The organism is Stappia sp. (assembly GCF_040110915.1).
Taxonomy (GTDB): Bacteria; Pseudomonadota; Alphaproteobacteria; order Rhizobiales; family Stappiaceae; genus Stappia.
In genome coordinates this window covers 3,595,001-3,706,278 of record NZ_CP157793.1, presented here as the reverse complement: position 1 = coordinate 3,706,278, position 111,278 = coordinate 3,595,001, and the positions used below count along the sequence as shown (strand labels likewise).

The following is a 111,278-nucleotide window of genomic DNA, read 5'->3' as shown; positions in this document are numbered from 1 at the left end:
ATGCCATTCGGCATCTTGAAACAGAAGCTGCGGCATTGTGGAACAGAAGCTGCGGTATTGTGGAACAAAAGTTGCAATCAAGCGTAGCACATGCTGTTGATAAGCCAACTTTAGGGCAAGAGCGTGCCCGGATTGCGATGCTGCGTCACCTGATCACCGCCGACGATGCCTTTCCCGTGATGGAAGATCTGGTGCTGGGCGCCGGCAGCTCGCTCGACGTCGCGCTGCATGTCTTCTCGCCGCGCACGAAAACACGCAGCCGCCGCGCCCATGAGAAAACGATCGTCGACTGGGGCGGATTGATCGCCGACGCCCTGCGCCGGGGTGTCGAAGTCCGTATGCTCGTCAACGACTTCGATCCGGTCGGCGCGGCGGACATGCATGCCAGTGTCTGGGAACGCATCGCGCTTTTCGGCGATGCGCTGGACGGCCTGCCGGAAGAGGCGCGCGCGCGGCTGCACCTGCTCGTCGCGACACCCGGCGGTCAATCCGGAATGGTGTTGCGGGTCGCCGCCTGGCCGAAGGTGCGGGCGATGATCCGTAAGGCGGTCGAGGATTTCGCGGGCAGGGGGCGGGCCCTGCCGCCCGGTCTCGTGGACTTTCGAACGGGCAAGGCGATCCGCTGGTGGCCTCCGGTCCGCAACGACACCCAGACGCTGCACCAGAAGTTCATGATCGTGGATGGCAGGCGGGCCGTTATCGGGGGGCTCGACATTGACGAACGCCGCTACGACGACCCCGCCCATCGCCGCGATGCCGAAAAGACCTGGCACGATGTCAGCGTCGTGTTCGACGGTCCGGCCTTGCGCGATTTGCGGGCGCATTTCGACAGGTGCTGGACGGCGGTGCAACGCCACGGGCACAGCTACGGCGCCCGGTTCCGGCAGATGAATCCCGGCTTCCCCGTCACGCCGGTCGAGACCGGCCGTCGCCGGCACGGCGGCGGGGCGTCTTCGCCGCCGGGCGGTCATGGTGAGAGGACCGCAGGTTCTGGCGAGTCGATCAGGGTCGCGGTGACGCATGCCAGGCCCGGGACAAACCCGTTGCGCTTCGGCCCCAGGACCGATGTCCGGCAGCTGGAAAGGGCGCATCTGGATTTGATCAAAGAGGCGCGTCACCTGCTTTATGTCGAAACGCAATTCTTCCGCTCTTCGGCCATCCGCAACGCGCTGCTGGCGGCGCTTGAGCGGAATCGGGGGCTGCATGTGATCATGCTGCTGCCCGGCGCGCCCGACGTGGTCGCCTATGACGGAGCGGCGACGGGGACCCAGCGCTATGGCGAATGGCTTCAGATGCGGGCGCTGAACAGGCTCTACGCTGCTTACCCGGAGCGCGTCGGTGCGTTCTCGCTGACCAATGAACGCGATCGCGCCGAGCGCCATGAGCGCGATGCCCTGCATGGCAAGGCCATGGTCTACATTCACTCCAAGCTGATGGTGGCCGACGATGCGAAGGCAATCGTCTCCTCCGCCAATCTCAATGCCCGCTCGATGCATTGGGATGTCGAGGCCGGGATCGTCGTGACCGACGCCGCATTCGCCGGGAGCCTGCGCGCGGATCTGTGGCAGGCCCACCTCGGCGAAGCCGCGACCGGGCTGGATCCGGTCGCGGATCCCGCCGCCTGCATGACGACATGGCGCGCGCAGGCGCGTCTGCGACGCGAGGCCGGGCGGTGGACGGCGAAGATCGGCGTCGTGCCCTTTCCGCTGGAAAGGACCATGCGCTTCGCCAAGAGGCACCTTTTCCTGCCCGAAGAGCTGGTTTGAGCGGAACGTTTTGCATCCCTGCGCGTTTCTCCTTCGACCCGAGAGCGCGGCGGAGACGACGTGACCAGCGACGCGACCGCCGGCTCGGCGAGAGAGCGCCTTTCGGCGTCCGCTCCGCCCCTGACCGACAGGATCCACGAAAGGAGCCGCGAAATGACGCAATCCGTCCTCAAGCCGAAGCTGACCGAGGAAGCTGTCGCGACGGGCATCGATGACGATGCCCGGCAGCGGATTTCCGAGGCGCTCTCGGCCATTCTGACCGACACCTATGTGCTGGTCATCAAGACCCACATCTATCACTGGAATGTGGTCGGTCCGCTGTTTCACGCGGTCCACACCATGACCGAAGACCAATATGGAAATCTGTTCGAGGCGACCGACACCATCGCCGAGCGTATTCGGGCCCTGGGCAACAGGGCACCCGTCGCCGACGCCGCCGGACCGGGCAAGGCCGTGGTTTCCGCCGCCGCGCCGGCAACATCGGCGCACGATATGATCGCCGATCTGATCGCGGACCATGAAGCGGCCATCCGCAAGATGCGTGACACCGCCGACATGGCGGAGAAACACGACGATCTGGTCACCCACGACATGCTCATCGAGCGCATGACCTATCACGAGCAGGTCGTGTGGATGTGGCGCGCACTGATCACGGAGTAATCAAATGGGTATCGAAGTTGGCGGCCTGCTGGGCCTCATTCTGCTGATCGTCGTGGTATGGGCGATCTACAGCATCTTTCAATCCTCCGCCTCGACCGGCGCGAAGGCCTTGTGGACGGTGCTGATCATCGTCCTGCCGGTCATCGGGCTGATCATCTGGTTCCTGTTCGGCCCCAAGGGCGGCGGGCGCCGCACGGTCTAGCGAAAGGCGGACGGTCCGTCCGTTCGGCCGGCCTGGCCCAGATCTGGAGCGGGGCCCGGTCCGGGGCATGTCCGGCGACGACGGGATCATCAGCAATCGCCCCTTTGAACACCGGCTGGCTTCGTCAGCCGGTGTTTCCTGTTGCGCGAGGCGTTCAGATGAACGGGCGCTTCTGGTCGGGAAGGCCGTCCCAGCCGGACAGGGCGCGGAGTTTGTCGGGATCGAGAATGCGGAAGCCCGGCTCGCGCCACTGGATCAGCCTCTGGTCCTGAAGCCGCCGCAAGGTCTTGTTGGTGTGCACCAGCGACAGGCCCAGCGTGTCGGCGACATGCTGTTGGGTCAGTGGCGTGATCTCCGGTGCATCGGCGAACAGGCCGACCGCCCTGGCGCGCTCGAACAGATAGGACAAGAGATAGGCCGCCCGCTCGAGCGCATTGCGCCGCCCGACGCTGAGGAGATGTTCCTCGAGTATCTGTTCCTCGCGCGCCGCCAGCCAGGTGATGTCGTAGCCGAGTGTCGGGAAGCTGCGATAGAGGTCGGACAAGCGCGCGCGGTCGAACCAGCACAATTGCATGTCCGACAGGCACTCCACCGAATGCTGCATGGCGTTGAACAGCGAGGCCTGCAGACCGACGAAATCGCCTGGCATCACGTAATTGAGAATCTGCCGCCGCCCGTCCTCGAGCGTCTTGTAGCGAAACCCCCATCCGGAAACGACGGTGTAAAGGTGCGGGCTGTTGGCCCCCTCCACAAAGAGGGTCGACCGCGCCTCGGCCAGCAATTCGCCCCGCTTGAAATCGGACACGAAATCCAGTTCCGCCGACTCGAACGCCCGAAAGTGGCCGCTCGCGCACAATGGGCATTGCGCGCAGGATATGGCGCGCGTGCGCGCCGGCGGCGTGGTGTCGGGTGCTGAACGTGTCCGCTTCGTCATCGGGTGTTCGTCATCGCGTATCGGGAAGCTGGAGAGATGTCATAGTTAAAAGACCGAGGCTGGGGGAGGTGGTAGTCCGGTTCGGCACCGAGGCCGGCATGGAGAAATGCAGTTGCGGAACGAATGGACTGTGCTGATCATCGAGGACAAGCCTCTGATCGCGGCCGATATCGAGCAGGTGGCGCTCGATCTTGGCGCGGCCAGGGCGACGGTCATGCGCCCCGAGGGCGCGCTCCGGGCGATGCTGCTGTCTGGCCCGGAAGCGGGGACGGGCCCGGACTCCGCGGCCGATATCGTCGTTGTCGACTATCGCTCGGCCAATGAGGGCGCCCGCCATTTGCTGGACCTGATGACGCGGAGCGCCGCGTTCGTGATCGTGACGACCACCGATCCTGTCGGCGATGCCGATCGCCGGCTCGGCGCAGCCGACCTCGTTTTGACCAAACCCGTGAGCTCCGACAATCTCCGCAGCGCGTTTCGCACCGCGCTGGACGGCCGGTTGTGCCAGGCCGTGTGACCGGGAAGCCCGGGTCATTCGCTCCTGTCCGATCGGTCCGCCTTTTCCAGTTCGTCCAGAAGGGCGGAGAAACGGTCGGGAACCGGCGCCTTGACCATTTCGTCATAGCTTTCGCGAAGTCTGCGTCCGATCTGCTCGACCGCCTTGTCGCTCAGCGCGCGGGCGTCGGCATTCCGCGGGGTGTCGTGCCTGCTTTTCGTCATTATCGCTGTGCCTTGAAGCATCGCTCTGCCTTGAGCCATTATCACCCCTGCAATGCGCCGTGGCAAAAAAAGTTCCGTTGCGATGGAACCACTCGCCGTTCCTGGCGTTCAACACGCTGAACATCTTGGTCCCGGAGGAAGAGCATATGCCGCTGGCCGCTCAGATCGCACCTCATATTCCCTATCTGCGACGGTTTGCGCGTGCGTTGAGCGGATCGCAGCAGGCCGGCGACCGCTATGTCGCCGCCCTGCTGGAGGCGCTGATCGCCGAGCCGGCGATGTTTCCCGAGCATGGGAACACGAAGGTCGCGCTCTATCAGGCGTTTCTCGCCCTGTGGTCGACGCTGGACGTCGATCCGACGCGCGAGCGGCCGGACGCCACGCAGTTGGACAGGGCGGAGAGCAACCTGCAGGCCATCCCGCCCTTGCCGCGTCAGGCGTTTCTTCTGACCTCCGTCGAGGGCTTCGGCCGCGAGGACGCCGCCGCGGTTCTTCGCGTGCCGGTCGAGGCGTTCGACGATCTGATCGAGACGGCATCGCAGGACATCGCCAACCAGGTCGCCACCAGCGTGCTGATCATCGAGGATGAGCCGCTGATCGCGATGGACGTCGAAACGATGGTCGAGGACCTGGGGCATCGGGTGACGGGCATCGCGCGCACCCACACCGAAGCCACCGCCCTGTTCGAGAAGGATCGGCCCGGCATCGTCCTGGCCGATATCCAGCTCGCCGACGGCAGTTCGGGGCTCGATGCGGTCAACGAGATCTTGCAATCGGTGGATGTGCCCGTCATCTTCGTCACGGCCTTCCCCGAGAGGCTGTTGACGGGCGAGCGGCCCGAGCCGGCCTATCTGGTGACCAAGCCGTTCAACCCGCAAACCGTCGGCGCGCTGATCAGTCAGGCGCTGTTCTTTGCCGAGACACAACAGAAAGCCGCCTGATCCGATCGCTTGCGACCCGTCTTTGCCGGCGGTGCCACCGAGATGGCCCGCATGACACAGCCTGCCTGACATGGCCGGCATGACATGGCCCGCATGACATGGACCGCCCGGCAAGGAACATCTTTCCATTCGAGAGTATGCTGTCTGGACAATCCGCGATGTTCGACCATCCAGACTTTGCTCTGTTGTCGCGGGCGCTGGCGGGGTCGCCGGTGACCGTGTTCTTCCAGGACAGCAGCGGTCAATTCGTCTGGTTCGTGAACCTGCAATCCATCTGGGCCAGCCGTGACCTGATCGGCGCAACCGATGCGGATGTGTTCGACCCCGCCAGCGTCGCCGCCTTCGCGGTCGCCAAGCAGCGGGCACTCGAGACGGATGACAAGCAATCCGTCGAGGTCGTTCCGCTCAAGGAGACCGTTTCGGGGCAAGCGGACTGTCATCTCAGGCTGACGATCGAGGCGATGCGGGACGAGGCCAGCGGGGAGGCCGCCGGCTACCTGTGCTCCTCCATCGACGTCACGAAGGAAAACCAGCGCGAGCGCTCGCTCCAGGCCTTGCTGTTGGAGGTTTCCCACCGTTCCAAGAACATGCTTGCCATGGTTCTCAGCCTGTCGGCCCAGACCGCGCGGACGGCCAGGACAATCGAGGGGTTTCTGCGTTCCTTCACCGGGCGCGTGCAATCGCTCGCCAAGTCGCAGGATGTGATCACCGCGAGCGACTGGCGCGGCGCGCGATTGCAGGAACTGGTCGATCAACAGGTGGTCAACGTCGTTCAACGCGACGGCGTGCGGCTCGAGGTCACCGGCGACAACCCCAATTTCACGCCCAATGCCGCGCTCCACATTGGTCTGGCGCTGCACGAACTGGTGGCCAACGCCATCGTTCATGGCGCCCTGGCCCAGGGCGACGGCCTGATCGCGATCGAGTGCACCGCCGTTGGAAGGACCGACGATCGGGGGCCGGGGGCATGGATCGTCTGGCACGAAACGCCGGGCCCGGCCGTGATACCCCTTCAAAGCGACAAGAGCTTCGGCAATACACTGCTCGAACGGATCGTGCCGACCGCGGTCAATGGAACCGGGAGCCTGTCCTTCGACGCCGACGGGGTGACCTACACATTGTTCGTCGCCGCTTCGGAATTCGGCTGACTGCATTTCTCGGGGTGCGACGTCGGAAAGAGGTGGCGGCAGCGGCGCGACATGCGCTGGACCCGGCTCCGGGGCCAAGAGAGCGGACCGCCCGCGCCATCCGCCGCAAGCCGTCACCGGGACCCTTCAATGATTGCGCAGGGCGGAAATCAGCTCGTCCTTGTTCATGGAGGAGCGCCCGTCGATGCCGATTTCCGAGGCGCGTTGGTAGAGCTCCGCCCTGGTCCAGTCTTCGTATCTTGCCGCCTCGCCGCCCTTTTTCGAGGGGTGTTGACGGTCGTTGGCGGTGGCATTGGCGATGCGCGCCGCTTTCTCCTTGGAGGCGCCCTCATCGCGCAGCCGTTCATAGACCTCGTCGTTCTTGACGGAGGACCCGTGGTCTTTCTGCGGCATGGTCGTCGTCTCCTGTGTCGCGGTCAGCCGATGGCGGGCTGCGCCAGAACATGGGTTGCGACCGCGTCGGGGCCGTAGTCGCTGCTGTCGTCGATCTGGAGGATCTCGGCCAGCCTGTCGCGGGCCCGCGAGACCCGGCTCTTGACGGTCCCCACCGCACAGCCGCAAACTTGCGCGGCTTCCTCGTAGCTCAGGCCCGACGCGCCGACGAGAACGATCGCCTCGCGCTGGTCCTCGGGCAATTGCTGCAGGGCGACCTTCATGTCCTGAAGATCCAGCGTGCCGGTCTGCTCCGGATGGGACGCGAGGCGTTCCGTCAAGGCCCCCTGGGCGTCCGAGACCTCGCGGCCCCTCTTGCGCATCTGCGAATAGAACTCGTTGCGCAGGATGGTGAACAGCCAGGCGCGGATGTTCGTTCCCGGCCTGAATGTGTCCTGCTTGTGCCAGGCCTTGACCAGCGTTTCCTGAACCAGGTCGTCGGCCCGATCCGCGTGTCCGCTGAGCGACAGCCCGAACGCGCGCAAACTGGGGATGGACGCCAAGAGATCTGCCTTGAAATCTGTGCGTGTCGTCATTCTTCAGCGATGTCCTTTTCGGGCCGTTTCAGGCATGGCAACGCTGTCCGCCTCGTCGAGCGCGCGCAGAAGCTCCGTGAAGCGCTCCGGTACCGGTTCCTCGACGAGTTCATCATATGCCAGCTTGAGCCGTTGCCCAATTCGGGAGGCCGCGGCCGCGCCGGAGCCCTGCCGTCGGCGCTGTCTGCCGCAAAAGTCGATGACCTTCATGGCCTCCTCGGTGCGTGTCCTGAACATCCCCGATCAATGCTCGGGCAGGCAAAAGGTTCCATCCATCTCCCGGATTTTCCGACCGCTGCGTCGCATCGCATTGCGCTCCCGCATTTTTCCGGCCCGGCCCCGGGGGAGTGTTCCGCTTGCGGGAGCGTCGGCCTTTTTCGGAACGCAGCGGCCTGTGAGCCGTTGACGAGAAGATCCCGAAACGAAGGAGAAGACGCCATGGCCCACGGCAAGGAGGATGAACACCTTGAGCAAGACGCCGATATCGATCGCCGCAACCGGCATCTGGCCCAGACCGCGCAAACCGATGCGGAGCTGGAATCCATGGTGCCGCCCACGTCGAGCACCAGGGGCCGGTTGATCGGCGCGGCGCTCGGGCTTCTCGCCCTGGTCGTCGTCCTTGTGCTGTTGGCTTGATGCGCATGCGCCACGCCCGACAGCGCCGCGCGTCCCGCGCCGGAGAAACGCCCTGACCCCGACCCAACAAAAACCCCGCCAGAACGGCGGGGTTTGTCGACAGTATGAGAGCGCCGATGCGGGCGGCTCCTTTTCGGTGGCTGCGCCGTCAAAGGGAGGCGACCCAGTCATCCACTTCGCGCCGGGCGTCTTCCTTTGTCTTGCCGTAGCGCTGCTGGAGCTTGCCGGCCAGTTCCTCGCGATTGCCCTTGGCTTCCGCCAGGTCGTCGTCGGTCAGTTCGCCCCACTGCTGGCGCGCCTTGCCCTGCATCTCGGTCCATTTGCCTTTGACTTGATCCCAGTTCATGGCGGGTCTCCTTTTCGATTGCGGTAACCAACGCGCGGTCAACGGCTTCGTTCCCTCAAAACGTCGGACGCCAGCGTGTCGGCCACATAGGCCTCGCGCTCGCCCATCGGCCTCGGCGGTCCGACGGTCGAGTCGCGCCGGGTGCGCCACTCCAGTTCGGCGTTCAGCCGGGCGCCGGAAACCAGAACGAGCGCGCTGAAGTAGAGCCACAGCATGAAGACGGCGGCCGCGGCGATCGACCCGAAGGTGGCGTTGTAGCGTCCGAAATTCTCGATGAAGACCGAGAGCGCCATCGAGCCGCCCAGCCACAGGAGCGTTGCCAGCACCGCGCCCGGCACCACCCATCGCGCGCGCGGGGACCGCCGGTCCGGCGCCTGTTTGAACAGGATGAAGACCGCAAGGGCCAGAACCGCCGCCAGGATCGGCCAGCGCAACCACAAGACCGCCGTTTCGCGGCTTTCGGGAAATGGCCAGATCAGAGCGATCGCCGGAATGACCGTCACAGCGACCACGATGATCGTCAGGGTCACGAAGGCCCCGAGCGTCGCCGCCAGCGACATGACGACACTGGCCAGAAACCCGCGTCGGGTTTCTTCCTTGTGGGCCCGTGAAATGGCGAAGATCAGGGCATTCATGCCCCGCGATCCCGACCACATCGCGACCACGAGACTGATGCCCAGGCCGATGCCGAAGCTGGTGTCGCGCGCGGCGAAGGCGGTCACGCGCGTATCGATGAGCTGCACGATGTCGGACGGCACGGCGGGGGCAAGGGGCAGACGGGTCAGGTCGAGGGCGCGGGTGTCGGCCACCAGCCCCACCACCGCGACCAGGGCGCTGATTGCGGGAAACACGGACAGAAATCCGAAGAAGGCGACGCCGGCGCAGCGCAGCGACGTCTCCATGTCGAAGGCCGCCCGGGCGGTCGCACGGCAAGCGGAGACCCAGGCCGCCGGCGTGAGGGCCATGGGAACGGCGGCATTGTCGGCTGAGGCCACGCTCTGCCTCCTGTCCATCGACGCCTGCGACGCGCCGCCTCCGGCGCGAGGGGGCATCTCTTGCGCGGTGCGGAAGAGAGCTCCACCACACATACGCGCGGCGATCCGACAGGTTCCGTCGACCGGCTGCGGGAACCATTTTCCGTGTGCCGCCTTGTCCGGCGGGAACACCGTGTCTCAGCGCGGGAAGATACCCATATTCACACCGGCAAGGCCGCTTCACACCGGCAAGGCCGCCTGTTCCAGGCTACGGCCGGTCTTGCGGCTCCAATGGGAGAACCTGTTTCACCTGATCGCGGCGGGTTCGATCCATCGCGAGCGTCGCGAACCACAGGGCCGAGGCGAAAGAGACCATGGCGACAATGAAGATCCAGTTTGGTTCAGGCATAAGGGGCTCCTCTCGTGTGTCTCGATGCCAACGGCGTCACGCCGGCAGGGTTCCACCGCAGCCACGCCACCGCTCAACGATCCAAGGTGACGGTCGTGACATCCAGCAATGAAAACGGCTCCGACCTGCGGTCGCTGTCCGCCATCATCGATCGGGCGATGGACGAAGCCCGCCGGGATCAGGTGGCGGTCGGCGATATCGTCGAGGCTTTCGGCAGCGCCAGCTTCGTGCCGCTTCTTCTCGTGCCGGCGCTGGCCGTCGTGACCCCGCTCAGCGGCATTCCCGCGTTTTCGAGCCTGTGCGGCATCGCGATCTTCCTGATTTCCGTGCAAGGGCTGATCGGTCGCGAGTGCGTCTGGCTTCCGCAGTGGATCATGCGCCGCGACCTCAGCGGCGACCGGGTCGGAAAGGCCTTGGCGAATATCCGGCCCTGGGCCGCGCGGCTCGATCGTCACACGCGCGAGCGGTTGAGCTTCCTGTTCCGTCGGCCGTTCCGGGTCCTTCCGCAGCTTTCCTGTACGCTGTTCGGCGCCATGATGCCCTTTCTGGAACTGGTGCCGTTTTCGTCTTCGCTGCTGGGCGCGGCCGTGACGCTGCTCGCCCTGTCCATGTTGACGCGGGATGGCCTCTACGCGTTGATCGCGCTTCTCCCGGTCGCCGCCGGCACCTGGGCGATCGTCCGGTTTCTCCTGTGAAGGACCGATCGCCATCCGGCGGCGGCGGATGGCGGGACCGAGGTCGGTTGATCTCGCGTGCCTCGACAGGAGCGCTCCCCGAGGACAGGACACCGACCCCGAGGACAAGACACGGAGGCGGAGCGTCGGCATTTCCGCGCCCGCGCCGTGTCGGACCGGCGGCCCTGCGCGCGCATCCCGAAGGGCGCTCCAGTCGTCTTGCCGGCAAAAAAAGAGGGGCCGCGCGGGCCCCTCCTGTTCTTGCGGACATGCCGGACGGATCAGGTTTCGTCTTCCCAACGCTCCATGCGCTCAAGCTGCTGTTCGCTCGCCTCGATGTAGACGTTGAGGCCGCCCCAGCTGCCATCGCGGCGGATGTCGACCTGATCGAAGGTCATCGCGACGGGCTTCTCGCCAATCCCCAGGAAGCCGCCGACATCCACGACCATATGGGTGATTTCGCCGTCTTCGGTGATCACCAGATCGCCGACATCGCCGACCCATTCGTTGGTGCTTCCGTAGACCCGCGCGTCTTCCAGGTTTTCCGCGGTCAGATCCGTCGTTTCGGCGCGGTCGAGGGTCTCGCGGTCAGGGCCCACCCGGCGGTCGGCCTTCTGCTGCGCCCCGGACATCTGCCCGTCGTCGGACATCGACCCGTCGCCCATCTGGCGGTTCTGCATCTGCGCATAGGCGCCGCGGGTCGACATTTCGTCGTTGGCGGCGGCCGTCTCGGCGCTGTAGTCCTCGCTGTCCTCGATCAGGCTGCGGTCGCCGGTGAACAGGGCGAAATACTCGCCCTCGTCATCCTCGTCGGGGACGATGCGGATGTTGTCCATCGAGAGCCGTTTCCTGGTTTCTCCAACTCCGAGGAAGCCGCCAGCATCGACGACAACGGCGGTGATCTCACCGTCCGCGGTGATCAGCACGTCCTCGATGTCGGCGATGTTCTCCCAGGTATCGGGCGCGTCGGTGTAGGGCGTGTCCAGCATCGACTCGTCGAATGCGCCTTCGGGGGTGAAGAGGGCCTTCCCCATCAGGGTCGCCGTGCTGACGGTCATCCCGCCGTCCATGTGCCGGGCGGCGGTCATCTGATCGCGCGTGGCGGTGTTGTCCATCTGCTGAGCCGCCATGGCGGGCATCGCCATCGCAGCCACCAGCGCGGTCGTTGCAAGCAAACGTTTCATCGGTTGCATCTCCTTTTGGTCACGCGGGTTTTTCGTCCCGGCTGCCATGGAAACGCGGCGTTCGCGAAAACGTTGCCTTGCCGGTCGAAAAAAACCGGCGGATCACATGGCCAGAGACTGGATCGCGACAGCTCCCGCATAGACGGCAAGGATGCCGGCGCTTTCGAAGCCGATACGGCCCGGCCCCTCGCGTTGGCGCACGATCAGGCCCAGCATCAAGATGGCCGTCATCACCAGTCCGGTCGCCAGCCAGAAGAAGTCGGCGCGTGTGAGCGCGTGGTAAAGCGAGCCGTCCCGATACGCGGCGTCGGACAGCGTCAGAAAGAGCGTGTCGAACGTGTTGCCGCCTATGATGCCGCCGACCGCCAGTTGCAGCGCCCTGCGATGCACGGCCGCGAGCGTGGTGACCAGTTCCGGCAGCGAGGTCGCGACGGCGGTCATCAGTGCCCCCACCAGCGAGGCGGACAGATCGTAGCGGTCGGTCAGTTCGCCCGCGACCTGGGCGATGACCCAGCCGGCCAGTCCCATGACGGCCATCAGGCCGCCGAAGAGAGCGAACAGGCCGAGATTGCCGCCCGTGTCGCGTCGGTCTTCGGCGGGCTTGTCCTCCTGCGTCAGGCGCGTTCCGACAGGACGCCACATCGGATCCTCGCGCACGCGCCTGGAACCGGCGACGCCGGCCACATAGACGGCCACAAGGGCATAGGAGGCGGGATGGAGGCCGAGAATCGTCACCTCCGGGCCCGCGTAGGCCAGAACGGGGATGGCCAGCAACAGCATCAGCAGCGCGCTCTGAAACACATTGGCCAGTTCGGCCGCGGCATGTTCCAGATTGGCGCGACGGTGCAGGACGTCGGCCAAGGCCAGGAACGCGGTCTGGGCGGCAATGCCGCCGACGCCGTTGGAAAAGGCGAGCGAGGCGCGCCCGTCGAGCGCCGAGGTCACCGACACCACCGTCCCCGACAGGGATGTCGCCGCCCCGAGCAGGACGCCGCCGATGAGCGCCTCGCCAAGTCCCGTCGTGTCGGCAATGCGATCGGCGACCGCGGTCATCCGCACCCCGCAGGCCAGAATGATCGCGGCGGCCAGGGTGAACAGACCGAGCAGCACGAGAAGCGGAAACTCGCTGACGTCCATTTGCAGTTTCTCCGGTTCGCGGGGGCAATGCGCCGCTTCGGGTTTGGTTCAAGGGCGCGATCCCGGCGCGCGCGTTATGCCAATTTCGACGCCCCCGCGCGAGGACGGATCGGTCGACCCGGGCAGGGCGGCGACGACGCATGACGCGGCGAGGCCATCTGGCGTGTGCGGCCTCAGATGGCCCGTCGGACCCGTGGCGCAGAGGGGCATTGCGCCCGCCGTCATGACGCCGCCGCCGGCCGGTTTGCGCGCAAATGGAACCAATCCGGGTCCGACCGGTTGATGTGGATGACCTGTACCGTGCAAACCGTACCGCCGACGGCCGACGCTCTCGAGCGCGAACGGGCCTGGCCCGATCGTCCGGCCGGGACGCTCGAGGCCCGTCTCCGGCGCCGGAGTCTGGTCGGACGGCATGCCTCCGGGGGGACGTCGTGAGCGCCGCGCCGGGCAAAAGCGAGCGGGAGGAGGTGGCGGAAGTCGTCGATGAGGCCAAGGTCAAATCGATCGACCGCGCGTCCAAACTCTCCTCACGCCTCATCCACGAGGTCATCCGCCACGAAGGCGAGGAGGAATTGAGCCGTCCGTTCCGGTCCCTGTTCTGGTCCGGGGTGGCCGCCGGCGTCCTGATCAGCTTCTCGATCGTCGGCAAGGCCATGTTCCGGAGCCATCTGCCGCCGGGCGACTGGCTGCCGATCCTTGAAAACCTCGGCTACGCCTTCGGCTTTCTGCTTGTCATTCTGGGCCGGATGCAGCTCTTCACCGAAAACACCATCATGACGGTGCTGCCGGTTGTGTCGCACCCGACCCCGGACATGTTGGGGCGGCTTGCCCGCCTGTGGGGGATCGTGCTGACAGCGAATGTGATCGGCTGTTTCATCGCGGCCCTGGCGATCGCCTACGGCCAGGTGCTGCCCGATGAGATCAGGAGCGCATTCGACGCGCTCGCGAACAAGGCAATGGCCCTTCCGGCGCTGGACGGCTTCCTGCGCGCGATCCCCGCCGGCATCCTGATCGCCGCGCTGGTCTGGATGCTGCCGCAGGCCGAAGGGGCGAGCTTCTGGGTCATCACGCTGTTTACCTGGCTGATCGGCGTGTGCGGCTTCACGCATGTCGTCGCCGGCTCCGTCGAGATGGCCTATATGCTGCTGACCGGCCAGAGCAGCATCGTCGCGGGCGTCACCGACTTCTTCCTGCCGGTGCTCGCCGGAAATGTCGTCGGCGGAACGCTCATCTTCACCTTTCTGGCCTGGGCGCAGGTGCGCGACGAAATCCCGTCCGACGACCACGGGCAGGATGAACGATAGACCCGGGATCGATCCCGTCGCCGGGCGGTCGGAACGAAACCCCAACCCGCGCGTTCGCTCTCCAGCATCACGTCAGTGAGGAGACAGATATGACAATCCGAAATCTCAAGGACGTCTATATTCATCAGCTTCAGGACATGCACAGCGCCGACCGCCAGGCCCTGGCGGCGACCCGTCGTCTGGCGATGCTGGCGCATGACACGCATCTGACCGACGCGCTGGAGGCCGGGGTCGAGGGCATTCGCGCGGGCATCGGGGAGATGGAGGCCTTGCTGGAGCGACATGGCGCCGCGCGGGAAGAGGGGCATTCGCGGGCCATGGACGGCATCGTCGACGAGATCAAGACCGACCTTCTGACGGCCGACATCGCCGATCCCGAGCCGCGCGACGCGATGATCGCGGCGCAGTATCAGCGCATGGCCCATTTCGCCATCGCCGGCTATGGCACGGCGCTCGCCTATGCCCGGAGGCTGGGCCTGGAGGACGATGCGGCGCAGCTGCAGCACAATCTCGACACCGCCTACAGCGGCGATCGCACGATGAGCCAGATCGCCAATGCGACGCTGAACGAAAAAGCGGCATAGGACGCAAGAAAAAGACGGCGGGGGCCGGGCCTCGCGTCCGGGCGTCGCCTGCCGGCGCGATGCCGGGCGCCGCCCGGATTGACTGGCCGGCTGACGACGGGCCAGCAGCGTCGTCGGATGCATGCTGGGGGCGATTCGACGGGGCACTCGGGCCCAGCGGCTGCCATTGGAGTGCTGGCGGCAATCCTGGCGCAGGTTCGGGCGGCGCACGGACGCACGCCTTGCCCGATCCGCTCTCCCGCCGTGGCCGGCTCCCGAGTGATACGAGGTTTGCCCGAGGCGGCGACCTGCCGGCGACACCCGCGCCCGGTCGCGGCCGGGCGCGGCACAGTGCCATGGGTTGTCGGTGGCCGTTGCGTTCAAGCGGCCTCAGGCGTTGCCCTTGCCCAGATCGCGCTTCGCGCGGACGTCCTTGTCCAGTTTCTCGAAGCTCTCGATCACGTCGTCCGCCTCTTGTTTGGCGTCGGGGACCGCGTGCCGCTGGTTGCGGACATTGGCCTGATCGTCGCCTTGCAGGGAATTGCGACCCATCTTCCTGCTTGCAAGGTCGGTCTCGGTCAGCCGGCTTTTTTCCTTCGATTTCTCGCCCATCGTGACGTCACTCCCTTGTCTCCAGAGCCTGTGCTCGGTCGGTTTCCGTCTCGCGCGCTCCACGCACAGCTTGTGCGAAGTCGTTGCGCCTGCCGCGTCAACGAACAGATCGTCGAAACGTTCCGGGAGCGACGGGGAGCCGATCGCAATCGGAACCGGCGGCCCGCAATCGCGCGCCGTTTCACGCCATGCGGGGGCCGTCGATGGCCGGATTGCGACAAGCAAAGACGGTCGGTGGACTTGCGGGCGTCAGATCAAAGCCGGTCGGCACGCACCATCCGAATGCCGGTATCCTCCGCTGCGAACGCCGCGCGGGGTAGAAATGTCGGGGAGGAAAGAAGAGCGGCGGCGAGCCGTTCCGGTACAAACCGTTACCCATGTCTGCGGATCGGACACAGATAAGGAATGGCGATCCCGGCAGGATTCGAACCTGCGACCCTCAGATTAGGAATCTGATGCTCTATCCTGCTGAGCTACGGGACCGCGACGCGGCGCTTGCCTGCCGTCTGGATAGCAAACTGAGGTGAAAAATCAATTTCAATGCGCGCAAGGCGGCGTCATCCGCCCACGGGCGATCCGCCCCGCGCTGCGCGAAAGGCAAGCCCGTCCCGGCATGGAATGCCCAGGCGGCCAGATTTCGATTTTCGGGGATTTGGTGGAGCCGAGGGGAATCGAACCCCTGACCTCTGCAGTGCGATTGCAGCGCTCTCCCATCTGAGCTACGGCCCCGCGTCCGTCGGACGTGAGCGGCATTTAGGGGAGGCGGAGGGGGGCTGTCAAGGCTTGCGATGAGCCGGATGGGCATTGGTGTGCGCTTGGCTGGGGAGAAGCGGGAGGCGGGCGTTCGACTGGCGCGTCGACCGGTGCGTTGACCGACGCCCTCCGGCGTCATTTTTCGTCCGGCTTCCCCGGAGTGCGACACGATCCGGACAGACGGCGAAGGAGGGCGGGAACACGCGGCCTTGCGGGCCAGCCGCCCGCCCGCTACATGGAACGCAGACAGTCCTTACGGATCCGAGCCGGAGCATTTCCGTCCATGCGCGCCATCCTCGACGTGATTCTCATCATCCTCGACCTTTATGTCTGGATCATCATCGCCAACGTCATCTTTTCCTGGCTGTTCGCCTTCAATGTCATCAACGCGAGCAATCAGTTCGTCGCCATGATCGGCCAGGCGCTCTACAATCTGACGGAGCCGCTGCTGGGGCGCATCCGCGGGTTCCTGCCGCCGCTCGGCGGGCTGGATCTGTCGCCCATCGTCCTGCTGCTCGGCATCTTCCTGCTGCAGCGGGTGATCGTTCTCTATCTGTATCCCAACGTGTTCTGAGGTCCGCCATGGCGCAGGGCGCCGAGGCCTGGCGCGCCGTCGACGGCGGGGTGCGGCTCGCGGTCCGCGTGACCCCCAATGCGGGGCGTGCGTGCATCGACGGGCTTGCGACACTTGCCGACGGAGAAACGGTTCTCAAGCTGCGCGTCGCGGCCGTGCCGGACAAGGGCGCGGCCAACGCCGCCGCGCTCGCCCTGCTCGCCAAGCGCCTCGGCCTGCCGAAACGCGCCGTCACCCTGGTGTCGGGCGCCACCGCGCGACGCAAGCACATCCATCTTGACGCAGATGCGCAAGCGATTGCCGCACGGCTGTCCGACATCTGTGGCGGCCGGGGCGTATAGTCCCGCGCGTCCGCCGTTTCCCGCATCAGTCCGTTTACCCGCCGGAGGTTCCATGTCCGCTTCCCTCATCGACGGCAAGGCCCGCGCCGCCGCGCTGCGCGCTGCCGTCACCACCGCCGTTTCCGATCTGAAGGCCGCGTCCGGCGTGACGCCTGGCCTCGCCGTGGTGCTGGTCGGCGACGATCCGGCAAGCCAGGTCTATGTGGCCAACAAGGTGCGCCAGACGGCGGAGTGCGGCATGCGTTCCATCGAGCATCGCCTGCCGGCGGACACGCCGGAGGCCGAACTGATGGCGCTGATCGCCCATCTCAATGCCGACAGCGAGGTCGACGGCATCCTGGTGCAGATGCCGCTGCCCGGTCACATCGATACGGACCGGGTGGTGATGGCCATCGATCCGGCGAAGGATGTCGACGGGCTGCATCCCGCCAACGCGGGCCGGATCGTGCTCGGCAAGCCGGGGCTCGTGCCCTGCACGCCGCAGGGCTGCGTCATTCTGGCAAGGGAAGCGCGCGGCGGCGATCTTTCTGGTCTCGACGTGGTGGTGCTCGGCCGGTCGATCCTTGTCGGCAAGCCGGTCGCGCTGCTGCTGCAGAACGCGAATTGCACGGTGACCATGGCGCATTCGCGCACGCGCGACATCCCGGAGCTGTGCCGGCGCGCCGACATTCTGGTCGCCGCCGTCGGGCGGCCCGAGATGGTGCGCGGCGACTGGATCAAGCCGGGCGCGACGGTGATCGACGTCGGGATCAACCGCGTGCCGGCCCCCGACAAGGGCGAGGGCAAGACGCGGCTCGTTGGCGATGTCGCCTTCGAGGAGGCGAAAACGGTGGCCGGCGCGATCACCCCGGTGCCGGGTGGCGTGGGGCCGATGACCATCGCCTGCCTTCTGGCGAACACCGTGGTGGCGGCCTGCCGGCGGCGCGATCTCGTGGTTCCGCAGATGTAGTCGGGTTCTTGCGGGTGTCCGCGCCCGCGCTGTCCGGACGACAAAAAAGGCGGCGCGCCCGATGAGGTCGCGCCGCCTTATTCGTTGGCGAAAAGAGAGGGCTTTGCCTCAGGCGCGGTTCGGGGCCGGCGACAGGGCGAACCAGGCCAGCGCGAGGCGATAGGGCAGCAGCAGCGCGGCGGCCACCAGCAGCTTCACGGCCAGATCGCCGGCGGCCCAGGAGAGCCAGCGCGGCACCTCCACCGCGATCACGCCGAGGAAGGGGGCGGTGCCGGTCGCGAAGGCGTCGTCATGGCCGAGCAGCGGCACCAGCGCGGCGGAAAAGGCGATGCCGAAGAAGAGGACCGTGTCGATCAGCGAGCCGAGCAGCGAGGAAATCGCCGGCGCCTTCCACCACGACAGGCGGCGCAGCCGGTCGAAGACGGCGATGTCGAGCAGATGCGCCACCAGGAAGGCGGTGCCGGAGGCGAGCGCGATGCGCGGCGTCGCAAAGAGGATCGACAGAAGCACGGCGATGGCGAAACCGACGAACACCACCTTGCGCGCGGCCGAGGGGCCGAAGCGGCGGTTGGTCAGGTCGGTGACCAGGAACGCCGCCGGATAGGTGAAGGCGCCCCAGGTCAGCAGATCCGCGAGATCGATGCCGGCGAGCGTCGCGTGCACCGGATATTGCACGAGAATGTTGGAGGCCACGATCACGGCGGCCATGGCGAGCACCGCCGGAACGGCGCGGGCGAGACTGAACTGGCGAAGGTCGGTCATGCGGGTCGTCTCCAGGGGCGGTGCCGTCTCAAAAGCGGGATCGGCTCGGGGGCGGCCGTGTCGAACGCCGCTGTCGGCTGCGTCCGGATTTTGATGCCTCGGCGCGAAGGCCGGACGCTCGAGAGCCTCCGCATGTCCCGCCGAGGACGGTGTGGGACTGTCTGCCCGAGCGCCAAAGCGCCAAACGCCACCCGAGCGCCAACGCGCCAAACGCCAAAAGAGGCGCCCGGGCGCCCCTCGACCGGGGCGGCTCGACCGCCGCCCGATATGTCGTCAGGTCGTCACCCGGCGCGTCGCGCCGGAGGGCGCCTTACGCGGCCGCGGCCTGCTGGCGACGCTTGATCTCGGTGCGCAGCAGGCGCGCCTTGGTCGACAGCTCGGAGTCCGAGGCCTTGAGCAGGAACGCGTCGAGGCCGCCGCGATGCTCCACCGTGCGCAGCGCATGGGCGCTGATGCGCAGCTTGTAGGTCTCGCCGAGCGTTTCCGACATCAGCGACACATTGCACAGGTTCGGCAGGAACCGACGCCGCGACTTGTTGTTGGCGTGGCTGACGTTGTTGCCGGTCATGACGTCCTTGCCGGTCAGTTCGCAACGGCGGGCCATGGGACACCTTTTTGTTTCTCGGCAAACCTTGCGGCTTGCGGGGTCGATATCTCGGCAGACCGACCGGCCTGCGGGTTCAGCTCGGGGACGCGCGGGCGCCCGACGAATGCGACATTGCCGGATCGGCCGCGGACCTGGATGGGTCCGGCGCGCACGCACCGGCATCTAAGGAGAAGTCGGGTTGCTATACGGGCCGCGGGCGCCTGCGTCAAGCATTCTTGCGCCCACCCGCGTCGCTTTGCGCGCAAGCTGGGACCGCGTCGCTTTGCGCGCAAGCTGGGACCGCGTCGCTTTGCGCGCATACGAAAGACCGCGTCGCTTTGCGCGCTTGCGGGAAACAGCGTCGCTTTGCCTGGCAGTCTCCGCCGTGTTCCCGCGGCAAGATCCGATTTGCGGAGCGTTAACCATGCGGTTACCGTGTCGGGGGACACTGGAGCGGAACAGAGCAGGCGCGGGCGCACTGAAGGACGGCGCGTCCGGGCCCTTCGTCTGCCGGCCCAGGCTGTTCATCTTCCGGCCCCGGCCTTTTGTATTCCGGCAAGGGGCCGGGCCGCGCGCCCCGCGCAGGATGCGTCCGCTTTCGGGCGAGACGCACGTGCGGGGCTTCGGGTCGAATGTGGTGGCGAGTGTACCGTGGTCTTTCAGCCGTGCCGAGCAGGCCGCGCTCCGGGTGAGGGTTCGATGTCCAGGCTTTCGTTTTTCAAGCCGAATGCGGCAATGCGCCATGACACGCTGCGGCGTGTGAGGAGGGCGGTGACGCCCGCCGTGGCGGGGCTGGTCTGCCTGACGATGGCGCAAGGGGCGGCGGCGGAAACCACCCGGCTCGGCGGCGTCTACGACGTGTCTGTCTCGGGCTTCAAGATCGCCCGGGGCTCGCTGTCGCTGGTGCTCCAGAAGAACGCCTATTCGGCGAAGATCGGCATGCAGCCGGCCGGCATCGGCACGCTGTTTTCCACCGGCAAGGGCGGCGCGGAAGCCTCCGGCTGGCTGAACGGGCGCTCCGTCGTGCCCTCGCGCTACAAGATGGCGTCGCGCGCGGCCGACCGGGATTTCTTCGTCGATCTGGCGCAAGGCTCCGGACATGTGCGCAAGATGCGGGTGACGCCGCAGTTCAAGCCCAATCCGGAGCGCATCGAGGTGTCGTCGAAGCACAAGCGCAATGTCGTGGATCCGCTGAGCGCGATCCTGATGCCGGTCAAGGGCCATTCCGGCAAGCCGGATGCCTCCGTGTGCAAGCGCCGGATCCCGGTCTTCGACGGCTGGACGCGGTTCGACATCCAGTTGAGCTACAAGGAAACCCGCTCCGTGTCCGGACGCGGCTACGACGGCGATGTGGTCGTGTGCTCCGCGCGCTGGATTCCGGTGGCCGGGCATCGTCCATCCAAGGAATCGGTCAAATACATGGCCGAGAACCGCAAGATGGAAGCCTGGCTCGCGCCGCTCGGCTCCGGCGGGGTCTTCGTGCCCTATCGCATCGCCATGGGCACCAAGAGCGGCACGCTGGTCGTGGAACCGCGCAAGCTGGAAATCTCGCAGGGACGCGACCAGGCCGCGCGCTGAGCGCGGTATTGCGGCCGTTCTCGCCACGCAGCGCCGCCGCGCTTCCCTTTGCGGACCCGGGCACATCCGGGCGTGCGTCCCTCGGGTTCCCGGGCGCGTTCGCCGTCGAGCCATGCGCACGGGTTGCGCCAGATGGCCGCCTGGCATCTCTTGACAGCGCCCCCCCGGCTCGCCAGTGTCGCGCCGCAATAAGTCGCGGGCGAAACCGCCCGCACAGCGCCTGGATCCACGTTCGATGCACAGTTTTCTCGAGTTCGAAAAGCCCGTCGCCGACCTTCAGGGCAAGGTTCACGAATTGCGCGCGGTTGCCGCCTCCGGCGAGGAAGTGGAGGTTTCGGACGAGATCGAACGGCTGGAGAAGAAGGCCGAGCAGACGCTCAAGGATCTCTACGCCAAGCTGACGCCCTGGCAGAAGACGCTGGTCGCCCGCCATCCCGACCGGCCGCATGCGATCGACTATATCGCCGGCCTGATCGAGGATTTCACGCCGCTCGCCGGCGACCGCAGTTTCGCCGAGGACGCGGCGGTGATCGCCGGCATCGGCCGGTTTCGCGGGCGCTCGGTGGCCGTGCTGGGCCAGGAAAAGGGCGCGGACACGCAGTCGCGGCTGAAGCGCAACTTCGGCATGGCGCGCCCGGAAGGATACCGCAAGGCGGTGCGCATCATGGACATGGCGGAGCGCTTCGGCCTGCCGGTCGTCTCCTTCGTCGACACCGCCGGCGCCTATCCGGGCATCGGCGCCGAGGAGCGCGGCCAGGCGGAGGCGATCGCCCGCTCCACCGACCGCTGCCTGTCGCTCGGCACGGCGAATATCGCGCTCGTCATCGGCGAGGGCGGATCGGGCGGGGCCATCGCGATCGCCACGGCCAATCACGTGGCGATGCTGGAGCATGCGATCTACAGCGTGATCTCGCCGGAAGCGGGCGCCTCGATCCTGTGGCGCGACAGCGCGCGGGCGCAGGACGCGGCGACCAACATGAAGATCACCGCGCAGGACCTGATGCAGCTCAAGGTGATCGACGAGATCGTCGAGGAGCCGCTCGGCGGCGCGCATCGGGCGAAGGAGATCGTCGTCGACCGCGCCGGAACGGCCATCGAGGCCGCGCTCTCCCGCTTCGACGGCATGAGCGCCGACGAGATCCGCGATCACCGCCGCCGCAAGTTCCTGCAGATCGGCCGCTCGCTCTGAACGCGGTCTGCCCGGCTCACCCGGTCGTGCGCGCGCCCGGCGGTGTGGCGCATGCCGCGCGATGCGTGGGCCTTTGCCGAGAAAAAGCCTGAATCCTGAGTCAGCACCATACCGGGGAGCGCGCGTGCGCGACGTGCGTCGTAACCTGTGGTAAACGCTTCGTGACTAGCCTGTCGGAAATGCGATCCGGCATGGTGGTCGCGACAGGTGTCAGGCCGCGGCTCTTGGCAGCCGGGGCAGGCGAACGAGGATACGGCATGGCGCAGATGGCGCGCGATGACACAAAGGGGCGTCGGTCGATCGGCCGCGCCGTCTCGAAAGCTCTGGCGGTCGTGGCCCTCGGCGGGCTGCTGGCCGCCTGTCAGGCGGATGAACTCGGCTACGGCCCGAAGCACCTGCGCCCGGTCAGCGCCGAGGTCAAGCGCGCCATGGCGCGGCTCGACATGGACAAGACCAGCCCCATCATGCTGCGGATCTTCAAGGAAGAATCCGAGCTGGAGGTCTGGAAGCAGACGAAGTCCGGCCGCTTCGCGCTCCTGGAAACCTTCGAGATCTGCAAGTGGTCGGGCAAGCTCGGGCCGAAGTTCAAGGAAGGCGACCGGCAGGCGCCTGAGGGCTTCTACGAGATCACCCCGGCGCTGATGAACCCGAATTCGAGCTATCATCTGGCCTTCAACCTCGGCTTCCCCAACCGCTTCGATCAGGCGCACGACCGTACCGGCTCGCATCTGATGGTGCATGGCGCGTGTTCCTCGCGTGGCTGCTACGCGATGACCGACGCGCAGGTTCAGGACATCTACGCGCTTGCCCGCGACAGTTTCCGCGGCGGCCAGCGCTCCTTCCAGGTTCAGGCGTTTCCCTTCCGCATGACTGCGGAAAACATGGCCCGGCATCGCGATAACGAGCATTTCGAATTCTGGCAGATGCTCAAGCGCGGCTACGACCATTTCGAGGTGACGAAGGTTCCCCCGAAGATCGAGGTCTGCGAGAAGCGCTACGTCTTCGACGCGACGCCGCTGGTGGAGGGCGTGCCGTTCCGGGCGCGGGCCAAGTGTCCGGCCTACGACATTCCCGATTCCATCGAGGTGGCGGTCGCGCGCAAGCAGCAACAGGACGCGGAGCAGTTCGAGCAGATCGTGCTGGCCGAAGCGCGCGCGGAAAAGCGCAGGGCGCAACTCGCCGCGCTGTTCGGGGGCGGCACGGACGACGACGAGACGCAGGCCGATGCGGCCGGAAACGGCGCGCAAGACGGACCCGCGCAAGGCGCGACGGCGACCGCCACGGCCGATCAGAGCGCACCGGCGGCCCAGCCGGGCCCGGCGACGCAGACCGCCTTCGCGCCCGAGCGTGACAGCGGCGGCGGGTTCTTCGGCCGGCTGTTCTCCGGCTTTGGCGGCGGCGACGCGCAGGCGGCGGCCGAGGGGGCGGGCGATCCGAACGCGCCACGCCCCGCCGTCAAGCCGCAGTAAGCGCGCGACGGCCGCGAAGCGTGGTTTGATCAGGCCCAGATCGCCATTCTGAGGCCCTTGGCGTCACGTTCGAAATTCCCGGGAAAGGGCGTGGCTGTGCCGTGCGCGATGCGCGCCGCGATCACCGCATTCACGCAGGCGTCGATCAGATCGTCGCGCCCGGCCCCGCGCGGCGGGCGCTGCGCCAGAAAGGCGGGGTCGACGCCGTGGCGCGCCAGAAGCTCCGCGCGTTCCTCCAGTCCGGCCGGGTTCGCCCGCGATTTCACCTTCTTCGGCAGCGCCATGGGGCACTCGTCGTTGAGGCGCCAGAAGGCGACCTCCGGGTGGACCTCATAGACGCGGGCCTCCAGCTCCGGCGTCATCAGCGCGTCGATCTCCCGGATCTTTGGAAACAGATGAAACGCCTGCTTCGAGACCTTGCGCGGCGGGTCGGACGCGGCCAGGGCCGCCCGGCAGGCCTCGCCGTAGTCCTGGCACCAGACGGCGCTGCGCGCGGGCACGGAGAAGACCGAGGACTGGCGCGGGCCGAGCAGCGGGCGTACCGCGCGTTCCGCCCCGCGTCCGCCGGGGCCGGCGCGCTCGGGCAGGCCGATCGGCATGTCGACGGCGATCACGTCCGGGCCGTCGGGCGTCAGCAGATCGGCGAAGCGGGGTACGAGATCGAGGGTGGGCGGCGCGCGGCCCTCGAGATCGCGGGTCACGACGATCCAGCCCGCACGGCAGCCGTCGACGCCGGCGATCTTCATCGCCTTGCCTTTGACATGACGGGCGCCTCAGGCGCGGATCGGCGCGTCGAGCACGCGCCGGCTGGAGACGAGCGCCATCGGCTGCAGCAGCGTGCCCTGTTCGCCGGAGATCATGAGATCGGCGGCGCCCTGCTTGACGGAGCGGGCGACGAGATCGAAGACGCTTGCCGCCGCGCGCTTGAGCGCGGCCTCGTCGTCGAGGCCCGAGACCAGATGCGCGGTGAAGAGCGCCGACATGAGATCGCCGGTGCCGTGGGGGGCGTTGGGGATGGCGCCATGCTCGGCGGCGATACTCGCGCGGGCCGTCACCAGCAGGTTGGACACCGCGTTGCGCCTGAGTGCCGGGGCGGAGGTGACGAGCACGCGGGCAGGCCCCAGCCTGCGCGCGGCGGCGATGGCCTCCGCCTCGCTCGTCACCTCGGTTCCGCTCATCCACGTCAGTTCGAACAGATTGGGGGTCGCGACATCGGCCAGCGGGACCAGCGTGTCGCGCAGGGCCGCGGCCGTCGCTTCCGGAACGTAGAGCCCGGAGCGATCGCCGCTGACCGGATCGCAGACGTAGAGCGCGTCGGGATTGGCGGCCCGCACCGCCGCCACCAGCCGGGCCACGTGGCCCGCCTGGCCCGCGCTGCCGAGATAGCCCGACAGGACCGCGCCGACGCGCGAAAGCCCGTCCGACCCGATCAGATCGTCGACCAGAGCGGCGAAGGTTGCGTCGTCGGGCACGTGACGGGTGCCCGGTCCCTGTCCCGGATGCCAGGGCAGCAGCACGGTCGGCAGCAGCCAGACCCGAAAGCCGAGGCGCTCCAGCGCGAAACCGGCGATGCGGGTGCCGACGGCGCCGCGCACCACCTGCGAACTGACCACCAGGATATCCGTCGGGCGCGCCGGCCCGGATGCGGGCGATGTCGGGGTCATTCGGCGGCCGGGCGATCGCCGCCGAAGCGCGTCTCGATGTAGTCGTCGACCATCGCCTTGAAATCGTCGGCGATGTTGGGACCGCGCAGGGTGGCGACCTTCTTGCCGTCGACGAAGACCGGGGCGGCCGGCGTCTCGCCGGTGCCGGGCAGCGAAATGCCGATGTCGGCGAACTTGCTCTCGCCGGGGCCGTTCACGATGCAGCCCATCACAGCGACATTGAGCGTCTCGACGCCGGGATACTTCTTGCGCCATTCCGGCATGGACACGCGGATGTTGTCCTGAATGTCCTGCGCCAGCTCCTGAAACACGGTGGAGGTGGTGCGTCCGCAGCCCGGACAGGCGGCCACGACCGGAACGAAGGAGCGGAAGCCCATCACCTGCAACAGTTCCTGCGCCACCTGCACCTCGCGGGTGCGGTCGCCGCCGGGTTCCGGCGTGAGGGAGACGCGGATCGTGTCGCCGATCCCCTGTTGCAGCAGGATGCCCATGGAGGCGGCGGAGGCGACAATGCCCTTGGTGCCCATGCCGGCTTCCGTCAGGCCGAGATGCAGCGCGTAGTCGCAGCGCGCGGCGAGATCGGTATAGACCGCGATCAGGTCCTGAACCTGGCTGACCTTGGCCGACAGCAGGATCTTGTCGCGCGGCAGGCCGATCTCCTCGGCGCGCGCCGCCGACATCAGGCCGGAGCGGATGATCGCCTCGCGCATCACCGCGTCCGCCGGCGCGGGCTCGGCCTGCTTGGCGTTTTCGTCCATCAGATGGGTCAGCAGCTCCTGGTCGAGCGAGCCCCAGTTGACGCCGATGCGCACGGGCTTGTCGTGGGTCAGCGCCAGCTCGATGATCTGGCCGAACTGCCTGTCGCGCTTGTCCTTGAAGCCGACGTTGCCCGGATTGATGCGGTATTTGGCGAGTGCCTCGGCGCAGGCCGGGTGATCCGTCAGCAGCTTGTGCCCGATGTAGTGGAAGTCGCCGACCAGCGGCACGTGACAGCCGATGCGCGCCAGCCGGTCGCGGATCTTCGGGACGGCGGCGGCGGCCTCGTCGCGGTCGACGGTGATGCGCACCACTTCCGATCCGGCGGTGGCCAGCGCGGAGACCTGGGCGACGGTGGCGTCGATGTCGGCCGTGTCGGTGTTGGTCATCGACTGGACGACGACCGGCGCGCCGCCGCCGACGGTGACCGAGCCGACCTTGACCGGGACCGAGACGCGGCGCGGCGCCGGACCGGCGCGCAGCGGGGAGGCGGGCGGCGGTTCGTTGGCCGGGCCCGCGTGAGCCGTCGGGCTGGGGGCTTGCGCCCCGGGAAAACTCTCGCCTTGCATGATCCCGATCCGAATCCCAGGTCCGCGTGAACCGCGACAGCGGAAGCGCTCCGGTGCCGCGCGATATCCTACCGTCGTTTGAATAGGGCGCGCCATCCCCGCGCGCAAGGGCCTGCAAAGGGCCATGAGACGCGCGTCGGACCTTGACCCGGCGACGTCGAGCCCGCATCTCAGGGCGACAAGGAGAACCCCGGATGCTTCTGACCGTCCTCAGCCGAACGCTCGATCTGGCGCGCACGCGCATCGGCACGCTGTTTGCCGCCGGCTGGGGCTACATGCTCCTGCTGGTCGCGCTCAATGTGGCGATCAGCGTGTCGCTGACGCCGGCGAGCGGCGGCTTCACGACCGGCTCCTACATGATGGAGCCCATCGTCGAGGGGACCGGGACCGCCGACCGGGAGGCGGCGCTGCGTCTGCTCGCCGTGCTCGCCAACATCGCCGCCGGCTTTTCCATCGGCGTCGCCTATCTGCGGCGGTTGCTGCTCGGCCGGCACGAGTTCTTTCTGGCCTTCGGGGCCCGCAATCTGCGCGTCGCCTGGAAGCTGGTCGTCCTCGGCGTGCTCGGCGTCGTGTTCCTGATCCCGCTGACGATCCTGTCGGGCATGCTCGTGCCGATCACGGGGCCGATCGGGGTCTTCGCCATGATCGCCAGCCCCTTCGTCGCCGTCATGCTGGTTCAGCGGGTGTCGCTGGTGCTCCCGGCCGCCGCGCTCGACGATGCCATGACGCTGAAGGAGTCCTGGCGGCTCACGCGCGGCATCGGCTGGGCACTCGCGGTCGCGGCCCTGGCGGTCTCCGTCCTTGGCGGGGTGGGCGTTGCCGTCTGGGCGCTCGTGCTGTCGCTGGCCGACATCTTCGTAAGCGGAACGGGGCCGGTCGCGCAACTGCGCTCCGCGCTCCTGCCGATGGGGGCGATGGTGATCGTCACCTGGCTGTTCGCGAGCCTGCATGCGACGGCCTATGCGCTGGCGCGCGAGCGCTTCGCCGACGAAGTCGGGCTGAAGCTCGCCGAAATGGAAGAGGCGGAGGCGCGCCGGCGCGCGGCCCATCGCAGCGAGGCCCGCCGCGCCGTCGACGTCGTGCGCGGGCGGTCCGGGCGGGCGAATCGGTAGGCGCGGCCGGCGGCCGTCGCGGCGCGCCCGTCATCCCCGGTTTTTCGCCGGCGCGACTTGCGAAGTCGCGCAAGGGTTGGAATGCTGCAACCGAGACGTTTCTTGGCGCGCATTGCGGGGGCTCATGTTTTTTCAAACGACGGTTCGGCTGTTCACCGGCACCTTCAAGGCGCTGTTTTCCAACTTCCTTGATTTTCTGAAGATAACCTGGGCTTGGGGTGTCTTGCTCATTGCAGCGCAGGTTTTCGCGGCCTTGCTAACGCCGGCCGGGCATTTCGGCCGGGTTCCGCTTGCAGGCGCTCCAGCGCCGTTCCAGGGTGCGGTCTTCGCCGGAGCGCTGGTGGTGGTGTTTGTGCTCTGCTCCGTTCCCGTGGCTTGGCATCGGAAACTGCTGCTCGATGAAGCGCCTGGCTTCATTCACCTGAGAGTCTGGAAGCGAGAGATCAAGTTCCTGCTCCGCGGTGCGTTGGCGCTGCTGACGTGCATTCCCCTTCTTCTGGTGGCGTTGATGGCCGCCGTGATCTGGCAGCCTTCGACCCAACTGGAAGCTCTTGTCGCGTCGACGCTGCTCAACTTCCTGATTCTGCCGTTCCTTCTCAGGTTGAGCATGATGCTGCCGGCGGTTGCCGTCGACGAACCGATGACGCTGGGTGAGGCCTTCACGGACAGCGAAGGACTCGGGTTGCCGATGGCGCTTGCCGTTTACCTCGCCGGGCTTTGCATCACCGCTATTTCCTACGGCCTTGAGTTGGCCCTTCGGGTGCTGGGAGGTGCGCAACTGGCGTCGTTCTTCATCGACATTGCCGCGTCGATGGTCCTTGTCGTCCTTGCGGTCGGCGTGATGAGCGGCGGATATCAGATCTTGAGAGAGCGGAAAACCGCGGAAGACGCACATAAAGCAGAGACCACGAGACCGACTGAGGTGCGCTAAGACACACGTCACCCATTTCTCGAACGTGCGGAGTGAACGAGGCATGTTTTTTCAAACGACGGTTCGGCTGTTCACCGGCACCTTCAAGGCGCTGTTTTCCAATTTCGAGAATTTTCTCAAGATCTGCTGGGCGTGGTTCGCGCTGATGATGCTGGCGCAGCTCGTGCTGGGGCCGGGGCCGCAGGCCGATCCCGACACGCCGATGACCGCGGCGCCGGGCGACCTGCTGGCGAGCGTCGTGTTCCTGGCGCTGGCCCTGCTGTCGAGCGCCTCGATCTCGGTCGCCTGGCATCGCTGTCTGCTGTTGAATGAAACGCCGCCGACGGTGAACCTCAGGGTCGGTGGACGGGAACTCGCCTATGCGGGCCGCTTTCTGCTGCTGATGCTGATCGCGGGCGCGCTCTTCGTGCCGCTCGCCTTTCTTACCACGGCGATCATCGGCGCCATGGACGTGTCGGGCGGGGTCTTCACCGTGTTCGTTCTGTCCGGCGTCCTGATCCTCATTCTGCTGCCGCTGCTCGCCCGCATCGCCCTCATCCTGCCGGCTTGCGCGCTCGACGAGCCGCTGTCGGTCAAGGAGGCCTTCGGCTCCAGCGCCGGGCTCGGCGGGCCGATGGTGCTGTCGGGGATCGCGGCCAGTCTGGCGGTCACCCTGCCGCTGCTGGCCCTGGGCTGGCTCGTGGCGCTGGGCGGCGGCGGGATGTTCTCGCTGGTCGCGACGCTGATCCTGTCGCTCGCCGCCCAGATCGCGGGGACCGCCTTGCAGATCGGCATCCTCACCGGCGGCTATTACATCCTGCGCGAGCGGCAGATGGCGGCGGGCGGGGCGGGCGGCGCGCCCGAGTGAACGACCGCGCGCCGGGCGCGCGCGGGTCCGTCTTCGCGGCGCCGTCGTGATCGTGTTGCAGTGCAATGCCATGTCGTGTTTGATGCGCGGGCGACCGCCGGCATTTCGACACGGATGCGTTTTCAAAGACTGCTGCACCGCTCGGCCGTTCGGCCGGCGCTTCCAAGGAGATCCCCCATGCTCACCTCCAAGACCGCGCTCGTCACCGGCTCGACCTCCGGCATCGGGCTGGCCATCGCCCGGACCTATGCGAAGAACGGCGCGAATGTCGTCCTCAACGGTTTCGGCGACGCGGACGAGATCGAGACGATCCGCGCCGGCATCGAGGCGGAGCACGGCGTGGCCTGCCGCTATTCGTCCGCCGACATGACCAGACCCGACGAGATCGCCGCCATGATGGCGGACGCGGAGAAGGAGTTCGGCGCGGTCGACGTGCTCGTCAACAACGCCGGCATACAGCATGTGTCGCCGGTCGAGGAGTTTCCGGTCGAGAAGTGGGACGCGATCCTCGCCATCAACCTGTCGTCGTCGTTCCATACGATCCGCGCGGCGGTGCCGAAGATGAAGGAAAAGGGCTGGGGCCGGATCATCAACACGGCGTCCGCGCACGCGCTGGTCGCCTCGCCCTTCAAGAGCGCCTATGTGGCGGCCAAGCACGGCATCGCCGGGCTGACCAAGACGGTGGCGCTGGAGGTCGCGCAGAACGGCATCACCGTCAACGCGATCTGCCCGGGCTACGTCTGGACGCCGCTCGTCGAGCGCCAGATCCCCGACACCATGAAGGCGCGCGGGATGACCGAGGAGCAGGTCAAGAACGACGTGCTGCTGGCCGCCCAGCCGACCAAGGAGTTCGTCACCGTCGATCAGGTGGCGTCGATGGCGCTCTATCTCACCTCCGACGCGGCGTCCTGCATCACCGGCACGATGCTGCAGCTCGACGGCGGCTGGACGGCGCATTGATGCGCCGTCACGGCACCGCCGGCCGGGCGGATCCCGCGCCATGACCCGGGCCCTCAAGCCAATCAACCTGGCGCTCCAGGGCGGGGGCGCGCATGGCGCCTACACCTGGGGCGTGCTCGACTGGCTGATGGAAAGCGAGCGCTTCCGCGTGGAAGCGGTGAGCGGCACCTCGGCCGGGGCGATGAACGCGGTGGTGCTGGCGGCCGGGCTCACCGAAGGTGGCGCGGAGGGCGCGCGCGCCGCGCTGCACCGCTTCTGGAAGGCGGTGAGCGACCGCGCCTGGCTCAGCCCGATCAAGCGCTCGCCACTCGATGTGATCATGGGTGAGTGGAGCCTCGACATGTCGCCGAGCTTCCTCGCCTTCGATCTCGCCTCCCGGTTTTCCTCGCCCTACGAGTTCAATCCGCTCAACATCAATCCGCTGCGCGAGGTGGTGGAGGAGACGGTCGACTTCGAGGCGGTGCGGGCCTGCGACCGGATCGCGGTGCATGTGGCGGCGACCAATGTGCACACGGGCAAGATCCGGGTGTTCTCGGGTGCGGAGATCGATTGCGACGCGGTGATGGCGTCGGCCTGCCTGCCGCATCTCTTCCAGGCGGTGGAGATCGACGGCGTGCCCTATTGGGACGGCGGCTACATGGGCAATCCGCCGCTGTTTCCGCTGTTCACGCCGAAAGGCACCGCCGACACGGTGCTGGTGCAGATCAACCCGGTCGAACGGGCCGAAACGCCGAAGAGCGCGCGCGAGATCCTCAACCGGCTGAACGAGATCACCTTCAACTCCACGCTGCTGCGGGAGATGCGGGCGATCGAGTTCGTCACCCGGCTGATCGAGGAGGGCAAGCTCGACACGGACCACTATCAGAAGGTCCATATCCACCGCATTTCGGCGGACGGGCTGAAGCCGCTTCAGGCGTCGTCGAAGGTCAATGCCGAATGGCGCTTCCTGACGCATCTGCGCGACATCGGCCGCAAGGCGGCCGCGGACTGGGCGGACGCGCATTTCGACGATGTCGGCGTGCGCTCCAGCGTCGACCTGCGCGCGGAGTTTCTGTGACGCGCGGAGTTTCTGTAACGCGCGGGAGCTCGTCCGCCTCGACTTAACGCCTTGATAACGCTTTCGCGCTTCGCCTCGCGTTCTGCGATGCAGGCGGCGTTACCAGATCGTCAATGCGATCCAGATGTCGGCTTTTCGACGGGGGGAGCGACGAGATCTGGAAAAAGCAGCGTGCCAACCATTTGGCAAGGGTTTTGCTCCACAGTTGGCACGCTGATAGTCAGGTTGTGCGTCGTCAGCGATTGGCGGACGAGGGAAGGCGGCAAATGCGACCCCGCCGGCTTCCTTCGTCCCGTCACCTTTCGCCCGTGACCTCTCGCCCGTGACTTCTCGCAAAGACACGATCTCGCGAGAGGGGAGCCAGTCGGTCAGCCCGATGGCCCCATCGATCGGTGCGTACACTAGGCCAAACCGTTCGCCGCGAAAAGACACGGACGCCGGGACCTTGGCGGAAAGGTTACCGGGTAATGACGATTCGCGCATTGCTCTTTCCATGGCGTTTCACCAGGGCGAACAGCCGGCGCGCATTGTCGGGATGCAGCCGCACGCAGCCATGGGAGGCGGGTTGGCCGAGGCTCTTGATCGCGGTGGTGCCGTGGATGGCGTAGCCGCCGTGGAAGAAGATCGCATGCGGCATCGGCGCATTGTCGTATTTTCTGGAGAAATAGCGCTCATGCATGCGCCCCGGCCGGAATGTGCCGGTCGGCGTGCGATAACCGCGCCTTGCGGTGGAGACGAGCCAGGTCGCGATCTGCCGGCCGTTCTCGTAGACGCGCATGCGCTGCTCGGACAGGTCGATGCGCGCCACCAGGCTCGCCGCCTCGGCGCGCGGGGCCTCGAGCACGCTCAGACAGGCCGCGATCAGAAGCGTCAGCGCAAGCGTGGCGCCCGGCAACCGGCCGACGAGGGTCCGCAGTCTCATGGTCCGTTTCCACCCTGTATCCCGCCAAATCCTAGCAGCATGTCGCCGGCTTGCCATCCGCGCAGGTCCGTATCGGCATGCCGGCCGGCGCGCGGTAACGTCCTGGCCACGGGACGCCCTTACAATGCCATTCGACGCACTTACCTTTTCACAATGCGCCACGCCAAAACCTTGAGGTTCGTCATGCAAGTCCTCCCCCCGGTCCGGGTTCTGCTGTCCGCTCTCGCCGGTCTCCTTCTTGCCGCGGGCGCGCCGGCGGCGAGCGAGGCCGACCTTGAGCGCCTGCTGGAAAGCGGCGCCTGCGTGCGCTGCGACTTCCGGCTCGGCGAGCTGCGCGGCCTGTCGGTGGAAAAGGCCGATCTGTCGCGGGCGGTGCTGCGCGAGGCGGACCTGAAGGAGGCCAGGCTGGTCGGCGCCAATCTGCGCGGCGCGGATCTGCGGCGCGCGGAGGTCGAGCGTGCCGATCTCAGCCTTGCGGATTTCCGCGAGGCGTCGATGCGGGGCGTCGATCTGGAAAAGGCGACCCTCATCGAAGCCGACTTCGGGGACGCCGACCTGCGCAACGCGGATCTCAACGAGACGGTGGCCTCGCGCGCCCGCTTCGACGATGCCGATTTGCGTCTGGCGATGATGATGCGCGCCAGGGCGGACGGCGCGTCGTTCCGCGCGGCCAAGATGGACGGCATCAATCTGGAGCGCGCGGATCTGCGCGGCGCCGATCTCAGCGGCGCGCGGCTGATGTTCTCCGATTTCGACCGGGTCGTGGCGACCGGTGCGAATTTCCGCAATGCCGACCTGTCCGGGGCGCATTTCTCCAGCGGCGATCTGAGCGGCGCCGACCTGACCGGGGCGAAGCTTGAAAACACGCTGTTTCGGCGCACGCGCCTCGTCGGCGCGGATCTCACGGGCGCGCGGGGGCTCGACGAGGCCCGGCTCGTCGGCGCCTGCGGCGACGAGACCACCCGCTTGCCCGACGGCGTCATGATCGAGGTGTGCTCGGACCTGCGGTGAGCGCCGGCGACCCTGCCTCCGACAGATCCGCGCATGAAAAAGCCCGCCGGGTGGCGGGCTTTTTGCTGGCCTGTTGGCGAGGCGAGGTCAGTCGAACAGGTCGAAGGCGAAGCGGTAGGTGACGCCCGCGCCGATGGAGAACTGGTTCTCGTCGCCGTTCTTCACGATGGGGCTGTTCTTGGCATCGCCGATGTAGCGGTCCCAGCCGGCCTGCACGTGCAGCGCGGTCCGGTCGGTGACCGAATAGCTGAGGCGTCCCAGAACGCCGACCGACTTGAAGCCGCCATCGGGATTATAGGCGGTGAGGCGCCCGCCGGAGCCCGCCGCTTCCGCCGCCGTCACCCCGAAATAGGTGTCCATGTAGTCGCCGCTGGCGAAATCCGCGCGCGGGCCGAGGCTGAGCTGCACCCGCTCCAGCGGGTTGAACACCACGTCCGCGCCGATCTGGCCGACCTGCCCGGAGTGGCCGTTGATGCCCTGGCGCAACTCCACGAAGGCGCGGAACCAGTCGTAGCGGAAGCCCGCGCCGGCACCGAGCTCAAGTGCCCAGTTGACGGTGTTGGTGCCGGTCAGATCGACATTGTCGGTGGCCTTGCGCTCGCCGATGAAGTTGAACGAGGGGAAGAAGAAGAAACCGCGGGTGTTTTTCGCGCCGTCCGCGACCTGGCCGAGACCGGGCAGGTAGAAGCGGCCGACCGAGACGATGGGCAGCGGATAGACGAGCATGCTGTCCGCGCCCTCGTAGCGCGGCTTGGCGATGGCGCCGACGCCGAGGTCGATCACGAACTGGCGGTCGGGGAGCGGCATGTCGTCGGGCGGCGACAGGCCGTCCTGGGCTTTGGCCGGGGCGGCAAGCGCCAGCGCCAGCGCGCTCGACAGAAGGAGGCTCTTGCGGATGTGGCGCGTGGGGAGACGAAGATGACGCATGGGGAGGAGCTGCTCCGGCGAACTGAACACGGTTTCCTGCCTTATACGCGCATTCGGCGCGGAAAGCGCTAACGCGCGCGCAAATCCGCGCGAGTGTTGCAGCTTTGCATCGCCGGTCTGCCGGGCGGTCCGCGCGGCGGGCGCCGTCACAGATCCTTGGTCAGCCGCAGCGCCTCGTAGATCGCGGCGTGGATGTTGCGCGAGGCGACCGCATCGCCGATGCGCGCCAGATCGAAGGACCCTTGCGGATTGCGCAAGGGGAAGGGCGTCTCGCCCCTGGCCGCGATCACCCGTCGCCAGTCGATGGCGCCGAGATTGCGCGCCGCCGGCTTGAGCGCCCGGTAGAGCTCGTCGAGCGGGAGCGTGCCGTGTTCGACGACGAGCTGGTCGATCCGGCGGTCCCGGGTCGCCGCGCTGTAGTCGGAGCCGAGCGTGGCCACCAGTTCGTTGCCCTCGCGGGCAACGCCAATCACCCGGGTGTTGATGGTGATCGTCGCGCCGGCCTCCTGAAACAGACGGGCATAGGGGACATGGTTGAGCCCGCCCATTTCGGGGGCGAAGAAGCGTTCGGGCGTGACGATCTCGACCTGCGCGCCGGCGCGGACGGCGGCTTCCGCCGCCTGCATGCCCGGATGCCCGCCGTTGTCGTCGTAGACGAGCACGCGCCCCGCCGGCTTCACCGCGCCGGAGACGATGTCCCAGGACGACACGGCGAGCTCGTTGCCTCGCGCGAGGATCTCTGTGTTCGGCAGCCCGCCGGTGGCGATGAGGACCACATCGGGCTGGAGCGCCAGCACGTCCTCCGCTTCGGCATAGGTGTTGTAGCGAAAGGTGACCCCGGTGGCGGCACATTGTTCCAGCCGCCAGTCGACGATGCCGATCAGCTCGCGCCGGCGCGGGCTTTGCGCGGCGAGCCGCACCTGCCCGCCGGCCTGCGGCGCGGCCTCCAGCACGGTGACCTCATGCCCGCGCTGGCCCGCGACGCGCGCCGCCTCCAGCCCCGCCGGACCGGCGCCGACCACGACGACACGGCGCGGCGCGCCGTGCGTGCGTGCGATCACATGCGGCATGGTCGCCTCGCGCCCCGTGGCCGCATTGTGGATGCACAGCGCCTCGTGACCCTCGTAGATGCGGTCGAGGCAGTAGGTCGCGCCGACGCAGGGGCGGATCTCGTGCTCCCGTCCCTCCATCACCTTGCGGCCGATGTGCGGATCGGCGATATGCGCCCGCGTCATGCCGACCAGATCGAGCTTGCCCTCGGCGATGGCGTGGCGCGCGGTGGCGACATCGGAAATGCGCGCGGCGTGGAACACGGGAAAGCGGGTCTCGGCGCGCACCTCGCCGGCGAAGTCGAGATGCGGCGTGGAGGCCATGCCCTGGATCGGGATCACCTTGGACAGGGCGGCATCCGTGTCGATATGGCCGCGAATGAGATTGAGGAAGTCGACACGACCGCCGGCGACCAGGCGCCGGGCGATCTCCACCCCTTCGGCGCGCGTCAGGCCCTTGTCCCAGTCCTCGTCGGCGACCATGCGCACGCCGACGATGAAGTCGTCGCCGACGCGGGCGCGGATCGCCGCCAGCACCCGATGCGTGAAGCGCAACCGGTTGTCGAGCGATCCTCCATGGTCATCCTCGCGGGTGTTGGTGGCGGGCGACCAGAACCCGTCGAGCAGATGGCCGTAGGCCTCCAGCTCGATGCCGTCGAGGCCGGCGGCCTGCATGCGTTCGGTCGCATCGGCGTAGTCGGTGGCGATGCGCTCCAGATCCCAGTCCTCCGCCTCCTTGGGGAAGGCGCGATGCGCCGGTTCGCGGATCGGCGAGGGCGCCAGCACCGGCAGCCAGTCGGCCTTGTTCCAGCCGGTGCGCCGGCCGAGGTGGGTGATCTGGATCATCACCGCCGCGCCATGGTCGTGGCAGTCGTCGGCGAGCCGCTTCAATGCCGGCACGATCTCGTCCTTGTAGGCGTGCAGATTGCCGAAGGCGGCGGGACTGTCGGGCGAGACCACGGCCGAGCCCGCCGTCATGGTCAGCCCGATGCCCCCCTTCGCCTTTTCCACGTGGTAGAGGCGATAGCGCTCGCCCGGCAGGCCGTCTTCGGAATAGGCCGGCTCATGCGCCGTCGACATCAGCCGGTTGCGCAGGGTCAGATGCTTGAGCTGATAGGGCTGGAGCAGGGGATCGGTTGCGGTCATGGCCTGTCCGTGACGGGAGCGGTCTGCGATCGGCTGCGGGAGGACGCCGGGTCAGTACCAGGCGTCGTCCATTGAGGCCTTCTTGCGGGCGATATAGTCGGTGAGCGCCTCGTCGAGGGCTTCGTCGAGCGCCGGCGCCTCGTAGTCGGCGAGCATTGCCTTCCAGCGGGCGTTGGCGCGGGTGGCGGCGTCGATCCGCCCGCCCTCGTCCCAGGTCTCGAAGGGGTCGTTGTCGGCGAGCTGACTGTCCCAGAAGCAGGTCTCGTAGTTGGTCATCGTGTGCGCGCAGCCGAAGAAGTGGTTGCCGGGCCCGACCTCGGCGAAGGCATCGAGCGCGAGCGAATTGTCATCCACGGCGACACCGGCGAGATAGCTGTGCAGCGCGCCGCACTGGTCGACGTCGAGCACGAATTTCTCGTAGCTCATCGACAGCAGGCCATCGAGAAAGCCGGCCGAGTGCAGCAGGAAGTTCGCGCCGGACTGCACGGCGGAGAGCATCGACATGGTGCTTTCCTGCAAGGCCTGGGCGTCGGGGAGCTTCGAGGTGGTGAAGGCGCCGGCGCAGCGCAGCGGCAGGTTCAGCCGCCGGGCGAGCTGGCCGACGACCAGCGATCCGGCCGCCGGCTCCGGCGTGCCGAAGGTGGGCGAGCCCGAGCGCAGCGCCATGGACGACAGGAAGTTGCCGAAGATCACCGGCGCGCCGGGGCGCACGAGCTGGGTGAGCGCGCAGCCCACCATGGTTTCGGCCAGCGCCTGGGCGATCGCGCCGGCCGTGGTCACCGGCCCCATGGCGCCGCCCAGGATGAAGGGCACGATCACCGAGCCCTGGTTGGCGGCGGCATAGGCGCGGATCGCGCCCGTCATCGCGCCGTCCCAGACGAGCGGCGAGTTGACGTTGACATTGCCCATGATCACGCAGTCGCGCTCGACGCGCTCCGCGCCGAACAGGATGCGCGCCATCTCGACGCTGTCCTCGGCGCGCTCCGGCGCGGTCACCGAGCCGAGGAACGGCTTGTCGGAAAAGCGCATATGCGCATAGACCATGTCGAGGTGGCGCTTGTTGACCGGCACGTCGGTGGGTTCGCACACCGTGCCGCCGGAGTGATGCAGCCACGGGGCCGCACAGGCGAGCTTCACGAAGTTCTGGAAGTCCTCGAGCGTGCCGTAGCGCCGGCCGCGGTCGAGATCCATCACGAAGGGCGAGCCATAGGCGGGCGCGAAGGCCATGTGCGGGCCGCCGATCTCGACCGAGCGGGCCGGATTGCGCGCGTGCTGGGTGAAGACGGCCGGCGCGGTCTTGAGGATCTCGCGCAGCATGCCGGGTTCGAAGGTGCAGGTGAGCCCCGTTCCCCCGGCCCCGGCGGCGCGAAACAGCGCTAGCGCCGCGTCGTCGCCGCGGATCTCGACGCCGATCTCGGCGAGGATCCGGTCGGCGGCGGCCTCGATGCGCAAAAGCCGCTCCTCGTCGAGGATGTCGTAGGGCGGGATCTGGCGCGTGATGTAGGCGGGCGCGGCATGCCCGCCCGAGGCCCGTCGCGCGCGCCGCCGGTCGCGGGCGCCGCCGCCCTCGGAGCGTGTCGCGCGCCGGCGCGGACGGTCCTCTTCCTGGAGCATCGGGTCCGACATGATCGCGTCTCCTCCCTGCCGGCCCCCACCCGCGCCTGCACTCTTGCTTGCAATCACGCGTGATAGGGCCGTTGGCCGGATGGCCGAGCCGGGGTCCTCCAACCCCGTCGATGTCAGCGTAGCGCTGCGGCAGGCCCGCGTAATGCTGGAAAATTCTCACGCGTTAGATAGGCTGAGCTTATGGAAAGCCTGCGCCACCTCCTGCCCTCCGCCGGGGCGCTGATCGCCTTCGAGGCCGCCGGCCGGCACGGCAGCTTCACGCGGGCGGCGGAGGAACTCGCCATGAGCCAGGCGGCGGTGAGCCTTGCCGTGCGCGGGCTGGAGGAGACGTTGGGCGTGCGGCTGTTCCATCGCCGTCACCGGCGGGTGGAGCTAACCGAGGCGGGCGCGCGCTTTCACGCCGACGTGGCGCTGGGGCTCGGCACCATTCGCAAGTCGGCGGAGGAGCTGAAGGCGCTGGGCGGCGAGCGGCACGTGACGCTGTCCGCCTCCACCGCCTTCGCCAGCTTCTGGATGCTGCCGCGCCTGGCGCGGTTTCGCGCGGATCTGCCGGAGATCGATCTCCGGATCCAGACCGGCGAGCGGGATATCGACATCGGCGCGGAGAATATTCCGCTCGGCGTGCGGTCCGCCCCGCTCGGCGCCTTCTTCGCCTATGAGGCGGAGTGGCTCGCCCCGGAGCGGATCGAGGCGGTGGCCGGGCCGGCCTATCTGGAGCAGCACGCCCCGCCCGAATGCCCGGCCGATCTTCTGCGCCACCGGCTCATTCATCTGGAGGAGCCCTATCGGCCTTGCGCGGATTGGGGCGACTGGTTCGTGTCCGCCGGGGTGGCGCGGCCCTCGCGCGCCAATGCGCTCTTCATCAACGACTATGTGCTCGTCGTGCAGGCGGTGATCGCCGGCGAGGGCGTGGCGCTCGGCTGGAAGCATCTGACCGACCGCATGGTCGAGACCGGCGTGCTGGCCCGCGTCACGACCCATGTGCTGGAAACGGCGACGCCGTTCCAGCTCGTGTGGCCGCGCGACCGGGCGCTGTCGCCGCAGGCCGAGCAGGTACGCGACTGGTTTCTCGAGCAGCGCGGCGGGTGAGGGCGCGCCCTTGTCCTCGGGCGTGTCCTCAGGCGGGGCGGGTGCCGACCGCGAGCTTCGTCATGCCGGGGATCAGGGGCGCCACGGACACCTCGGTCAGGCCGGCGTCGCGCAGCCGCGCGGCGAGCCAGTCGTCGCTGATGGAGCGGGCCTCCGGCGTGAAGGCCGTGTGCTGCAACTGCCACAGCGCGGTGTTCTTGGGCCCGGCCCGGTCGGCGTCGACCACGAAGTCGTGCACGAGCAGCCGCCCGCCCGGCGCGAGATGCTCGACGGCACGCGCGATCAAACCCTCATGGGCGTGATCGGGCACGCCGGACAGAAGGTAGGACATCAGGATCACGTCCTGATCCTTCGGCCATTCGGTCTCCAGCGCGTTGCCCGTGCGATAGGAGATCCGGTCGTCGAGCCCGGCGCGCGCCACGAAGTCGAGCCCGAGCTTCGCCACATTGGGAAAATCGACGATGGTCGCCGTGAGTTGCGGATTGGCCTCGCACAGCGTGATGGCGAAGGCACCGGTGCCGCCGCCCACGTCCAGCAGCTTGCGCGCGTTCGAAAGATCGATCTTGCGGGCGAGCGATTGCGCCGGGCCGAGCGAGCCGGCGTGCTGGCTCTCGGAGTAGAGCCGCGCCTCCTCGGCATCGGAAAACCAGTCGGCATAGGAAGCGGTCGCGTCGTCGGGCAGATCGCCGGTCAGCGCCGGTTCGATCTGGTCCATCAGCGGATACATCTGCTGGCCGACCTGCAGACGCAGATAGTCGGAGAAATCGTATTTGGCGCCCTTGACCAGAAACCGCTCGGCCGCCGGCGAGTTCCTGTAGGTGTCGCCCTCCACGCTCGTCAGCCCGAGCGCGGTGAGGGCGGTCAGCAGCGTGCGGCAGCGTTCCGCGGGCAGATCGACCGCGTCGGCCAGCGCTTCGGCGCGCATCGGCCCCCTGGCAAGCGTCGTGAAGACGCCGAACCGAAGGGCCGCGAACAGCGCCTTCGACCCCATGTAACCGAAGGCGATATCGGAGATTTCTTCCGCTTCCGTCAGCACCGGCATCGTTGATCTCTCTCCCTGTCACGGTCGGCGGCCGCGCGCGAAAAAATCGAGCGGGCAGCGGCGCGCCGAAATGTCTTTGCGGCCCGGATCGCCAACGAACCGGACATGCGCGAATTGCGCGAAGGCGGGGTGCGAGATCTTGATAATACGTTTTGCCGGGAACTTCCACCTTTCCGCTGCCCGCATTTTCGGCAGGCGCGAAAATGCGCCACCTTGCGCGCGCGGATGACGTCGCGGCGTGCTCGGGTTTGCGCGTGCTACGCGTCGTTCAGCGGGTCGCGCTGTCGTACCAGGCGGCGAGCAGCGCGCGCTCGGACGCTTCCATGTAGGTGAGATTGGCCGGCGGCATGGCATCGGTGCGCGCCGCCTGCAGGTAGATCTCGCGCGCGTGGCGGGCGATCTCGGCGTCGGTTTCCAGCAGCACGCCCTTGGGCGCGACCGCCATGCCCTCCCACAGCGGCTCGGCCGCGTGGCACATGGAACAGCGGATCATCACCGTCTCGCGGACCTGTTCGAAATGCGGATCGTCGACGAAGCGGGCGAGATGCGGCGCGCCGACGCCCGCTTGCGCGTCCTCCGCCGCCTGATAGGCCGGCGCGAGGCCCGACAGCCAGACGACGGCGGCGAAGAGGGCGGCCGTCGCGCCCCAGGTCCACCACGGATAGCCCTTGCCCGCGTGCATCGTATTGAAGAAATGCCGGATGGTGACGCCCATCAGGAAGACGAGCGCCGCGATCAGCCAGTTGTATTCGGCGGCGAAGGCCAGCGGATAATGGTTCGACAGCATCAGGAAAATGACCGGAAGGGTCAGATAGTTGTTGTGCAGCGAACGCTGCTTGGCCTGCGCGCCGAGCGCGGGGTCCGGCGTGTCGCCCTTCAGCAGGGCCGCGACCACCTTCTTCTGGTTGGGAATGATGATCATGAAGACATTGGCCGACATGATCGTCGCGGTGAAGGCGCCGAGGTGCAGGAAGGCGGCCCGCGCCGTGAAGATCTGCGTGTAGCCCCAGGCCATGACCACCAGCACGGCGAAAAGCACCACCATCAGCCCCGTCTGGCTGCGCCCGAGCGGCGAGCGGCACAGGAGGTCGTAGAGAATCCAGCCAAGCGCGATGGAGGCGATGGAGACGGCGATCGCCACCGGCTGCGACATCTCCAGTACATTGGGGTCGATCAGATAGAGATCGGCGCCGGCGTAATAGACCACCGCCATCAGCGCGAAGCCGGACAGCCAGGTCGCGTAGCTCTCCCACTTGAACCAGGTCAGATGTTCGGGCATCGCGGCCGGGGCCACCAGATACTTGCGGATGTGGTAGAAGCCGCCGCCGTGGACCTGCCATTCCTCGCCATGGGCGCCGGGCGGCAGGTCGGGCGCCTTGCGCAGCCCGAGGTCGAGGGCGATGAAATAGAAGGACGAGCCGATCCAGGCGATGGCCGTGATCACATGCAGCCACCGCAGGGCGAAGGCCGCCCAGTCCCACAGGATCGCCGCTTCCATCCGCTGTCTCCTTTTCGCGCCGGGTCATTCGCGCCGGGTCGTTCGCGTCGTGCGGGTCGCACCCCGCCGGTCGCGCCCGCGAAAGCGTGGCAGATCCGATATTTGCAAGAAAGCCCGACGATTTCTCCATCACTATCAAGAAATCCCTGAAAATGCTAAGACGCCGGCGGGCTTCGACGGGTCAGGCGCTTCATGTCCTATGTGAACAATCTCAAGGTGTTCGTGCGGGTGGTGGATCTCGGCAGCATGTCGGCCGCGGCGCGCGACCAGCGTGTGTCGCCGGCGGTCGTCTCCAGCCGCATCGCCGATCTGGAGCGGCATCTCGGCGTGCGTCTGTTCAACCGCACGACCCGCAAGCTCACGCCGACCGAGCACGGCACGATCTTCTACAAGGGGGCGGTGAAGGTCCTCGACGCCATCGAGGAAGCGGAAGCCGCGGTCGCCGATGTCGCCGGCCATCCGCGCGGCTCGATCTTCGCCGCCGCGCCGCTGGGGATCGGGCGGCGGCTGATCGCGCCGCTGATCCCGCAGTTCAAGGCGGCCTATCCGGACGTCGACGTGCGCCTGCGGCTCTCCGACCGGGCCCTCGATGTGCTGGGCGAGGGGCTCGACATCGCCTTCGTGCTCGGAACGCCGCCCGATTCGGCCCTGCGGCTCCGCCCGATCGCCGAATGCGCGCGCGTGTTGTGCGCCGCGCCCTCCTACATCGCGGCGCACGGCCGACCGGAGCGCGGCGCCGACCTTCTGCGCGACCGTCACCAGTGCCTGCTGCTGCGCTTTCCCGGCGCGCGGGAGTTCCAGTGGACGCTGCAGGGGCCGGACGGGCCGGCGCGCTTCGAGGTGTCGGGGCCGTTCGAATCGGACGACGGCGACGTGCTGACCGACTGGGCGCTCGCCGGCTGCGGCATCGTTAACAAGCCGCTCTTCGAGGTCGCCGACCATCTGAGGAGCGGGGCGCTGGAGGTTGTTTGCGCCGAAACCCCGCCGCCGCCGGTCTCCTTCGCCTGCCTTTATCCGCACAAGCGCCACCAGGACCCGAAGATCCGCCTGTTCATCGATTTCGTGACGCAGCGGTGCAAGGCCCGGCTGGCCGCAGGCATGGACAGCGCGCCGGCCAGGGACGACAGTGCCGGGCCCGCAGCCCGGCAGGCGGACGCATCTCTTTCAGGATGATTTTGATAATCGCCCCGATTGTCTTGCATTACCAATGGATGCGGCACTCGCTGATCGCGTGTGCGGGTGCCGACAGGCTGGGGCGAAAGACTGGGCCGAAAGACTGGGCCGAAAGACTGGGTCGAAGGACAGGGAGGGTTCGCGCATGACGACGCCACAGGTGCGGGTGTCCGAGATGACGGCGGCGGCTTTCGTCGCGCGCTTCGGCAGTGTGTTCGAGCATTCTCCGTGGGTCGCGGAGCGCGCCGTCGCGGCCGGGCTCGGTCCCGAGGCCGACAGCGCAACGGGGCTGCATGCGGCCCTTGTCGCGGCGTTTCGCGCAGGCAGCGACGCGGAGCGGCTTGGCGTGCTGCGCGCCCACCCGGATCTCGCCGGCAAGCTCGCGGCGGCGAAGCGGCTCACGGCGGCCTCGGCGAGCGAACAGGCTTCGGCCGGGCTCGATGCGTTGACCGATGCCGAGCGCGCCCGCTTCGTCGAGCTCAACACCGCCTACACGCAGCGCTTCGGCTTTCCCTTCATCCTGGCCGTGAAGGGGCGAACCAAGGCCGAGATCCTGGAAAACTTCGAAAGCCGGATCGACAACGACCGGGACACCGAATTCGCCACCGCCTGCGCGCAGGTGGAACGCATCGCCCTGTTGCGGCTCAAGGATATCTTGCCCGATTGACCCAACGGCGCGGCCGGTCCCGTCTCGACGCGGACTGCCCGCGCAGACCCCAGACGCTGACCCCAGGCGCCAATGAGGCGCCAGCCACGCGCCAATCAAACAAGGGTTTCGACATGACGCCGTCTTCCGACGATCCCCGCCCCGCCTTCGCCCGTCGCGACATCAATCTCGCCTCCGCCGGCCTCGGCGCCGAGGCGATCTCCGTGACCGACGATTTCTTTGCCGATGTGTCGCGCATGCTCGCCGACGCCGATGCGGTGTTCGTGCCGGACAAATACGACGATCACGGCAAGTGGATGGACGGCTGGGAATCGCGCCGTCGACGCGGCCCCGGCCACGACAGCGCCGTGGTGCGGCTTGCCGCGCGCGGCCGCATCACCGGGTTCGACGTCGACACGTCGCATTTCACCGGCAATTTTCCGCCGGCCTGCCGGATCGAGGCCTGCGCCGTCGACGGCGATCCGGACGCGACGACTGAGTGGCACGAGGTGCTGCCGATGACGCCGCTGGGGCCGAGCGCGCATCATTATCTCACCTGCGACAGTGCGGCCGTGTGGAGCCATGTGCGGCTCCATATTCATCCGGACGGGGGCGTGGCGCGGTTGCGCGTCTACGGCCGGCCGGAGCTCGACCGTGCGGCCGTCGAAGGCGGCGACCTGGATCTCGCCTCCGCGCTCAACGGCGCGCGCATCGTCGCCTTCTCCGATGCGCATTACGGGTCCTACCACCGGCTGCTGGCGCCGGGGCGCGGCTGCAACATGGGCGACGGCTGGGAAACCCGCCGGCGCCGGGAGCCCGGCAACGACTGGATCATCGTGGAACTGGGCGCGCGCGGGATCATCGACCGGGCGCGCGTCGACACCGCCTTCTTCAAGGGCAATTTTCCGGAAAGCTTCTCGTTGCAGGCGGCGGATCTCGGATCGCTTGCCGGCGATCTCGCGGAGGCCGTGGTGACCGCGTCGATGTTCTGGGACGAGGCGATCGCGCGCACCCCGCTCACCGCCGACGCCATCCACGACATCGCGACCGAACAGGTGCGCCCGCTCGGGCCCGTCACCCATGTGCGGCTCAACATCTATCCCGATGGCGGCATCAGCCGGCTGCGGCTTTTCGGCCGTCTGGCCTGAGGGGTTGGACCGCCCGGCCGCGCGTCGTCGTGCCTACTGCGCGGCGTCGGCCAGGGCGGCCTTGTCGTCGGCGCGCCCGATCCAGCGGTCGAGAAAGCCGTCGAGCCAGGCCTTCACGGGCGGATCGAAGACGAAGCGGCCGGCGAAATGGTCGCGCCGCTGACGGGCGCCGGGGAGTTCCATGCGCGGTGCGGCGCGCGTCGTCCAGCGCACCATCATGTGGTAGGTCAGCTCCGGGTGGAACTGCACGCCATAGGCGGCCGGTCCCACGCGGATCGCCTGATTGGGATAGGTGTCGCCGCGCGCCAGCAGGGTCGCCCCGCGCGGGACGTCGAAACCCTCGCGGTGCCACTGGTACACCTTGGAGGGCCAGCGCATCATCTCCCGGCCGGCGTCGGTCGCGTGCAGGTCGTAGTAGCCGATCTCGACCAGACCGTCGTCGTGGCCGTAGACGCGGCCGCCCAGATTGCGGGCCAGCATCTGCGCGCCGAGACAGATGCCGAGGAAGGGCTTTTCCTCGCGCAGCGGCACGTCGATCCAGTCGATCTCGCGGGTGATGAAGGCGTCCGGGTCATTGGCGCTCATCGGCCCGCCGAAGATCACGGCGCCGGCGTGTTCGGCGAGCGTGCGCGGCAGCGGATCGCCGAAGCGCGGACGGCGAATGTCGAGCGCAAAGCCGCGCCGGATCAGTTCCTGCCCGACGCGTCCGGGCGTCGAGGTTTCCTGATGGAGCACGATCAGGACGCGCGGGCGGCCGTGGAAATAGCCGGGATCGAGTTGCCTTGGATCGATGATCATGGGCTCAATCTATAGCGTTTCGGCCGGCTCCGTCGACCCCGCCGTGCCTGCCGCCGCCTCCGTGATGGCGAAGATGCCCGACACCCGCAGGCGGCACCCGCCGCCGGTGTGCCGGCAGACCGTGGCGGGTGGCGGCCGGCACGCGGAGGCTCAGGAGGCCTCGTCCTCGCCCGCCACCTTGCGCCGCAGCGCCAGCCGGTCGCGCGAGGAGATGCCCAGAAGCTCGGCCACGCGCCACACGGTGTTGTCCTCGAACTCGTGCACCGAGCCGTCGGCGTAGACGAGCTGCCACATCATCTCGAGGACCTTCAGCCGTTCCTCGATCTCCAGATTGCGCTTGAGCACCGAGGTGAAGCCGTAGAGGTCCACCGCCTCGTTGTCGCGTTCGGTCGCTTCCGCGATCAGTTCGGCGGTCATCTCCGGCGTCAGCTTGTAATGCTGCGCCAGCACGTCCTTGAGGGTCGCGCGTTCCGCGTCGTCGACGACCCCGTCGACGGAGACGATGTGCACGAGCAGGGCGGCGGCGGCCAGCCGGTGGTCGTCCTCCGCGAAGCGCAGGCCGTCGCCCTCGCCGGTCACGGCGCTTTTCAGGAATTGCCTGAGCTTGTCGAACATGCGCTCTCCTTGTTGCATCCGCGCGATCGCGGCAGCATCGGCAATTGCCGCCGTCTTGTCCATGACTGGTGTTCATGACCGGGGTTCATGGCCGCTGCCCGTGGCGGGGTCTACGGCAGCGTGCCCGGCGCGGATTGCCGGCAGGCCTCGCGCGGCCCGCGCGCGCCGACTTGCAGGCGGGGGGTGGACGGTCACGCTGCGGCCATGCTTTGCCGTACACTGGCGGTGATTCGCAGACGAGCGGGGAATGCGCGTGAAACGGGTGGTGATCGGCCTTTTCGGCCTCGTGTTCGTCCTGGTGACGGTGGTGCTCGTCGTGCCGCTGTTCCTGCCCAAGGATGCGATCCGCGACGAGCTGATCGCGCAGATCGAGGCGCGCACCGGATGGCGCGTGCGCATCGACGGGCCGGTCGGCCTTTCGCTGCTGCCGGGATTCCGCATGACGGCCGGCGATGTCGGCCTTTCCGGCGCGGCCGCCGGCGACGGCGTGGAGTTCGTGGCCGCGCGGGAGATCGACTTCGGTCTCGCCTGGGAAGGGCTCTTCGGCGGCGACATCCGCATCACCCATGTGGCCCTGTCCGCGCCCACCGTGCAGGCCGAGATCGGACCCGACGGCACGCCGACCTGGTCGCCGCGCCGCGCCTTTCCCGCCGACCGATGGACGTCCGCGACCCGCGCCATCGCCGAAAGCAACGGCGAGCCGAGCCCCGCGCCGGCGCGCGAGGAGACGCCCGTCGCCTCCGCCGAAACGGCGGCGGCGGAAGGGCTCGATGCGGGCTCCCGGCTGCTTGCGCGCATCGGCATCGACCGGCTTACCATCGCCGAGGGGCGTCTCGTCTATGCCGACCGCCGCAGCGGCGCGCGGCACGAGGTGTCCGACGTCGACATGGAATTGCGCCTGCCGGCGCTCGCCGGGCCGCTCGATGTCGAGGGCGGGCTGACCTATCGCGGCGTGCCGCTTCAGGTGTCGGCGCGCGTCGCCGCGCCGCTGGCCCTCGGCGAGGGCGGGGAAAGCGCGCTCACGCTGGCGATCACGGCGGCCGGCGCGCGGGTGGAGACGGAAGGAACGCTCGCCCCGTCGGGCACCTCGGTGCTCGCCCTGTCGCTGGCCGGCGACGATCTGGAAGACACGCTTGCCGCCTTTCAGGCGCAGACGGGCCGTGAGCTCGGTCCCTTCGCCCTTACCGCCAGTCTGACCGCCGCGCCCGAACGCGTCGAAGTGCGCGAGTTCGTGGCGCAGGCGATCGGCGGGTCGATCCGGGGCGGCGGCCGGGTCGATCTCGACGGGGCGGAGCCCGCGATCACGACCAAGCTGACGCTCGCCGATTTCGCGCTGGAATCCCTTCTCGGGCTGGCCGGCCGGACCGAGCAGGCGAGCGGCACGCTCGGCGGCGAGATGCGCCTGGCCGCGCGCGGCGGCGATGCGGCGGCGCTGCTCGGCACGCTGGATGCGACCGGCCGGATAACGCTTGCCGGCGGCACGGTCGAAGGTCTGCCGCTCGCCGGCGCGCTGGCCGAGCTTCCCGGGGCGGATCGGCTCGACGACATCGCCCTGTCGCTCGATGTCAACGGCTTCGACGGGCCCGTGGCGCTGTCCGGCGGATTTGTCTGGCGCGACGAACGCTTCACGGTCGACGGCGGCGCGACGCCCGCGCTGGCGCTCGCCGGTCTGCCGGCGCCGGTGCGCCTCAGCGTCGACAGCGCCCGGGTGCGCGCGGGCTACGAGGGCACGGCAACGGCCGCCGGCGCGCTGGCCGGCGACGTGCTGCTGGAAACCGCCAACCTGCGGGCGCTGGCCGCCTGGCTCGGCTCGCCCTTGCCCGAGGGCGGCGGGCTCGGCCGCTTCGCCTTTTCCGGCGGTCTCGACGTCACGGACGACGCGGTGCGCTTCACCGAGGCGGCGATCACGCTCGACGACATGCGCGGGCGCGGCTCCGGCGCGGTGCGGTTTGGTGTGCGGCCGCGCGTGACCGCGACGCTCGCCCTCGATCGGCTGGGGCTCGATCCCTATCTCGACGGCGCTTCCGGACAGAGGTCTGGCGCGGCCGCTGCCGGCGGAGCGGCGGGCGCGGCCCCCGCATCGCAGGGCTGGTCGACCGCGCCGATCGACCTGTCGGGTCTTCGCGCCGTCGACGCGGATCTGTCGCTGACCGCCGAGGCCATCGTCTGGGACCGGCTGGAGATCGGCCGCAGCCGGCTGGACGTCGCGCTGGAGGGCGGACGGCTCTCCGCCACGCTCGCCGAACTGGCGCTCTATGGCGGCGGCGGGCGCGGCGAACTGGTTCTCGACGGATCGGGGTCGGTGGCCGATATCGCCGCCGCCTTCACCCTCGAGGGTCTCGCGGCCAAGCCGTTCCTCACGGCGGCGGCCGACTTCGACTGGATCGAGGGGCGGGTGGCGACCCGTCTCGACGTGACGACACGCGGCGCCAGTCAGGCGGATCTCGTCTCCGGCCTGACCGGCACCGCCGGGTTCGACTTCGCCGACGGCGCCATTCTCGGCCTCAACATCCCGCGCATGGTGCGCGGTCTCACCGTCGACACGCTGCTCGGCTGGGCCAGCAATCCCGCGCAGAAGACGGATTTCTCCAAGCTGGCGGCGAGTTTCCGGATCGACAAGGGGATCGCTTCCTCCTCCGATCTGCAACTGGCCGGGCCGCTGGTGCGCATGACCGGCGCGGGGCGCGTCGACATGCCGGCGCGCACGCTCGACTGGCGCTTCGAGCCGCGCGTGGTGGCGGATCTGGACGGCAATGCAAGTGCCGCCGACGGCGAGCTCGCGGGCCTCGGCGTGCCGGTGATCGTGCGCGGACCCTGGGACCGGCCGCGCATCTATCCGGATATCGAGGGCATCCTGCAGGATCCGCAGGCGGCGCTGAAGAAGCTGGAAGGTCTGGGCGGCGGGCTGTTCAAGGCCCTGAAGGGGTACGGCGGCGCGCCGGATCTTGGAACGGTCGCAAACGAGGCCGTGGAGCGCGTCACCGGGCAGACCGGTATCGACGTGCAGAAGGTGATCGACGGCGAGGTCGACGACAAGCAGGTGCTCGACGCGGTGGAGCAGGGCTTCGGACTGCCGTCCGGCTTCCTCGGCTCCTTCGGCATCGGCCGGCGACCTGAGGCACCGGACAGCGGTCAGTAGCTTGCGGGCCGCAGGGCCCGGGGTCGCGACCCGGAGGGTGTGCCGCAAAGACCTGACGGCGCCGAGCCGTGGCATAGCATCGGCGATACCGAAACGGGGTCGAACGGGGGCACCGGCTTTCCGGGCCTCCAAGCCGCAGGAACGGGGCGCGGCGCGGCTTAGCGCCAGAATTTCTCCGCGTGGCGCGTGTCGTCCCATTGCGCGCGGGCGTGGCTCCAGGCCTCTTCCGCGCGGCGTTCGTGCCAGCCCATGACGAAGCCGGCGGCCAGCATCAGGGCGCGCGCGTCGCTGCCCGGGTCGCCGTCGGGGTCGCCTGTCGGATCGTCGCCCCGCGCGGCGGCGAGCTCCGCCAGCTTCTGGGCCATCACCACGTCGTTGAGATAGCCGAACACATCCTGCAGGCGCTTCAGCGTCTTGAGGAAGGGTTTCACCGTCTTCGGCTTGAACAGCGGCTGGTAGAATTCCAGCACATAGCGCAGCTTCTTGAGCGTCTTGCGCAGATCGTGACGCTCCTCGAGCGTCAGATCGTCGATCCGCACGCCGAGCTTCGCCGCCGCCTTCCAGCGTTTTTCCAGCGCGGCGCGGGCGAAGTCCGTCACCGGCATGGTCAGTGCGGGCGCGGGCGTGTCGTCGTCCCCGGCCTGCCGCTGCCAGCCGTTGCCCTCGGCCATGGCGCCGAGATCGAACAGCACCTCGTTGACGCTGGCCGACTGGACGGCCTCGCGCAGGCGCAGCCGTTCGGCGGCCCGCTCGGCGGCAATGGTGTCATGCAGCCGGTCGACGGCGACCGAACCGCCGGCGATCGCCTCGACCGGCGCGACGATCTCGTCGGTGAGCACGTCGAGATCGCGCAGCGCGCCGACGCGGGCGGCGAGCGCCCGGGCATTGGCGTCGAGCGCGGCATGGCGCTCCGGGTCGATGTATTTGCGGTGAACCCGCAGCGCGCTGCGCAGGCGGCGCAGGCCGACCCGCATCTGATGCGGGCCCTCGGGATCGTCCGTGTCGAGGATGGCGTCGCGGTTGGCGGCGATCTGCGTCAGGCAGGAGCGCAGAACCGCGCGAAAGGCGGTTTCCGCCGTGTCCGTCTTCGCCGAGATCTGGGCCGGCCGGGCATTTTGCGGACGCACCGGCGCCGCGCCGCCCGACAGCAGCGCATAGCCCCGTCCGGCCTTGCTGGTTGCGGAAAAGCGGGCGGTTTCCGTGCCCTTCAGGGTCTTTGCAAGCCGGAAGAGATCGTCGACCGGGCCGGTCTTGAGCTCGAACTCGGCCTCGAACAGCGGGACGGTTTCGGCCTCGGTGCGGATCTCGCCCGCGTCGAGCGCCAGCTCGATGGCGGTTCCCGCCTCCGTGGTGAACAGCCGCGTGGTGCGGCGCATCTCGGTTTCGAAGACCGCATCCAGCGGCTTGCCGTCGATGAGCGCCCACACCCCGTCGCGCAGCTCCGCGTCCTGGATCTGCGTCAGGTCCGGAACAGGGGCCGCAATGGTCACCTCGACCTCGCGCGGGGTCGACAACCCGCCGCTGATCCCGGTCCCCGCCTTGACGGTCTGCACCCAGTCGCGTCCGACCTTGCGCACCCGCAGGCTCCATTTCGCACCCTTGAGCGCGAGATCGGGCGTGTCGAAATAGATGGAGCGCAGGGTGCGCGTCACGGCGCGCTCGACGGCGAAGCCATCGGGCGCCGACGCGCTTTTCAGGCGCTTCAGGGCGTCTTCGCCCAGTTCGAGCTTCAGCTCGATTTCACGTTGGGTCTCGGTCATGCAACCGCTCTAGCGCCTTTTGGCGAAACTGTCCACAAAAGCGCACTGAGCGCGCTTTGGTTCGCCGGCTTGGCTTTAGCGCCTTGGTCGGCTTGACCGGATGCTGGATGTGACGCTGCGGCAGGCGGTCGTTGTCCCGGCCCGCTTTCAAGGTCTCGAAAAGACATGCTGCCAAGTGTCGCAGCCGGCTTCGGATTTGATCCAGGTCAACCGGAGGCGCGCCGCTTCCCGGTAAAATTGCACCGGTGGCCGCAACGCCGCCGAACTTGCCAACCCAGCTTCGAGCAAGGTGTGACATGACCCGTCTGCTGACTGCCGTATTGACCTGTTCCACCGCCCTGATCGGTCTCGCGCCGGCGGTCCTCGCCGACGATCTCCGCGAAACGGCGGAAGCGCTCTTCAAGCCGCTGCCGTCCACGATCCCCGCCGTGAAGGACAACCCGATCACCGAGGAAAAGATCGAGCTCGGCAAGGCGCTGTTCTTCGATCCGCGCCTGTCCGCCTCGGGCGTCTTCTCTTGCAACTCCTGCCACAATCTGGCGACCGGCGGCGACGACAATCTGGAGACGTCGATCGGGCACGGCTGGCAGAAGGGGCCGCGCAACTCCCCGACCGTGCTGAACGCGGTTCTCAACGAGGCGCAGTTCTGGGACGGACGCGCGGACGATCTCAAGGCCCAGGCCAAGGGGCCGATCCAGGCCGGCGTCGAAATGGCGAACACGCCGGACAATGTGGTCGCGACGCTGACCTCCATGCCGCAGTATGTGGCATGGTTCGAGGCGGCGTTCCCGGACGAGGCCGATCCGGTCACCTTCGACAACATGGCCAAGGCGATCGAGGCCTATGAGGCGACGCTGATCACCCCGGCGCCCTTCGATGCCTATCTGAACGGCAACGACGACGCGCTCGACGCCGATGCCAAGGCCGGGCTGGCGCTCTTCGTCGACAAGGGCTGCGCGGCCTGCCACAGCGGCGTCAACGTCGGCGGCCACGGCTATTATCCCTTCGGCCTGATCGAGAAGCCGGGCGCCGAGGTGCTGCCCGAGGGCGACAAGGGCCGCTTCGCGGTGACCGAAACGGTTGACGACGAGTATGTCTTCCGCGCCTCGCCGCTGCGCAACGTGTCCGTCACGGCGCCCTACTTCCACTCCGGCAAGGTGTGGGATCTGAAGGTCGCGGTGCAGATCATGGCCGAATCGCAGCTCGGCGAGGAACTGAGCGACGAAGAGGCCGATCAGCTGGTCGCCTTCCTGCACAGCCTGACGGGCGAGATGCCGGAAGTGGTCTATCCGGTGCTGCCGCCGGAAACCGCCACCACGCCGCGCCCGACAGACGAGATCATGCCGGCCAACTGACCCGGCTCGAGACGGCGCGGCGCGCAAGGCGCCGATCTCACGAAGACACGACGCCCCGGTCGCCTGCGGCCGGGGCGTCCTGCGTTGGCCTCAGCCTTCGGTCTTCGGCGGGCCCGCGCGGCGGCGCGGCGCGTCGACCGCCGCCACGTCGCCCTCGGAGAGATCCTTCGCCTGCTTGCCGTAGGTCGCGAAGCGGGCGAGCACCGCGTCCATCTCGGCTTGCGACAGGATCGTCGGCGTGCCGATCTGTCGGGCGACGACATATTGCTTGCACAGTGCCTCGACCTCGCCGGCGAGCCACAGCGCCTTGTCGAGCGTGGGGCCGAAGGCGATGGTGCCGTGATTGGCCAGCAGGCAGGCGGAGCGCCCCTCGAGCGCCCGCAGCATCGCTGCCGACAGTTCCGCCGTGCCGAAGGTGGCATAGTCGGCGCATCTGAGCGTCGTGCCGCCGGCCACTGCAATCATGTAGTGAAACGGCGGGATCTCCTCGCGCAGGCAGGACAGCGCGGTCGCATGGGTGGAATGGGTGTGCACCACCGCGCCGGCCTCGGGCCGCGCGGCGTAGATGTCGAGATGCATCCGCCATTCCGAGGAGGGCAGCCAGTCGCCTTCATAGGTGCCGTCGAGGCCCATCGGCACGATCTGCTCCGGGGTCATCTGCGCGTAAGGCACGCCCGAGGGGGTGATCAGAAAGCCGTCGTCGGTGCGCAGGCTGACGTTGCCGGACGTGCCCTGATTGAGCCCGGTGGCGTTCATCGTCAAACAGGTGTCGATCACCGCCTGGCGCAGGTCGGTGGAGGGGGAAGGGGGCATGCGGGTCTCCTGCCGGTTCGCGCCGCGATCATAGGCGGGCGAGGCCACCCGCGGCAATCGCGCGCCGGGCCTGAGAGGCCATGCGGCAAGAGCGGGATATGTCCGGGACGAGCGGGTGAAAAACCTGTGACAAGCGGGGGAAAAGCCAGGCGAGAGCGAGGGGAAAACCTGGGACAAGGGAAGGGACAACAGGGTGGACAACATATCCACAAGCTGGGGTCAATCCGGGGAACCGATCTGTGGATGCGCCGGGGAACATCTGGGGACAGCCTGAGGACGACCCGGGGACGAGGCACGGCGTTGGATGGTCCGCATCGCGTGCGTGCAACGCGGTCGCAGCTCTGCCGGGCGGTTTTGTCTGGCTCGCGTGACGCTGGCTGGTGAGAAAAAGGCTGGCGAGAAGAAGGGTGGTGCCCCCGGTCCGACTCGAACGGACACTCCGGTTAGGGAAACGGATTTTGAATCCGTCGCGTCTACCAATTCCGCCACGGGGGCTGTCCGGCGCGGGATCTTGCCCGGTCGAAGCGGCCGCGATCATAGCCAACGGGGGCCGAGCGTCAATTGAAAGATCGGCCGCGAAGCGGGCCGCGCCCGCCCCGTCGCCGGCGGTGCGACGTCGCGTCGGATTTGAGTGACAACGCAGGGCGGAGGGGGTAAAGCAAAGCCCATGTTGCGCAGGCTCTACGACTGGACGATGTCGCTCGCCGCCGGCCCCCGGGCTCCGGTGGCTCTCGGTGCCGTTTCCTTTGCGGAAAGTTCGTTCTTTCCCATCCCCCCGGATATTCTGCTGATCCCGATGGTGATCGCGCGTCGTGCCAAGGCCTTCGCCTATGCGACGCTGTGCACGATCACATCGGTCCTTGGCGGGGCGCTGGGCTATGCCATCGGGGCGCTGCTGTTCGTTCAGGTCGCGCAGCCGATCCTGGAATTTTACGGCTATCTCGACAAGTTCGACACGTTCAGCACCAATTTCAACGACTATGGCGCCTGGATCGTGTTCATCGCCGGCGTCACGCCGTTTCCCTACAAGGTGATCACCATCGCCAGCGGCGCGACGGGTCTGAGCCTGCCGGTCTTCATGGTCGCCAGCCTGCTGGCGCGGGGCCTGCGGTTCTATATCGTCGCGGGGCTGCTCTATCTGTTCGGCCCGCCGATCCGCACCTTCATCGAGCAGCGGCTCGGGCTGATGTTCACGGTGTTCATCGTGCTGCTCGTGGGCGGCTTCGTCCTGATCAAATACCTCTGAGGGGAGCGCACCGGCCATGGAGAAGTCTCCCGCCGTATCCGCGCCCGCCGGCTTGCGGTCCGTGCCCGGCGCGGCGCTGATCCTGCTGCTCGCCGGCGGTCTTGCGACCATCGCCACTGCCTGGGGGTTCGAACTGATCGGCGGCTTCGTGCCCTGCAAGCTGTGTCTGGAACAGCGCGTGCCCTATTACGCCGGCCTGCCGCTCGCGGCTGTCGCGCTCGCGCTGGTGTGGACGGGGCGCGCCCCGGGCTTGCGCACGCTCGTGCTGCTGCTGGTCGCCGGCATCTTCGCCTATGGCGCGGGGCTCGGCATCTATCAGTCGGGGGCCGAATGGGGCTTCTGGGACGGGCCGGCGGACTGCGGCGGCGGGGCGGCGGGGCCGCAATCGGCGCTCGGGATGCTGGAGGCGCTGAAGACCACGCGGGTGGTCAGCTGCACCGAGGCGAGCTGGCGGATGCTCGGCCTGTCCTTCGCCGGCTGGAACGCGGTGGCGTCGGCCGGTCTGGCCGCGCTGGCGCTGGTCGCGCTCTGGACCTCGCGCGCGCGGGCCCCTATCTCCGGATGAACAGCGGGCGCAACGTGCCCGCCAGGAGGGAGGCGTCGGGATGACGCGGATCGACCGGGACGAGGCGCGCAAGCGCGAGGCGGAGGAAAGCCTCGCCCGCGTGCGCCGCGACAGCGAGAGCCTGTTCGAAGGCTCGGTGCGTGCGGGCACGCGCGGCAAGGCCGAAGGCGGCGCGCCGCCTCAAGACGATCCGATCGAGGTGCTGGGCACGAAGATCGGCCGCACGGCCGGCATCCTTTTCGCCATCGGCCTCGTGATCTATCTCGTGTGGACCTATCTGTGAGCGGATCGGCCGTCGTGACGTCTCTTCATTTTCCAGGCACCGGACGGGGGAGGCGGGCATGGGGTCCGTGATCAGACGCGGGCCGTCGCAGCGCTGGCGCGACGCCCAGTCTCCCGATCTCGCGGTGTTTCAGGACCTGGCGGCGGAGGCCTTCGAGGCGCTGCCCGAGGAATTTCGCGCCCTGTGCGGGGCCATCGAGATCCGGGTCGCCGATTTCGCCGAGGACGAGGTGCTCGACAGTCTCGGCATGGAGGACCCGTTCCTGCTGATGGGCCTGTTCGAGGGCGTGGGGATGGCGCAGGACGCCTCCACGCCCTTCACCGGCCAGATGCCCAACCGCATCTGGCTCTATCGCCGCGCCATCCTCGACTATTGGGCCGATCACGACGACACGCTCGGCGAGGTCGTCGCGCATGTGCTGGTGCATGAGATCGGCCATCATTTCGGCCTTTCCGACGACGACATGGAAGCCATCGAGGCGCGCGCGCCCTGACACTTGGGACGTCCGGCCGCGCGCCGCCGCGAAGTAGACGGAGCTCATGCAGGGCAAGGGGGCGGGATCAGGCGGGCGGCAGCAGCCCCTCCGCGAAGGGCTTGCCGATGGCGCGGCGCGCCATCATGTGCGAGCGGGGATGGTTGATGCTGTCGACGGCGATCAGCCGCCCCTCGCGCAGATAGGCGACATAGAAGCTGCCGCTTTCCGGATCGCCCACGGTGGTCGCGGTGTCGTGGCCGTCCGACAGGCCGGCGATCTGGAGCTTCACCGCATATTGGTCCGACCAGAACCAGGGGACGGGATCGTAGTCCTCGTCGGCGCCGAGGATCGCGGCCGCGACGGCCTTGGCCTGATCGATGGCGTTCTGCACGCTTTCCAGCCGGATCGAGCGGCCGTAGCGGGCGGACAGGAACCGGGTGCAGTCGCCGGCGGCGAAGATGGCCGGATCGCTGGTGCGCCCGCTGCCGTCGACCAGAATGCCGTCGTCGACCTCCAGACCGCAGGCGGCGGCCAGGTCGTCGTTGGGCTGAGCCCCGATGGCGACCAGCGCGAGATCGCAGGCGAGTTCGCTGCCATCGGCCAGCGCCACGCCGGTCAGGGCCTCCTTGCCAAGGAAACCGCTGATCCCGGTGTCGAAGCGCAGGTCGACCTCGTGATCGCGATGCAGGCCGGCGAAAAAGGCCGAGACCGCGGGCGAGACGACCCGTTTCATCACCCGGTCCTGCGCCTCGATCACGGTGACCTTGTGCCCCATCGCGCGGGCGACCGCCGCCACCTCAAGCCCGATGTAGCCGCCGCCGACGATGGCGATGCGGTTCGCGGCGCGAAGACGGGCGCGGATCGCCTCGACGTCGGCGATGGTGCGCAGCGTCACCACGCCGGGGAGTTCCGCGCCGGGGAGCGGCAGGGCGCGCGGGCGCGTTCCGGTGGCGAGCACCAGCGTCGCATAGGCGATGCGCGCGCCGGTCTCCAGGACGACGGCGCCGGCCGCGCGGTCGATCTCGCGCACGCGGACACCGAAGCGGCAGTCGATGCGGTTCTGCGCGTAGAAGGCGGCGGGTTTCAGGTGCAGCCCCTCGGTCTCGACCTCGCCGGCGAGATGCTTCTTGGAAAGCGGCGGGCGCTGGTAGGGAGGATGCGGCTCCTCGCCCAGGAGAACGAGCGGACCGTCATAGCCGCCGGCGCGCAACGACTGCGCGACCTGCGCGCCCGCCTGTCCGGCGCCGACGATGACGATCGCGCCGGGCCGCCCGGCGTCCGCGTGCGATGCATCCGGCCCTTGCGCGGGCGATGCGCCGTCACCGTGTCCGCCTGTGTTCCGATTGCCCTGATCCTGCATGACAACTCCCCTTTGGCTGGCCGCGCGCGGCCAACGCGAGGTAGCATGGTCTCCCGACATCCGCCAAGTGCCTCCGCCCGCGCGCATCGGCGGACGGTTGCACGGCGCCGCGCCGGCCGCGCCCACGTTACGGGGGATGCGGCGACACGCGGATGCGCGTATGGTTGCACGGCCTGCCCGCAAGGGAGCCCGCCGCGCCCGCCTGTTCGACATTCACCTCCGTCACCCGGTCACCGGGATCGTTTTGCAGAACTGGATTACCACGTGCTGACCTTTCTCGACCGGTTCGCGCCGGGCATCTTTGTCTTGCTTTGGTCGACCGGCTTCATCGGCTCGAAACTGGGCTCTCCCTACATCGAGCCCTTCGTCTTCCTGACGATCCGCTTTGCGCTGGTGCTGCCGCTGCTGTGGCTGCTGTTGCTCGTTACCGGCGCGCGCTGGCCGCGCGAGGCGTCCGCCATCGGGCATTGTCTGGTGGCCGGCGCGCTCATTCACGGCGTCTATCTCGGCGGCATCTTCTTCGCCATCGATCGCGGCATGCCGGCGGGCATCGCGGCGCTGGTGCTCGGGCTGCAACCCTTGCTGACGGCGCTGCTCGCCGGGCCCATCCTCGGCGAGCGCGTGAGCCCGCGCCACTGGGCGGGGCTTGCCGTGGGCGGGGTCGGTCTCGCGCTCGTCGTCGCGCCCCGCATCGGCGTGGATGCCTCGGGTTTGACGGCGGTCACCGCCGGGGTGTGCCTGCTGGCGGTCGCCGGCATGGCCATCGGCACCGTCTATCAGAAGCGGTTCGCCGGCGGCATCGACCTGCTGGCCGGCACGGCGCTGCAATACATCGGGGCGCTGCTGGTGGTGGTCCCGCTCACCTTCTGGGAAAGCTGGGAGATCGTGTGGGCGCGCGACCTCGTCATCGCCATGACGTGGCTGGTGCTGGTGCTGTCGATCGGGGCGATCCTGCTGCTGATGGTGCTGATCCGCCGGGGAAGTGCCGCGCGGGTCGCGAGCCTGTTCTATCTGGTCCCGGTGGCGGCGGCGGTCGAGAGCTATTTCCTGTTCGGCGAGACCCTGTCGCCGATCCAGATCGTCGGCAGCGCGCTGGTGGTCGGGGCGCTTCTGCTGATCCGCGAGCGGCGCATCGGCACGCGGCGCACGCCGGCGTGAGGCTGGCCGTCTTGCACGCGGGCCTCACCCGGAGGCGCGATCCCGGCGCAGGGCGGCGTTGAACTCGCCGCCGAAGACGAAGCCGAGCGCGAGCAGATAGAGAAACACCAGCGCGGTCATCGCGCCGGCGAGGCCTGCATAGGTCGAGACGTAGCTCGCGAAGCCGGCGAGATAGGCGCCGAAGGCGGCGCCCGACACGAGCCACAGCGCCAGGGTGGCGACGACGCCGGGCAGGATTTCCGACAGGCGTCGCCGGCCGGCCGGCAGAAAGGCATGGGCGGCGAGCAGGCCGCCGCTGGTGAGCAGGGTGGCGATCAGGTAGCGCGACAGATTGAGGCGCGCGGTGAACTCCTCCAGCACGGGCGCGTAAGCCGTGACCGCCCTCCAGACCAGCGGGGCGAAGACGATCAGCACCGCGAAGGCGATCAGCAGCACCGCGCCGACCAGCACCCAGCCGAGCGCCTGGGCGCGCAGCCACAGATAGTTGCGGATCTCCTCCACGCCGTAGGCGCGGTTGAGCGCGATCCTGAGCGCCTCGACGCCGTTGGAGGCGAACCAAAGGGCGACGAGAAGACCGAAGGTCAGCGCATCCCCGCGCGGCTCGGTGAGCACGACGCGGATCTCGCGCGCGATCGGCCCGGCGACATCGTCCGGCCAGGCGTCGAACAGCATCGCGGCGATGCGGTCCGCCACGTTCTCCATGCCGAGAAAGCCCGTCAGCGCGGCGATGAAGATCAGAAAGGGAAACAGCGCCAGCAGCGAGGACAGCGCCACGTGACTTGCCAGCACGAAGCCGTCGTCCCGGCTCATGTGGGCGAGCGTGTCGGCGACCACGGAGATCGCGCGGGAGAAAAGAGATCGGCGGGCCATGGTGGTGCTGATGCGGCACGCGACGCCGCCGGTCAAGCCGCGATGCGGCATGAAGCCTGCGCCGGGGCCGTTGACGGCAACAAAATTTCCCGATTGATGCGGCAAAAGAAGGATTGCTTCGCGAAGCGCGCGCGATATGGTGTGCAGTGCACCATAACAAACGGGAGTCGCCTGCCCGTTCGGTCCGCGGAGCCATGTTGAGCGCGGGTTCGGCGAGAGAGCGGGGCGGGTGGATTGGATGCGTGCGCGAGGACCACACCGGCGCGGATCCGCACAAGAACGGAGAGGATGCATGTCGCTTGCTAGCGAAATCGGTCACGACACGGCGGAGGCTCCGCTGGATTCCCATCTGACGGCCAGCGTCGCCGCGCTCGACCGGCTGCTCGACGCGGCCGCCGGGCGGGTGCGCGCCCGGGTTCTCGACGGCGGACGGATCTCGTCGGCCAGGATGGAGGCGGAGCAGCGCGCCACGCACGGGCTCGCGTGGCTCGCGACCTATGTCGAGGCGCTCCGGCAGCTCGAAGGTTACACGACGCGCCTGCGCGAGGCCGGCAGCTTCGGCGAGACCGAGGAACTGACCGTGCGCCTGGCGTTCGCCGAATATCTGGCGCAGATCTTCGGCGGCTTGCCGATGAACCAGAACGAGGTTCTGCGGCTTGCCGATCTCGGCCTGTCGCCGCGCGAGGCATCGGAGTTCCTGGTGCCGGAGATCGAGGCGCTGATCGCCACCGGCAACACGCCGGAGATCCGCGCGCGTCTCGCCGCGCTGATGCAGCAGCAGGAGGGGGCGTCGGTTTTCGGCACCACCGGGCTCGACGAGACCTACGAGCAGGTGCGCGACGAGATGCGCCGCTTCGCCGCCGATGCGGTGGTGCCGCATGCGCATGAGTGGCACCTGAAAAACGACTATATCCCGCTGGAAGTCATCGCGACCATGGCGGAGCTCGGCGTGTTCGGCCTGACGATCCCGGAGGAATTCGGCGGTCTGGGGCTCGGCAAGGAGTCCATGTGCGTCGTCTCCGAGGAGCTGTCGCGCGCCTATATCGGGGTCGGCTCGCTCGGCACGCGCTCGGAGATCGCGGCGGAGCTGATCCTGTGCGGCGGCACGGACGACCAGAAGGCCAAATGGCTGCCGAAGATCGCCTCGGGCGAGGTGCTGCCGACGGCGGTCTTCACCGAGCCGAACACCGGCTCCGATCTCGCCTCGCTCAAGACCCGCGCCGTGCGTGAGGGCGACACCTGGAAGATCTACGGCAACAAGACCTGGATCACCCATCCGGTGCGCGCCGACGTGATGACGCTGCTTGCCCGCACCAATCCGGACGAGCCGGGCTACAAGGGCCTGTCGATGTTCCTGGCGGAAAAGCCGCGCGGCACGGACGCCGATCCCTTTCCGGCGCCGGGCATGTCCGGCGGCGAGATCGAGGTGCTCGGCTATCGCGGCATGAAGGAATACGAGATCGCCTTCGACGGGTTCGAGGTGCCGCATGCAAACCTGCTCGGCCAGGTCGAGGGGCAGGGCTTCAAGCAGCTCATGCAGACCTTCGAGGGCGCGCGCATCCAGACGGCGGCCCGCGCGCTCGGCGTCGCGCAGGCGGCGATCGACCTCGGCCTGCGTTACGCGCAGGAGCGCGTGCAATTCGGCAAGCCGCTGATCGCCTTCCCGCGCGTGTCGGACAAGCTCGCGCTGATGCAGGCGGACCTGATGGCGGCGCGTCAGCTCACCTATTTCTCCGCCTGGGAGAAGGATTCGGGCCGGCGCTGCGACGTGGAAGCGGGCATGGCCAAGCTGCTCGGCGCAAGGGTTGCCTGGGCAGCGGCCGACAACGCCCTGCAGATCCACGGCGGCAACGGCTTCGCGCTGGAATATGCGATCTCGCGGGTCCTGTGCGACGCGCGCATCCTCAACATCTTCGAGGGCGCGGCGGAAATCCAGGCGCAGGTGATCGCGCGGCGCATTCTCGACGAACGCGGCTGATCGACGCCCCGGCCGGGGTTCGCCCGGCCGGCACGGACGGAACCGGCAGATGCCAGACCGCCCCGCCGGGCAACCGGCGGGGCGTTTTGCGTGGCGGGCCGCCGGTGGCACCGGGGCGACGGGCGACGATAGGAGCGCGACGATGGGCGCTTCCGTCCCCCCGCGCCCTGGTCTAGGATCGGCGTCTGGTTGCAGGCTGGCGAAGCTGTCGCACAGGCTGTTTTGCGGGAGGCGCAAGCGGGATGTCGGGGCGTCGATGTGGTCTGGGGGCGCTCCTCATCGCGACCGTCGCGCTGGCGGGCGTCGGAGGCGGAGCGCTCGCCGGGCCGGAGGCACACACCGCGGCCGAGGCGGCAGCGCCGGCCGGGAGCCGGACGTCACCCCGGACAGACCCCTCGCCCGCGAGAGATGCCGCGCCGGGAAGCGGTTTCTCCGTGGAAAAGTCCGGCCGTGTCCTCGAGTGGCTCGACCGGGGGTGCCCGGGCGGCTGGTGTGCGTCGGTCGGCGTGCCCTATCGCTACGACATCTACAGCGCCGGCGACTTCGAGGCGCGGTTGATTTCCACGTTTCAGGATGCCGGCTTCTCGGTCAGGCCCGATGCGTTCGAGGTCGAGGATCCCTTGCGCCGGTGCGGCGACGCCCCGCCCGAGGATGCCACCCGACACGTCTTCTGGACCGACTTCGTGCCGCTGAATGCCCGATTGCTGGACGACCTCGGGGTGGACGCCGACGACCTGGGGGTGACGCTGCGGCCGAACCGGCGCTACCGCGTGCAACTGCACGGGTGCTACGACACCGCGCCGCGAACGGTCGCGTATGAGGCGATCCGTTTCAACGCCTGCCGGATGGACCGGATGCCGATCCGGCTCGGCGCGCGGATCGTCGTGTATCTGGCGATGAACGTGCAGCACCGTGGCTCGGCGGGCCCCTGGCACGACTACGCCAATCAGGACTTCAACACCAAGGTGCTGGTCGATGAAATCAGCGCCGGCCTGCGCAAGACGCTGGACGAGGTGCCCGCTCGCACCGTCAGCCTGACCTATCCCGACACCTGCATCTAGAGGCAAGCCGCATGGCCTACCGTTCCTGGCTCTCGCTCATCTGGCTGGCAGGCGCGGGGATATGCTGTGCCCTTCTGCTGGTGTTCGCGGCGCGCGACATCATCCTGTTTGCGGACATTCCGCCCTTTCTCGAACGTCTGATGTCCATCTATCTGCCCATCGTGGCGATGATCGTCGGCTTCTGGTTCGCGGAGAAGAATGCGGCAACCGAAGCGCCACCGACCGCCTCGCGGATCGCGATCGGAACCTCGTTGGCCTTCAATGCCCTGATGATCGTCGTGCTCGCGAGCACGTTCTGGGCCGAAAGCGATCCGACCGCCCTGGACGTCCGGATGTCCGTCATGAGCAGTTATGCCACCTATATGGCCTTGCTCGTCGGCCCGGCGATCGGCTGGTTTTTCGGCAAGCAGTGACGCCCGGGGCGATGCGCGCCCCGCGATCCTAGCGGGCGGCTGGCGGTGCCGCATCGCCGCCGGGGAGGGGCGGGGGCGTGCAAACCCCGCGCAGCCAGACGGCGAGCAGGTCGGCGAAGAAGGCGTCCTGGGTCTCGGGGTCCTCGCAGGCGCCGACCGTCTGTCCAACCAGCATATGGTAGAAAAAGGCGAGCACGCCCTGCGCGAGAAGCGCGGGATCGGGATCGGGCGGGATCAGTCGCTCCGCCTGCAGCCGCGCGAAGGCGGCCTGCGTGTCCGCCTCCATCGCGCCGCAGATCTCCAGGAACTGCCGCGTCCAGGGCCCGTCCTTGAGCGTCGCCTGACTGAGGAACAACCGGGTGAACTCCGGGTCCGTCCGGTAGAGCGCAAGCCATGGGCGGAACAGTGCGAAGAGGAAGGCGTGCGCCCGCATCGCATCCCGGTCGGGACCGCCGTCGACCGGCGGACCGGCGGCGACGGCCGCGCGCATGGCCGCCATCTGCGCGTGCAGGGCATCGATCCGCACCGCGATCAGCAGGCTCGCCTTGTCCGCGAAATGGGCGAAGACGGTGGCCTTCGCCACCCCCGCCCGGGCCGCGATGGCCTCGACGCTGGTTCCGTCGAAGCCCTCGGCGTCGAAGGCGGCGCGGGCAGCCGCGAGGATGGCGGTTCGTGTCTGTTCGGTGCGCTTCTGGGGCCGTCCGGCCATGCGGTCTCCAATTCAAGTGCCTCGGGGCAACCCGGGGGTCCCTGCGTGACCCGGTGTGCCCTCGCGGCAATTAATAATTGACCACGGTCAAAATATGCGGCACTGATTTTTTGACCGCGGTCATTCAATCATATCTACGCAGGAGGGGCGCAATGTCCAGACGCGTTTTCGTTCTCGACGGCCATCCCGGTCGCGACACATTGTGCGGGGCCCTCGTCGAGGCCTATGTGGCGGGTGCCGAGGCGCGCGGCCACGAGGTGCGGGTGCTGCGCCTCGCCGAGATGGCGTTCGACATCGACATGGAAGAGGGTTACGGCACGAAAAAGCCGCTCGAGCCCTGTCTGGAGGCCGTTCAGGAGCATCTCGCCTGGTGCGAGCATCTGGCGCTGGTGCATCCGCTGTGGTGGGGCGGCGTGCCGGCCAAGCTGAAGGGTCTGTTCGACCGCGCGCTGCTGCCCGGCTTCGCCTTCGCCTATGAGAAGGGCAAGCATTTCCCGACCAAGCTGCTCACCGGGCGCTCGGCGGACGTGCTGGTGACCGCCGACACACCCGCGTGGTATCTGCATCTCGCGCTGCGGGCCGGCGGCTATCGGGCGATGAAGACCCAGATCCTCGGTTTCTGCGGCTTCCGTCCGGTGCGCTTCAAGACGTTTTCCTCGGTGCATGAGTCCAATCCCGATCAGCGCAAGGGCTGGATCGAGGCGGCGCGCGCTCGAGGGGCCGCGCTCTGACGGGCGTGCTCCGTCGGGCGGGGCGTCAGTCGGGATTGTCGGGAAACCAGCCGAAGACCGTCATGTCGAGCGTGGTCTTGGCGACGCGTTCGCGGCTCGTCATCAGCGGCTGCCCGCCGCGCTGGCGGTAGAAGCGCAGCGCGTCGGTATTGTCGGAGAGCACGCGGATCGCGAGTCCGTCGAGATGCAGGCGGGCAAGCGCGCTGCGGGTGGCGTGAAAGAGCTCCGTGCCGAAGCCGAGCCCCTGATGGTCGGGCCGGATGTAGAGCTCGTAGATCTCGCCCTCGAAGGGCAGTTCGCGCATGCGCGAGCGCCCGAAGGTGGCATAGCCCGCAGGTTGCCCGGAGACCGACAGGATCTGGATGCGCACGCCGCGCGAAAGGGCGGTGCGCCACCATTTCGGCCCGCGCCGCGAGATCATCCGCTCCAGTTCCACCCCGTCTATGATGCCGCGATAGGTCGTGCGCCACGCCGCTTCGTGAATGGCGGCGAGTGCGTCGGCATCGTCGTTGCGCGCGGGGCGCAGGGCAGTCAGGCCGAGACTCATGTACCAAGGATAGCGCTCTTTGCGCGCGGACAAAAGCAAAGCCGCAGCGGCGCGCGTTTGCGCAGGGCGCGCAGGGTCCTCGGTCGTTCCTGAAAAGCCGCTTCCGACGATGGATGATGGCAAACGGCCGGGGAGAAGGTCCGACGCGACGGCCGAATCCTGTGCGAAATCGCACTCGAAACCAGGGCCAAACCCGGGGCCGGATACAGGGCTGGATACAGGGATGAAAACGGTGCCGAAAACGGCGCCAAAAACGGCGCCGAAAACGGGAAAGGGCCGGCACTGTGTGCCGGCCCTTCCGGTTACCTACGCGTCCACGAGGGACAGGATCGAAGCCACGAAACCCCGGGGGGCTGGGGGGCTGTTGCGTACCGAGGTCTCGCGACCGGCGATCCGTTGGCAACATCGTCAAGATCGCCTGTCACCATGGCGCGGGAAGGGCTGCATTGGGGCAAAATCGTGAAATCTCGGCTCCGACGGCCGGCGCCCTTTCGGAAGGCGGCAACTCGATGCTTGCCAAACCCGAAGCCCGGGGCGCATCATGACACGACGATGACGCAACGCCGGCCGCAGGCAGGCGTGTGGGTCGGCAGGCAGGACGCGAACCGCAGGCGCCGGGTCCGGTCTCCACCGGGCCGCCCTTAACGGGCTGCTGCGAAGCACGGCACTGCTGCCATGAACGGGGCTGCTGCGAAGAAAAGCACTGCTGCCAGGAACGGCGCTGCTGCGAAGAACGGGACTTCGGCGTACGGGAGACGGCATGAGCGAATTCGACGCCGACGCATCGCGATTCCCCCGCTCGGGCCCCGGCCCGGGCGACGCCGACAGCGGCGAGCGGTCTGGCCCCGGCGGATCTTCCGCATCGCGCATGGTGCCCGTGGTGGCGTTTCACCGACGTGAACTGGATCTGATCCTGCGCATCTACGGCCAGCGGGTCGCCTCCGGCGAGTGGCGGGATTACGCCATCGATCACCTGAAGGACCGGGCCGTCTTCTCGATCTTTCGCCGGGCGTCGGAAATGCCTTTGTTCCGGGTCGAGAAGGTGCCGAAGAACGCCCGCCGCCAGGGCGCCTACGCGGTGGTGGGCACGGGCGGCACGGTGCTCAAGCGCGGCAGCGATCTGGCCCAGGTTCTCAAGGTCTTCGAGAAAAAGCGTCACCTGAGCGTCGTCTGACCCGAAGGTCCGTCGAAAGGTGGAAACCGCCGGCGGTCCGATGACCGCCGGCGGCTCTGTCCGGTCAGAAGCGCAGGTTCATGCGCGCGCTGAGGGCATGCGACTGCGCGCGGGCCCGATACTCGCCGGAATAGGCGAGCGTGCCGGACAGGCGCGCATCCTGTTCGCTCAGCGTGACACCGGCCGAAACCCGCGCGATATCGCGGCCGATCCCCAGATCGCCGGCGGCGACCGGTGCGCCGAGCAGCGTCGTGGCGCGGCTGTCGCCGAGAGCGCCGACGGCGCGCGCGTAGCCGAGATCGAGGTTGGGCGCGATCTCGAGCGTTTCGGAGATCGCATGCGCCGCGCCGGCGAGGCGCACACCGACGCCAAGGTCGGTCTGGGTCTGGCTGGCGGAGGCCGCCGTCAGCGAGAACACGCCGGCGCCCGTTTCCGTTGCGCTGCCGAGCCACTGGTGGACGAAGCGGGCCTGCGCATAGGGCTGCAGTGATCCAGCCAGCGTGTCGAAGCTCATGCCGATACGCGCGTTGCCCCAGGCGCCGATGTCCACCGCATCGCTGACGCCGGTCCAGGCGACGGCGCCACCTGCGCCGGCGATGGCCGTGCGGGTGGTGCTGGTCTCGAAGCGGCTCACGCCGGCCGCGCCTTCCGCGAAGAATCGCGACCCGGCATAGCCGCCGTAGGCGAGCGCGTGCAGGCCCGTGTCCTCGACCCGGTTGCCGCCGCCGCGCGTGTCGCCGGTGGTCACGCCAACGCCCGCGCCGAGGCGCAGACCCGCGCTCGGGCTCACGTCGAGACCGGTCATCAGACCGCCGCCGCGCGAGATCGTGGAGGGCGCGGTGGCGCTCGCCTGCGTCTGCGCGAAGCTGCCCATCGGCGACAGCCACCAGCGCAGCCGGCGCTCGCGGTCCGCCGGTGCATCGCCATGGGTGGAGACGGTGACCGTGCCCGGCAGGGCGTCCGCGGTTCCCTGGGGCGCGGCGAGGCCGGCGCCGATATCGGCGATCCGGCCGAGCGTGCGCGCCTGCGCGAAGGCGGCGTTGGAGAACACCACGCCGGTCTCGGCCGCCCGTGTCTGGGTCAGGTTTTCCAGATCGAGCAGGCCCCAGCCGTAGACCTCGTCGATGCCCGGAGCTCCGGCGTCGGTCGCGGTGGCGAGCACGAGTTGCGCAAGATCGGTCGCGGCCGCATTCGGGAACATTTCGCGGGCGACCGCCATCGCGCCGGTGACATGCGGCGCGGCCATCGAGGTGCCCGACATGCGCACGTAGTCGCCGTCGTTGGCGGTCGCGTAGATGCCCCCGGTCGTCTCGTCGTCGTCGCCGCCGGGCGCCGACAGGCACCAGCCCATGGCGACCGCGCCGCAGCGGTTGGAATAGTCGGTGATCGTGCCGTTGGTGCCGACCGCCGCGACCGTGAGCCAGCTCGCCCGCAGTTCCGGAAAAAGACCCGGCAGGCCGGGCTCGAGCGCGGCGCCCGAAAAGCTCGCGTTGCCGTTGGCCCACACGAGCACCGCGCCCTGGGCCGCCGCCTCTCGGAAGGCGGCGAGCATCTGCGGATTTTCGGTCTCGAACTGGGTCCGCAGCGTCGCGGCGGCCACCGGATCGCTCGGCACCATGATGTCGCTGCCCCAGGAGTTGTTGTAGATCTCGACGCCGTTGGCGAGACCGTGGGCATAGACGCGCGCCACGGCCGCGTCGATGCCGGCCGGGTCGATGTCGGTGGTTCCCGGATTGGTGAGCTGGTAGGTGGCGATCTTGGCGTCCGGCGCCACGCCGACCATGCCGAAGCCGTTGCGCCCGGCGGCGATGGTGCCGGACACATGAGTGCCGTGGCCCTCGAAATCGACCCCGTCGATCGGCCCGCCCGTCGGCCCGTTCAGCGACAGCGGGCTGAGGTTCTCGATCAGGTCGGGATGCAGGATGAAAGCGCCGCTGTCGACGACGCCGACGGTGACGCCCTTGCCGGTGTAGCCGTTCTCATGAGCGACCAGCGCGCCGATGGCATCGAGGCCCCATTGGGCATCGTATTCGGCCGTTTGCGCTTGCGCCGAGGTGGACGGGGAGACGGTCGCGAGCGTCGTGCTGGCGAGAAGGCCGGCGGCGAGCGCCAAGGCGGGCCGCGCCGAGGTCAGACGAATGCAGAAAGGGGTTTTCATGGTGATTATCCAAGATGGCGATGGCGCGATCTTGATCGGGAGCGGTCCGGAGTCAATCGGGGATCCCTCGCCATTTCAGGGTTTTAGGGCCCCGGCGCGCAAAAATGGACGCCGCGTCGCCTGCGCCGGACGCGCCGCACACCGGCGCCGATGGCCGTGACCCCGATGGCCGTGACCGCGATGATGCCCCCTGACCCGAAGGCCCGGCCGCAAGCCCCGACCCCCAAGCCCCGACCCCCAAGCCTGCTGTCGGCATGCCGCAATCGCCATTGCAGCGCAGGCAAACAAAAAGGCGCGGGAGACCCCCGCGCCTTTTTGGTCTCTGCGTGCCGTTCGTTTCCGAGCCGCCGGTGTCGCCTGCTGCCGCGAGAGCGGCGGTTTGGCGTCGGCGGTCTGGCGTGCGCGATTACTCGCGGTTGCCGAAGAGCTGCAGCAGCATGATGAAGAGGTTGATGAAGTCGAGGTACAGCCGCAGGGCGCCCATGATCGACTTCTTGGCCACCACTTCCGAGCTGTCGCCTTCCCAGTACATCTCCTTGATCTGCTGGGTGTCGTAGGCGGTCAGGCCGGCGAAGACGAGCACGCCGATCACGGAGATCGCGAACTGCAGCGCGGAGGAGCCCACGAAGATGTTCACGATGGACGCGATCACGATGCCGATCAGGCCCATGAACAGGAAGGAGCCCCAGCCGGACAGGTCCTTCTTCGTCGTGTAGCCGTAAAGGCTCAGCGCGCCGAAGGAGGCGGCGGTGATGAAGAACACGCGCGCGATCGACTCGCCGGTGAACACCAGGAAGATCGAGGACAGCGACAGGCCCATCATCGCCGCATAGACCCAGAAGGTCGTCTGCGCGGTGGAGGCGCTCATCGACTGGATCTTGAAGCTGAGGAAGAACACCATCGCGAGCGGCGCGAGCATCACGACCCACTTCAGCGGGCTGGCGTAGATCGCCTGGCCGAAGGGCGTCAGCGCCATGCCGCCGGCGGTCTGGTCGATCGCGAAATAGATCGTCGCGAGCGCGGTTACGCCGGTGATCGCGAGGCCGAGCGCCATGTAGTTGTAGACGCCCAGCATGTAGGCGCGCAGGCCCTCATCGTAGACGCCGGCCTCTGCGCGTGCGCCGGCCGCAGCATACCGAACGTTGGAATTGCGGTCGAAGGTCGACATCGAAATCCTCTCTTGTCGTTTCGTATCCGCCGCGCGCGACAGGGCCGGAAGCCCTTGCGTTTGCGCGGCCATGAACCATCGATCAAACGATCGGACCGGCACGCCGGCCCGCGCACACTACGGCGGATTACGTACAGGTCTCGTCAAATATGGGCGCAGGGTGCGCGCGGAACAAGATGCAATCGGCCGAAAGCGCATTACCATTCTGTCATGCGTCGACAGGGTTAACGCATATCGCCTCCGCCCCGCGTGCGCCGCTTACTTCATCGCCTTCAACCGCGATGCGATCTGCCGGTCGCAGGTGCCGCGCGGCCAGCGCACGATCTCCTCGCGGGCGAAATCGAGGATTTCCTTCTTCGGATCGACCATGGTCGCCGGCGTGACGCCCGGCTTGAACCACTGCAGCACGGCGTAATCGCCGCCCGCGTCGGTCAGGAAGGCGATGGGCTGGCCGTTCTCGACGATGCCGAGGCGTCCGACGCGCACGGGCGTGATCTCGACCGCGCGGCTTTCGCCGTCGATGGTCAGCTTGTCCTTCGACAGGCGCAGGCGCTTCAGCGTCGACCCGGAGGTGCCTTCCCAGGTGCCGAACAGCCGCTCGCCCTTGTTCTCCACCGACAGGCAGGAGTTCTTGAAGTTGGGGATCGACAGGCGTTCCGCCGGGTGCTCGACCGGCTCCTGGTCCTTGATGAAGGTGGTGTACTTCATCTCGTTCTCGCCGGTGCGATAGACGCGGACCTGGACCGGGGCATAGGTGCTCTGACCCATGCGGCGCACGAGAAAGTCGAACTGGTTCTGGTCGTTCGTGCCGGCCTTGCGGTAGAGCCACAGCGCCGGAAGGCCGTTCTCGAAGATCAGCCAGTCGCTGACCACCAGCCCGCGCGGTCCGGTCGGCTCGTTCACCTGCCACACGCCGGTGTGAAACGGCGATTCCGCCTGGGCGCCGCCAAGGGCCAGGGCCGTCAGGCCCATGCACAGCACCGTGGCGCGGCCGGCGTTTCCAATCCAACGTCGCATCATCTCGTCTTTCCCTGTCACGCGCGCAAAGGGGCGGGCCGTCGCGGCCCGCGTTTTCCATCGCGCGACCTTATCGCGATCGCGACGCGATGACACCCCCTTGGCCGGGGAACCGTGCCGGCGTGGGGAAAAGCGGACCGGCCGCCGCGCCGGCGCTACAGGTTGCGCAGCACCGGGGCGGGCTTGCGCCCCAGCACCCGCCAGGTTCCGATCAGGCCGAAGCCGACGGTCAGCACCAGCGCCGCCAGCGCCGCGCCGATGGCGGTGGCCGGCAGGAAGGTGAAATTGCTGTCCATCACCTGCGTCAGCACGAAAGACGCGGCGAGCGCGCCGGCGGCGACCGCGAAGGCGGCCGTGACGATCCCCAGCAGCGCGTACTCGATGACGAAGCTGGCGATCAGCCGGGCGCGGGTCGCGCCGAGCGTCTTGAGGATCACCGCGTCGTAGACCCGGTGGCGGTGGCCGGCGGCGAGCGCGCCGCCGAGCACCAGCACGGAGGCGACGAGCGTCACCGAGGCGGCCGCCCGGATCGCCCAGGCCAGTTGCGCGACAAGGCCGTTCACCTGCGCGATGGCGTCCTTCACCCGCACCGTCGTGACCGTCGGAAAGGCGTCGGCGACGGTCTTGAGAAGCGCCAGCTCGCTCTCGGTCGTGCCGCCGTTAGGGTAGGTCAGCGTGCGCAGATGGGTGTGCGGCGCGCCGGCGAAGGTGTCGGGCGAGAACACCATCACGAAGTTGATCGACAGGGATTCCCAGTCCACCCGCCGGAAGTTGGCGATCTCGGCGGTGACATTGCGCCCCAGAACGTTGACCGTCACCGTGTCGCCGATTTCAAGGCCAAGCGCGTCGGCGACCTCGTTCTCGAAGGAGACCTGCGGCGGGCCGGCGTGATCGGCCGGCCACCAGGCGCCCTCGGTCAGGGTGGAATTGTCGGGCAGCGCGTCCGCATAGGTGATCCCGCGGTCGCCGCGCAATGCCCAGGCGCCGCCCTCGGGCGCCTCGATCTCGCTGGCCGGCACGTCGTTGATCGCCGCGATGCGCCCGCGCAGCATCGGCGCGCCGTCGACCGTGGCCTGCGGCGCCTCGCGCGCCAGAAGGGCGTCGAAGGCCTCGCGCTCGTGGTTCTGGACGTCGAGGAAAAAGAAGCTCGGCGCCTGATCGGCGATGGTCGCGCCCAACTCGCGGCGCAGGTTTCCGTCGATCAGCGCGAGTGTCACCAGGAGCGACAGGCCGAGGCCGAGCGACAGCACGACGGAGGGCGTCAGCGCGCCGGGCCGGTGGATGTTGCCGAGCGCAAGCCGCAGTTCCGCGCCGCGCGGACGCGGACTGCGCCGGGCGAGGCTCATGATCGCGCGGGCGATCAGCGCCAGCAGCGCGAAGACCACCGCCGTCGCGCCGACATAGACGAGCGAGATCCGCAAGTCGCCGGAGAGCACGATGGCGAGCGACGCCAGCACCAGAACGGCCGCCGCCGTCGCGACCATGTAGCGCTTGCGCGGCCAGCGGCGCGCAGCACTCACGTCGTCGCGAAACAGGAGGCGCGGCGGTATGTCATGGGCGCGGCCCAGCGGCCACAGCGCGAAGGTGAGCGCCGTCAGTCCGCCATAGAGCACGCCGAGGCCGAGCTCGGCCGGATAGATCCCGGCGACCGCCTGGACGGGAAGCACGGCCGTCAGGAAGCCGGCCGTGAGGAAGGGGATCGCGGCGCCCAGCATCAGCCCGGCGGCGATGCCGAGGCCCGCGAGCATCAGGATCTGCAGGAGATAGATCCGGAAGACGAAGCCGCCCTCGGCCCCGACGCAGCGGAAGGTGGCGATCACCGGCCGCTTGGCGTCGAGATAGGAGCGCACCGCGTTGGCGACGCCGACGCCGCCGACGATCAGCGCGGTCAGTCCGACCAGCGTCAGGAACTGCGCCAGCCGGCCGATATTGCGTTGCAGGCCCGGCGCGGCATTGGCGCTGGAGCGGATCCGCCAGCCGGCTTCCGGGAATTTTTCGCGCGCGTCGGAGATGATCGCGCGCAAGGTCTCGATGTTCGCGGTGTCGGTGCGCACGCGGTAGTGAAAGCGCACGAGGCTGCCCGGCTGGACAAGGGCGGTCGCGTCGATCGCGGCGCGCGACAGGATCACGCGCGGGCCGAAGTTGAGCCCGTCGCTCAGCCGGTCCGGCTCGGTGACGATGGTGTCGGCGATGGCGATCGTCGCCCGCCCGAGCGCGATCGTGTCGCCGACCTCAAGGCCGAGGCGCACCAGAAGCTCTTCCTCCACGGCCGCGCCGAAGGTGTCGCCGTCGCGGGCGAGCGCATCGGCGAGCGTGCCGCCGCCGGCGAGCTCGAAGGTGCCGTAGAGCGGATAGGCGCCGTCGACGCCCTTGATCTCCACGAGCGTCTGTTCGCCGGTTTCGGGCGCGCGCGCCATGGCGCGCAGGGTGGCGACCTCCGACACGGCGCCGAGGCCGTCGAGATAGGCGCGTTCGGGCTCCGTGGCCTCGCGGTGAATGAGGCGGAAGGAGAGGTCGCCGCCGAGGATCGTGGTGCCTTCCGCCGCGATCCCCTCGACCAGCGCGCGCGACACCGAGGTGACGCCGGAAATCGCCGCGACGCCGAGTGCGATGCAGGCGATGAAGACATAAAAGCCGCGCAGGCCGCCGCGCATCTCGCGCAGGGCGAAGCGCAGCGCGAGCGCGATGCCGGGGCCCTGGGTGCGGGCGAGCCCGCCTGCGTGAAAACCGGTCATCGCCTCAGGCCCCCGCGACGAGACGTTCGGGCGCGTCCACCGTCTCGATGTGGCCGGAGCGCACGCGGATCGTCCGGTCGCATCGGGCGGCCAGCGCGGGATCGTGGGTGACGAGCACCAGCGTCATGCCGCGTTCGCGCGAGGCGGAAAACATCAGATCGACGATCTGCGCGCCGGTGGTTTCGTCGAGGTTGCCGGTCGGCTCGTCGGCGAGCAGGAGCGGCGGCTGGGTGACCAGCGCGCGGGCGATGGCGACGCGCTGTTGCTCGCCGCCCGACATCTGCGCCGGGTAATGCGACATGCGTTCGCCCAGCCCGACGGCGTCGAGCTCCGCGCGCGCGGCCTCGAAGGCATCGCGCCGCCCGGCGAGTTCCAGCGGGATGGCGACGTTTTCCAGCGCCGTCATGTTGGGAACGAGGTGAAAGGACTGGAAGATGATGCCGATCTCGCGTCCGCGAAACCGGGCGAGCGCGTCTTCCGACAGGCGCGTCAGATCCTCCTCGCCCACCATCACCGCGCCGGCATCGGCACGCTCCAGCCCCGCCATGACCATGAGGAGCGTCGACTTGCCCGAGCCCGAGGGGCCAACGATGCCCAGCGACTGGCCGGCCGCGACATCGAGATCGACGCCCTTGAGAATGTGCACCCGCCCGGCGTCCCGGCCGAGGCTGAGGTGGACCTCCTTCAGCGAGATGAGCGGAGCCTGGGCTGGTCGGTTCGTCATGGATGACCCTATAGTCTGGCCGTAGTCCGACCGCACGACACCCGCCGTGTGGCGGGCGCGGCGCGGGGCGCGGCGTCTTGTCCGGGTGGCTCCGACAGGCGAGCCGGTGCGCGGGGTTGCGGTTTTTGCGTTGCGCTCGATATGGGACCCTACGTTCTGCACGTCCAGAGGATCACCGCCAGTGATACGTTTCGTTACAGTTTTCATGAGCCTCGGTCTCGCGCTTGCCGCCGTCGCGACGCCCGCGCAGGCGCGCGAGCCGGTGCGGATCGTGGCGTTCGGCGACAGTCTCACCGCCGGCTACCAGCTGCCGCCCGAGGCGGCGTTTCCCGCGCAGCTCGAAGCGGCGCTGACGGCGCGCGGGCATGCGGTGGAGGTGATCAACGCGGGTGTGTCCGGCGACACGACGTCGGGCGGGCTGTCCCGCCTCGACTGGTCCGTCGGCGAGGCGGCCGACGCGGTGATCGTGGAACTCGGCGGCAATGACGCCCTGCGGGGCCTGCCGGTCGCGGCGGCGCGCCGCAATCTCGACGCCATCGTCGGCCGGTTGACGGAACGCGGCCTGCCGGTGCTGGTCGCCGGCATGCGCGCGCCGCGCAACATGGGCGACGAGTATGTCGCCGCCTTCGACGCGATGTTCGCCGAGATCGCGGAGCGGCACGGCGCGCTGCTCTATCCCTATTTTCTCGAAGGCATCCCGATCTCGGCCGAGACCGTGATGGCCGACGGCATCCATCCGACCGAACGCGGCGTGGCGCTCATCGTGGAAGGCATCCTGCCCAAGGTCGAGGCGCTGATCGCCGAGGTCGAGGCCGCGCGCGGGTGACCGTCCTTTCAGTTTCGCGCGGTTGACCGCAGTCCACAAACGTCGCGCGGTTGACCGCGCGGGGTCTTGCGGGCAACACTCCCGCGCCTTTTCAGTCCCCCCAAAGGAAGAACGCATATGGAAAAGCGTCGTCTCGGACGCACGGACGTCTTCGTGTCCAGCCTGTCGCTGGGCACCATGACGTTCGGCGAACAAAACACGGAAGCCGAAGGTCACGCGCAGCTCGATCTTGCGCTCGATCGCGGGATCAACCTGATCGACACGGCCGAACTCTATCCCATCCCGCCGAAGGCGGAGACGCAGGGACGCACCGACGAGATCATCGGCAGCTGGATGAAGGCGCGCGGCAACCGCGACAGGATCGTTCTGGCGAGCAAGGTCGTGGGACGCTCCACCAACACCTGGTTCCGCGACAGCGGCGCGCCGGCCCGCCTGACCCGCGCCGATATCCAGGAGGCGGTCGACAAGGGGCTGAAGCGCCTGCAGACGGACTACATCGACCTCTATCAGGTGCATTGGCCGGACCGGAACGTCTCCGGCTTCGGCTCCAACCCGACGGTCTGGAGCGATCCCGAGCCGCTTGAGGACGAAACGCCCATCGAGGAGACGCTGTCGGCGCTCGCCGATCAGGTCAAGGCGGGCAAGATCCGCCACATCGGCCTGTCGAACGAAAGCGCCTGGGGCACCATGCGCTATCTCGCCCTTGCCGAGAAACTCGGCCTGCCGCGCGTGGTGTCGATCCAGAACGCCTATTCGCTGGTCAACCGGACCTTCGAGACGGGCCTGGCCGAGATCGCCCATCGCGAGAACGTCGGCCTGCTCGCCTATTCGACGCTCGCGCAAGGCTATCTGACCGGCAAGTATCGCGACGGCGCGCTGCCCGCGGGCGCGCGCAAGACGCTGTTCGACCGGCTTCAGCGCTACGAGAAACCGGGCGCGGAGGCGGCGATCAACGCCTATCTCGATCTCGCCGCCGATCTCGGCGTCGCGCCGGCGCAGCTCGCCATCGCGTTTGCGCGGTCGCGCAGCTTCCTGACGTCGGTCATCCTCGGCGCGACCTCGACCGCGCAGCTGGAGCACGACCTGGGGGCGCTCGACGTGCGCATCACCGACGAGATCGAGGACCGGATCACCGAGATCTTTCAACACCACGGCAGCCCCTGCCCCTAAGGGCGCTGCGGCGCACACCGTGATTCGCGCCGCCTTGTTCGAACGCGCCGCCTTCGCCGGTCGGGGGCGGCGCGTTCATTGCAGCGCGATGCGTGAAAGACCCTGAAAAGGCGCGCGATTTCGATTTCCCTTGCGAAGACCGGCAAATCCCTGTCGAGATGAGGCATCGGCGACAGCGGAGGGTCTGACCATGCCTCGACTGTTCACCGGGCTCGAGATCCCGTCCGACACGGGTCTCATGCTCTCTCTTCTTCGCGGCGGCCTGCGCGGCGCCCGCTGGATCGATCCCGAAAATTACCACATCACCTTGCGCTTCATCGGCGACATCGACGACCGCATGGCCGACGAGGTGGCCGATGCCTTCGCCCGTATCGAGCGGCGTCCGGTCGAGATCCGCCTCACCGGCCTCGGCTCCTTCGGCAACGGCAAGCCGCATGCCGTATGGGCGCGGGTCGAGCCGACGCAGGACCTGATGGACCTGCAGGCCGAACAGGAGCGCATCCTGCAGCGGCTCCGGCTGCCGGCGGAGCGGCGCAAATACATCCCCCATGTCACCCTCGCGCGGTGCCGCAGTTCCACCAATGCCGACGTGGCCCGCTGGCTGAGCGAGCGCGGCGATTTCCAGGCGCAGCCCTTCATCGCCGACCGCTTCGTGCTGTTCTCCTCGCGCGCCAGCGTCGGCGGCGGGCCCTATCTGGTGGAGGAGGACTATCCGCTGGTGGCCCGCGGCGGGGGATCGCGCGGCGGCGGCCTGCGTCTCATGGCGGCCGAACCGCCCTGGGACCTGCCCTGAACGGGTGTCGTCAAGGCCCCGGTAGTCTTAAGTTGCAGTGCACCATTTCCGGCTTGCCTTCGGTCGGCTCGCTTGCGATACAGCGCGCAACGACCAATCGAGGAGCTTGATCCATGCGTATCGACGCCGTGCCCATCGGCAAGAATCCGCCCGAGGACATCAACGTCATCGTCGAGGTGTCGGTGGGTGGCGAGCCCATCAAGTACGAAATGGACAAGGACGCGGGGGCGATGTACGTCGACCGCTTCCTCTACACGCCGATGCGCTATCCCGGAAACTACGGTTTCGTGCCGCACACCCTGTGCGGCGACGGCGATCCCGTCGACGTGATCGTCGCCAACCAGCGGCCGATCGTGCCCGGTGCCATCATGAACTGCCGCCCGATCGGCGTGCTGTTCATGGAAGACGAGGCCGGGATGGACGAGAAGCTGATCGCCGTGCCCTCCTCGAAGCTGACCAAGCGCTACGACAATGTCGCGCATATCGAGGACCTGCCGGCGATCACCGTCGACCAGATCAAGCATTTCTTCGAGCACTACAAGGATCTGGAGCCCGGCAAGTGGGTCAAGATCACGGGCTTCGGCGGACCGGACGACGCCAAGCGCATCATCCGCGAATCCATCGAGCGCGCGGCCGCCGAAAAGGCCTGAGCGCTTTCTGAGCGCTTCCTGAGCCTCTTCGGACCGTTCCGGTCCCGATTATCCAGCGGCCGCGCCCCTCGCGCGGCCGTTTTTGTGCGTGCCGCGCCTATCCGTGGGCCAGTTGCTCGCGGATCAGCCGGGTCACGGCCTCCGGAATTTCCAGATGCGGCATGTGGCCGACCCGGTCGAAGACATGGGTGGCGATGGTGCCGGGCAGCTTGTGCGCCTGGCGGGTCGGCAGCACATTGTCCTGCGTGCCCCAGACCACCTTCACGGGTGCCTCGAGCGCGGCGAGCGAGCCGACCGGCAGCGTCTGCTGCGTCCGGCTGTCGAGCAGCGTCTCGACGATCTCCGTCAACGCCTGCGTGACGCCGGGCCGCGCGCGCGCCTCCGCGGCCTGCGCGACGACCAGCGGCGGCAGGTCGAACTCGAGGCCGAAGAACTGTTCGAGCACGGGTTCCAGCATCGCCCGGTCGCGCGCGGCGGCGTAGCGGCGCAGGAGCATGGCATTGATCTCCCGCCCGAAACCGCCCGGCGCCAGCAGGGTCAGGCTGGCGATCCGCTCCGGTGCCTTGAGCGCAATGAGGGCGGCCGCCGCGCCGCCCATGGAATGGCCGACCAGATGCACCCGGTCGAGGGCGAGCGCGTCGAGGCTGTCGCGCACCGCCCGCGCCGCGACGCCGGCGCCACCGCGCTGCGGCCAGTCGAGCGCCCGGCCATGGCCCGGCAGGTCGAAGGCAAGGGTGCGCCGCACCGCCGACAGCGGCTCCTGAAGCGCGGCGAAGCCGCTCGCGTCGCCGCCGAAGCCGTGCAGCAGGACGACCGGCGCGCCTATGCTGTCCGCCGGGCCGCTTTCGGTCATTGGCAGGCAGCGCGGCGGAGTGCCTGCCGTTCCCGGCATCTGTCCCGACGCCTGTGTCGATCCATCCGTCATGGTGTTTCCCTCAACCGTTTGGTGCCTTGTGCCATGACTTCGGCCTGCTGACGAGAGGGTGAGCCTTGACATCGCCGCGCCGCGCCGCCCATGCAGAAGGCGACAACGGGGATCGGGCAAAAAGCGCTCCGTGAGACGGCTCTCCTTCGGGATGCATGAAAATGGCGGGAAACGGCGTGGATCTTCTGTGTCTTGGCGAAGGGCTGGTGGAGTTCAATCAGGGCGCGCCGGGCGGGGCCTATCTGCAGGGCTTCGGCGGGGATGCCTCGAATGTGGCGGTGGCCGCCGCCCGGCTGGGGCTCCGGGTCGGGATGGTGAGCGCGGTCGGCGGCGATGCCTTCGGCGATCTCCTGCTGGAGATGTGGCGGGCGGAAGGGGTTGCGGACACGCATGTGCGGCGGTTCGAGCAGCGGCCCACCGGCCTCTACTTCGTCACGCACGGGCCGGAGGGGCACGCCTTCACCTACCGCCGGACGGGATCGGCGGCGAGCCGGTACGGACCCGGGGATCTGCCGCGCGCCGCCCTGCACGCCACGCGCGCGCTGCATGTCTCCGCCATCAGCCAGGCGATCTCGCCGAGTGCCTGCGACGCGGTCTTCGCCGCCATCGACATGGTGCGGGCGGCCGGAGGGCTGATCTCCTATGACACCAACCTGCGCCTGGAGCTGTGGCCTTTGGCGCGGGCGCGCGCCATCGTGCAGGCGAGCGTGGCGCAGGCCGACGTCGTGCTGCCGGGGCTGGAGGACGCGCGCCGGCTCACCGGGCTCGAAGCGCCGGAGGCGATCGCCGAGCGGTTTCTGGAGCTTGGCGCCGGCTGCGTGGCGCTGACGCTCGGGCGTGAGGGCGCGCTTTATGCCGATGCCTCGGGCGTGACGCATGTCGCGCCGCATCGGGTCGAGGTCGTGGATGCGACCGGGGCCGGCGATGCCTTCGACGGCGCCTTTCTGGCCGCGCGGCTCAATGGCGCGGACGGCCCCTCGGCGACCCGTTTCGCCAATGCGGCCGCCGCGCTGTCGGTGCGCGGGTACGGGGCTGTTGCACCCTTGCCACAGAGATCGGATGTCGAGACGCTTCTCGCCTGCCGGGGCGAGGAAAGCCTGTAACGCGGTGTTAAACTGCCGGCTCTATCGACACGGATCGTGAGATGGCGGGGCGACGGGCGTGTCGGCTGTCGCTGGTGGATCTGCCCGAGGGGCGGGCGGGTTTCGCGCGGACCGGGTGCGATGTGAGGAGGACGTAGGATGACACATGGACTGTTCCGGCCCGGGCTTTGCCGTTCCGGGGTTCGCCGGCTGGGCGTTTGGGCGATGGCCGCGATGGTGTGCGTCGCGTCGGCGGGCCTTGTGGCCGGACTGACGGTGGGACTGACGGCGATGCCGGCCCAGGCGATGACGGAGCGCTATTTCGATCCCACGACGCGAAGCTGGCAGACCTACCGGATCACGCCGGAGGCCGCCGGCAAGGTGGTGCGCCAGAAGTACAAGCGCACGAGCGTGCGCTATCGCACGGAGAAGGCGCCGGGCTCGATCATCGTCGATACGCGCGACCGCTATCTCTACTACGTGCTGCCGGGCAACAAGGCGGTGCGCTACGGCATCGGCGTGGGGCGCGAGGGCTTCGAGTGGAAGGGCGTCGAGAAGGTGACGCGCAAGGCCAAGTGGCCGAGCTGGACGCCGCCGCAGGAGATGATTGTCCGCGAGCGCAAGAAGGGCCGCAACCTGCCGCGCTTCATGCCGGGCGGGCCGAACAATCCGATGGGCGCGCGCGCGCTTTATCTCGGCGCGACGGAATACCGGATCCATGGCACCAACGAGGACTGGTCGATCGGCCGTGCCGTCTCGTCGGGATGCATCCGCATGCTGAACGAGGACGTCGAGGACCTCTACAGCCGGGTCCGGGTCGGCGCGCTGGTCACGGTCAAGTAAGGGTCGGGGGCAGGAGCTCGGGGCAGCGGCGACCGCCCCGGGCGGCCGCGTCTAACTGTCGGCCCGCGGCGCGTAAAGCGCGACCGGTGCATCGAAGCCGTCGAGCGCGAAGCGGCCGAGGGCGTCGAATGCCACCTCCGGCACGGCCTGTGCGATCTCCTGTGTCACGAGCACGGGCCGGGTCAGACGCTTGGTCATGCCCTCGATGCGCGCCGCCGCGTTCACTGTCCTGCCGATGACCGAAAACGTCAGCCGGTCGGCGACGCCGATGTTGCCGAAGGTGACCTCGCCCGCCGAGAGCGCGATGCCGCAGGTCAGCGGATGCGGCGTGTGCGGCTGGCGCGCGGCGAGCCGGTGGCGCACCACTTCGGCCGCCGTCAGGGCCCGGCGTGCGGCGCCGGCGATGCCCTCTGTCCCGATGGGAAACACCGCGAGCACCGCATCGCCGATGAAATCCAGCACCTCGCCGTCCTGGGCCATCACCGCCCCGGCGGCCGCGTCGAAATAGGCGTTGAGATGCGCCAGATAGGCGTCGGGCGGCAGCCGGTCGGCGAGCGCGGTCGAGCCGCGCAGGTCGCTGTAGAAGATGACCGCGTCGATTGCCTCGCCGTCGCCATGGCGAATGCGCCCCGAGAGAACCTGGGCACCAGCGCGGCGGCCGAGGTAGGTCTCCGCCAGCGTTGTCGCGATCCGGGACTGGATGTTCGCGCGGGCCGCGAGCGCGAGGCGCATCTGCAGATAGTCGATCTGCTCGATGGCGGCGTCCGAAAAGCCGTGTGTCGCGCGGGTCGCCCACGAAACGATGATGCCCGAGGTGCCGAATTCGTTGACGCTCGGCAGGTGGAACGGTGTGGCGACGATCAGATAGTCGGTGAAGCCTTCGCGTCGCAGCCGCGCGAGCACGGGGAAGATGTCGCTTGCATTCCCGGTCGTGAGGCGGCGCCGTAGACGCGTCTCGCGCGCGACCAGCATCGCCCGGATCGGGCTTGCGAGCCAGTCTTCGGTGTCCTGATCGTCATGGCCGTGCTGCGCGCGCTCGGGTGGCGCGCCGGGAAGCCAGACCGCCGTTTCGGCTTCGATCAGCGGATGCAGCGTGGTCCAGGACAGCATGGCGCGCTCGACCGGAACGCCGGCCGCGAGCATCCGCTCGCACATGTCGACAAACATCTGGCCGATATCCGGCTGGCCGAGGGCCTCGCGGATCAGCCAGTCCTCGATGTCCTCCAGCTGCGGGGTGGTCTTCACTGGCCTGGCCTTCTCGCCGGTTCCGATCGGTCGAGAAGATGTAGCACACGCCGTGGCCGGGCGGGTCTTTCGCGCTGGCCAGCAGGCCGCAAAACGCAATCGGCGGGCCAGGGGCCCGCCGATCCGTCAGGGTCCGCGCGGCAATCGCGCGGTCGCCGAAAGCCTCAGTCTCCGGCGCAGGCGCGGATCTTCTCGATGTCCGGGCCGTTCGGCGTGCGGCCGAGGTTGAACGGCGCGGAGGCCTCGCGCCAGCCGCGATAGTCCTCCAGATAGGACAGCTGGCTGAGATAGACCTTGGCCGAGGAGGCGCTTTCGCACGCCGTCTCGATGATCACCTCGTTCGCCATCTCCTGGATGCGGGCGAGCGTTTCATCGTCCAGCCGCGTGATCTCGATGCCGGCTTCCTTGAACTTGGCGTAGGCCTCGTTCGCGCGCCGCTCGGTGAAGGCGAGCGACCACAGCAGGGTCGCGTCGGCGGCGATCCTGAGCTTCTCCCGCGTTTCCTCCGACAGGGCGTCCCAGGCGGCCTTGTTGATCATCACGCCGAAGACCGAGGCGGACTGGTGCCAGCCCGGCGTCGACCAATACTGCGTGACCTGGTGGAAGCCGCCCGAGAAGTCGACATTGGGCGTGGAGAACTCCGCGCCGTCGATCACGCCGCGCTCCAGCGACTGGTAGATCTCGCCGCCGGCCATGGAGACCTGGTTGCCGCCCAGCCGCTCCAGCAGGCGCCCCTGCTCCAGGCCCGACAGGCGCAGCCGCTTGCCCTGAAGATCCTCCAGGTTGCGGATCGGCTCGTTGGTGCGGAAACCGGACTCATTGTTCGTCACGCCGTAGGGCAGGTAGACCATGCCGTACTTGCCGTAGGTCTCCATGTAGAGCTCGTTGCCGCCCCACTGCTTGATCCAGTTCACGTAATCGACGGCGTTGAACAGGCTCGCGGTGGTGGCGAGCGGGGAGAAGGCGGGATCGCGGCCGGCCCAGTAGCCCGGCCAGTCGCCGCCGGCCTGGATGGTGCCCGATTCGACCGCGCCGAAGACCTCGCCGGCCGGCACGAGGCTGCCGCCCTCGAAGAACTCGATGGTCAATTCGTCGCCCGTCAGCTTGTTGGCGAGGTCGACGAAATGCCGGTCCGTCTCGATCAGCTCCAGGGACGACGGCCAGGTCGTGGTCATCGTCCAGCTCTGGGACGCCAGCGCCGGGCCGGCGAAAACCGCCGTGAGCGCCAGGGCAAGGGATGTCGACTTGAAACTGCGTGTCACGAAAAACCTCCCGAATCAGGTGTTTCCATAAAGAACTCCCGGCAGCCAGGTGACCAGCGAGGGCACCAGCGCCACCAGCAGACACATCATCACGATGAGCGCAATGAAGGGCAGGACGCCGATCAGGATGTCGCCCGTCGCCACGCTGCGCGGCGCTATGGCCCGCAGGTAGAACAGGGCGTATCCGAACGGCGGGGTGAGGAAGGACGTCTGCAGGACGACCGCCATCAGGACGACGAACCACAGAAGGCTCACGTCCATCTCCTGGACGATCGGCAGGAACAGCGGGAAGGACAGCAGCACGATGCCGGTCCAGTCCAGAAAGGCGCCGAGCAGGAAGACGATGACCATCATCATGGCGATCAGCATCCACGGCTCCATGTCGAGGCCGCGAATGATCTCCTGCACCGCGCGCAGGCCGCCGGTGATGTTGAAGACGCCGGTAAAGGCGGTGGCGCCGATGACGATGAACAGGATCATCGCCGAGGTGCGCCCGGTCTCCTTGAGCGCGCCGTAGAAGGTGGCGAGGGTGAAGCGTCCGCGCAGGATCACGATCGCGAGCGCCAGCGCCGCGCCGATGGCGGAGGCCTCCGTCGCGGTGGCGATGCCGGCCAGCAGACTGCCGAGAATGCCGAGGATGAGCACCAGCGGCGGCGCGGCCTCGATCGCCAGAAGCCGCAGCAGTTCCCCGCGCCCGACCTTCTCCTCCGGCTCGACCGAGGGGGCGAGCTCGGGCCGCAGCCGGGCGATGACGGCGACATAGCCGGCGTAAAGCAGGCCCAGCAGGATCCCCGGCACCATGGCGCCGGCGAAGAGGTCGCCCACCGAGAGCGGCGAGTAGCTGGCCATCAGGATCAGCATGATGGAGGGCGGGATGAGGATGCCCAGACAGCCCGACGACGCGATCACGCCGGTCGTCAGGCGGGCGCTGTAGCCGTATTGCAGCATCGGCCTGAGCGCCATCACGCCCATCACCGTGATCGAGGCTCCGATGATCCCGGTCGTCGCCGCGAGCAGGATCGAGATGAAGACGACGGCGAGCGCCAGCCCGCCGCGCACGTTGGACATCAGCAGGCGCAACGTCTCGAACATGCGGTCGGTGACGCCCGAATCGGACAGGAACCGCGCCATCAGGACGAAGAGCGGGATGGCGATCAGCGTGTAATTGTCCAGCACGTCGCCGAAGATGCGATTGACCACGATGCCGAGCAGCATCGGTTTGCCGGCCAGCAGCGTGCCGGCGACGGCCGCGCCGCCGAGGACGAAGGCGAGCGGATGGCCCATGAACAAGCCGATCAGCAGGATGGCGAACATGGACGCGGCGATGAGTTCAGGCGTCATGGGGGAGGGGCTCTTCCCTGTTCAAAACGATCTTGAGAAACTCGGAAATGCCCTGCAGGAGCAGCAGCCCGGCCGCCACGCACATGGCGATCTTGAGCGGATAGACGGGCAGCTGCACCGCGCCATAGGTGGTTTCGCCCTGTGCCCAGGAGCGGGCGGCGAAGGTCCACGACTGATCGAAGAACACCCAGGCGAAAGGCAGGAAGAATAGAAGGTAGCCGGCGGCATCGACGACGCGCCGCAGGCCGGGCCGCAATGTGTTGATCACAAGATCGACGCGCACATGCATCTTGTGGCGCAATGTGTAGCCGCCGAGCAGGATGAAATAAAATCCGAAAAGCTGCTTGGTGACGTCGAAGGCCCATCGCGTCGGGGCGTTGAACGCATAGCGCATCACCACATCGTAGATGATGATCGCGGCAAACAGCACCGCAAGACCGCACACAAGGCGTCCGACGACCTCGTTGAGGCCGTCGATCAGACGGATCAGCATGCTTCCTCCCCTGATCGTTGCGAGACAACCGCTCCCCTGGCGTCCCGTAACGTTCGTCCCATCCGTTACGCCTGTCGCGTCAGCCGGAAAGACCCTCCGGCGAAGCGTGACGCGCACTGTCGACGTCACGTAACGGACGTCGATTCATGCACTTATGGAACGAGAAAAACACGTAAGGGTTGGTTCCCGGGTCGTCAAGGAGTTTCGAACAAAGCGCAGTGAGGCACGGATCGGTCGCCCGGCGGCGCGTTACGCGCATAAAAAAACGGCGGATCTCGAAGATCCGCCGCTTGCGCATGTCGTGCCGGGCAGCGCCCCGGGATCGGGTCCCGTTCAGTTCAGCGCGCCGTGGCAATGCTTGTACTTCTTGCCCGATCCGCAGGGGCAGGGCTCGTTGCGCCCGACCTTGCCCCAGGTGGCGGGCACGTTCGGGTCGCGCTCCGGCCGGGCTGGTGCTGCGCCGGCCTGCGCGAGTGCCGCGGTCTCGAACTCGTTCTCGCCGGTCTGCGGATTGACGTGCCGCGCCTGCATCTGCGGCAGATCGTCGTCGCCCGGCAGTTCCGGCGGCTGCTCCTGGACCAGTTCGACGCGCATGAGCTGCGCGGTGGTGGCCTGACGCAGGTTGGCCAGCATGCTCTCGAACAGCGTGAAGGCCTCGGTCTTGTACTCCTGCAGCGGGTCGCGCTGGGCGTAGCCGCGGAAGCCGACCACCGAGCGCAGGTGCTCCAGGTTCGACAGATGCTCGCGCCACAGGTGGTCGAGCGTCTGCAGCAGCACCGCCTTTTCCACCTGCCGCATGATGTCGGGCGTGTATTGGCCGACCTTGCGCGCCATCGCCTCGTCGGCGGCGCGCTTGAGGCGTCCGACCACCTCCTCGTCGGCGATGCCCTCTTCCTGCGCCCAGGCCACGACGGGCAGGTCGAGGTTGAGGATCTGACGCACTTCCTGCTGCAGGCCCTCGGTGTCCCACTGCTCGGGATAGGCCTTTTCGGGAATGTGCCGGGCGACCAGCGCCTCGATCACGTCGTGGCGCATGTCCGTGACGGTCTCGGCGACCGCCTCGCCGTCCATCAGCTCCAGACGCTGGTCGAAGACCACCTTGCGCTGGTCGTTCATCACGTCGTCGAACTTCAGAAGGTTCTTGCGGATGTCGAAGTTGCGCGCCTCGACCTTCTGCTGCGCCTTGGCGAGCGCCCGGTTGATCCAGGGGTGGACGATCGCCTCGCCTTCCTTGAGGCCCAGCTTCTGCAGCATGCCGTCCATGCGGTCGGAGCCGAAGATGCGCATCAGGTCGTCCTGCAGCGACAGGAAGAACTTCGAATGCCCCGGATCGCCCTGACGGCCCGAGCGGCCGCGCAGTTGGTTGTCGATGCGCCGGCTTTCGTGGCGCTCCGTGCCGATGACGTAGAGACCGCCGGCGGCGAGCGCCACCTGCTTGCGGGCCTCGCATTCGGCGCGGATCTCGGCCTCGCGGGCGTCGCGCTCCGGGCCTTCGGCCATGTCGGAAAGCTCCGCGTCGAGACGCATGTCGAGGTTGCCGCCGAGCTGGATGTCGGTGCCGCGGCCGGCCATGTTGGTGGCGATGGTGATCGCGCCCGGCAGACCGGCCTGCCCGATGATTGAGGCTTCCTGCTCGTGATAGCGCGCGTTGAGGACGGCGAAGATGCGCGCCGCCTTGCTGTCGGTGGGATTGTCGATCAGCGGGCGGAAGGCGTTCGGATCGGTCACGTCGACCTGCTTGTAGCCCGCCTTCTTGAGGCGCTCGCCGAGGAGTTCCGACTTCTCGATCGAGGTGGTGCCGACAAGGACGGGCTGGCCGCGCCTCTTGCAGTCGTCGATCAGCTCGACGATGGCGTCGTATTTCTCCTCGACGGTGCGATAGACCTCGTCGTCGTCGTCGATGCGCTTGACCGGCAGGTTGGTCGGGATCTGGACGACGTCGAGCCCGTAGATGTCGCCGAATTCCTCGGCCTCGGTGTCGGCCGTGCCGGTCATGCCGGCCAGCTTGTCGTAGAGGCGGAAGTAGTTCTGGAAGGTGATGGAGGCCAGCGTCTGGTTTTCCGGCTGGATCTGTACCTTCTCCTTGGCCTCGAGCGCCTGGTGCAACCCTTCCGAATAGCGCCGGCCCGGCATCATGCGGCCGGTGAACTCGTCGATGATCACGACCTCGCGATTGCGGACGATGTAGTCCTTGTCGCGCTGGAAGAGCTTGTGCGCCTTGAGCGCCTGCTGCAGATGGTGGACGACGGAGACGTTCTCGACGTCGTAGAGGCCGTCGCCCTTCAGCAGATCCGCCTCGCGCAGCAAGGTCTCGAGCTTCTCGTTGCCGGCCTCGGTGAAGGTGGCGGAGCGCTGCTTCTCGTCGAGCTCGAAGTCGCCGGCGTCGAGATGGGGAATGAAGGCGTCGACCGTGTTGTAGAAGTCGCTGCGGTCCTCCAGCGGGCCGGAGATGATCAGCGGCGTGCGGGCCTCGTCGATCAGGATGGAGTCCACCTCGTCGACGATCGCGAAATTGTGCCCGCGCTGCGTCATCGAGCCGCGCTCGTATTTCATGTTGTCGCGCAGGTAGTCGAAGCCGAACTCGTTGTTCGTGCCGTAGGTGACGTCGGCCGCATAGGCCGCCTTGCGCTCCTCGTCGGTGAGCCCGTGCACGATCACGCCGACGCTGAGGCCGAGGAACCGGTAGATGCGGCCCATCCAGTCCGCGTCGCGGCTGGCCAGATAGTCGTTCACGGTGACGACATGCACGCCCTTGCCGGTCAGCGCGTTGAGATAGACGGGCAGGGTCGCGACCAGCGTCTTGCCCTCGCCGGTGCGCATCTCGGAGATCTTGCCGTCGTTGAGCGCCATGCCGCCGATCAGCTGCACGTCGTAGTGGCGCTGGCCGAGCACCCGGTGGGAGGCTTCGCGCACGGTGGCGAAGGCCGGCTCCAGCAGGCTGTCGAGCTTGGCGCCGTTCGCCAGTTGCTCGCGGAAGCTCTCGGTGCGCGCCCTGAGCGCGTCGTCGCTGAGCGCCTTCACCTCGTCCTCAAGCGCGTTGATCGCGGCGATCCGCGCCCGATACTGCTTGAGGCGGCGGTCGTTGGAGGAACCGAAGATCTTCTTGGCGAGTGCGCCGAGGCCGGCCATGTGGCGGTCCTTATTCTTGCCGACCGCGCCGCCGCGTGAGCACGGGCGACACCCGGCAGTCTGATTGACGAAGCATCGCGCGCAAGCCTCGAAACCGCCGCATTGACGGGCAGAGGTACGCGCCGGATTGGAAAAGTCCGACCTTTCGGAAAGACCGCTCGACAGATAAGAGGGGGCCCGGAGGTTGTCAACGTCGCGCGTCCCGGCGACCCGCCCCAAGGGCGGACCGGCGCCGTGCGATCGCGCCCGACCTCGCGACCAGTCTCGCGACCGGCGGCCGATGCCTTCGGCCGTCGTCGGTACCGGATCTCGCACGTGATCTCGCGCATGCGGGAGATTGCGTGCACATCGTCACGCCCCACATGGGTGGGAGAGCAGCACGCCCCACATGGGCGGGAGAGCCATGCGCCCGGAGGGGCGGGAGAGCCATGCGCCCCGAGCGGGCGGAAAGACTGAAGCCACGATACAGGGATACCATGATGACACGCACCCTAGCCGCCACGATGACCCGCGCGGCCTTCGCCGTCGCGTTCGGCGCGTTCGCCGGCCTCGCCGGGCCGCTCGCGCCGGCGTTTGCCCAGGAGCCCGACGAGGTCGTCGCCACGGTCGACGGCAGCGAGATCACCCAGGCCGACATCGCCTTCGCGTCGCAGGATTTTTCCGAGCAGCTGTCGCAGGTGCCGCCGACCCAGTGGCGCAAGATCCTCACCGACGTGGTGGTCGACATGCAGCTGATGGCCAATGCGGCGCGCGAGATGGGCGTGCAGGACGAGGCCGACTTCCAGCGCCAGGTCGAATTTCTGACCATGCGCGCCCTGCGCAACGCCTATCTGGCGCGCGAGGTCGAGGGCAAGATCACCGAGGAGCAGGTGAAGGCGGCCTATGACGAAGAGTTCGCCGACTTCGAGGGCGAGGAGGAGCGCCGGGCCCGCCACATCCTGCTGGAGAGCGAGGACGAGGCGAAGGCGGTGATCGCCGCGCTCGCGGACGGCGCCGATTTCGCCGAGCTGGCCAAGGAAAAGTCGACCGGCCCGTCGGGTCCGAACGGCGGCGATCTCGGCTATTTCACCAAGGGGCGCATGGTCGAGGCGTTCGAGGACGCGGCCTTCGCGCTCGAGGTCGGCGCGGTCAGCGAGGAGCCGGTCCAGACGCAGTTCGGCTGGCACGTGATCAAGGTCGAGGACGCGCGCAAGCAGGCCGCGCCGGAGCTGGACGCGGTGCGCGACCGCATCCGCCAGGAGCTCTTGCGCGCCCGCTACGGCGAGGTCATGGCGCAGCTCAAGGAGGCGGCCGAGATCGAGATCGTCGAGCCGGCCGCCGAGGCCGCTCCGGCCGCGGATGACGCCGGCGGCGAATCCAAGGACTAAGGGGCCTTTCTCGTCCGGTTCCGGTGCGCGTGCCAAGCGCAAAACCGGTTTCCACGTCGCCCTGAATTGGACTAGACAGGGGGCCCGTTCCGCATCGCGGAGCGGGCCCTTGTCATGCGCGCCGTCAGGTCCGCCGTCGCGTCCCGCCCCGGACGCGGGCGGCGGGGCGCCGTCATTTCCCAGTCCCGGCCCCTCGGCGGCCGGGCCGCACGAGATCGCATATCGCCATGTCGCACACCCTGTCCCCCCTCGCCCCGAAGACCTATCCCGACATGCCGTCGATCGGTGGCGTGCGCTTCGCCACGGCCGCGGTCGGCATCAAGTATGCCGAGCGCACGGATGTGCTGCTGATGCTGTTCGACGCGCCGGCGGCGGTCGCGGGCGTCTTCACCCGTTCGCGCTGCCCGTCGGCGGCGGTCGACTGGTGCCGGGCCAATCTCCCCGGCGGAACCGCCCGGGCGCTGCTGGTCAACTCCGGCAATGCCAATGCCTTCACAGGGCGCAAGGGCGCGGAAGCCACCGCGCTGTCGGCGCGATATGTCGCGGAGGCGACGGGATGCGCGCCGCAGGAGGTGTTTCTGGCCTCCACGGGCGTGATCGGCGAGCCGCTCGACGCGCACAAGTTCGACGGTGTGGTGCAGCGTCTCGCCGAGGAGGCGCGGGAACAGGACTGGGTGGCGGCCGCGCGCGCCATCATGACGACGGACACCTTCCCCAAGGCCGCCACGCGCACGGCGGATCTCGGCGGTCGCACCGTGACGCTCAACGGGATCGCCAAGGGGGCGGGCATGGTCGCGCCCGACATGGCCACCATGCTGTCCTTCCTGGTGACCGACGCGCCGATCGCCGCGCCCGTGCTTCAGGCGCTCCTGTCGGAGGTCGTCGAGACCAGCTACAACGCGATCACCATCGACGGCGACACCTCCACCTCCGACACGGTGCTGCTGTTCGCCACCGGCGCGGCCGGCGGTACATCCATCGAGCGCGCCGACGATCCGCGCCTGGGGGCGTTCCGCGCGGCGCTGGCCGATCTGACCCGCGAGCTGGCCCAATGGGTCGCCAAGGACGGCGAGGGCGCGCGCAAGTTCGTCGAGGTCCGCGTGACGGGGGCGGAAAGCGACGCCAGCGCCAAGCGCATCGCGTTGTCGATCGCCAACTCGCCGCTGGTCAAGACGGCGGTCGCCGGCGAGGACGCCAACTGGGGCCGCGTGGTCATGGCCGTTGGCAAGGCCGGGGAGCCGGCCGACCGCGACCGGCTGGCGATCTGGTTCGGCGACGTGCGGGTCGCCGTCGCGGGCGAACGCGATCCCGATTACAGCGAGACGGCGGCGACCGAGGTGATGCGGCGCGACGAGATCCCGCTCACCGTCGATCTCGGGCTTGGCGACGGGCAGGCGCGGGTGTGGACCTGCGACCTGACCAAGGAATATGTCGCGATCAACGGCGATTATCGCTCCTGAGGGCGGGGCGGGAGCGATGGACGGGAGCCTCGGCCGGGCCATGGATCTGTCACGGGTGCGCGCCGTCGAGGACGCCAATCTCAACGGCTTTCCGAGCGAGATGCAGGCGGTCGACCGGGCCTGGCTCGTGCGCCTCTCGCCGGGCAATCCGGCGCGCCGCGTCAATTCGCTCAATGTGCTCGATCCCGCCGACGACGCGGACACGCAAACCCGTCTGACCCGGGCGCAGGCGCTTTTTGCGGCACATGATGTGCCGTTTCATCTGCGCTGGACGCCGCTGACGCCGCCGGCACTCGTCGCCCATGTCGATGCCGCGGGATGGCCGCGCGTCGGCGAGACGGACGTCTGGGTGCGCGACATCGATCCGGTGGCTGAGAGACCGCAGGATCCGGCCGGGCTTGCGGCGCGGATCGAGGCGGTCGACCTCGACGCCTGGATCGCCGCCTTCGGCGCCATCGGGGGAACCCGGCCCGAGGCGGTGACGCCCGTTGCGCTCGACCGGCTGCGGGCCGCGCTGTCGCGGGTCGCGGTGTCACTCGTATGTCTGCGCGCGCGTGTCCCGTCGGGCGAGATTGCCGGTGTCGCCGTGGCGGTGGCCGACGGCGATCTGCTCGGCATCTACGATCTGGCGGTGGCGCCGGCCGCGCGGCGCACCGGTCTCGGTTCGCGGCTGGTGGCGGAATGCCTGGCGCAGGGGCGGGGGCAGGGATGCCGGACGGCCTGGCTGCAGGTCACGCGCGAGAACGCGCCGGCGCGTGCGCTCTATGCAAGGCTCGGCTTCGTGCCGGCCTATTCCTATCACTACCGCCATCCGCCAGCGGACGCGGCTCCAACCTGATCCCGACGCCGCCGATGACGGTGCGGGTGAATCCTTTGACGGGCATGGTGAGCGAAGCGTTAGCGCGCCGTGCCGAAACGAAACGGGAAACATGCCATGAAGCTCGTTCTCGTGGCGGCCTGCGCGCTGCTCGACGTCGACAACCGCGTGCTGATCGCCCAGCGGCCGGAGGGAAAGGCCATGGCCGGATTGTGGGAATTCCCCGGCGGGAAGGTCGAGCCGGGCGAACGGCCCGAGGATGCGCTGATCCGGGAACTGGCCGAGGAGCTCGGCATCACGGTTAAGAAAGAGTGCCTGGCGCCGCTCACGTTTGCCAGCCACGCTTATGAGGAATTTCACCTGCTGATGCCACTTTTCGTGTGCCGACGGTGGTCGGGCACGGTGGTCGGCCGGGAAGGTCAGGCGATCAAGTGGGTGCGGCCCGTACGGCTTCGGGATTATCCGATGCCGCCCGCGGACGACCCTTTGATTCCGCATCTGATCGATCTGGCCTGAAACGGCAGCGAGACCGCGAGCCGCCGTGTCCTGAAACGAACGGGACGCGCCAAATGAAGACAAGCAATTCCTCCATCCAGCAGTGCGGCGAACGGCTCGTGGACCTGGGCGACGACATGGCCTGCGACGAGACGGGCGCGACGGCGATCGAATATTCGCTGATCGTCGGCCTGATTTCCTTCGCGATCCTGTTGACGCTGACGGCGATCGGCCGGGTGATCGACGAAAACGTCTTCACGGTCCTGGCGACCGCCTTCCAGGCAATGTGATCGCAAGCGGTTCGCCGCCTCAGGCGTCCGGCGCGCCGCCCTGTGGCGCGGCAAGCGCGTCCGCCAGCCGCATTTTCGCCGATCCGGGCTTCAGCGGTTTCTGCTGGCTTTCGTGCGGCGCCCATCCCGACAGCGACACCACATCGAATGTGGCCCGGATGCGCCCGTCCGCATCCGCGTGACGGTCTGAGTAGAGCGCGGCCGCACGCAGGAGCACCGCGCGGCTGAGCGGCGTGCGGGCGCGCTCGCGCAGCATGTTGGTCGCGCCCATCGCCCTGAGATCGCGCAGCAGGGCGAACATATCCCCGTAGCGCACCGTGACGCGGTCGACGTCGGCCACCGGCAGGGCGAAGCCGGCACGTTGCAGAAGCCCGCCGAGGCTTCGCGTGTCGGCGAAGGGGATGACGCGCGGGGCCGCCCCGCCGGTCGTCTCGAGCTCCGCCTGCATCAGAACGTCCTTCAGCTCCATCAGCGTGTCGCCGCCGAGCAGGGTCGCCAGGAACAGCCCGTCGGGACGCAGCGCCCGGCGGATCTGGATCAGCGCGCCCGGCAGATCGTTCACCAGATGCAGCGACAGCGCGGACACGATCAGGTCGAGGCTTTCCGCCGCGAAGGGCAGATGCGCGTCGTCGACCACCAGATCGGCGCCCGGCGCGTTCGCGTCGACCACGAAGAGATCGGCGCGCAGCACGCGCTCCACGTTGGGCAGGGCGGTCAGCGCGGCGCTCAGGCGGCCGGTGTGACCGCCAAGATCGAGGGCGCGCGGAAAGGCGCGTGTCACGGCCGCCAGACGCTCCGCGAGATCGCTCACGCTCTCGGCCAGCAGGAAATCGGCGCCGGGCTCGGCGCGGGCAAGTGCCCGCGTGCGGCGTCGGGCGAGGAGCCGGCGGTCGAAGAGTTCCGGAGCGGGGCCGCCGGCGGCGGTCGGGTCGGACATGCGCTTGCCTTGAGGGTTCGGTCGGGACGCCCCGGGGGCGTCGACGCCATGCTATGCTGCGCCCGTTATGGTGTGCTCCGCCGCCGACGTCAAAACCGGACGGGCCGGGACGGATCGCGGGACAAGGTGGAGGCCATGACCGGGGAGGGGAGGACCGTGGAGGGGAGGACCGTGGAGGGGAGGACCGGGAAGGAACCGGCGGATCCGGGACCGGACGGCCTTGCATCTGGCGCGACGCGCGGTGCGGGGGATCTTCTGCGGAGCCTGCGCCACGCCGTCTGGGGGGCGGTCGGGCTTGCGATCCCGCCGACCTGCGTCGCCTGCGACCGGCTGGTGGCGGAGGATGCGGCGTTGTGTGCCGCGTGCTGGCGGGAGATGCCGTTCCTGGCGCCGCCCTGGTGCGCGCGGCTCGGCCTGCCGTTCGCCTATGATCTCGGCGCGGGCGCGGTGTCGCCCCAGGCCATCGCGCATCCGCCGCGCTTCGACCGGCTCAGGGCGGTGGCGGCCTACGAGGGGCCGGCGCGGGCGATGGTGTCGCGGCTCAAGTATCACGACCGGCCGCATCTGGCGCAGGCGATGGCGGCCTGGATGGCGCGCGCCGGCGCGGAATTGCGCTTTGCGGCCGAGGACGAGGACGGGGCAGGGGGATCGGACATGGATCGCGCGCCGCCGCTGCTGGTCCCGGTGCCGTTGCACCCCTTTCGCCAATGGACGCGGCGCTACAATCAGGCGGCCCTGCTGGCCACGCGCGTCGGGGAGCTGTGGGGGGCGGAGGTCGCGGCGCATGCGCTTGTGCGCAGCCGGGCCACCCGGCGCCAGGTCGGACTGGACGCCGCGCAACGCGCGAAGAACGTGCGCGGCGCCTTCGCCGTCTCCGACACCGGGCGGCTCGTCCTTGCGGGCCGGCGGGTGGTTCTGGTGGACGACGTGCATACGACGGGCGCCACCGTCGCGGCGGCCGCGCGGGCGCTGGAGCGGGCCGGAGCGCGGGCGGTGGACGTGCTGGTCTTCGCCCACGCCGGCGCGGACCGCCCGCTGAGCTGATGCGGGATGCGACAGGGGACCGGCGCTTCGCGCGCGACGGGCGCGGCACGGGTGGGGGCTTGCAGCCGGCGGGCCAGGGTCGATATATGCCTGCGGGCCGTGGCCGCCCGTCTTTCCGGCAGGACCCGGCCGGACGGGCCTGGCCGCGCGCCCTTGAGGCCAATGGAACCAGGCGAAGGACGAGAGCACGATGGCGGTCGAGATCTATACACGGCAGATGTGCGGCTTCTGCACCATGGCCAAGCGGCTTCTGCAACAAAAGGGCGTCGCGTTTCGCGAGTACGACGCGAGCTTCGATCCGGCCCTGCGCAAGGAGATGATCCAGCGCGCCAACGGCGGCTCGACCTTTCCGCAGATCTTCATTCACGATGAACACGTCGGCGGCTGCGACGAGTTGATGGCGCTGGAGCGGGCGGGCAAACTGGACGCCATGCTGGCCGCGTGAGGCCGTCCGCTCGGCGGCATGCGGGGTCTTCAACGGGAGCAAGGATGATCGGTTCATGACACGGGTTGTGGCAGCGGTCGTGCAGATGCGCAGCGGGCGCGACGTGAGCGAGAACGTCGCGGCGGCCTGCGCGCGCGTGCGCGCGGCCGCCCGCGACGGGGCGACCTATGTGCAGACGCCGGAAATGACGCATCTGCTGGAGAAAAGCCGCGCCGCGCTGTTCGACAAGATCCGGCCGGAGGCGGACGACGAGGGTGTCGCGGCGTTTTCCGCGCTGGCGGCGGAGCTTGGCATTCACCTGCACATCGGCTCGCTGGCGATCCGCACCGGCGCGGACACGGTCGCCAACCGGGGCTTCCTGTTCGGCCCCGATGGCGCGATCTGCGCGCGCTACGACAAGATCCACATGTTCGACGTCGATCTGCCGAACGGCGAGAGTTGGCGCGAGTCCGCCACCTATGCGCCGGGCGGAGAGGCCGTGGTGGTCGATCTGCCGTTCGCGCGCCTCGGCATGGGGATTTGCTACGACGTGCGCTTTCCCGCGCTCTTCGCCGCCCAGGCGGAGGCGGGCGCCGAAGTCCTCACCGCGCCGGCCGCCTTCACCCGCCAGACCGGGCGGGCCCATTGGCATGTGCTGATGCGCGCGCGGGCCATCGAGACCGGGGCCTTCATGATTGCCGCCGCGCAAGGCGGATCCCATGAGGACGGCCGCGAGACCTTTGGCCACAGCCTGATCGTCGCGCCCTGGGGCGAGGTGCTGGCCGAGGTCGCCGGCGATGCACCCGGACACGCGCTGGCCGAACTCGACATGAGCGCCGTCGCGGCCGCCCGCCAGCGAATCCCTGCGCTCGCCAACCGGCGCGCCTTTCAGGTGCGGCACGTGGCGCCGGTGCCGGAGACGACCGGATGATCCGCTACACCCTGCGCTGCGACGCCGGTCACGCCTTCGAGGGCTGGTTTCGGGGATCGGACGATTTCGATATGCAGCGCGCACGCGGTCTGGTGACCTGCCCGACGTGCGGCTCCTCGGCGGTCGACAAGGCGCTGATGGCGCCGGCCGTCGCCACCGCGCGCGCCCGCGCCGAGATCCCGGCGCCCGCCGGGCCGGACCGGGAACCGGCACCGTCTTCCGTCCCCACGCCGCCGCCGCAGGTCGCGCTGTCGCCCTCCGACGCGGTCCGCGCGCAGGTGATCGCGCAGCTGCGGGCGCTGAAGACCGAGCTCATGGCCAAGGCCGAGAATGTCGGCACGGCCTTTCCCGAAGAGGCGCGCAAGATCCACTATGGCGAAGCGGAGGAGCGCGGCATCTACGGCGCCGCCTCGCGCGAGGAGGTCGCGGAACTGCTCGACGAGGGCATCGACATCCTGCCGCTGCCGGTCCTTCCCGACGAGCACAATTGATCCGCCGAAGGCGACGGGCATCTGATCCGCCGAAGGCGGCTGGCATCGCTCGGCTTTGCGTTAGGCGTTGCCGGCGAGCCAGTCCCGCATCAGGGCAGCCACGCGTTGCGGGGCCTCCAGCGGCGCGAGGTGGCCGCAGTCCGGCACGATCTCCAGCCGGCTGCCGGGAATGAGGTCCCGCATTTCCCGGGCAAGATCGGGCGGCGTCAGCCGGTCGCCGTCGCCGACGACGATGGTCGTCGGACAGGCGATCGCGGGCAGGTGGGGCCGCGCGTCGGGGCGGGCGATGATCGCCTGCTGCTGGCGGATGAAGGCGTCCGCGCCCGTGTCGGCGGCCATGCGCGCGACGGCGGCGCGCAGCGCCCGGTCGTCCAGGCGCCGCTCATGCACGAATCTCGGATAGAGCGCGGGCAGGATGCGGTCGAAGCGCCCGACGCGCGCCTGATCCATCAGCTGGTGGCGGGTCTCGGTCTGCTCCGCCGTGTCGGGGCGCGCGGTGGTGTCCATCAGCATCAGCCGCGTGACGCGGTCCGGCGCCCGGCGCATGACCTCCATCGCCACATAGCCGCCCATGGACAGTCCGGCGAGGGCGAAACGCTCGGGCCCGACGGCGAGCAACCGCTCCGCGATGGCCGCGAGCGTCGTATCGCGCCCGTGATCGGCCACCGTGACGTCTCGTCCGGACCCGAGTGCGGCGATCTGCGCCGCGAAGAGATCGGCCGTGCACAGAAGCCCCGGCACGAGGATCAAAGGCGCGTCGCGCATGCGGGCTCTCCCGTCAGCGCTCGGCGTCGCGCGAGAACAGCATCATGTAGTTGACGTCCATGTCGCGCGAGCGGTTCCAGGTATCCGACAGCGGGTTGAAGCTCACGCCGCAGCGGTCGCGCACCTCCAGCCCGGCTGCGGTGAGCGGGCCCTCGAGTTCGGCCGGCGTCACCAGCTTGTCGTAGGTGTGCGTGCCCTTCGGCAGCCAGCGCAGCACGTATTCCGCGCCGACGATGGCGAGCGCATAGGCCTTCAGCGTGCGGTTGATGGTGGCGACGAACATCAGCCCGCCGGGCTTCACCAGCCGCGCGCAGGCATCGAGATAGAGCGGCACGTCGGCGACGTGTTCCACCACTTCCATGTTGAGCACGACGTCGAAGGTCTCGCCCGCCCCGGCCAGATCTTCCGCCGTGGTCGCGCGGTAGTCGATGTCGAGACCGCTTTCGGCGGCATGCAGGCGGGCGACCTCGATGTTGGTGGCCGAGGCGTCGGCGCCGACGACCGTGGCGCCGAGGCGGGCCATCGGCTCGCACAACAGGCCGCCGCCGCAGCCGATGTCGAGGAAGCGCAGGCCGGTGAAGGCATCGGCCGCGCGGTCGTCGCGCCCGAAGTGGGCCGACACCTGTTCCTTGATGTAGGCCAGGCGCACCGGATTGAACTTGTGCAGCGGGCGAAACTTGCCGGCCGGGTTCCACCATTCCGCGGCCAGCGCCGAGAAGCGGGCGACTTCGCCCGCGTCGACGGTGCCAGTGCCGGTGGACGTGCCGTCCATGGGATCTCTTCCGGCGGGGTCTGAGGCGCTCATCCTGTGGGTCCTTCTCGCGTTTCTCGACTGGTCGATGGTCGCAGGCGCTTTGTCAAGCGTGGCAGTTGCGGTCGCGCGTCGCAGTCTGTATGGCTATCGCCCGATCCGGGCGGCGAGGGGCCGCTCCGCGACATCCCCTTCGGTTCGAGCTGTCTACGCATCCCATGGCCCGACTGGTTCTCAAGTTCGGCGGAACGTCCGTCGCCAATCTCGAGCGTATCCGCAACGTTGCGCGCCACGTGAAGCGCGAGGTCGACGCCGGCCATCAGGTCGCCGTGGTCGTCTCCGCCATGGCCGGGGAGACGAACAAGCTGGTCGGCCTGTGCCGCGAGGCCTCCGCCCTGCATGATGCGCGCGAATATGACGCGGTGGTCTCCTCCGGCGAACAGGTGACGAGCGGCCTGCTCGCCATCGTGCTGCAGGACATGGGCGTCGACGCCCGTTCCTGGCAGGGCTGGCAGATCCCGCTCAGGACCGACACCCAGCACGGCGCGGCGCGCATTGCCGAGATCGACGGCAGCCTGCTGATCGAGCGCCTCGAATCCGGCCAGGTGGCGGTGGTCGCCGGGTTCCAGGGCGTGGCGCCGGACAACCGGATCGCGACGCTGGGGCGTGGCGGATCGGACACGAGCGCCGTGGCGCTCGCGGCCGCCGTCGGCGCGGACCGGTGCGACATCTACACCGACGTGGACGGCGTCTATACGACCGACCCGCGCATCGTGCCGAAGGCGCAGCGGCTGGAACGCATCGCCTTCGAGGAAATGCTGGAAATGGCCTCGCTCGGCGCCAAGGTGCTTCAAGTGCGCTCGGTCGAGATGGCGATGGTGCATGGCGTGCGCACCTTCGTGCGCTCCAGCTTCGATGATCCGGACGCCCCCCAGGTCGGCGCGGGCGGATTGCCGCCGGGAACACTCATCTGCGACGAGGACGAGATCGTGGAACAGCAAGTCGTCACCGGAATTGCCTTCGCCAAGGACGAGGCGCAGATCTCCATCCGCAACGTGGCCGACAAGCCCGGCGTGGCCAGCGCCGTGTTCGGCTCGCTCGCCGAGGCGAACATCAACGTCGACATGATCGTCCAGAACATCTCGCCGGACGGGCGCACCACGGATATCACCTTCACGGTGCCGGAGACCGACTACGACCGGGCCTTCGCCGTGCTTGAGGACAAGCGCGACGCCATCGGCTACGAGGCGATCGAGGGCGCGCGCGACGTGGTCAAGGTGTCGGTGATCGGCATCGGCATGCGCAGCCACGCGGGCATCGCGGCGCGCTGTTTCGAGGGGCTCGCGGCCAAGGGCATCAACATCCGGGCGATCACCACCTCGGAAATCAAGATCTCGGTTCTGATCGATTCCGCCTATACCGAACTTGCGGTTCGGACTCTCCATTCGTTATACGATCTGGACGGGTAGGCGCGCGACAGAGGCGCGCCGCACCAGAACCCGACGGTCCGGCGGGGGAGCCTGCACGGATGTAACGCGGATGTGGCGGCGGCCTCGAGCCCCCGCGCACGGGCGGAAAGGACTTGACGGGTGATGCGGAGCACTCTCGCCGGGCCCCGCGTTCTGCTTCGGCGTCTCCGTGAGGTCATGGCGGAGCCGATCAACGCGCAGGAACGGCTCGACAAGATCGTTGTCCTGATCGCGGCCAATGTGGTGGCCGAGGTGTGCTCGGTCTATATCCTGCGCGCCGACGGCATGCTGGAGCTCTACGCGACCGAGGGTCTCAACCGCGACGCGGTGCACAAGACGAGCCTCAAGGTCGGCGAGGGTCTCGTCGGCCTGATCGCGGCGGACGCGCGCCCGCTCAACCTGCCCAACGCCCAGGCCCATCCCGCCTTCGCCTACCGCCCGGAAACGGGGGAAGAGGCCTATAACTCCTTCCTCGGCGTGCCGATCCTCAGGGCCGGGCGCACGCTCGGCGTGCTCGTCGTCCAGAACCAGTCGCACCGCACCTATTTCGAGGACGAGGTCGAGGCGCTGCAGACCACCGCGATGGTCATCGCGGAGATGGTCGCCGCCGGTGAGCTGGAAGCCATCGTCCAGCAGGGCACCAAGCTCGACCTGTCGCGGCCGATGCATTTCAAGGGCGTGGCGCTCTCCGACGGCGTCGGCCTCGGCCATGTGGTGCTGCACGAGCCGCGCGTCGTGGTCACCAATCTGATCGCGGAAGATTCCGGCGTCGAGCTTTCGCGGCTGGAGCGGGCGATCAACCGGCTGCGGCTTTCGCTCGACGATCTGCTGTCCTCCGGGGAAATGGCCCAGCACGGCGAACACCGCGAGGTGCTGGAGGCCTATCGCATGTTCGCCCACGATCGCGGCTGGATCCGCAAGATCGAGGAGGCGATCAACAACGGTCTGACGGCGGAAGCCGCGGTGGAGAAGGTCCAGTCGGACACCCGCGCGCGCATGATGCGCCAGACCGATCCTTACCTGCGCGAGCGCCTGCACGATCTCGACGATCTCGCCCATCGCCTCATTCGCGAACTGATGGGCCGCCAGCACGGACCGCTGTCGGAAAGCCTGCCGCAGGACGCGGTGATCGTGGCGCGCAACATGGGGGCGGCGGAACTGCTCGATTACGGCCGCGACCGCATTCGCGGGATCGCGCTGGAAGAGGGCGGGCCGACGAGCCATGTCACCATCGTCGCCCGGGCGCTGGGGATCGCGGCGGTGGGGCTTGCGGACAATCTCGTCAGCCTCGCGGAAACGGGCGACCCGGTCATCGTCGACGGCGAGAGCGGCGAGATCCATCTGCGCCCGGCGCCGGACGTGGAAAACGCCTATGCGGAGAAGGTGCGCTTCCGCGCCCGCCGGCAGGCGCAATACCGCCGGCTGCGCAACGCGCCGTCGATCACCCGCGATTCCGTCGATCTGTCGCTCCAGCTCAACGCGGGTCTCCTGGTCGATCTGCCGGCCGTCACCGAATCGGGGGCGAGCGGCGTCGGCCTGTTCCGCACCGAATTGCAGTTCATGGTCGCCTCGTCCTTTCCCCGGATGAGCGAGCAGATGGCCTATTACGAGCAGGTGCTGGACGCCGCCGACGGACGGCCGGTCACCTTCCGCACGCTCGACATCGGCGGCGACAAGGTGCTGCCCTATCTCAGGGCCATCCAGGAAGAGAATCCGGCGATGGGCTGGCGGGCGATCCGCTTCGGCCTCGACCGGCCGGCGGTGCTGCGCACGCAGCTCAGGGCGCTGTTGCGCGCGGCCGCCGGGCGGGAGCTGCGCATCATGTTCCCGATGGTCTCGCATGTGGCGGAGTTCCATCAGGCCAAGGCGATGGTCCAGCGCGAGCTGCAGCACCTGCGCCGGCACGGCCACAAGACCCCGGAGCGGCTTCACCTGGGCGTGATGATCGAGGTGCCCTCGCTGCTCTATCAGCTTGATGAGCTTTATGACGCGGTGGATTTCGCCTCCATCGGCTCGAACGACCTGTTCCAGTTCTTCAACGCCATCGACCGCGGCAACACGCGCGTCGCGGAGCGGTTCGACACGCTGTGCGTGCCCTTCCTGCGGGCCCTGCGGCAGATCGTGGAGCGCGCCGGGGCGCATGACACCCCGGTCGCGGTGTGCGGCGAGATCGCCGGGCAGCCGCTGCACGCCATGGCGCTGGCCGCGCTGGGCTATCGCACGCTGTCGATGTCGGCCTCCTCGCTCGGCCCGGTCAAGGCGATGGTGCGCGGCCTCGACGTCGGGCGGCTGTCGGAACGCCTGCTGCCCCGGCTCGAAACGCCGGCCGCGCTGGAAGACCCGCGCGCGCTGCTGAAGGCTTTCGCGGCGGAAAACGACGTTCCCCTGTAGCTGGTCGTCCTGCGCAGACTTGCCGGCCGCCCGGATCCAGAGGGGCGACCGGCCGGGCGCGCCGAAAGCGCGCGCCGCTTTTCTCACCCCGTTTCTCTCGCCCCTGAAAGGACCCTGTCACGCCATGATCGCGGCGGAAAAACTGGAAAGCCTCATCGCCCGGGTCGACGAGATCGAATACCGGATGACCCAGAATCCGGACCCGGAGACCTTCGTCCGCCTGTCGCGCGACTATGCCGAGCTCGAACCGCTGGCCGCCAAGGTGCGCGCGCTGCAGAAGGCGGAAGCCGAACGCGCCGAGGTGGAGGCGATCCTCGCCGATGACGCGGCGGACGCGGAGATGCGCGCGCTCGCCGAGGCGGAGCGCGAGACGCTCGACGCGACCATCACGGCGCTCGCGCAGGAGGTGCGTCTCGGTTTTCTGCCGCGCGACGCGGCGGATGCGCGCGACGCGATCCTGGAGGTGCGCGCCGGCACGGGCGGCGACGAGGCCGCGCTTTTCGCCGGCGACCTGTTTCGCATGTATCAGCGTTACGCCCAGCTCAAGGGCTGGAAGGTGGAGGTCGTCTCGGCGAGCGAGGGCGAGGTCGGCGGCTACAAGGAAATCATCGCCGCCGTGTCGGGCGCGCGGGTCTTCGCCGATCTCAAGTTCGAATCCGGCGTGCACCGGGTGCAGCGGGTGCCGGAGACCGAATCGGGCGGGCGCATCCACACATCGGCCGCCACCGTCGCCGTTCTGCCGCAGGCGGAGGAGGTCGATGTGCAATTGGCCGACGCCGACTTGCGGATCGATACGTTTCGCGCCTCGGGCGCCGGGGGGCAGCACGTCAACACCACCGATTCGGCCGTGCGAATCACCCATGTGCCCACCGGCATCGTGGTCGCGGTGCAGGACGAGCGCTCGCAGCACAAGAACAAGGCCAAGGCGCTGCAGTTGCTGCGCGCGCGCATCTTCGACGAGGAACGCGCGCGGCTTGCCAGCGAGCGCACCGAGGCGCGGCGGTTGCAGGTCGGCTCCGGAGACCGCTCCGAGCGCATCCGCACCTACAATTTCCCGCAAGGGCGGGTGACCGACCACCGGATCGGCCTGACGCTCTACAAGCTGCCCGAGATCCTCGCCGGCGAGGCGCTGGGCGAGGTCATCGAGGCGCTGCAGCTCGACCATCAGGCGAGCCTGCTGGCGGAGGCCGGCCTGTGACAGACGATACGGGAAGCGGCGCGCCTCCGCCTTCCGTCACGCCCGCCGCCACGCTCGGCGCGCTGGCCGGCGATCTCAGGGCGCGGTTTCGCGCCGCCGGCCTCGAAACCGCGGCCCTGGACGCCCGGATCCTGAGTGCGGCGGCCTGCGGCGTCGCGCCCGACCGGGTGGTGCTCTCGCCCGATCATCCGGTCTCGGGGGATCAGCGGGCCCGCGCGAAAACCTTCGCGCGGCGCCGGCTCGGCGGCGAGCCCGTGGGCCGCATCCTCGGCGAGCGCGAGTTCTGGGGGCTGACCTTCGCCCTGTCGGCGGACACGCTGGAGCCGCGCCCGGACACCGAAACGCTGGTGGAGGCCGCCCTTGCGTGGTGCGAGGCGCAGGGCGGACGGGCGCGCGCCTGGCGGTTCGCCGACCTGGGAACCGGCACCGGCGCGATCGCCGTCGCGCTGCTGAGCGAACTGCCGGCGGCCTGCGCGGTCGCGGTCGATATCTCGCAAGGGGCGCTTGCGACGGCACGGGCCAATGCCCGCCGGCACGGGGTGTCGGAGCGGTTTCTGCCCGTGCTCGGCGATTTCGCGCAAGCGCTGGCGCCGGGGCTCGATTTCATCGTGTCGAACCCGCCCTATATCGCGGACACCGAGCGCGCCGATCTGTCGGTGGATGTGCGCGGGCACGATCCGCAGCGCGCGCTGTTCGCCGGCGCCGACGGGCTCGACGCCTATCGCGCGATCCTGCCGGAGAGCGCGCGGGTGCTTGCGGGGACAGGCGCACTGCTGCTCGAGATCGGGGCGTCTCAGGCGCGGGCCGTGTCGGGGCTGGCACGGGCGGTCGGCCTTGCCGACACGGGGGTGATTCGCGATCTCGCGGGGCGCGACAGGGTCGTTCGGGCAACGAGTGTTGCAAATCCGCTTCAGGGCGGCGCCTCGTGAAAAAGGCGCTTGGAAAAATCGGCGGAAACGGCTAGGTTCAACCCGCCGAGACCCGTTGGGGGGTGGTTCGAATATCCACGGGCAGGCAGTACGACAAGTTCATCGAAGACTTTTCGTTCAGACCGAATCCTGTGTCTGTGGGCGTTGTCGCCCCACCGGGACGGTGCAATCGGTTCCCCAGAACTGGGCTGATCCGGGCAGATCCGAGATCCACCGGACAAGGGGCCGTCGAGAACGACCCCCTTCCGCTTCGCCGGACCGGACTGCGCCGTCATGGCCCTTGCCGCCGATGCAGGACTTGAAGCGGATCGCGCAACACCGACGATGTCTCGTTGCGTCCCATGATGCCGGTCCACGGCGGACCGGTAATTCGGCTGGCGCTTGCCGGTCGCCGTTCGTGAGAGAACACGGCAGAATGAGACCAGGAAATCAGAATAGCAAACGCATCCGCGGCCGCGGTCGCAAGGGGCCGAATCCGCTGTCGCGGACGTATGAGTCGAACGGCCCCGACGTGAAGATCCGCGGGACCGCGCATCATGTCGCCGAGAAGTATCAGCAGCTGGCGCGTGACGCCGCCGCGTCCGGCGACCGGGTGATGTCCGAAAACTACTTTCAGCATGCGGAGCACTACCTGCGCATCATCGCGGCCGCTCAGCAAAGCATGCAGCAGCCGGTGGTTCTGCCGCGCGGCGACGGACACGACGACGAGCCCGTGCAGCAGCCGGAGCGGCCCGAGCGTCAGGAACGCGCCGAGCGCTCGGAGCGTGGCGACCGTCAGGAGCGTTCCGAGCGTTCTGAGCGTCGCGAGCGCGGCGGCGACGGCCCGTCCAGGCCGGTGATGCCGGTGGACGCGCCGCAGCCCTTCGTCGAGGACATGCCGGTGCTCAAGTCGACGGCCGAGACCGGGGGCGAGGGCGGTTCCGCCAAGAGCCAGGATGACGAGGACGGTGACGACGACGAGCGCGGACGACGCCGGGCGCGCGGCACGCGCGGGCGGGGCCTGCGCAAGGCCCGCCAGAGCGCGTCGCCGGATGACAAGTCGACCGACGACAAGACGTCGGGCGAGGCCGGGGCATCCGAGGCGGAGACCGGTTCGGACGGTGACAAGCCGGCAAAGTCCAGGGCAAGGGCTGCCAAGGCGGTGAACGGCGCCGAGGATGCATCGGCCGACACCCCCGCCAAGGAGGCCAAGGGGTCCGAGGACAAGCCGGCGCCGAAGCCGCGCGCAAGGCGCACGCGCACCGCGAAGACCGCCGAGGCAAGCGAGACGGCCGGCGAAACGCCGGCGCCGAGCGACGCCTGACCAGTCCACCGCCGCGGCCGTGTCGCGAGAGCGCGGCGGACGGTGAAATGGTCTGTGGACCTGTCGCGGGAGTTTCCGGGGAAACTGCCGAGAAAATCGCCGAGGACAGTGAAAGGGTCGCCGACGGGCGGCCCTTTTTTGTCGGGCTACGGGCTTCCCCCTCTTTTGTGATCGAAATGCAACACTATATCCTGTCTGCGGCCGTTTCGGGCCGTGCGGTTGCCTGCCAGGGACCGCAATCCGAGAAGGCCGGTCCGCTTCGGGGATCGGCCGGCTTTTGGAGGTGACAGATGAATTTCGAAAAATACACCGAGCGGGCCCGCGGCTTCGTCCAGTCGGCGCAAACGGCCGCCATCGGCCAGTCGCATCAGCAATTCGCGCCGGAGCATCTGCTCAAGGTGCTGCTCGACGACCCGGAGGGCATGGCCGCCGGTCTGATCGAGCGCGCGGGCGGACGCGTCAAGGACGCGGTCGCCGCCAACGAAAAGGCGCTGGCCGCGATCGCCAAGGTGTCCGGCGGCGGCGGTCAGCTTTATCTCGCGCCGGGTCTGGCGCAGGTGTTCGAACAGGCGGAAAAGATCGCGGAGAAGGCGGGCGATTCCTTCGTCACCGTCGAGCGGCTGCTCCTGGCGCTGGCCATGAACAAGGAGAGCGCGGCGGGCAAGGCGCTGGCGGCGGCCGGCGTGACGCCGGCGCGGCTCAACGAGGCGATCAACGATCTGCGTCAGGGCCGCACGGCCGACAGCGCCTCGGCCGAAAGCCAGTATGACGCGCTCAAGAAATATGCCCGGGACCTGACCCAGGTGGCGCGCGACGGCAAGCTCGATCCGGTGATCGGCCGCGATGACGAGATCCGCCGCACGATCCAGGTGCTGTCGCGGCGCACCAAGAACAATCCGGTGCTGATCGGCGAGCCGGGCGTCGGCAAGACCGCCATCGCGGAAGGTCTGGCGCTGCGGATCGTCAATGGCGACGTGCCCGAGAGCCTGAAGGACAAGAAGCTGCTCGCCCTCGACATGGGGTCGCTGATCGCCGGCGCGAAATATCGCGGCGAGTTCGAGGAGCGTCTCAAGGCGGTGCTGTCCGAAGTGCAGGCGGCGGCCGGCGGCATCGTGCTGTTCATCGACGAGATGCACACGCTGGTCGGGGCCGGCAAGGCGGATGGCGCGATGGATGCCTCCAACCTGCTGAAACCCGCGCTGGCGCGCGGCGAGCTGCATTGCATCGGCGCGACCACGCTGGATGAATACCGCAAGCACGTGGAGAAGGACGCGGCCCTCGCCCGACGGTTCCAGCCGGTGTTCGTCTCCGAGCCGACGGTCGAGGACACGATCTCGATCCTGCGCGGCATCAAGGAGAAATACGAGCTGCACCACGGCGTGCGGATCACCGATTCGGCCGTGGTCGCCGCCGCGACCCTGTCGAACCGTTACATCACCGACCGCTTCCTGCCGGACAAGGCGATCGACCTGGTCGACGAGGCGGCGAGCCGGCTGCGCATGCAGGTGGACAGCAAGCCGGAGGAACTCGACGAGCTCGACCGGCGCATCATCCAGCTCAAGATCGAGCGCGAGGCCTTGAAGAAGGAAACCGACCCGGCCGCCCACGACCGGCTGCAGAAGCTGGAGGGCGAACTGGCGGACCTCGAGGAGGAAGCCTCGGCGCTGACCGCCCGCTGGCAGGGCGAGAAGGAAAAGCTGTCCTCGGAACAGAAGCTCAAGGAGCGGCTCGATCAGGCGCGCATCGACCTGGAGAAGGCGCAGCGCCAGGGCGATCTGGCGAAGGCCGGCGAACTCGCCTATGGCGTCATTCCGGATCTGGAAAAGGCGCTGGCCGAGGCCGAGGCCTCCGAGGATGGCGGCGCCATGGTCGACGAGGCGGTGACCACCGACCATGTGGCGCACATCGTGTCGCGCTGGACCGGAATCCCGGTCGACAAGATGCTGGAAGGCGAGCGGGAAAAACTGCTGCGCATGGAAGACGAACTGGCCCATCGGGTGATCGGCCAGCAGGAAGCCGTGCATGCGGTGTCCACCGCCGTGCGCCGGGCCCGCGCCGGGCTGCAGGATCCCAACCGGCCGATCGGCTCGTTCCTGTTCCTCGGGCCGACCGGTGTGGGCAAGACCGAGCTGACCAAGGCGCTGGCCGAGTTCCTGTTCGACGACGAGGCCGCGATGGTGCGTCTCGACATGTCGGAATACATGGAGAAGCACTCGGTCGCCCGGCTGATCGGCGCGCCTCCGGGCTACGTCGGCTATGAGGAGGGCGGTGCCCTGACCGAAGCCGTGCGGCGCCGGCCCTATCAGGTGGTGCTGTTCGACGAGATCGAGAAGGCGCATGCGGATGTCTTCAACGTGCTCCTGCAGGTGCTCGACGACGGCCGGTTGACCGACGGGCAGGGGCGCACGGTCGACTTCCGCAACACGCTGATCATCATGACGTCGAACCTCGGCGCGGAATTCCTGGCGAATCAGGGCGAGGGCGAGGATTCGAGCGCCGTGCGCGATCAGGTGATGGCGGTGGTGCGCGGGCATTTCCGGCCCGAGTTCCTGAACCGGCTCGACGACCAGATCCTGTTCCACCGCCTGCAGCGCGCGCAGATGGGCGCCATCGTCGACATCCAGCTCACGCGCCTGGAGGCGCTGCTGGCGGATCGCAAGATCGCGCTGGCGCTGGACGAGAGCGCGCGCGGCTGGCTGGCGCAGAAGGGCTACGACCCGGCCTATGGCGCGCGTCCGCTCAAGCGCGTGATCCAGCGCGAGGTGCAGGACCCGCTCGCCGAGATGATCCTGGCGGGCAAGGTCGCCGACGGCCAGACGGTCGAGGTCTCGGCCGGCAGCGACCGGCTGCTGTTCTCCGTCGCGGAGCGGGAGACCGCCGCCGCCTGACGCGACGAACGCTGCGCCGCCTGCGGGCGGGACCGCGCTTTTTGGCAATGGCATGAACCGGCGCCGGGCAGCCCTGTCCGGCGCCGGTTCGCGTTCTTGCTCCGGCGCGGGAGGCGCGGCTGCCTCGCGTGCAAGGCCCGGGCCTGCAGCCGGAGGTTTGACTTTCGTCAATTTGCAAATGCCGCCGATGAGGCAGGCTGATTATCGCGACGAAGAGCGCTTTGCATGTCGTGAATGTGGAGGTACCGCCATGGCCTTATTGCCATCGCTGTGGGACGAGCGTGCCCAGTCCCTCACCAATCTGCAAAAGGAAATGAACCGCCTTTTCGGCGATTTCTCCCGGAGCTTGCCGGAGGCCATGCGCTTCGGCGCGGAGCTTCCCGCAATCGATGTCTCGGAGACCGAGGACGGGCTTGCCGTTTCGGCAGAACTGCCCGGCGTTTCCGAGGCCGATCTCGACGTGTCGGTCGAGGATCGCACCCTGGTGATCAAGGGGGAGAAACGCGAGGAAAAGGAGACGAAGGACAAGGATCGGCACGTGAGCGAACGCGTCTATGGTGCGTTCCGCCGCAGCCTCGCCCTGCCCTTTGCCCCGGATCCGGATGCGGTGACCGCGCATATGGAAAACGGCGTCTTGAAGGTCTTCCTGCCCAAGCCGCCGGAAACCGCCGAGAAAAGCCGGAAGATCAATGTGACGCGCAAGACCTGAGGTGCGAGGCAGGCGGAGGGGGCGGCCGGGCTTGCGCGGCCGGGTCCGGTCCGCGCCCGCCGCGTCCTGGCGATCCCTTGACGTCTCGGAAATCCAACAAAAAAACCCCGGACGATGCCTGTCCGGGGTCGATGGTGAAAAAGCCGACAGACGCGGGCGTCTCCCTCAAGGGGAGGCGAGCGAGGCCACGCGCGACGGGCCGGCGGCGCGCTCGATCAGGTCGTCGATGCGCTCGCGCTCCCGGTGGAAGGCTTCCAGCATCTCGCCCTCCAGCACCCGGCCGCGCGGCAGACGGATCCGCATCGGATTGACGAAGCGGCCGTTGACCTTGACCTCATAGTGCAGGTGCGGACCCGTCGAGAGGCCGGTCGATCCGATGTAGCCGATGACCTGGCCCTGGCGCACGCGCACGCCTTCGCTGATCCCGTCGGCGAAGCGCGTCTGGTGGCTGTAGGTGGACATGTAGCCGTTGGCGTGCTGGATCTCGATGCGGCGTCCGTAGCCGGATACCCAGCGGGCCTTGGCGATCACGCCGTCGCCGGCCGCCATGATCGGCGTGCCGCGCGGGGCGGACCAGTCGACGCCGTTGTGCATGCGCATGGTGCCGACGATGGGGTGGCGGCGCATGCCGAAGCCGGAGCGGTAGCGCCCGCCCGACAGCGGCTTGCGCATCAGGAATTTTTTCGCGCTCTTGCCGGTCTCGTCGTAGAAGTCGACGGCCCCGTCGTCGGGTGTGCGGAACCGGTAGAAGCGGCGGGTGGTGTTGCGGGTCGTCAGCGCGGTGTAGAGGATTTCCGCCGGCATGCCGGTCTCGTCCTGCTCGAGACCGTAGAAGATCTCCAGCGAATCGCCCGGTTTGACCCGGGATTTGAAATCCACGTCGAAGGAGAAGATGCGCACCAGGTCGGCGATCATCTCCTCGTCGACGTCCTGTTCCAGCGCGGTCTGATAGAGGCTGTCGTAAAGGCTCGGCGTGGTGCCGGCGAAGTTGACGCGTTCGGCCTCCGCGAAGGCATCGGCGAGGAAGGTGTCCGGCGCCTTGGCCGGGACATAAACGCCGGTGTCGGAGCGGGCGATGGTCGCCTGATGGTCGGTATCGGCGTAGACGCTGATGCGTTGCGGCAGCATCCGCTGCGCTTCGTCGCGGCTCGGGGCCAGGGCGAGACGGATGCGATGCTCGCGGTCGAGTTCCGTCAGGGCATAGCGGCGGTCGAAGGCGTCGATGATCTCGCGCGCCTCGTCTTCCGTCGCGCCATTGTCGAGCAGGATCTCGGCGAAGGAGCGATCGCCGGATACGGGGATGATCTTCTCCTCCATCCCCGGGATGCCGTCGCTGTCGTCCGTCTTCGACACGAAGGAGACGTTTTCCGGCGTGATGCGCACCGACAGGCGCGACAGTTCCGGTTGCTGGGCGAGGTCGAAATCGAAGCGGCCCGGGTCGATCACCGGGCCGGTCGCGGCGTCGATCGCATTGCCGGCCAGGAAGCGGGCGGACTGGCGCACCGCGCGTTCGATCTCCATGTCGGAGATCTCGGCCGTCGCCACCGCGGCCGGATCGTCCAGCGGAAAGTCGGTGACGGTGATCGAGACCTCGCCGTCGACCCGGGCGCCATAGATCGCATCGCTCACCGCGCGTTCGGGCAGGGGGGCGTTGTCGGAAAACAGCTTGAGCGGATTGAAGGCGGGGATCTCCGCCGCGCGCTCCGGCGAGGTGCGCGTCGCCAGCGTGGCGGTGACCAGCGCGAAGGGGCGGACCTTGATGTGGTTGCGGTCGCCCTCGCGATGCACGGTCGAGACCGGAATCACCTGGCGGTTGGAATATTGCGCCGCCGCGCGCAGCACCCGGTCGCCCTTGGCGGAGCCGTTGCCGGCCGCGCGGCCCGCCTGTGCGCTGGTGTCTTCGCCACGCACGGGCGCCGCCGCCACTTCATACTGACCGTCGAGCGCCGCGAACAGCGCCCCGCCCATCAAGGTGACGGAGGTGACGCCGGTGAGCACGGACCCGGTGAGCCAGCGCACGCTGACCTTGCGACGGTTGGGCAGATGCGTCCGGCCGTCTTCCACCATGAGCGGGGGGTCGTCCCCCAGTTCCACGGTGGACCGGTCATGCGCGTCGCGTGAGAACGTCGGTAGGCCGTGGTGTTGCATTCTGTCTCGCTCGTTCTTCCACATCCCGCCCGGCGGCGTCTTGCAGTCTTGCATACTGTCATACATGAGACCGCCATGCGGCCCGTCATACATGAAACCGCGACGCGGCGTGACGCGACAAAAGGCTCGCCATCCCGGTCCGGTCCCGGCGGCGTCTGGGGCCGCGCCGGTTGCCCCGTGCGCTGCCGCGTGTCCCGGGCCGTATCGGGACACGGTCCACGCCGCCCGCTGCCCGCCCCGTGCCGCCGCTCAGGTCGGGTCCGCTGTCCGCAGCACTTCCCCGGCCGAATATCGCAGCGTGGCAATCCGGCGGCGTGCCGCTGGCAGGGCACAGACGGAACGGACGTTTTCTTCCCGGCTCCCGCACCCTTTTCGTGCGCGATGCGAAGAGGCCGCGCGCGCCACGACGAGGGTGCATCTTGCCATGTGCGGCCTGCCTCGGGCCGGATCGGTGACGGCAATCTTACGAGCCCCGATGGACAGGAGCAATCCGGCGTATTTGTGGCATCCGCGCGGCACGGGCGTCGGGCCGGAGCGGCGCGGTCTGTCAGGTCGATCCCGGAGGGGGAGACGCGCACGCGCAGGCGCGCAGCGGAGAGGGGAAATCGCCGGCCGCGTTTGTGCCGCCCATCCCTCCCGGTCAATGCAATGTCCCTTGTATGAAGTGAACTGCATTTCCCAACCTTGACCCCGGTGGCGAGGCGCCTTCGACAGACGGATGCGGGAACATGGCCGGCGGGTGAGTCGGCCAGCTTGGATAGGCCGCCAGTCAGACGCCCGCAGCGGTTGGAAGAAAAAGGGTGCCCATGCGCGACCGCCGCATGGGCGGAGCAGGGCCCGGCAGTTCGACGCCGGTCGCCGCGCTCTCGAGGCCTGCCCGCCCTTGCCATCTGTCCCATATTTCTAGCGGGTTTCTGGCGGGCGCGATTGGCACGCGCCCTTCTCCTCCGTGACGGGGGGGCTCACCAGATGCGCCTGCGTCCCCGGACCGGTCACGGTCCGGCCTCTGCGCAGTGCTGCGGCATCGGCGTGCCGGTGACCCGCCCTCCGTCATCCGCCCCCCGGTCATCCGCAACGCCATCATCCAGGGCTCATGATCCGGCCGGATACCGCACACGGTGGAGAACCGATGTGGCAGGGCACCGCAGCCGGGCTTGGCGTCGGCCGGGTGCCGTCTAACCCTTTTGACCGGCGCCGCTGATCGGGCGCCATCGCCTGGAATCGACCGATCGTGAGGGCGAATGCTCCCTCTCAAACCCTTTGCCACGAGCGACCTGCCGCGTCTGCCATCGCCTGTGAATATCTTCA

104 protein-coding genes, 3 tRNA genes and 1 pseudogene (1 of these 108 cut by a window edge) are annotated in these 111,278 nt (G+C 68.4%); 60 read left to right on the top strand and 48 right to left on the bottom strand.

Annotated features, from left to right (window positions below; all coding sequences use genetic code 11):
* The 3 genes in view from ABL312_RS16555 to ABL312_RS16545 are tightly spaced (at most 60 nt apart) and all read left to right on the top strand, a layout consistent with a single transcriptional unit that may run on beyond the window.
* Positions 1 to 1,766, top strand: partial view of a phospholipase D family protein gene (locus ABL312_RS16555; RefSeq protein WP_349358502.1) — the 3' portion only. It extends 73 nt beyond the left edge of the window; the window shows 1,766 of its 1,839 coding nt (coding positions 74–1,839); the start codon falls outside the window, past its left edge; it ends in the stop codon at positions 1,764 to 1,766.
* A gap of 60 nt (positions 1,767 to 1,826) precedes the next feature.
* Positions 1,827 to 2,426, top strand: a complete 600-nt coding sequence (locus tag ABL312_RS16550; RefSeq protein ID WP_349358501.1) for a DNA starvation/stationary phase protection protein — start codon at positions 1,827 to 1,829, stop codon at positions 2,424 to 2,426.
* Positions 2,427 to 2,430: 4 nt separating this feature from the next.
* Positions 2,431 to 2,628, top strand: coding sequence for a PLD nuclease N-terminal domain-containing protein (locus tag ABL312_RS16545; protein WP_349358500.1), 198 nt, complete (start codon positions 2,431 to 2,433; stop codon positions 2,626 to 2,628).
* A gap of 154 nt (positions 2,629 to 2,782) precedes the next feature.
* Here ABL312_RS16545 and ABL312_RS16540 read toward each other — a convergent pair whose 3' ends face one another.
* A complete protein-coding gene (locus ABL312_RS16540; RefSeq protein WP_374730141.1) occupies positions 2,783 to 3,562 on the bottom strand; it encodes a Crp/Fnr family transcriptional regulator in 780 nt (259 codons plus the stop codon).
* Between the two features lie 130 nt (positions 3,563 to 3,692).
* On the opposite strand from ABL312_RS16540, the gene ABL312_RS16535 reads away from it, so the two are divergent.
* Positions 3,693 to 4,079, top strand: coding sequence for a hypothetical protein (locus ABL312_RS16535; RefSeq protein ID WP_349358499.1), 387 nt, complete (start codon positions 3,693 to 3,695; stop codon positions 4,077 to 4,079).
* 14 nt (positions 4,080 to 4,093) lie between these two features.
* On the opposite strand, the gene ABL312_RS16530 is transcribed toward ABL312_RS16535, so the two are convergent.
* On the bottom strand, positions 4,094 to 4,282 hold the full coding sequence (locus tag ABL312_RS16530) for a NepR family anti-sigma factor (protein ID WP_349358498.1): 189 nt from the start codon (positions 4,280 to 4,282) through the stop codon (positions 4,094 to 4,096).
* Positions 4,283 to 4,428: 146 nt separating this feature from the next.
* On the opposite strand from ABL312_RS16530, the gene ABL312_RS16525 reads away from it, so the two are divergent.
* Together ABL312_RS16525 and ABL312_RS16520 are read left to right on the top strand one after the other, a co-directional pair.
* A complete protein-coding gene (locus ABL312_RS16525; protein ID WP_349358497.1) occupies positions 4,429 to 5,223 on the top strand; it encodes a response regulator in 795 nt (264 codons plus the stop codon).
* 158 nt (positions 5,224 to 5,381) lie between these two features.
* Positions 5,382 to 6,371 carry an HWE histidine kinase domain-containing protein gene (locus ABL312_RS16520; protein ID WP_349358496.1) on the top strand — a complete coding sequence of 330 codons (990 nt, stop codon included), beginning with the start codon at positions 5,382 to 5,384 and terminating at the stop codon, positions 6,369 to 6,371.
* A gap of 126 nt (positions 6,372 to 6,497) precedes the next feature.
* Here the strand turns inward: ABL312_RS16520 and ABL312_RS16515 are convergent, their stop codons facing one another.
* The 3 genes from ABL312_RS16515 to ABL312_RS16505 are packed head-to-tail and all read right to left on the bottom strand — an operon-like array spanning position 6,498 to position 7,549.
* A complete protein-coding gene (locus ABL312_RS16515) occupies positions 6,498 to 6,764 on the bottom strand; it encodes a Rho termination factor N-terminal domain-containing protein (RefSeq protein ID WP_349358495.1) in 267 nt (88 codons plus the stop codon).
* A 23-nt stretch (positions 6,765 to 6,787) separates the two neighbouring features.
* A complete protein-coding gene (locus ABL312_RS16510; RefSeq protein WP_349358494.1) occupies positions 6,788 to 7,339 on the bottom strand; it encodes a sigma-70 family RNA polymerase sigma factor in 552 nt (183 codons plus the stop codon).
* Between the two features lie 3 nt (positions 7,340 to 7,342).
* Positions 7,343 to 7,549, bottom strand: a complete 207-nt coding sequence (locus tag ABL312_RS16505) for a NepR family anti-sigma factor (RefSeq protein ID WP_349358493.1) — start codon at positions 7,547 to 7,549, stop codon at positions 7,343 to 7,345.
* Positions 7,550 to 7,777: 228 nt separating this feature from the next.
* Here ABL312_RS16505 and ABL312_RS16500 point away from each other — a divergent pair, with 228 nt between their 5' ends.
* Complete coding sequence (locus ABL312_RS16500; RefSeq protein ID WP_349358491.1) at positions 7,778 to 7,975, top strand: hypothetical protein; 198 nt, start codon at positions 7,778 to 7,780, stop codon at positions 7,973 to 7,975.
* Between the two features lie 148 nt (positions 7,976 to 8,123).
* Here the strand turns inward: ABL312_RS16500 and ABL312_RS16495 are convergent, their stop codons facing one another.
* From ABL312_RS16495 to ABL312_RS16485, 3 genes are all read right to left on the bottom strand, one after another.
* The gene (locus ABL312_RS16495; RefSeq protein WP_349358490.1) at positions 8,124 to 8,321 is read right to left on the bottom strand and encodes a CsbD family protein; all 198 of its coding nucleotides are present in this window, start codon (positions 8,319 to 8,321) and stop codon (positions 8,124 to 8,126) included.
* Positions 8,322 to 8,359: 38 nt separating this feature from the next.
* Complete coding sequence (locus ABL312_RS16490; RefSeq protein WP_349358489.1) at positions 8,360 to 9,316, bottom strand: YihY/virulence factor BrkB family protein; 957 nt, start codon at positions 9,314 to 9,316, stop codon at positions 8,360 to 8,362.
* Between the two features lie 247 nt (positions 9,317 to 9,563).
* Positions 9,564 to 9,704 (bottom strand): hypothetical protein, encoded by a 141-nt coding sequence (locus ABL312_RS16485; protein WP_349358488.1) that lies wholly within the window; start codon positions 9,702 to 9,704, stop codon positions 9,564 to 9,566.
* A 95-nt stretch (positions 9,705 to 9,799) separates the two neighbouring features.
* On the opposite strand from ABL312_RS16485, the gene ABL312_RS16480 reads away from it, so the two are divergent.
* Entirely contained in the window at positions 9,800 to 10,399 is a 600-nt protein-coding gene (locus tag ABL312_RS16480; RefSeq protein WP_349358487.1) for an exopolysaccharide biosynthesis protein, read from the top strand.
* A 260-nt stretch (positions 10,400 to 10,659) separates the two neighbouring features.
* Here ABL312_RS16480 and ABL312_RS16475 read toward each other — a convergent pair whose 3' ends face one another.
* Together ABL312_RS16475 and ABL312_RS16470 are read right to left on the bottom strand one after the other, a co-directional pair.
* On the bottom strand, positions 10,660 to 11,562 hold the full coding sequence (locus ABL312_RS16475; protein WP_349358485.1) for a PRC-barrel domain-containing protein: 903 nt from the start codon (positions 11,560 to 11,562) through the stop codon (positions 10,660 to 10,662).
* Between the two features lie 102 nt (positions 11,563 to 11,664).
* Positions 11,665 to 12,699, bottom strand: coding sequence for a sodium:calcium antiporter (locus ABL312_RS16470; RefSeq protein WP_349358484.1), 1,035 nt, complete (start codon positions 12,697 to 12,699; stop codon positions 11,665 to 11,667).
* Positions 12,700 to 12,983: 284 nt separating this feature from the next.
* Between ABL312_RS16470 and ABL312_RS16465 the strand changes: the two genes are divergently transcribed.
* Both ABL312_RS16465 and ABL312_RS16460 read left to right on the top strand, forming a co-directional pair.
* The gene (locus ABL312_RS16465) at positions 12,984 to 14,003 is read left to right on the top strand and encodes a formate/nitrite transporter family protein (protein WP_349358483.1); all 1,020 of its coding nucleotides are present in this window, start codon (positions 12,984 to 12,986) and stop codon (positions 14,001 to 14,003) included.
* A gap of 89 nt (positions 14,004 to 14,092) precedes the next feature.
* Positions 14,093 to 14,587, top strand: a complete 495-nt coding sequence (locus tag ABL312_RS16460) for a DUF892 family protein (RefSeq protein WP_349358482.1) — start codon at positions 14,093 to 14,095, stop codon at positions 14,585 to 14,587.
* A 369-nt stretch (positions 14,588 to 14,956) separates the two neighbouring features.
* On the opposite strand, the gene ABL312_RS16455 is transcribed toward ABL312_RS16460, so the two are convergent.
* The 3 genes from ABL312_RS16455 to ABL312_RS16445 form a co-directional block, all read right to left on the bottom strand.
* Positions 14,957 to 15,403, bottom strand: coding sequence for a hypothetical protein (locus ABL312_RS16455; protein WP_349358481.1), 447 nt, complete (start codon positions 15,401 to 15,403; stop codon positions 14,957 to 14,959).
* Positions 15,404 to 15,584: 181 nt separating this feature from the next.
* Positions 15,585 to 15,661: transfer RNA gene (locus ABL312_RS16450), tRNA-Arg, on the bottom strand.
* A 170-nt stretch (positions 15,662 to 15,831) separates the two neighbouring features.
* Positions 15,832 to 15,907 (bottom strand) — tRNA-Ala (locus ABL312_RS16445).
* 307 nt (positions 15,908 to 16,214) lie between these two features.
* On the opposite strand from ABL312_RS16445, the gene ABL312_RS16440 reads away from it, so the two are divergent.
* The 3 genes from ABL312_RS16440 to folD are packed head-to-tail and all read left to right on the top strand — an operon-like array spanning position 16,215 to position 17,795.
* Positions 16,215 to 16,505, top strand: a complete 291-nt coding sequence (locus tag ABL312_RS16440; protein WP_349358480.1) for a YggT family protein — start codon at positions 16,215 to 16,217, stop codon at positions 16,503 to 16,505.
* Between the two features lie 8 nt (positions 16,506 to 16,513).
* Entirely contained in the window at positions 16,514 to 16,846 is a 333-nt protein-coding gene (locus ABL312_RS16435; protein WP_349358479.1) for a DUF167 family protein, read from the top strand.
* Positions 16,847 to 16,898: 52 nt separating this feature from the next.
* Positions 16,899 to 17,795: a bifunctional methylenetetrahydrofolate dehydrogenase/methenyltetrahydrofolate cyclohydrolase FolD gene (gene folD, locus ABL312_RS16430; RefSeq protein WP_349358478.1), complete on the top strand. Its 897-nt coding sequence runs from the start codon at positions 16,899 to 16,901 to the stop codon at positions 17,793 to 17,795.
* 108 nt (positions 17,796 to 17,903) lie between these two features.
* Here folD and ABL312_RS16425 read toward each other — a convergent pair whose 3' ends face one another.
* The gene (locus ABL312_RS16425; RefSeq protein ID WP_349358477.1) at positions 17,904 to 18,557 is read right to left on the bottom strand and encodes a queuosine precursor transporter; all 654 of its coding nucleotides are present in this window, start codon (positions 18,555 to 18,557) and stop codon (positions 17,904 to 17,906) included.
* Positions 18,558 to 18,867: 310 nt separating this feature from the next.
* On the bottom strand, positions 18,868 to 19,161 hold the full coding sequence (gene rpmB / locus ABL312_RS16420) for a 50S ribosomal protein L28 (RefSeq protein ID WP_349358476.1): 294 nt from the start codon (positions 19,159 to 19,161) through the stop codon (positions 18,868 to 18,870).
* Positions 19,162 to 19,914: 753 nt separating this feature from the next.
* Between rpmB and ABL312_RS16415 the strand changes: the two genes are divergently transcribed.
* From ABL312_RS16415 to ABL312_RS16405, 3 genes are all read left to right on the top strand, one after another.
* Positions 19,915 to 20,721, top strand: coding sequence for a DUF3108 domain-containing protein (locus ABL312_RS16415; RefSeq protein WP_349358475.1), 807 nt, complete (start codon positions 19,915 to 19,917; stop codon positions 20,719 to 20,721).
* Positions 20,722 to 20,956: 235 nt separating this feature from the next.
* Entirely contained in the window at positions 20,957 to 21,910 is a 954-nt protein-coding gene (locus tag ABL312_RS16410) for an acetyl-CoA carboxylase carboxyltransferase subunit alpha (RefSeq protein WP_349358474.1), read from the top strand.
* Between the two features lie 257 nt (positions 21,911 to 22,167).
* The gene (locus ABL312_RS16405; protein ID WP_349358473.1) at positions 22,168 to 23,379 is read left to right on the top strand and encodes a L,D-transpeptidase family protein; all 1,212 of its coding nucleotides are present in this window, start codon (positions 22,168 to 22,170) and stop codon (positions 23,377 to 23,379) included.
* A gap of 29 nt (positions 23,380 to 23,408) precedes the next feature.
* Here ABL312_RS16405 and ABL312_RS16400 read toward each other — a convergent pair whose 3' ends face one another.
* Genes ABL312_RS16400 through ispG form a run of 3 tightly spaced genes read right to left on the bottom strand, consistent with a single transcriptional unit; the run spans position 23,409 to position 26,368 of the window.
* On the bottom strand, positions 23,409 to 24,125 hold the full coding sequence (locus ABL312_RS16400; protein ID WP_349358472.1) for a DUF429 domain-containing protein: 717 nt from the start codon (positions 24,123 to 24,125) through the stop codon (positions 23,409 to 23,411).
* A gap of 27 nt (positions 24,126 to 24,152) precedes the next feature.
* A complete protein-coding gene (gene pdxY / locus ABL312_RS16395) occupies positions 24,153 to 25,043 on the bottom strand; it encodes a pyridoxal kinase PdxY (protein ID WP_349358471.1) in 891 nt (296 codons plus the stop codon).
* The gene (ispG, locus tag ABL312_RS16390) at positions 25,040 to 26,368 is read right to left on the bottom strand and encodes a flavodoxin-dependent (E)-4-hydroxy-3-methylbut-2-enyl-diphosphate synthase (protein ID WP_349358470.1); all 1,329 of its coding nucleotides are present in this window, start codon (positions 26,366 to 26,368) and stop codon (positions 25,040 to 25,042) included. Before ispG ends, pdxY begins: the two co-directional genes overlap by 4 nt.
* A 194-nt stretch (positions 26,369 to 26,562) precedes the next feature.
* Here ispG and ABL312_RS16385 point away from each other — a divergent pair, with 194 nt between their 5' ends.
* The 5 genes from ABL312_RS16385 (at position 26,563) to ABL312_RS16365 (ending at position 31,275) form a co-directional block, all read left to right on the top strand.
* Positions 26,563 to 27,480, top strand: coding sequence for a 4-hydroxy-3-methylbut-2-en-1-yl diphosphate synthase (locus ABL312_RS16385; protein WP_349358469.1), 918 nt, complete (start codon positions 26,563 to 26,565; stop codon positions 27,478 to 27,480).
* Between the two features lie 124 nt (positions 27,481 to 27,604).
* The gene (locus tag ABL312_RS16380) at positions 27,605 to 28,411 is read left to right on the top strand and encodes a hypothetical protein (protein WP_349358468.1); all 807 of its coding nucleotides are present in this window, start codon (positions 27,605 to 27,607) and stop codon (positions 28,409 to 28,411) included.
* A 43-nt stretch (positions 28,412 to 28,454) separates the two neighbouring features.
* On the top strand, positions 28,455 to 29,258 hold the full coding sequence (locus ABL312_RS16375; RefSeq protein ID WP_349358467.1) for a hypothetical protein: 804 nt from the start codon (positions 28,455 to 28,457) through the stop codon (positions 29,256 to 29,258).
* Between the two features lie 177 nt (positions 29,259 to 29,435).
* Positions 29,436 to 30,218 carry a 3-hydroxybutyrate dehydrogenase gene (locus tag ABL312_RS16370; protein ID WP_349358466.1) on the top strand — a complete coding sequence of 261 codons (783 nt, stop codon included), beginning with the start codon at positions 29,436 to 29,438 and terminating at the stop codon, positions 30,216 to 30,218.
* A 40-nt stretch (positions 30,219 to 30,258) separates the two neighbouring features.
* A complete protein-coding gene (locus tag ABL312_RS16365) occupies positions 30,259 to 31,275 on the top strand; it encodes a patatin-like phospholipase family protein (protein WP_349358465.1) in 1,017 nt (338 codons plus the stop codon).
* A gap of 457 nt (positions 31,276 to 31,732) precedes the next feature.
* Here the strand turns inward: ABL312_RS16365 and ABL312_RS16360 are convergent, their stop codons facing one another.
* Positions 31,733 to 32,197, bottom strand: a complete 465-nt coding sequence (locus ABL312_RS16360; RefSeq protein WP_349358464.1) for a L,D-transpeptidase — start codon at positions 32,195 to 32,197, stop codon at positions 31,733 to 31,735.
* A gap of 183 nt (positions 32,198 to 32,380) precedes the next feature.
* Here ABL312_RS16360 and ABL312_RS16355 point away from each other — a divergent pair, with 183 nt between their 5' ends.
* Positions 32,381 to 33,208 (top strand): pentapeptide repeat-containing protein, encoded by an 828-nt coding sequence (locus ABL312_RS16355; RefSeq protein WP_349358463.1) that lies wholly within the window; start codon positions 32,381 to 32,383, stop codon positions 33,206 to 33,208.
* A gap of 87 nt (positions 33,209 to 33,295) precedes the next feature.
* On the opposite strand, the gene ABL312_RS16350 is transcribed toward ABL312_RS16355, so the two are convergent.
* From ABL312_RS16350 to ABL312_RS16340, 3 genes are all read right to left on the bottom strand, one after another.
* Complete coding sequence (locus ABL312_RS16350; RefSeq protein WP_349358462.1) at positions 33,296 to 34,135, bottom strand: MipA/OmpV family protein; 840 nt, start codon at positions 34,133 to 34,135, stop codon at positions 33,296 to 33,298.
* Between the two features lie 146 nt (positions 34,136 to 34,281).
* Entirely contained in the window at positions 34,282 to 36,330 is a 2,049-nt protein-coding gene (locus ABL312_RS16345) for an FAD-dependent oxidoreductase (protein WP_349358460.1), read from the bottom strand.
* 51 nt (positions 36,331 to 36,381) lie between these two features.
* Positions 36,382 to 37,944, bottom strand: coding sequence for a trimethylamine methyltransferase family protein (locus ABL312_RS16340; RefSeq protein ID WP_374730213.1), 1,563 nt, complete (start codon positions 37,942 to 37,944; stop codon positions 36,382 to 36,384).
* Between the two features lie 192 nt (positions 37,945 to 38,136).
* Between ABL312_RS16340 and ABL312_RS16335 the strand changes: the two genes are divergently transcribed.
* Positions 38,137 to 39,045: a LysR substrate-binding domain-containing protein gene (locus tag ABL312_RS16335; protein ID WP_349358458.1), complete on the top strand. Its 909-nt coding sequence runs from the start codon at positions 38,137 to 38,139 to the stop codon at positions 39,043 to 39,045.
* A gap of 28 nt (positions 39,046 to 39,073) precedes the next feature.
* Here ABL312_RS16335 and ABL312_RS16330 read toward each other — a convergent pair whose 3' ends face one another.
* Positions 39,074 to 40,087, bottom strand: coding sequence for a methyltransferase (locus ABL312_RS16330; RefSeq protein WP_349358457.1), 1,014 nt, complete (start codon positions 40,085 to 40,087; stop codon positions 39,074 to 39,076).
* A 268-nt stretch (positions 40,088 to 40,355) separates the two neighbouring features.
* Positions 40,356 to 41,585, bottom strand: coding sequence for a urate hydroxylase PuuD (locus tag ABL312_RS16325; protein ID WP_349358456.1), 1,230 nt, complete (start codon positions 41,583 to 41,585; stop codon positions 40,356 to 40,358).
* A 192-nt stretch (positions 41,586 to 41,777) separates the two neighbouring features.
* On the opposite strand from ABL312_RS16325, the gene ABL312_RS16320 reads away from it, so the two are divergent.
* The 3 genes and pseudogenes from ABL312_RS16320 to alc all read left to right on the top strand — a co-directional run bounded on the left by ABL312_RS16320 (position 41,778) and on the right by alc (position 44,552).
* Complete coding sequence (locus tag ABL312_RS16320) at positions 41,778 to 42,758, top strand: LysR family transcriptional regulator (RefSeq protein ID WP_349358455.1); 981 nt, start codon at positions 41,778 to 41,780, stop codon at positions 42,756 to 42,758.
* Positions 42,759 to 42,945: 187 nt separating this feature from the next.
* Positions 42,946 to 43,425 (top strand): annotated as a pseudogene (gene uraD / locus ABL312_RS16315) (2-oxo-4-hydroxy-4-carboxy-5-ureidoimidazoline decarboxylase); the annotation flags it as partial.
* Positions 43,426 to 43,538: 113 nt separating this feature from the next.
* Entirely contained in the window at positions 43,539 to 44,552 is a 1,014-nt protein-coding gene (gene alc / locus ABL312_RS16310; RefSeq protein ID WP_349358454.1) for an allantoicase, read from the top strand.
* A gap of 33 nt (positions 44,553 to 44,585) precedes the next feature.
* Here alc and ABL312_RS16305 read toward each other — a convergent pair whose 3' ends face one another.
* Positions 44,586 to 45,350 (bottom strand): glutamine amidotransferase, encoded by a 765-nt coding sequence (locus tag ABL312_RS16305; protein ID WP_349358453.1) that lies wholly within the window; start codon positions 45,348 to 45,350, stop codon positions 44,586 to 44,588.
* 150 nt (positions 45,351 to 45,500) lie between these two features.
* Positions 45,501 to 45,965, bottom strand: a complete 465-nt coding sequence (locus ABL312_RS16300; RefSeq protein WP_349358452.1) for a TerB family tellurite resistance protein — start codon at positions 45,963 to 45,965, stop codon at positions 45,501 to 45,503.
* Between the two features lie 247 nt (positions 45,966 to 46,212).
* Here ABL312_RS16300 and ABL312_RS16295 point away from each other — a divergent pair, with 247 nt between their 5' ends.
* Complete coding sequence (locus ABL312_RS16295) at positions 46,213 to 49,104, top strand: AsmA family protein (RefSeq protein WP_349358451.1); 2,892 nt, start codon at positions 46,213 to 46,215, stop codon at positions 49,102 to 49,104.
* A gap of 158 nt (positions 49,105 to 49,262) precedes the next feature.
* Here the strand turns inward: ABL312_RS16295 and ABL312_RS16290 are convergent, their stop codons facing one another.
* Positions 49,263 to 50,864, bottom strand: coding sequence for a CYTH and CHAD domain-containing protein (locus tag ABL312_RS16290; protein ID WP_349358450.1), 1,602 nt, complete (start codon positions 50,862 to 50,864; stop codon positions 49,263 to 49,265).
* Between the two features lie 296 nt (positions 50,865 to 51,160).
* Between ABL312_RS16290 and ABL312_RS16285 the strand changes: the two genes are divergently transcribed.
* Positions 51,161 to 52,219, top strand: coding sequence for a cytochrome-c peroxidase (locus ABL312_RS16285; protein WP_349358449.1), 1,059 nt, complete (start codon positions 51,161 to 51,163; stop codon positions 52,217 to 52,219).
* A 90-nt stretch (positions 52,220 to 52,309) separates the two neighbouring features.
* Here ABL312_RS16285 and ABL312_RS16280 read toward each other — a convergent pair whose 3' ends face one another.
* Together ABL312_RS16280 and ABL312_RS16275 are read right to left on the bottom strand one after the other, a co-directional pair.
* Positions 52,310 to 53,032 carry a class II aldolase/adducin family protein gene (locus ABL312_RS16280; protein WP_349358448.1) on the bottom strand — a complete coding sequence of 241 codons (723 nt, stop codon included), beginning with the start codon at positions 53,030 to 53,032 and terminating at the stop codon, positions 52,310 to 52,312.
* 408 nt (positions 53,033 to 53,440) lie between these two features.
* Positions 53,441 to 53,527, bottom strand: a tRNA-Leu gene (locus ABL312_RS16275).
* 172 nt (positions 53,528 to 53,699) lie between these two features.
* On the opposite strand from ABL312_RS16275, the gene ABL312_RS16270 reads away from it, so the two are divergent.
* Genes ABL312_RS16270 through ABL312_RS16255 form a run of 4 tightly spaced genes read left to right on the top strand, consistent with a single transcriptional unit; the run spans position 53,700 to position 55,619 of the window.
* A complete protein-coding gene (locus tag ABL312_RS16270) occupies positions 53,700 to 54,278 on the top strand; it encodes a YqaA family protein (RefSeq protein WP_349358447.1) in 579 nt (192 codons plus the stop codon).
* A gap of 16 nt (positions 54,279 to 54,294) precedes the next feature.
* Positions 54,295 to 54,843, top strand: a complete 549-nt coding sequence (locus tag ABL312_RS16265; RefSeq protein WP_349358446.1) for a disulfide bond formation protein B — start codon at positions 54,295 to 54,297, stop codon at positions 54,841 to 54,843.
* 40 nt (positions 54,844 to 54,883) lie between these two features.
* Complete coding sequence (locus ABL312_RS16260; RefSeq protein WP_349358445.1) at positions 54,884 to 55,126, top strand: hypothetical protein; 243 nt, start codon at positions 54,884 to 54,886, stop codon at positions 55,124 to 55,126.
* Between the two features lie 58 nt (positions 55,127 to 55,184).
* Positions 55,185 to 55,619 (top strand): metallopeptidase family protein, encoded by a 435-nt coding sequence (locus ABL312_RS16255; protein ID WP_349358444.1) that lies wholly within the window; start codon positions 55,185 to 55,187, stop codon positions 55,617 to 55,619.
* Positions 55,620 to 55,686: 67 nt separating this feature from the next.
* Here the strand turns inward: ABL312_RS16255 and ABL312_RS16250 are convergent, their stop codons facing one another.
* Positions 55,687 to 56,961, bottom strand: a complete 1,275-nt coding sequence (locus ABL312_RS16250) for an FAD-dependent oxidoreductase (RefSeq protein WP_349358443.1) — start codon at positions 56,959 to 56,961, stop codon at positions 55,687 to 55,689.
* A 264-nt stretch (positions 56,962 to 57,225) separates the two neighbouring features.
* Between ABL312_RS16250 and ABL312_RS16245 the strand changes: the two genes are divergently transcribed.
* Positions 57,226 to 58,119 (top strand): DMT family transporter, encoded by an 894-nt coding sequence (locus ABL312_RS16245; RefSeq protein WP_349358442.1) that lies wholly within the window; start codon positions 57,226 to 57,228, stop codon positions 58,117 to 58,119.
* A gap of 24 nt (positions 58,120 to 58,143) precedes the next feature.
* On the opposite strand, the gene ABL312_RS16240 is transcribed toward ABL312_RS16245, so the two are convergent.
* Positions 58,144 to 58,989: a YihY/virulence factor BrkB family protein gene (locus ABL312_RS16240; protein WP_349358441.1), complete on the bottom strand. Its 846-nt coding sequence runs from the start codon at positions 58,987 to 58,989 to the stop codon at positions 58,144 to 58,146.
* Positions 58,990 to 59,281: 292 nt separating this feature from the next.
* On the opposite strand from ABL312_RS16240, the gene ABL312_RS16235 reads away from it, so the two are divergent.
* From ABL312_RS16235 to ABL312_RS16225, 3 genes are all read left to right on the top strand, one after another.
* Positions 59,282 to 60,967: an acyl-CoA dehydrogenase family protein gene (locus tag ABL312_RS16235; RefSeq protein WP_349358440.1), complete on the top strand. Its 1,686-nt coding sequence runs from the start codon at positions 59,282 to 59,284 to the stop codon at positions 60,965 to 60,967.
* Positions 60,968 to 61,401: 434 nt separating this feature from the next.
* Positions 61,402 to 62,028, top strand: a complete 627-nt coding sequence (locus ABL312_RS16230) for a hypothetical protein (RefSeq protein WP_349358439.1) — start codon at positions 61,402 to 61,404, stop codon at positions 62,026 to 62,028.
* 11 nt (positions 62,029 to 62,039) lie between these two features.
* Positions 62,040 to 62,441: a hypothetical protein gene (locus ABL312_RS16225; RefSeq protein ID WP_349358438.1), complete on the top strand. Its 402-nt coding sequence runs from the start codon at positions 62,040 to 62,042 to the stop codon at positions 62,439 to 62,441.
* A gap of 28 nt (positions 62,442 to 62,469) precedes the next feature.
* Here the strand turns inward: ABL312_RS16225 and ABL312_RS16220 are convergent, their stop codons facing one another.
* Complete coding sequence (locus ABL312_RS16220; RefSeq protein WP_349358437.1) at positions 62,470 to 63,150, bottom strand: TetR/AcrR family transcriptional regulator; 681 nt, start codon at positions 63,148 to 63,150, stop codon at positions 62,470 to 62,472.
* Positions 63,151 to 63,302: 152 nt separating this feature from the next.
* Here ABL312_RS16220 and ABL312_RS16215 point away from each other — a divergent pair, with 152 nt between their 5' ends.
* On the top strand, positions 63,303 to 63,881 hold the full coding sequence (locus ABL312_RS16215; protein ID WP_349358436.1) for an NAD(P)H-dependent oxidoreductase: 579 nt from the start codon (positions 63,303 to 63,305) through the stop codon (positions 63,879 to 63,881).
* A 25-nt stretch (positions 63,882 to 63,906) separates the two neighbouring features.
* Here ABL312_RS16215 and ABL312_RS16210 read toward each other — a convergent pair whose 3' ends face one another.
* A complete protein-coding gene (locus ABL312_RS16210) occupies positions 63,907 to 64,428 on the bottom strand; it encodes a GNAT family N-acetyltransferase (protein ID WP_349358435.1) in 522 nt (173 codons plus the stop codon).
* 760 nt (positions 64,429 to 65,188) lie between these two features.
* On the opposite strand from ABL312_RS16210, the gene ABL312_RS16205 reads away from it, so the two are divergent.
* On the top strand, positions 65,189 to 65,602 hold the full coding sequence (locus tag ABL312_RS16205; RefSeq protein WP_349358434.1) for a DUF2794 domain-containing protein: 414 nt from the start codon (positions 65,189 to 65,191) through the stop codon (positions 65,600 to 65,602).
* A 64-nt stretch (positions 65,603 to 65,666) separates the two neighbouring features.
* Here the strand turns inward: ABL312_RS16205 and ABL312_RS16200 are convergent, their stop codons facing one another.
* The 5 genes from ABL312_RS16200 to ABL312_RS16180 all read right to left on the bottom strand — a co-directional run bounded on the left by ABL312_RS16200 (position 65,667) and on the right by ABL312_RS16180 (position 73,404).
* On the bottom strand, positions 65,667 to 67,760 hold the full coding sequence (locus tag ABL312_RS16200; protein WP_349358433.1) for a S8 family serine peptidase: 2,094 nt from the start codon (positions 67,758 to 67,760) through the stop codon (positions 65,667 to 65,669).
* Positions 67,761 to 68,166: 406 nt separating this feature from the next.
* The gene (locus ABL312_RS16195; protein WP_349358432.1) at positions 68,167 to 68,928 is read right to left on the bottom strand and encodes a Bax inhibitor-1/YccA family protein; all 762 of its coding nucleotides are present in this window, start codon (positions 68,926 to 68,928) and stop codon (positions 68,167 to 68,169) included.
* A 258-nt stretch (positions 68,929 to 69,186) separates the two neighbouring features.
* Positions 69,187 to 69,948, bottom strand: coding sequence for a hypothetical protein (locus ABL312_RS16190; RefSeq protein ID WP_349358431.1), 762 nt, complete (start codon positions 69,946 to 69,948; stop codon positions 69,187 to 69,189).
* Between the two features lie 152 nt (positions 69,949 to 70,100).
* Positions 70,101 to 72,680: an ABC transporter permease gene (locus ABL312_RS16185; RefSeq protein WP_349358430.1), complete on the bottom strand. Its 2,580-nt coding sequence runs from the start codon at positions 72,678 to 72,680 to the stop codon at positions 70,101 to 70,103.
* Between the two features lie 4 nt (positions 72,681 to 72,684).
* Positions 72,685 to 73,404 carry an ABC transporter ATP-binding protein gene (locus tag ABL312_RS16180; protein ID WP_349358429.1) on the bottom strand — a complete coding sequence of 240 codons (720 nt, stop codon included), beginning with the start codon at positions 73,402 to 73,404 and terminating at the stop codon, positions 72,685 to 72,687.
* Between the two features lie 205 nt (positions 73,405 to 73,609).
* On the opposite strand from ABL312_RS16180, the gene ABL312_RS16175 reads away from it, so the two are divergent.
* The 4 genes from ABL312_RS16175 to ppa all read left to right on the top strand — a co-directional run bounded on the left by ABL312_RS16175 (position 73,610) and on the right by ppa (position 76,843).
* A complete protein-coding gene (locus ABL312_RS16175; RefSeq protein ID WP_349358428.1) occupies positions 73,610 to 74,230 on the top strand; it encodes an arylesterase in 621 nt (206 codons plus the stop codon).
* Between the two features lie 117 nt (positions 74,231 to 74,347).
* On the top strand, positions 74,348 to 75,400 hold the full coding sequence (locus ABL312_RS16170) for an NADP(H)-dependent aldo-keto reductase (RefSeq protein ID WP_349358427.1): 1,053 nt from the start codon (positions 74,348 to 74,350) through the stop codon (positions 75,398 to 75,400).
* Between the two features lie 190 nt (positions 75,401 to 75,590).
* Positions 75,591 to 76,193: an RNA 2',3'-cyclic phosphodiesterase gene (thpR, locus tag ABL312_RS16165; RefSeq protein WP_349358426.1), complete on the top strand. Its 603-nt coding sequence runs from the start codon at positions 75,591 to 75,593 to the stop codon at positions 76,191 to 76,193.
* Between the two features lie 113 nt (positions 76,194 to 76,306).
* Positions 76,307 to 76,843 carry an inorganic diphosphatase gene (gene ppa / locus ABL312_RS16160; protein WP_349358425.1) on the top strand — a complete coding sequence of 179 codons (537 nt, stop codon included), beginning with the start codon at positions 76,307 to 76,309 and terminating at the stop codon, positions 76,841 to 76,843.
* Between the two features lie 97 nt (positions 76,844 to 76,940).
* Here ppa and ABL312_RS16155 read toward each other — a convergent pair whose 3' ends face one another.
* On the bottom strand, positions 76,941 to 77,768 hold the full coding sequence (locus ABL312_RS16155; protein WP_349358424.1) for an alpha/beta fold hydrolase: 828 nt from the start codon (positions 77,766 to 77,768) through the stop codon (positions 76,941 to 76,943).
* A 161-nt stretch (positions 77,769 to 77,929) separates the two neighbouring features.
* Between ABL312_RS16155 and ABL312_RS16150 the strand changes: the two genes are divergently transcribed.
* Positions 77,930 to 78,871 (top strand): sugar kinase, encoded by a 942-nt coding sequence (locus ABL312_RS16150; protein ID WP_349358423.1) that lies wholly within the window; start codon positions 77,930 to 77,932, stop codon positions 78,869 to 78,871.
* 138 nt (positions 78,872 to 79,009) lie between these two features.
* Positions 79,010 to 79,693, top strand: coding sequence for a L,D-transpeptidase (locus tag ABL312_RS16145; RefSeq protein WP_349358422.1), 684 nt, complete (start codon positions 79,010 to 79,012; stop codon positions 79,691 to 79,693).
* Positions 79,694 to 79,744: 51 nt separating this feature from the next.
* Here ABL312_RS16145 and ABL312_RS16140 read toward each other — a convergent pair whose 3' ends face one another.
* From ABL312_RS16140 to secA, 5 genes are all read right to left on the bottom strand, one after another.
* Complete coding sequence (locus ABL312_RS16140) at positions 79,745 to 80,938, bottom strand: adenylate/guanylate cyclase domain-containing protein (RefSeq protein WP_349358421.1); 1,194 nt, start codon at positions 80,936 to 80,938, stop codon at positions 79,745 to 79,747.
* 164 nt (positions 80,939 to 81,102) lie between these two features.
* Entirely contained in the window at positions 81,103 to 82,200 is a 1,098-nt protein-coding gene (gene dctP, locus ABL312_RS16135) for a TRAP transporter substrate-binding protein DctP (RefSeq protein WP_349358420.1), read from the bottom strand.
* Between the two features lie 15 nt (positions 82,201 to 82,215).
* Entirely contained in the window at positions 82,216 to 83,541 is a 1,326-nt protein-coding gene (locus ABL312_RS16130; protein WP_349358419.1) for a TRAP transporter large permease subunit, read from the bottom strand.
* Positions 83,531 to 84,034, bottom strand: a complete 504-nt coding sequence (locus ABL312_RS16125) for a TRAP transporter small permease subunit (protein ID WP_349358418.1) — start codon at positions 84,032 to 84,034, stop codon at positions 83,531 to 83,533. The genes ABL312_RS16130 and ABL312_RS16125 overlap by 11 nt, the downstream gene beginning before the upstream one ends.
* A 333-nt stretch (positions 84,035 to 84,367) precedes the next feature.
* Entirely contained in the window at positions 84,368 to 87,163 is a 2,796-nt protein-coding gene (gene secA, locus ABL312_RS16120) for a preprotein translocase subunit SecA (protein ID WP_349358417.1), read from the bottom strand.
* 476 nt (positions 87,164 to 87,639) lie between these two features.
* On the opposite strand from secA, the gene ABL312_RS16115 reads away from it, so the two are divergent.
* The 5 genes from ABL312_RS16115 to ABL312_RS16095 all read left to right on the top strand — a co-directional run bounded on the left by ABL312_RS16115 (position 87,640) and on the right by ABL312_RS16095 (position 91,592).
* Complete coding sequence (locus ABL312_RS16115) at positions 87,640 to 88,530, top strand: peptidylprolyl isomerase (RefSeq protein WP_349358416.1); 891 nt, start codon at positions 87,640 to 87,642, stop codon at positions 88,528 to 88,530.
* A 227-nt stretch (positions 88,531 to 88,757) separates the two neighbouring features.
* A complete protein-coding gene (gene argJ / locus ABL312_RS16110; protein ID WP_349358415.1) occupies positions 88,758 to 89,990 on the top strand; it encodes a bifunctional glutamate N-acetyltransferase/amino-acid acetyltransferase ArgJ in 1,233 nt (410 codons plus the stop codon).
* Between the two features lie 40 nt (positions 89,991 to 90,030).
* Entirely contained in the window at positions 90,031 to 90,828 is a 798-nt protein-coding gene (locus ABL312_RS16105; protein ID WP_349358414.1) for a GNAT family N-acetyltransferase, read from the top strand.
* 96 nt (positions 90,829 to 90,924) lie between these two features.
* The gene (gene mutT, locus ABL312_RS16100) at positions 90,925 to 91,323 is read left to right on the top strand and encodes an 8-oxo-dGTP diphosphatase MutT (RefSeq protein WP_349358412.1); all 399 of its coding nucleotides are present in this window, start codon (positions 90,925 to 90,927) and stop codon (positions 91,321 to 91,323) included.
* 53 nt (positions 91,324 to 91,376) lie between these two features.
* The gene (locus ABL312_RS16095; protein ID WP_349358410.1) at positions 91,377 to 91,592 is read left to right on the top strand and encodes a Flp family type IVb pilin; all 216 of its coding nucleotides are present in this window, start codon (positions 91,377 to 91,379) and stop codon (positions 91,590 to 91,592) included.
* Positions 91,593 to 91,611: 19 nt separating this feature from the next.
* On the opposite strand, the gene ABL312_RS16090 is transcribed toward ABL312_RS16095, so the two are convergent.
* Positions 91,612 to 92,529: a methyltransferase domain-containing protein gene (locus ABL312_RS16090; protein WP_349358409.1), complete on the bottom strand. Its 918-nt coding sequence runs from the start codon at positions 92,527 to 92,529 to the stop codon at positions 91,612 to 91,614.
* 255 nt (positions 92,530 to 92,784) lie between these two features.
* On the opposite strand from ABL312_RS16090, the gene ABL312_RS16085 reads away from it, so the two are divergent.
* The 4 genes from ABL312_RS16085 to ABL312_RS16070 all read left to right on the top strand — a co-directional run bounded on the left by ABL312_RS16085 (position 92,785) and on the right by ABL312_RS16070 (position 95,419).
* Positions 92,785 to 93,573 carry a ComF family protein gene (locus tag ABL312_RS16085; protein ID WP_349361435.1) on the top strand — a complete coding sequence of 263 codons (789 nt, stop codon included), beginning with the start codon at positions 92,785 to 92,787 and terminating at the stop codon, positions 93,571 to 93,573.
* A gap of 190 nt (positions 93,574 to 93,763) precedes the next feature.
* The gene (grxC, locus tag ABL312_RS16080) at positions 93,764 to 94,018 is read left to right on the top strand and encodes a glutaredoxin 3 (RefSeq protein ID WP_349358407.1); all 255 of its coding nucleotides are present in this window, start codon (positions 93,764 to 93,766) and stop codon (positions 94,016 to 94,018) included.
* Between the two features lie 55 nt (positions 94,019 to 94,073).
* Positions 94,074 to 94,928 carry a carbon-nitrogen hydrolase family protein gene (locus ABL312_RS16075; RefSeq protein ID WP_349358406.1) on the top strand — a complete coding sequence of 285 codons (855 nt, stop codon included), beginning with the start codon at positions 94,074 to 94,076 and terminating at the stop codon, positions 94,926 to 94,928.
* Positions 94,925 to 95,419, top strand: a complete 495-nt coding sequence (locus ABL312_RS16070; RefSeq protein ID WP_349358405.1) for a DUF1178 family protein — start codon at positions 94,925 to 94,927, stop codon at positions 95,417 to 95,419. Before ABL312_RS16075 ends, ABL312_RS16070 begins: the two co-directional genes overlap by 4 nt.
* A gap of 60 nt (positions 95,420 to 95,479) precedes the next feature.
* Here ABL312_RS16070 and ABL312_RS16065 read toward each other — a convergent pair whose 3' ends face one another.
* Positions 95,480 to 96,184, bottom strand: coding sequence for an alpha/beta fold hydrolase (locus ABL312_RS16065; protein ID WP_349358404.1), 705 nt, complete (start codon positions 96,182 to 96,184; stop codon positions 95,480 to 95,482).
* 13 nt (positions 96,185 to 96,197) lie between these two features.
* Entirely contained in the window at positions 96,198 to 96,956 is a 759-nt protein-coding gene (ubiG, locus tag ABL312_RS16060; RefSeq protein WP_349358403.1) for a bifunctional 2-polyprenyl-6-hydroxyphenol methylase/3-demethylubiquinol 3-O-methyltransferase UbiG, read from the bottom strand.
* Between the two features lie 197 nt (positions 96,957 to 97,153).
* Here ubiG and ABL312_RS16055 point away from each other — a divergent pair, with 197 nt between their 5' ends.
* The 7 genes from ABL312_RS16055 (at position 97,154) to ABL312_RS16025 (ending at position 107,822) form a co-directional block, all read left to right on the top strand.
* Positions 97,154 to 98,404, top strand: a complete 1,251-nt coding sequence (locus ABL312_RS16055) for an aspartate kinase (protein ID WP_349358402.1) — start codon at positions 97,154 to 97,156, stop codon at positions 98,402 to 98,404.
* A 123-nt stretch (positions 98,405 to 98,527) separates the two neighbouring features.
* The gene (ptsP, locus tag ABL312_RS16050) at positions 98,528 to 100,795 is read left to right on the top strand and encodes a phosphoenolpyruvate--protein phosphotransferase (RefSeq protein ID WP_349358401.1); all 2,268 of its coding nucleotides are present in this window, start codon (positions 98,528 to 98,530) and stop codon (positions 100,793 to 100,795) included.
* A gap of 124 nt (positions 100,796 to 100,919) precedes the next feature.
* Positions 100,920 to 101,993 (top strand): peptide chain release factor 1, encoded by a 1,074-nt coding sequence (gene prfA, locus ABL312_RS16045; protein WP_349358400.1) that lies wholly within the window; start codon positions 100,920 to 100,922, stop codon positions 101,991 to 101,993.
* Positions 101,990 to 102,922, top strand: coding sequence for a peptide chain release factor N(5)-glutamine methyltransferase (prmC, locus tag ABL312_RS16040; RefSeq protein ID WP_349358399.1), 933 nt, complete (start codon positions 101,990 to 101,992; stop codon positions 102,920 to 102,922). Before prfA ends, prmC begins: the two co-directional genes overlap by 4 nt.
* A gap of 298 nt (positions 102,923 to 103,220) precedes the next feature.
* Positions 103,221 to 104,225, top strand: coding sequence for a DUF4167 domain-containing protein (locus ABL312_RS16035; RefSeq protein WP_374730140.1), 1,005 nt, complete (start codon positions 103,221 to 103,223; stop codon positions 104,223 to 104,225).
* Between the two features lie 290 nt (positions 104,226 to 104,515).
* A complete protein-coding gene (clpB, locus tag ABL312_RS16030) occupies positions 104,516 to 107,113 on the top strand; it encodes an ATP-dependent chaperone ClpB (protein WP_349358398.1) in 2,598 nt (865 codons plus the stop codon).
* A gap of 157 nt (positions 107,114 to 107,270) precedes the next feature.
* On the top strand, positions 107,271 to 107,822 hold the full coding sequence (locus tag ABL312_RS16025) for an Hsp20/alpha crystallin family protein (RefSeq protein WP_349358397.1): 552 nt from the start codon (positions 107,271 to 107,273) through the stop codon (positions 107,820 to 107,822).
* Positions 107,823 to 107,987: 165 nt separating this feature from the next.
* On the opposite strand, the gene ABL312_RS16020 is transcribed toward ABL312_RS16025, so the two are convergent.
* Positions 107,988 to 109,970: a M23 family metallopeptidase gene (locus tag ABL312_RS16020; RefSeq protein ID WP_349358396.1), complete on the bottom strand. Its 1,983-nt coding sequence runs from the start codon at positions 109,968 to 109,970 to the stop codon at positions 107,988 to 107,990.
* Between the last annotated feature and the right edge of the window lie 1,308 nt (positions 109,971 to 111,278).

Bases quoted from the DNA above. Each gene is read 5' to 3' on its own strand.
- ABL312_RS16545 (WP_349358500.1), top strand. From the start codon at position 2,431: ATGGGTATCGAAGTTGGCGGCCTGCTGGGCCTCATTCTGCTGATCGTC.
- ABL312_RS16540 (WP_374730141.1), bottom strand. From the start codon at position 3,562: ATGACGAAGCGGACACGTTCAGCACCCGACACCACGCCGCCGGCGCGC.
- ABL312_RS16530 (WP_349358498.1), bottom strand. From the start codon at position 4,282: ATGACGAAAAGCAGGCACGACACCCCGCGGAATGCCGACGCCCGCGCG.
- ABL312_RS16525 (WP_349358497.1), top strand. From the start codon at position 4,429: ATGCCGCTGGCCGCTCAGATCGCACCTCATATTCCCTATCTGCGACGG.
- ABL312_RS16520 (WP_349358496.1), top strand. From the start codon at position 5,382: ATGTTCGACCATCCAGACTTTGCTCTGTTGTCGCGGGCGCTGGCGGGG.
- ABL312_RS16515 (WP_349358495.1), bottom strand. From the start codon at position 6,764: ATGCCGCAGAAAGACCACGGGTCCTCCGTCAAGAACGACGAGGTCTAT.
- ABL312_RS16510 (WP_349358494.1), bottom strand. From the start codon at position 7,339: ATGACGACACGCACAGATTTCAAGGCAGATCTCTTGGCGTCCATCCCC.
- ABL312_RS16505 (WP_349358493.1), bottom strand. From the start codon at position 7,549: ATGAAGGTCATCGACTTTTGCGGCAGACAGCGCCGACGGCAGGGCTCC.
- ABL312_RS16500 (WP_349358491.1), top strand. From the start codon at position 7,778: ATGGCCCACGGCAAGGAGGATGAACACCTTGAGCAAGACGCCGATATC.
- ABL312_RS16495 (WP_349358490.1), bottom strand. From the start codon at position 8,321: ATGAACTGGGATCAAGTCAAAGGCAAATGGACCGAGATGCAGGGCAAG.
- ABL312_RS16485 (WP_349358488.1), bottom strand. From the start codon at position 9,704: ATGCCTGAACCAAACTGGATCTTCATTGTCGCCATGGTCTCTTTCGCC.
- ABL312_RS16475 (WP_349358485.1), bottom strand. From the start codon at position 11,562: ATGAAACGTTTGCTTGCAACGACCGCGCTGGTGGCTGCGATGGCGATG.
- ABL312_RS16470 (WP_349358484.1), bottom strand. From the start codon at position 12,699: ATGGACGTCAGCGAGTTTCCGCTTCTCGTGCTGCTCGGTCTGTTCACC.
- ABL312_RS16460 (WP_349358482.1), top strand. From the start codon at position 14,093: ATGACAATCCGAAATCTCAAGGACGTCTATATTCATCAGCTTCAGGAC.
- ABL312_RS16440 (WP_349358480.1), top strand. From the start codon at position 16,215: ATGCGCGCCATCCTCGACGTGATTCTCATCATCCTCGACCTTTATGTC.
- ABL312_RS16435 (WP_349358479.1), top strand. From the start codon at position 16,514: ATGGCGCAGGGCGCCGAGGCCTGGCGCGCCGTCGACGGCGGGGTGCGG.
- folD (WP_349358478.1), top strand. From the start codon at position 16,899: ATGTCCGCTTCCCTCATCGACGGCAAGGCCCGCGCCGCCGCGCTGCGC.
- ABL312_RS16425 (WP_349358477.1), bottom strand. From the start codon at position 18,557: ATGACCGACCTTCGCCAGTTCAGTCTCGCCCGCGCCGTTCCGGCGGTG.
- rpmB (WP_349358476.1), bottom strand. From the start codon at position 19,161: ATGGCCCGCCGTTGCGAACTGACCGGCAAGGACGTCATGACCGGCAAC.
- ABL312_RS16410 (WP_349358474.1), top strand. From the start codon at position 20,957: ATGCACAGTTTTCTCGAGTTCGAAAAGCCCGTCGCCGACCTTCAGGGC.
- ABL312_RS16405 (WP_349358473.1), top strand. From the start codon at position 22,168: ATGGCGCAGATGGCGCGCGATGACACAAAGGGGCGTCGGTCGATCGGC.
- ABL312_RS16400 (WP_349358472.1), bottom strand. From the start codon at position 24,125: ATGAAGATCGCCGGCGTCGACGGCTGCCGTGCGGGCTGGATCGTCGTG.
- pdxY (WP_349358471.1), bottom strand. From the start codon at position 25,043: ATGACCCCGACATCGCCCGCATCCGGGCCGGCGCGCCCGACGGATATC.
- ispG (WP_349358470.1), bottom strand. From the start codon at position 26,368: ATGCAAGGCGAGAGTTTTCCCGGGGCGCAAGCCCCCAGCCCGACGGCT.
- ABL312_RS16385 (WP_349358469.1), top strand. From the start codon at position 26,563: ATGCTTCTGACCGTCCTCAGCCGAACGCTCGATCTGGCGCGCACGCGC.
- ABL312_RS16380 (WP_349358468.1), top strand. From the start codon at position 27,605: ATGTTTTTTCAAACGACGGTTCGGCTGTTCACCGGCACCTTCAAGGCG.
- ABL312_RS16375 (WP_349358467.1), top strand. From the start codon at position 28,455: ATGTTTTTTCAAACGACGGTTCGGCTGTTCACCGGCACCTTCAAGGCG.
- ABL312_RS16370 (WP_349358466.1), top strand. From the start codon at position 29,436: ATGCTCACCTCCAAGACCGCGCTCGTCACCGGCTCGACCTCCGGCATC.
- ABL312_RS16365 (WP_349358465.1), top strand. From the start codon at position 30,259: ATGACCCGGGCCCTCAAGCCAATCAACCTGGCGCTCCAGGGCGGGGGC.
- ABL312_RS16360 (WP_349358464.1), bottom strand. From the start codon at position 32,197: ATGAGACTGCGGACCCTCGTCGGCCGGTTGCCGGGCGCCACGCTTGCG.
- ABL312_RS16355 (WP_349358463.1), top strand. From the start codon at position 32,381: ATGCAAGTCCTCCCCCCGGTCCGGGTTCTGCTGTCCGCTCTCGCCGGT.
- ABL312_RS16350 (WP_349358462.1), bottom strand. From the start codon at position 34,135: ATGCGTCATCTTCGTCTCCCCACGCGCCACATCCGCAAGAGCCTCCTT.
- ABL312_RS16345 (WP_349358460.1), bottom strand. From the start codon at position 36,330: ATGACCGCAACCGATCCCCTGCTCCAGCCCTATCAGCTCAAGCATCTG.
- ABL312_RS16340 (WP_374730213.1), bottom strand. From the start codon at position 37,944: ATGCTCCAGGAAGAGGACCGTCCGCGCCGGCGCGCGACACGCTCCGAG.
- ABL312_RS16335 (WP_349358458.1), top strand. From the start codon at position 38,137: ATGGAAAGCCTGCGCCACCTCCTGCCCTCCGCCGGGGCGCTGATCGCC.
- ABL312_RS16330 (WP_349358457.1), bottom strand. From the start codon at position 40,087: ATGCCGGTGCTGACGGAAGCGGAAGAAATCTCCGATATCGCCTTCGGT.
- ABL312_RS16325 (WP_349358456.1), bottom strand. From the start codon at position 41,585: ATGGAAGCGGCGATCCTGTGGGACTGGGCGGCCTTCGCCCTGCGGTGG.
- ABL312_RS16320 (WP_349358455.1), top strand. From the start codon at position 41,778: ATGTCCTATGTGAACAATCTCAAGGTGTTCGTGCGGGTGGTGGATCTC.
- alc (WP_349358454.1), top strand. From the start codon at position 43,539: ATGACGCCGTCTTCCGACGATCCCCGCCCCGCCTTCGCCCGTCGCGAC.
- ABL312_RS16305 (WP_349358453.1), bottom strand. From the start codon at position 45,350: ATGATCATCGATCCAAGGCAACTCGATCCCGGCTATTTCCACGGCCGC.
- ABL312_RS16300 (WP_349358452.1), bottom strand. From the start codon at position 45,965: ATGTTCGACAAGCTCAGGCAATTCCTGAAAAGCGCCGTGACCGGCGAG.
- ABL312_RS16295 (WP_349358451.1), top strand. From the start codon at position 46,213: ATGCGCGTGAAACGGGTGGTGATCGGCCTTTTCGGCCTCGTGTTCGTC.
- ABL312_RS16290 (WP_349358450.1), bottom strand. From the start codon at position 50,864: ATGACCGAGACCCAACGTGAAATCGAGCTGAAGCTCGAACTGGGCGAA.
- ABL312_RS16285 (WP_349358449.1), top strand. From the start codon at position 51,161: ATGACCCGTCTGCTGACTGCCGTATTGACCTGTTCCACCGCCCTGATC.
- ABL312_RS16280 (WP_349358448.1), bottom strand. From the start codon at position 53,032: ATGCCCCCTTCCCCCTCCACCGACCTGCGCCAGGCGGTGATCGACACC.
- ABL312_RS16270 (WP_349358447.1), top strand. From the start codon at position 53,700: ATGTTGCGCAGGCTCTACGACTGGACGATGTCGCTCGCCGCCGGCCCC.
- ABL312_RS16265 (WP_349358446.1), top strand. From the start codon at position 54,295: ATGGAGAAGTCTCCCGCCGTATCCGCGCCCGCCGGCTTGCGGTCCGTG.
- ABL312_RS16260 (WP_349358445.1), top strand. From the start codon at position 54,884: ATGACGCGGATCGACCGGGACGAGGCGCGCAAGCGCGAGGCGGAGGAA.
- ABL312_RS16255 (WP_349358444.1), top strand. From the start codon at position 55,185: ATGGGGTCCGTGATCAGACGCGGGCCGTCGCAGCGCTGGCGCGACGCC.
- ABL312_RS16250 (WP_349358443.1), bottom strand. From the start codon at position 56,961: ATGCAGGATCAGGGCAATCGGAACACAGGCGGACACGGTGACGGCGCA.
- ABL312_RS16240 (WP_349358441.1), bottom strand. From the start codon at position 58,989: ATGGCCCGCCGATCTCTTTTCTCCCGCGCGATCTCCGTGGTCGCCGAC.
- ABL312_RS16235 (WP_349358440.1), top strand. From the start codon at position 59,282: ATGTCGCTTGCTAGCGAAATCGGTCACGACACGGCGGAGGCTCCGCTG.
- ABL312_RS16225 (WP_349358438.1), top strand. From the start codon at position 62,040: ATGGCCTACCGTTCCTGGCTCTCGCTCATCTGGCTGGCAGGCGCGGGG.
- ABL312_RS16220 (WP_349358437.1), bottom strand. From the start codon at position 63,150: ATGGCCGGACGGCCCCAGAAGCGCACCGAACAGACACGAACCGCCATC.
- ABL312_RS16215 (WP_349358436.1), top strand. From the start codon at position 63,303: ATGTCCAGACGCGTTTTCGTTCTCGACGGCCATCCCGGTCGCGACACA.
- ABL312_RS16210 (WP_349358435.1), bottom strand. From the start codon at position 64,428: ATGAGTCTCGGCCTGACTGCCCTGCGCCCCGCGCGCAACGACGATGCC.
- ABL312_RS16205 (WP_349358434.1), top strand. From the start codon at position 65,189: ATGAGCGAATTCGACGCCGACGCATCGCGATTCCCCCGCTCGGGCCCC.
- ABL312_RS16200 (WP_349358433.1), bottom strand. From the start codon at position 67,760: ATGAAAACCCCTTTCTGCATTCGTCTGACCTCGGCGCGGCCCGCCTTG.
- ABL312_RS16195 (WP_349358432.1), bottom strand. From the start codon at position 68,928: ATGTCGACCTTCGACCGCAATTCCAACGTTCGGTATGCTGCGGCCGGC.
- ABL312_RS16190 (WP_349358431.1), bottom strand. From the start codon at position 69,948: ATGATGCGACGTTGGATTGGAAACGCCGGCCGCGCCACGGTGCTGTGC.
- ABL312_RS16185 (WP_349358430.1), bottom strand. From the start codon at position 72,680: ATGACCGGTTTTCACGCAGGCGGGCTCGCCCGCACCCAGGGCCCCGGC.
- ABL312_RS16180 (WP_349358429.1), bottom strand. From the start codon at position 73,404: ATGACGAACCGACCAGCCCAGGCTCCGCTCATCTCGCTGAAGGAGGTC.
- ABL312_RS16175 (WP_349358428.1), top strand. From the start codon at position 73,610: ATGAGCCTCGGTCTCGCGCTTGCCGCCGTCGCGACGCCCGCGCAGGCG.
- ABL312_RS16170 (WP_349358427.1), top strand. From the start codon at position 74,348: ATGGAAAAGCGTCGTCTCGGACGCACGGACGTCTTCGTGTCCAGCCTG.
- thpR (WP_349358426.1), top strand. From the start codon at position 75,591: ATGCCTCGACTGTTCACCGGGCTCGAGATCCCGTCCGACACGGGTCTC.
- ppa (WP_349358425.1), top strand. From the start codon at position 76,307: ATGCGTATCGACGCCGTGCCCATCGGCAAGAATCCGCCCGAGGACATC.
- ABL312_RS16155 (WP_349358424.1), bottom strand. From the start codon at position 77,768: ATGACGGATGGATCGACACAGGCGTCGGGACAGATGCCGGGAACGGCA.
- ABL312_RS16150 (WP_349358423.1), top strand. From the start codon at position 77,930: ATGGCGGGAAACGGCGTGGATCTTCTGTGTCTTGGCGAAGGGCTGGTG.
- ABL312_RS16145 (WP_349358422.1), top strand. From the start codon at position 79,010: ATGACACATGGACTGTTCCGGCCCGGGCTTTGCCGTTCCGGGGTTCGC.
- ABL312_RS16130 (WP_349358419.1), bottom strand. From the start codon at position 83,541: ATGACGCCTGAACTCATCGCCGCGTCCATGTTCGCCATCCTGCTGATC.
- ABL312_RS16125 (WP_349358418.1), bottom strand. From the start codon at position 84,034: ATGCTGATCCGTCTGATCGACGGCCTCAACGAGGTCGTCGGACGCCTT.
- secA (WP_349358417.1), bottom strand. From the start codon at position 87,163: ATGGCCGGCCTCGGCGCACTCGCCAAGAAGATCTTCGGTTCCTCCAAC.
- ABL312_RS16115 (WP_349358416.1), top strand. From the start codon at position 87,640: ATGATGACACGCACCCTAGCCGCCACGATGACCCGCGCGGCCTTCGCC.
- argJ (WP_349358415.1), top strand. From the start codon at position 88,758: ATGTCGCACACCCTGTCCCCCCTCGCCCCGAAGACCTATCCCGACATG.
- ABL312_RS16105 (WP_349358414.1), top strand. From the start codon at position 90,031: ATGGATCTGTCACGGGTGCGCGCCGTCGAGGACGCCAATCTCAACGGC.
- mutT (WP_349358412.1), top strand. From the start codon at position 90,925: ATGAAGCTCGTTCTCGTGGCGGCCTGCGCGCTGCTCGACGTCGACAAC.
- ABL312_RS16095 (WP_349358410.1), top strand. From the start codon at position 91,377: ATGAAGACAAGCAATTCCTCCATCCAGCAGTGCGGCGAACGGCTCGTG.
- ABL312_RS16090 (WP_349358409.1), bottom strand. From the start codon at position 92,529: ATGTCCGACCCGACCGCCGCCGGCGGCCCCGCTCCGGAACTCTTCGAC.
- grxC (WP_349358407.1), top strand. From the start codon at position 93,764: ATGGCGGTCGAGATCTATACACGGCAGATGTGCGGCTTCTGCACCATG.
- ABL312_RS16075 (WP_349358406.1), top strand. From the start codon at position 94,074: ATGACACGGGTTGTGGCAGCGGTCGTGCAGATGCGCAGCGGGCGCGAC.
- ABL312_RS16070 (WP_349358405.1), top strand. From the start codon at position 94,925: ATGATCCGCTACACCCTGCGCTGCGACGCCGGTCACGCCTTCGAGGGC.
- ABL312_RS16065 (WP_349358404.1), bottom strand. From the start codon at position 96,184: ATGCGCGACGCGCCTTTGATCCTCGTGCCGGGGCTTCTGTGCACGGCC.
- ubiG (WP_349358403.1), bottom strand. From the start codon at position 96,956: ATGGACGGCACGTCCACCGGCACTGGCACCGTCGACGCGGGCGAAGTC.
- ABL312_RS16055 (WP_349358402.1), top strand. From the start codon at position 97,154: ATGGCCCGACTGGTTCTCAAGTTCGGCGGAACGTCCGTCGCCAATCTC.
- ptsP (WP_349358401.1), top strand. From the start codon at position 98,528: ATGCGGAGCACTCTCGCCGGGCCCCGCGTTCTGCTTCGGCGTCTCCGT.
- prfA (WP_349358400.1), top strand. From the start codon at position 100,920: ATGATCGCGGCGGAAAAACTGGAAAGCCTCATCGCCCGGGTCGACGAG.
- clpB (WP_349358398.1), top strand. From the start codon at position 104,516: ATGAATTTCGAAAAATACACCGAGCGGGCCCGCGGCTTCGTCCAGTCG.
- ABL312_RS16020 (WP_349358396.1), bottom strand. From the start codon at position 109,970: ATGCAACACCACGGCCTACCGACGTTCTCACGCGACGCGCATGACCGG.